This window comes from Mycoplasmopsis hyopharyngis (assembly GCF_045276885.1).
GTDB classification, from domain to species: Bacteria; Bacillota_I; Bacilli_A; order Mycoplasmatales; family Metamycoplasmataceae; genus Mycoplasmopsis; species Mycoplasmopsis hyopharyngis.
In genome coordinates, this window is record NZ_CP174164.1 from 403701 (window position 1) to 519043 (window position 115343).

Here is a 115343-nt window from a genome sequence, read left to right on the forward strand (position 1 = left end):
AAGTGCTACACCAAAGATTACTTTAGCAATAGAAGAATTTTTAAATAGCAATAATTCAGAGCTTATTATCATCACTGGTAGAGGTACTGGCGCTCTAAAAGTAATAACCGAAAATATTCTAGATTCATATGTTGAATTAGAATATTTTCAGGAAAATAATGGTGGAGTATATAGAGTTACAAAAATCCAAAATGAAGAATCTGATCCGATTCCTATTGTTAGTCTAAAAGATTTTGATTAGTTTTCAATTAAAAATTTTTCAAATATAAAACTTCAATAAATAAATGAAATAAATATACCTAACGAAATATTTGAATTGTCTTCAAGAACAATTTTAAACATACAATTATTACCAATGTTTACTAAAATATCATTGGTAATTTCAGTGCTTTTTTCATTTATAGTACTTAAATTAACTGATCATAATTCTTTCAAGTTGTCATCATTTATAATGTCGTCACTTATTTTGTAGTCTAAGCTTTCATTTTCAACTATAAAATTAGTTAGAATAAGATTACTATTATTTTCAATTAAATGTTGTCCATAAGTAAAAAAGTCGTTTGGGTAATAAAAGTCCAAAGAAAAAATAGTTCCTCGATATAGTAAATTTCTATTTTCTGATAGTGTTTTTAATGAATGTTTTAAATATTGTTGATTTGTAGCGTTGACAATAATATTTTTTTCATTTTTAGAAATTAAATGATTGACTATATATGCGTATTGAAAAGCTAAGTTTTTGTCTAATTTAGCATTTAGTCATTCTTGCGAACCTTGTCTATAACCTTCAAGAACTTCTTCAATATTTACATTATCTATTAATAATAAAAACAAATTTATTTCAGAAAAAAATGAAAAATCATTAGGCAAAATGTTAGGAATGATTAAGACATTTTTTTCTGGGATATTTAAAAAAGAAAATTGATTTTCATACTTTTCTTTTCCAATTATGAAAATATTTTTTTTAAAATTATAATACCCATAATTTATTTGCAAAATGTTAATTAAATGCTTTGCAAAATTTAAAAAATCGTTGTTATTTTTTTTGAAATCCGAGAATAGCAAACCTATATTTTTTTTCTTCATTATTGTTTTAATGTATTGTAATTTTTCATTTAACACCAACGAAGTTTCTGATTCGCTTATAAAAATTATTTCAATTTTATTTTTAGAATCTAGTGAATTTTTGGTTAAAAAATTATGTGAAGATAAAAAATTATTCTTAGTTTTATCATTAGCAAAAACTATTAATGTTTCAATTTTTTGCTCATAAATCATAGAAGTGAAATCATACAAATATTGCAAAATTTGTTCATTAAAATTTGAAGCCAAATCGTGAAAATTAAAAATTTCAAAGTTTTTAACATCTTTGATTTTGATTCTTTTTATCAAATTTGCACTTCTTTTTTTTAATTCTTCATTCGAAAAATCAATATAAGAATTATAAGTTTTCAAAGTAAATTTTTTCATTATTCACCTTTTTTATAATCGTTTTCAACAATTCCATTCTCTTCGTATATATGTAATTTTAAATTTGTAAAACCATTTTTAGTTGGTTTAAAATGTTTAGCAAAAACTTTCTTACTTTTTATAACATTAACATGACGATATTTTATTTTGATAGTGTCAAATTTGTCTATTAATTTTTCAATTGAAATTTTGTTTCCGATGGCAAAATCTTCAACTCAATTTATAGTTTTACTATACAAAAAGTGATTTTTTAGGATTGTTAAAACCTCATTTTTTTCTGTGATTAATGACACAGAATCTTTAGTTATATCCTTAACAACACAGATAAATTTTTGGTTATTATTTTTTTTCATTCTAGTTAAAATTATATATGTTATATCTTTTATTTATTTATATAATATATATTATTAAAATATTAAATATGAATTTAAGTAGTTCAACTATAAATTTCAATATTTTTTGGAGAAGCATATGAAAAGATTAAATTGTTTATATGAAAACAAAAAAGATAAAAAATACCCTTGATTATTGAAACACCCAAAAATTAAAGACGGTTTGGCAAAGTTCCAAACCAGACAACAAGCTATCGATTGATTTTTATCACTAGATATGGAAGTTGCTTTATGATTTCAAAATGATAAGAAAATTTTCGATGGCCAATTAACTTCTGACTTTGATGAAGAAAAATTTAGCTACTACATCAAAACAGGTGGTTTTGATGGTGGAGCAACCTATGAACAATGTTGTGATGAATTTTTCATAAATCCATCTGAATTTACAAGAAACAGATATTCAGAACACGAAAGAATTAGAAATTTAGATTTTGTACTACTAAATGATCCTAAAACTTATTTTCCACCTGAATTTGAAATCATCAAAAAAGCTAAAAAAGAGATGGTCGATGTTGAAGCAATTAAAAATGCTTATCAAGCACAAATTGATTCGTTGTTAATACAAATGAATGACCAATCAAATGATGCTCAAAAAGCAATGGAAGAATTAAAAGCTGAAATTGAGAAAAAAGATAGTAACTTCATTGAAATGCGTAAATCAATGGAAAGATTGAAGAACAACATAAAAGTTACTGAAGGAATTCATTATTGTCGTTATATTAACCTTGATGAAAGCGAATTCTTAGGTGCTATTGGTTTATATGTTGAAAAATTAAATAAGATTAAACCTACCATTTATGGTAAAAGAGTTTCTTCAAAAGATTTTAACTTAATTAAAAATAACTTTGCTAATGTTGAATTTGAAGTTAATACAATATTAAACAATAATAACTTCGAACACTTAAAAACTTTAAAAAGACTATTTAAAGAATTTGCTAAAGTAAGCACAGAAATTATGTCAATTCTTGTTGAAGATCCAACAGTTATTGATTCACCATTATATAGAGCATATGCGAAAGATGAAAAAACCGGACTATATAGCTCACTTTCATGAGAAACTTCATATGTAATTATGAACTACAAACATATAGGATTTGTGGAATATGAAGATTACCCTTATGCAATTTCATATTTATCAGAAAATGTTGTTAACAACTTCATGATATTAACTGATGAAGAAGAAAATGAAGCAACTTCTAATGAAAAACCAGTTATGGTTGAAGAAGAAATAGAAGTTATCGAAGAAAAACCTTACGTTGAACAGAAAGAAAATAAAGAAGAAATGAAAAAGAACAAGCAAGAAGAAAAACCACAACCTGTTGTTGAAGAAGTAGTTCAAAAACCAGTTGAAATGCCTAAACAAGAAGAACCACAAGTTGAAAAACCAATTGAAACTCAACCAATTATTAATCGTCAAGATCAATTATTGGTTCCAGAACCAATTGTAAATAATAATACTAGTCAATTTGTTCCTGCGCCGCAAGTTACACAATTCCCAACAATGGCAATGCAATCAAATATAATGCCATTTAATGCTATGCCACCTGCTGTACCAACAATGGCGATGCCAACTCCAATTGTTCAAAACGCAGAAGAAGAAACACCTGATAAGACTAATATTTTTAGAATTTTAGCTATTGTTTTTGGTGTGGCTACTTTAGTATTCACAGTTTTAATTATTTTAGCTTGTCTTCAAATTTTTGGAGAAATAACTATTTTTAACTTTTAATAAATACCATTAATGAAAACACTTTTGTTTATACAATAAATAAACTTTAATAAAGTGTTTTTATTTATTTAATTACGATAAAAATAAACTAATTAAATGAAAGAAATCTATGAAAAAAAATAATGAAAAAAATATGCAGGAAATAGTTAATCACTTGAAAAATACAGGTTTTGTATTTCAAGGTTCAGAAATTTATGGTGGATTAGCTAATACTTGAGATTATGGACCTTTAGGTTCATTGTTAAAAGATAATTTAGCAAGTCAATGAAAAAAATATTTTATTTTTAGTAAAACCAATTCATTCTTAATCGATTCTAAAATATTAATGAATCCTAGAGTTTGAATAACTTCAGGTCACGTTAGCAATTTTAATGATCCTTTAATTGAAAACAAAGTTAATGGTAAAAGATATAGAGCAGATAAATTAATTTGTGAACATAATCCTAATATTATTCCTGAAACTATGACTTTCGAACAAATGGAAGAATATATTAGAAAAAATATTCCTACATATGAAAATGAAAAAACTTCTTGATCAGCTATTAGAAAATTTAATTTAATGTTCGAAACTAAACAAGGGGTTATCGAAGATAATAAAAACTTAATTTATTTACGTCCAGAAACTGCTCAAGGGATTTTTGTAAATTTTAAAAATGTTCAAAGAATAACAAGATCGAAATTACCAATGATAGTTGGTCAAATCGGTAAAAGTTTTAGAAATGAAGTTACACCTGGTAATTTTATATTTAGAACTAGAGAATTTGAACAAATGGAAATTGAAGTCTTTTGCCACCCAAAAGAAGCTTCAAAAATTTACAAAGAATACATAAAATCAGTTAAAGACTTTGTTTTATTTTTAGGAATCAATAAAACCAACATAAGAGTAAGAGAACATCAAAAAGAAGAACTTTCACACTATTCAAAAGGTACTACTGATATCGAATATATGTTTCCATTTGGTTGGGGAGAATTATTGGGAGTAGCAAACAGAGGAGATTTTGATTTAACCTCACACAAAAATGCTACTAATGAAAATCTAGATTATTTAGACCCTATTACAAATGAAAAATTTATTCCTTGAATTATTGAACCATCAATTGGTCTAGATAGACTTATGCTTGCAGTTTTAATTGATTCATATGATGTTGAAAAAATAGATGATAGCGATGAAAGAATTGTCTTACGTTTAGATAAAAAATTATCTCCTTACAAAATAGCGGTTTTACCTTTAGTTAAAAAACTAAATGATAAAGCAGATTCAATTTTTAAAGATCTATTAGCAAAAGATATTATTGCTACCTATGATGAAAGTGGTTCAATAGGAAAAAGATATAGAAGACAAGATGCAATTGGTACTCCATATTGTGTTACTGTTGATTATGACACTTTAAATGATAATATGGTGACTATTAGAGATAGAGACACTATGAAACAAGAAAGAATTCATATCGAAAAAATAATTGAATATCTTAAATAAGACACATTATTTACTTTTTTAGGGTTTAAAAATGAAAAAATATTTACCAAATGAAATTATTCAACAAATAATTCACGAAAATAAAATTGAAAAAATAATTAGTGAATTTCTTCCTATTCAAAAATTTGGAAGAAATTTTCGTGCTATTTGTCCTTTTCATTCGGATACAAATCCTTCCCTTAGCATTGATGTTAATAAACAAATTTTTAAATGTTTTGTTTGTTCAACTGGTGGAAATGTAATTTCATTTGTTTCTAAATATAAAAAATATTCATTTTTAGATTCGATAAAATTTTTGTCAGAAAAAATTAATTTAGATATTGATTTTACTGAATATGATAATCCAGCAAATAATAAATATAATGAAGAACAATTAAGTACTCTAGAAATACTAGATAAAATAAATTCTTATTTTATATTCCAATTTGAAATTTTGCCACTAGATGATCAAGTTAGAGCATATTTTAAAAAAAGAGAAATAGATTTTGAAATTATTAGAACTTTTAATATAGGTTATGCTCCTGAAAATGGAGTTCCCGATTCTTTTATAAAAAACTATGGTAATGAAAAATTACTTAATGCTGGTTTATTAAATGAGCACTTTTATCCATTTTTCAAAAATCGAATGACTTTTGCAATTAAAAATGAATTCGATGAAATTGTTGGTTTTTCAGCAAGAACATTAAATGATGAAAAACCAAAATACATCAACTCACCTGAAAGTGTATTTTTTAAGAAAAATTCTCTTTTATACAATTATTCTTTAGCTAAAGAATATATCAATGAGAAAAAGCAAATAATTATTACCGAAGGTTTTTTTGATGTAATAGCTTTATGAAAGGCAAACATTAAAAATGTTGTTTGTTTAATGGGAACAGCACTAACCGAAAATCATTTACATTTATTAAAAAATAATGAAGTAATCCTATTTTTAGATGGTGATTTGCCAGGTATTCAAGCAGCCTTAAGATCATTCATTTTTTTATCTAAAAATAAAATTAGAACTAAAATTGTTAAAAATTCAACAAGATTAGACCCGGATGAAATTAGAAAAAATAATGGTGATAAAGTCCTACAAGAATATATAAATAATTCAGTATTAGGAATTGATTTTGTATATCAATATCTAATTGATTTATACGAATTAAATATAAATAAAGATTACAATAAAATATTTTCTTTTCAAGAAGACTTTGCTAAATATATTGTTTTAGAAAATAAAAGAGTACAAGAATATTTTGTTGAAGACTTTAATAAAAAATTTAACTATAGACTAGATTTTGGTAAAACAGCACCAAGTAATGAAAATATAAACAATTTGCATTTAGAAAAATATCCAAGTGTTGAACCAAAACAAGAATCAAAATATATTGCTAAAAAATATGACAATTTTTTTCAAAAAAGAGATTATGATCCCACAAATTGAGTTAAATGATTATTATTAGTGTTAATAAATTGTCCTGAATTAATAAGTGATTATAGACAATTGAAACAAGAAAAAGAAATTATGTTAAAAATCGATAATGATTATTACAACTATAGCAATATTATTCTAAATAATGATCCCGAAGGCAAAGAGTTTCTAAATTTAAAAGATAAATTGAACAATTTATTTAATGATATAATAAAAAGCAATAGTTTTGCCTCTGTGATAAGCAAGAAAAATGCCTATTTAAAACAAGATTTTAAGGAAATTTTTATAAAAGCAAAAAAACAATGTGATGATTTATTTAGTGAAGAAATAAAAAAAACAGCAGAAAATAATTTTATAAATGATGCTTCTGATGATATAGCGAAACCATTTTTTAATGAAGCTAGAAGTGTAGCTAATGATAGGAGAAATGATGAAAGAAGAGAAAGAACAAAAAAATAATAGTATAAAAATTGTTGTTGACAATATTAAAAAATGGGTTAAAACCAAAGATAAAGAAAAATTATCACAATCAGAAGTTTATGAATTTTTGGATGAACATAATTTAGAGTTAGATGAAGAAAGTTTAGAAACCTTTTTTGAAAAACTATACAAAAGTGATTTAATTTCTCCTGATGCTGATGAAGGTGATTTAGATTTAGTTGATGAAGAAGACTTAGAAGAAGAATTGCCTGATGATTTTAGAAAAGAAAGTAAAAATTCTAAAAACAAAAAGAATAAAAATATTTATGAAGAAGATTTTGATTCTAACTCTGATGTTGATTCGTACTTTTTAGAAGCTGGTTATGACGATTATGACGAAACTTCTGAATATGATCTAGATGATTATGACGATGATGAAGACGAAGATGAAGAAGATGAAGAAGAAAATTATAAAAAAGATGAAGAAGAAGAAAAACCAAAAAGAAAACGTAAAAATGATGATTTAGAATTAGAAGATTACGATGATGAAGTAATTGACTTATCTGCTAATAGTGAAGAAAAAATTAAGGCTAAAGAGTTAAGAAATAAATTAACCGAAACCAATGATATTGTTAAATGATATATGCGTTGAATTGGTAAATACGGTCAATTGCTAACTTCAGAGCAAGAACAAAAACTAGCTATGGAAATGGACAAAGGTGGTTTCCGTGGTAAAAGAGCTAGAGATAAATTAATTAAAAGAAATTTACGTTTAGTTATAAATAATGCTAAAAAATACAAAAATAGAGGACTAAGCTTTATTGATTTAATATCAGAAGGTAATTCTGGAATTGTTAAAGCAGTTCAAAAATATGATGTAACCAAAGGTTTTAAATTCTCAACTTATGCCACATGATGAATTCGTCAAGCAATCACTAGAGCAGTAGCGGATCAGGCTAGAACCATTAGAGTTCCTGTACATATGGTAGAAACCATTAATAAGATAACCAAAATTGAAAGAGAATTGCAACAAGAAAAAGGTGTTGAACCTACAGATGAAGAAATTGCAAAAAGATATGGTAATGGTTATACAGCTGACAAAGTTAGATACATTAGAAAAATAAACATCGATCCTATTTCTTTAGATAAACAAATAGGTAAAGAAAATGATTCAGCCTTTTCAGACTTTGTTAAAGATGAAAGTGTTGTAAGCCCTAATGAATACGCTTCACAAGAACAATTAAGTGAAAAAATTGAAACATTATTGAGAGATAATTTGGATATGGAAGAATACCAACTAATTTGTAAAAGATATGGTGTTGGTACTGATGAAACAGGTCAAAAATATCGTCAATATTCTTTAGATGAATTAGCCAAAGAACGTGGAGGCGTTTCTAAAGAAAGAATTAGACAAATTGAAAATAAAATTTTAAGAAAACTTAAAAACAGTAGCAAAAACGGTGGAAAGTTTTTAAAAGATTATTTAAAAAATTAATTTTATCTTATCAAAATTTTCTATGCTTAAACAAGCATAGATTTTTTAATAACTTAAAGTAGTAATCAAAAGTAAATTATGAAATTATTAATTTTTGAATTAAAATTAATATTATTAAAAATTTATGGAGCAATAAATGAAATTCATAAGAAAAAAACTATTGTTAGCTAGTTCAGCAGTGCTTCTTGTTGCACTACCAAGTATTTCAGTGAATTGTCACAACACAAGCAAACTTAAAAAAATTGAAAATAATATTAATGATGTATTAACAAATGATGAATATTACAAAAGTATTTTAAACATCATTAATTACAATTATCCTGATCAAAAAACTTTAATTTCACAAGGTTATGTAAATTTGAAAAATGATCAAATTAGAAAGTTTAACAATACTAGAATTGTTCTTTTTTCTAAGAAATTTAATGAAAGATTTAACGATGTCATTTTAACCAAAGCACATAAATTTTTAACCGAATTTGGTTGTACAGATGAAGAAATTGCGAATATAGTTTTAGCTGCTACTAATATAGAAAAATCAAAAGAGACTATTGAAAAATGAAAAATTTTTGAAGTTGTAAAAACTAGAAATAAGAAAATTAATGAATTATCGAATGATGAACTTGAAGCAATTGAAGAAAGTATTGAATCAAAAAGTACGTTTAAAAAAATAGAAGAAATTAAAGAAAAATTTGTACCTTCATTCGTTAAAAAATATAGTGAAAAATTATTTGAAGATTTTTTCAAAAATAACTATAAAAAAGACGAAAACAACAAAATTGAAACAGATAAAAAACTAATAAATATCGACCTATTTAAAGAGTATTTATCAAATGTTTTATTTAATGGTTTTATTTCTTTAAATAACACAATTTTAAATAGCTTATATATTTCTGGGCCAATTTTAAAAGTTAAAAACCCTTACCTTAATCAAGATGCGCTTTACAACAATTTTAATAACTATATATTAAAAGCTACATTTGAGCAAGCACAAGAAAATTGATTTATTTCAAAAGAAAAAATTAAAGAACTTAAATTAGATTCAATAGCAAATGAACAATATTTAGAAAAATTATTCAAAAGCATTAAAGAGTATCTTTTTGAAAAATCTAAAATTATTACAATTAAAGAACACCAATTTATTGCTTTTAAACTAAATCAAATAATTTCAGAATTTATTTTAAAAATTTCTAAACTTAACATTGATGCTACAGAAACATTATTAAGATTTACATAATTTGATAAAGCTTTTGCAAATCAGTTTTAATTCCTTGTCATTCTCTGAGAATATTTTTCTTTGAGGAATTAGTTATATTAAATTCATAGTATGCTGAATTATGTGAGAAGATACCAATTATTTGGTATCTATTTGTTCATATCTTTTTAAATTTTGCATTTAAAAAGAAATTTTTTTCTTTTATGTCATCTATTGTTTTAAAACCTTTTTGTATTTGCTCATTTAGTTTAACGAAGTTATGTTGTTTTAAATTAGTAATAACCATAGTTGGATTACATTTTTCTGAATGACTTCTATTTTTTAATACCAAGGTGTTATCTACAAATTCCCAATTAGAATAATAACTAGGAAAAGGAATTTGTAATTTGCCTAAATTAACCAATGAATTTCTCATCAAATAGCTATCGTAAAGGTTATTATCAATTATTTTTTCTAACACTTGATCATCATCTTTTTCTCATTTTTTATCTTTTATATTTTTATAAATTAATTTTGGAAGACTTAAATATCTTTTTTCTTCTGTAATTTCTGCTAGTCTTTCAATATGAAAAACTGATTCAAATTGTGATCATCTTTCTAACATAGTTGTTTTTCTATATGTGGTTCAAAAATTTCAAATATTAAATAGTGCTTTATTGTAAATATCTTGCAAATCGAATTCAAAATTGTTTCATGGAAAGATATTTTCTATTTTTACTTCTTTGATATTTAATTGGTCATCAAAAAAATCATTGATATGTTTTATACCAATAGGTGTTGCAATTTCATTTTCGTTTAAAATAGGCAAAAAGTTTCAATGACTTTTGTCAAAATAACCTTTTTTATATTTTTTAATTTTTGGTTTTAAAATTTCTAACTGTCCTTTTGCATATTCTTTAAAGTAATTTTGTAATTGCTTAAAGTCTTCATGAAAATAGTAGCTAGTTGGATCTTGAATATCATAATTAGTTAAAAAACGTTCACACAGTTGTTCAATTTTACTTAATGCTAGTTTGTGATATCCAGGTCCAAATTTTGATGTGTTACATTTTATATAACAATCGTTATCAAAATAAATAAAGAAAATAAGAGACGCAGAATTTCAAATTGATATTTTAATTTCAACTCCTTCATCTTCGAATAATTCAATTGATAAAATTCTTAGCATATTTTCTAAACAAAATTCTCTTATATCATCTATTAACAATCCTTCTATTTCATCTATAACTATTCCAGTTACTGTTATTTCTATATTATTTCCCATATTAATATATGTACGTTTTTTGCAAAAATCTTAAAAATTTTTTAAAAATATTTTTTTTATTTGTTTTTTGCATTATTTTTGTTTTTGTATTTTTTTGACTATATATAAATGTGGAGGAAAAAATGATTTTATACAGAATTGGTGAACTACTTTATAAAAACAACAATAATGTAGTTTTTGAAAGTCAAGGAATTGGATATTCAATTACAGTTCCAGACATTAAAAGATTCGAAAATAATACAAAAATGAAAATGTATATTTTTGAAATAGAAAATGATTTTTACAAAGGCACATATGGATTTAAAGATTTTAAAGAAAGACTTTTATTCAAAGATTTAATTTCAATTAATGGAATTGGACCAAGAGTCGCTTTTAATATCTTAAATTATGGATGAGAAAAATCAGCTAATTTAATAGCATTAAACAACATTGAGGAATTAACCAAAATTCCATATTTAAATCCCAAAATTGCTAGAAATATAGTTATTGAATTACAAGATAAATGAAGCAAATTATTAAATTTATCAGATACTGAGGTCAAAAATAATATTAACAATCCTAATTTCAATGAAATTAGAGAAACATTGAAAATGTTAGGTTTTAAAAGCAAACAAATTGAATATGCTCTTCAAAAAGTTGAAGTTTCTTCAGATGTAGAAAAAATGATTGAATCTGCAATCAAAATAATTGCGGAAAATAAAAATGAATCAACAATTGCTTAATCTTAGACCAAATAATTTTAATGATTTTATAGGTCAAGAAAAATTAAAATCAACATTAGAAACAATGATTTTTTCTGCTAAAAAGCAACAAATCCCGTTAGATCATATATTGCTTTATGGACCTCCTGGTACAGGAAAAACGACTTTAGCATCTATAATTTCTGAACAGGTTGGTGCTAGAATTCACTATTTACAAGGTAGTTTATTAGATAAAAAATCAGATATTTTATCTATTTTTGCTAATGTTCAAGAAAATGACATTATTTTTATTGATGAAATTCATAGCATCAACAAAAACTTGGAAGAACTTATTTATAACGCGATGGAAGATTTTAAAATCGATTTAATTTTAGGTCCGGACGGTAATTCCAAAGCAATTAGAATGAAGTTAAAACCATTTACATTAATAGGTGCTACTACAAGGTTAAATTTGCTTTCTCAGCCATTAAAAGATAGGTTTGGTTTAAAAGCACATATATCCAATTACACAATTATGGATATAGAGAAAATAATTAATAAATCAAAGCAAAAAATGAATATTGTTCTTGAAAAAGGCGTGGTTAATTTAATTGCAAAATATTCTCGTTTTACACCTAGAATTGCTAACAATTTATTAAAAAGAATTAATGATTTTTCAATTAGAAAAAATGAAAAAACTATTTCAATCGCAACTGTAGTTGAGACATTTAAGCACATTGAATTGTTTGAAAATGGACTAAATAGAGAGCACTTAGATTATTTAAAATTACTAATTGATGTATTCGACGAAAAGTGAGCTTCTTTAGATTCGATTGCTGGCATATTAAATAATTCCAAAGAACTTTTAATAAATGAAATCGAGCCAATATTGTTAAATCTTAAACTAATAGAAAAAAGTTCAAGAGGGAGAAGAATAACAATTTTAGGCATAGATTACTTGCTAAAAAACAAAAATGCGAATTTAAATAATGAATTTTATGCCTAGACATATCAATATTAGCTATTAATTAATATATAAATAAGTAAAAATATAGTATTATTTTTAACATATGAAAAATAGAATTAAACAAGCGTTTGCTTCTTTTTTTAGTTTAACTAATTGGAAAAGATGATTGATTATTTCCATAACATTTATAGCTACAATATTAGCTATTGTTTTTGGTTCACGTTTTTTTATTGCTAAAAACATAAATAAATCTGTTGAATATGGTGGCGGATTACAAATCATCGCAAAGATGGAGAGAGTTAATAAAAAAGATACTTCTCCGATTTCATCTAAAGATGAAGAAAATGTTGCTAATGCCTTATTTGAACGTTTGACAGGTGGAACAGGTCTTATAGGTACAAACGTTATTGCTGAAGGTGATGGTCGTTTGAGAATTACCAAAAATGGTTCTACTTTTGAAAGGGATAAAAGAGAATTTGAAAGATTAATAACTACTAAACCATCATTGATTTTGACAGATAATCAAATGAAACCATTATTTTTAGATGGAAAGTTTAGAAATGATTTATCTTTAGATCAATTTGAAACAAAAGATTGATTTAGATTTGCTTCTCCTTTAAAACCTAATGGTGCTAAATTGATTTATTCATCAAATAAACCAGCGGTTAGTGTTGATTTATTAGATGAAGAGGCAGAAAAAGAATTTACCAAAGCAACTGCTTACATTGCGGAAAAACAAAATTGAAATGATAAACAATTGTTATTTTGAAACAATTTAGATGAGCTTAAAAATATTGCGGAAAAGAATTATCCAAAAGAATGACAAGATTCAGGTAAAAATTTCTTTAAATTTGTTCACGTAAATAACAATACCCAACCACAAAACGATCCTCAAAACCCTGGAAAACAAATTCCACCAGTTTTGAAATCAAATAGTATTAATGCTAGAAGATATTTAATTTCTAACGTTTCTGTATGATATCCATTACAAACTCGTTCATTTGTTATTAGATCTGAAAATTTCACTGTTTCTGACGCTAAGCAAATGGTAGCGAATATGAATTATGGTTCTTCTGAATATACCTTAACAACAGTTTCTTCAAGTTGAACAAGTCCAGAGTTAAAAAATAATAATGCCTTTGAACTTGCTATGCTTGCAGGAGCAATTGTATTTGGTTTAATTGCTATTTTTATGATTGTCAATTATGGGCTTTTAGGAATTATTAGTTCACTATCAATTGCTCTATATATGTTCTTAACGTTAATGCTTTATACAGGGCTAGGTGGAGAATATTCTCCTTCAATGATAGCGGCCTTGATAATTGGTATAGGAATTTCTGTCGATTCTAACATCATTACTTTCGAACGACTGAAGGATGAAGTTTATGGAGGAGACTCAATTAAAAAAGCATATAAGAACGCTAATAAATTGTCGCTTTCTTCCATTCTAGATGCTAATATTACTACGTTAATTGTTTCATTTATTTTGTTCTATTTTGGTAATGCGCAAGTTAAAAGCTTTAGTATTACGTTAATCTTTTCAGTAATGTTTATTTTGATTTCTATGCTTCTTTTTACCAAGATGCTAACTTCATTATTGTTAAATATGAGTATTTTTGATACTAAATTATGACTATTAGGAATTCATAAAAAATATATTGATAAAACCAAATCGAAAACTACATGATACAAAAGTTTTAACTATGTTAAAAATTCAAAATGATTTTTAACTGCTTCAGCTTCATTGATTGGTATTGGAGTTATAGTATTTATTGTTTTTGCTTCAATTAACAAAAACATTGCTGATGGATTTAATCGTTCATTCGCTTTTAAAGGTGGATTAGACGTTTTAATTAAAAACAATGAATTTTCAGGTATTTTAGAAAAATCTAAAGTTGATGAAATCGTTAAATATGTTAATAACCATGCTACAGAATGAGGTATCGATCCAAAGAACTTAATTATTAAAGAATCTATAGCTGATACCACATCAAATAACTATCTTTTAAATATTAAAACTGATAAGAATACTTTTGATCCAACTATAATGATTTCTCAACTAAAAAATAACTTTTCTGGTTTAGAAATTATTCATCATACAATTTCTAATAATGATGCTAAAAAATTAATCATTAATGCAGTTATAGCAATTTCAATTTCATTCTTAGGAATTCTAATTTACACCTTAGTAAGATTTAAGTGAACTTATTCATTAGCAATTTTAATTGGTCTTTTACATATCGCAGTTGCTTCTATTGCCTTTATCGCAATCATAAGAGCTGAATTATCACCAATAATAGTTGCTGCAGTGCTATCAATTGTTGCCTTTTCAATTAATGATTCAGTTATTGTTTTTGATAGAATTAAGGAAATTCTACGTACTAAATGACATGATGAAATTCTTGATAGAAACCAAATTAGAGAAATAGCAAACCAAGCCATTGGTGATGTTATTAAAAGAAGTTTTTACACCACATTAACAACTGTTGGATCAATTATCGTTTTATTAGCATTTGGTAATGCTACTGATATATGATTTAACTTAGTAATGATTTTTGGTTTATTAATTGGTTCATATACTTCATTATTTATTTCGGTATGAATTTGAACTGGTTTAGAAACAAGAAGACAAAAAATTATTTTAAATCATCAAAAAAACCATTATTGAAATTTTGAAAAACACGATGAACAAGTATTTAACGGAATCAATGATTTCGTAGCATAAAAAAAGGAACCCAGTCGTTCCTTTTTATTTTCTTTTTATAGTTTCGTTTGTATCTAAATTAATGATAGTGCTTGGAACATTTGAACCTTTTCCAAAATCATAAACTTGTTTAATTTTCGGAAAAATGTCATTAGCTTGTGATAGTTCAATTGGTTTTTGACCCGATAAATTAGCGCTTGTTACATACATTGGACCATTTTTTAATAAAAAGTCCAATAGCAATTTATTATTAGGCATTCTAAAACCTTGATCATTAATGATTATTGAATAGTTTCCTGGTCAATATTTTAAAGCAACTTCGGTTGCCTTTTGGTTTCATTGTTTAAATTCTTGTGCTTGTTTTAAAGAACCAACCAAAATCATAATCTTTTTTTCTAGTGGTCTGTTTTTTAAATAAAATAGAGCATCCAAAGTTTCTTGACAAACAGGTCCACCAATTCCGTTTACTGTGTCAGTAGTACAAAAGAAAATATTTTCAAAATTTAAATTTGACTTCATAAATTCCAATAAAAAAATAGGATAACCTATTTTAATTATTTTTCTTGAATTGCTTCAATTCCTGGTAAAGGTAATCCTTCAAGTAATTCTAAGCTAGCACCACCACCAGTTGAAATGTGTGAAAATTGAGATTCCATTTCTAATTTTTCTACGGCAGCAGCACTATCACCACCACCTACTACTGAATAACAACCTTTTAATTTTGCAATTGCTTGAGCAATAGCTAATGTACCAGTTCTATAGTTGTTAAATTCTGTAACTCCCATAGGTCCATTTCAAATAATAGTTTTAGCACCGATTAAACTTGAAGTAAATAAAGTTCTAGTTTTTGGACCAATGTCTAATCCCATTAAATGTACAGGAATATCTTTTTCTGCGATTTCAGGTTTAATATCAGCAAATTCTGGCGCACATAAATTATCTACAGGTAGAATAATTTTGTCTTGGTTTGCTTCATAGAAGTTTTTAGCAAATTCTAAATAATCGTTTTCTACTAATGAAGTACCAATTTGATATCCTAATGCCTTTTTAAAGGTGTAAGCCATACCTCCACCAATTAGCACTTTATCAACTTGTGTGATTAGTTTTTCAAGTATTTTGATTTTATCGCTAACTTTTGCTCCACCTATAATTGCTACATAAGGATGAGCTGGATTAACAACTAATTTAGATAAAGCATTTAGTTCTTTTTCAACTAAATAACCAATCGCTGATTCCTTAATGTGTTTTGAGATTCCAACATTTGAAGCATGTTCACGGTGTGCTGTTCCAAAAGCGTCGTTGATAAAAACATCACCTAATGATGCTCAATATGCACCCAATTCTTCATTGTTCTTACTTTCTGCTTTATCGTTTAAATCTTCAAATCTAGTATTTTGAACTAATAAAACATCTCCGTTTTTCATTTCAGCAATCGCTTTTTCCAATTCTTTTCCTCTTGTTTGATCAACAAAAATGATTGGTTTTTTTAATAAACGAGCTAATTCATTTGAAATGGGTAGCAAGCTTTTTTTGCTTTTATCGCTCTCTTCTTTAATTCTCCCCAAATGAGAAAATAAAATTAATTTTCCACCTGATTTAATAACTTTTTCAATTGATGGTAAAGAAGCAACGATTCTTTTATTTGAAGTTATAACACCATCTTTGATAGGAACATTAAAATCAACTCTCATCAAAACTTTTTTGTTAGTTAAAACTAAATCATCAATAGTTTTTTTCATTTGAACTCCTTTGTTATTTCATTCATATTTAAATTATTATATATTATAAAATTTATTACAATATAATTAATGAGAATTGATAGAAAATCAAAATAAAATTTCGTTTTAATTATCTATGTGCTAGGAGTTGATATTAATGGATAAACAAAATGATGAATTTCAAAAGAAAATTGAAGAAAGAAGACAATTGCTTATTGAACTTCATAAGCAAAATCAAGAAGAACTAAAACATCCTAGTTTAATAACTGAAGATGATGAACCCATTCATAAAGAATGTCAAGATTTTGGTTGCTTAATTAAGAAAAAAGAAACCATGAGCAAAAAAGAATATTACTGAGCAATTGCTACTAAATTTTTAATTATTTCTGCCGTTCTTTTAGTAATTATTGCATTATTGATGATTGGTTATTTGATTACAAAGAGGGTTGCATAGTATGCAAAATAACAACATTTTAGTTAACACTATTATTTCGAGTGTTTCATTATTTTTAATTTTATGCATCATTTTATTTTTCTTAATAAAAACTATTTACAATAGTTCAAAAAGACTTACAAAAACTAATTATGAAAAATTAGGTAAAAGTACTCAAATTAGATTAATCAACCAATTACGTGAAACCGTGCAAGTTTTATCGGAAACTAAAACTGGGGCTTTGATTACAATTGAAAACAATGACAATATTGACAATTTGAGAACTGATGGTATTGTTTTAGATGCTAATATTAGTTCAAGTTTATTGATCTCAATTTTCAATAAAAATTCTCCACTACATGATGGAGCAGTAGTAATAAGAAATAATAAAATCTTTTATGCGGCTACATTTTTTAAAATTACTAGAAAATCTATTGACAATCATTTTGGTTCTAGACACCGTGCTGCTATGGGGATATCAGAAATGTGTGATGCTGTAACCATTATTGTTTCGGAAGAAACAGGAGATATCAAATTAGTTAAAAACGGAATTTTCTACAATGTAAGAATTGAACAATTCCAAGAACAGTTAATAAAATATCTTAAAAACTAAACATACATAAAAAAAAGGAAATAATGTCCAAAAATATCGAAATTGATCTTGATTCAGAAACTAAAATAAAATCCTCAGATGAGGAAGAAGAATTATTAAGTGAGCAATTAAAAAATATTATTAAAGAAAAAGATATTCAGAAATTAAGGGATTTTGCTGATGAATATCCTGATGCTACTATTGCTAAAATTCTTAATAAAATGTTAGTTGAAGAACAATTAACATTTTTGAGAATGCTAAAAACTAGTGAAGCTGCTGAAATTTTTTCTTATTTAGATGATGAAGTACAAACTAAATTAGCTCAATGTTTTACCGAAGAATGAGGAATGAAATTATTGCAAGAGTTGCAATCTGATGAATTAGTTGATGTACTTGAAGAATTACCTGCTAATGTCACTAGCAAGATTTTAGCCTCAACTCCAAACGAAAAAAGAATTGAAATTAACAAACTACTTAGATATGATGAAAATCAAGTAGGCTCATTTATGAGTATTGATTTATCAACCATCAAAAATACTTATACTTGTGAACAAGCTTTAAATAAGATCAGACGCGATTACAATAAATCAAAAGCTGAATTAATGCATTTTTATTTTGTGGTTAGTGACACTAACAAACTTTTAGGTGCTCTTACTCTTGAAGATATTACTTTTGCTGATCCAAATGCTTTAATTGATGATATTTATTATTCTATTGCTTCTATTTCAACTTATGATGATAGAGAACATGCTGCTCAAGTTTTTTCTGAACATGATTTATCGGTTTTACCAGTTGTTAATCGCGAAGGTTTTTTAGTAGGAATGATCACTAGCGATGATGTAATCGATGTTATCCAAGATTCAGCTAGTGAAGACATTTACAAAATGGCTGGAATGAATCCAAAAGAAATTATTGAAAATACTTACTTAAAAACTTCAGTGGGCAAAATTATAAAATCAAGAATTTTTTGACTAATTGCTCTATTGGTTATCGCAAGTTTTACGCAAATAATCATTGACGTATTTTTAAGGTTTTTTGTTAAAAAAGTTGAACCTACTTTCATTGCTAATAAAAATATCATTATGATGATATCTATTACTAGCTTGGTGCCAATTTTAAATAACATCACAAGCAACTCAGGAATGCAATCTAATATTTCAATTACTAGAGCAATTACTATTAATGAAATTGAGAAAAAGCACATTTCCAAAATAATAGGTAAAGAATTATTGATTTCAACAATTATTGGATTTATTTTAGCAGTTTTAAATTTTGCTAGATTATCAATGTACTATAGCATTAGTAAAGAACTTATAAGTGAAACTAGAAAATATTTAATAATTATTTCATTTTCATCATTAGCAATTTTTATTTCTATTATTTTAAGCAACTTATTAAGTATATTTTTTCCTTTACTTGCTTTCAAATTGAAAAAAGATCCATCATCAATTTCAATTTCAGTTATTAATACCTTAACTGATATTTTAACTACTACTATTGCTTTAGGAATCATAATTTCGTGTTTATTATTTATTTAAAAAACACAAGAACGAAGGTAATATGATAATGCATATTGAAAATTGTGCGTGTCCAGCGTGCTTAATACAACAAATTAATAATAATGATTCAGTGAATCAAATAATTGAACAAAATGAATCAAACAATAATCAAATATATTTTTATGTTTTGCTAGCATTATTAGCAATTGTTTTAATTTCACTTGTTTCATTTACAGTTTATAAAACTGTTAAGAATAAAAAAAGGAGTAAGTTATGCAACAAAAAGAATTAGTTAATGACTTTTACCAAGAAGTTAATAAAGAATGACTTTCAAAAGCTAAAATTAAAAGTGATAAACCAGGTACAGGTGCTTTTGAAGAATTAGATCGTAAGTTAGAAAAAAGAATCAAAAGTATTTTTGTTGATTGAAAAAATGATCAAACTTTAATTCCTAATGATAATACATTAAAGCAAATGATCGAATTTTACAAGATGACTTCTGATTGAACTAAAAGAGATCAAATAGGCATTTCACCATTAAAACCAATAATTAAACAAATTATTGATACTTACAACTCTTTTGAAGATTTAGAAAAAGATTATGTTAATTTAGTATTAAAAGGTAGATATTTACCAATTGAATTTGCTATTTATAATGATTTTAAAGATTCATCAAAACAAATTCTTTGACTAGGTAGCCCTAGTTTAATTCTTCCTGATACTACATATTATCAAGACCAAGAAAAAATGAATAAACTATTTGCTGTTTATAAACAAATGTGTGAATACTTTTTATTACAATTAGGTTTTTCAAAAGACCAATCAACCAAAATTATTGATCAAGCAATAAAATTCGATATTTTACTTTCTAAATATTCACTTTCACGAGAAGAAGCAGCTAAATATGCTGAACTTTACAATATGTTTAGCATTGAAGAAACAAAGCAAAAGTTCAATTTTTTCGATATTAAGAAAATTGCTGAAACTCTAACTAAAAAGCAAGTAATTGACTTTAGTATTGAAAATGTAAAGTTTTTAAATAACTTTAATGTAATTTTTACAAAAGAAAATTTCGAAAACTATAAATCAAGATTGATTTTAGAAACCATTATTTCATATTCTCCTTATTTAAGTAATGATTTAAGAGAAAAAGGTGGTCTATTTAGTAGACATTTAAGAGGTGTTTCTAAAGCTTCCAAACCTGAAAAAACTGCTATTATGCAAACTCTAAATTACTTCAAAATGCCTTTTGGACTATATTATGGGAAGAGATTTTTTGGTGAAGAAGGCAAAAACCAAGTAATCAATATGGTAAATAAAATGATTAAAGTTTACCAAAATAGATTAAAAGAAAATGAATGATTAAGCGAACAAACAAAAGAAAAAGCAATCAAAAAACTTGCTAAATTAGATGTTTATATTGGTTTTCCTGAAATTTATAAACCATATTATGATCAATTTGAAGTTAAAAGCTATGAACAAGGTTCTAATTTAGTCCAAAACATCGATGAATTTAACGTTATAAGCGCTAAATATGTTTTTAGTCAATATTTAGAACCTGTAAATAAAAAATACTGAAGTATGTCTCCTGCTACAGTTAATGCATATTACAACCCTGTATTTAATCATATTGTTTTTCCTGCTGCTATTTTTGATGAACCTTTTTATTCTCCAAAAAGATCTTCAAGCGCAAATTATGGTGCTATAGGGGCAGTTATTGCTCATGAAATTTCACATGGTTTCGATAATAATGGTGCCTTGTTTGATGAAAATGGTAATTTAAATAATTGATGAACTGAAGAAGATAAACAAAATTTTGACAAAAAGACCGAAGAAATGATTCAACTTTTTGATAAAGTTGAAACTTCAGTTGGTTTATGTAATGGTAAATTAGTAGTTTCAGAAAACATAGCGGATGCTGGTGGAATTAGATGTGCTTTTGAAGCAGCTAAAACCGAAGATGATTTTAATCCAAAAGACTTTTTTATTTCTTGAGCTACACAATGACGTTCTTTATATAAAGAAGAATATCAAAAAATGTTACTTGTAACTGATGTTCATGCTCCAACTAAATTAAGAGCTAATCAACAAGTAAAAAATATGGATGAGTTCCATGAAGTATTTAATGTAAAAGAAACTGACAAAATGTTTTTACCAAAAGAAAAAAGAGTAAAAATTTGATAGTTATCCTTAAATAATTAATATATTTAAGATAAAAGCATAATTAAGAACTTACAATTTCGCGATTGTAAGTTTTTTATTTGCAAAAAAGTTGTAAAAAAAATCAAAATTTAAGAGAAAAATCACTATGAAGCGCTAATTATTGTATATAATAATTATGAAAGGTGGGGAAAAGTGGGGAAAAATGTGTTCATCGGTAAGTTTCCAAGAAATTTAGATTCAAAAAATCGTATAGCTTTGCCTTCACAATTTAGAACTTTATTGGGGGAAAGATTTTTTCTAACAATTGGAATCGATGGACAACCAGAAATAAGAAGTTCAGAATCATTTCAAAATTTTTCTGATCTTATTGCTGAAAAAAGTATTTTTAATTCTAATGCTCGTATTCTTCGGAGAACTTTGTTTGGTAGTTCCCAAGAAATTGAGCTTGATACCCAAGGTCGCTTCATTGTTCCCAAACAATTTTTAGAAAAAGGAGCCTTTCAAAAAGAAATAATTTTCATAGGTATGGGAGACTACATTGAATTATGAGATCCTGCTAGTTATGAAAAATACGAAAATGAATTTGACACCCAAAAAATAATTTCTACTTCAGAAACATTTGCAAAAGGTGACAAAAACAATGACTAAAAATGAACATTATTCAGTTATGCTTAAGGAAACTATTGAGAGTTTAAGAATTAAACCTAATGGTACTTATATAGACTTAACAATGGGAATGGGCGGTCATTCACTAGCAATACTTGAACAATTAAATGAAGAAGGCAAATTAATTTGTTTTGATAAAGACAAATTTGCTTTACAAAATACAGAACAAAGATTAAAGGAAACAAAAAAAGCTTATAAGTTAATTAATTCAGATTTTTGTAACTTAAAAAAAGAATTAGAAAAAATTAACGTTTTTAAAGTAGATGGAATAATTGCAGATTTAGGGATGAGTAGTCCTCAAATTGATAATGCTGAACGTGGTTTTTCTTACTCACAAGATGCAAAATTAGATATGAGGATGGATCAAAGTCAAGAATTATCTGCATATGAAGTTGTTAATAATTATGATGAATCAAAATTGATTCAAATTTTTAAGAACTATGCTGATGTAAAGCTTGCTCATCAAGTTGCGAAAGCAATAGTAAAACACAGACCGATTAGAACAACTTTAGAACTGGTTTCAATAATTAAAAATGCTTATCCTGCTGCGATTTTGAGACAAAAAAATCCAGCAAAGGCAATTTTTCAAGCGATTAGAATTGAAGTTAATCACGAGTATGATTCACTTCAATCTATGCTTGAACAAAGCATTGAACTTTTGAATCCGTTTTCATCTATTTCCATAATTACCTTTCACTCAGGTGAAGATAAAATTGTAAAGAATTTTTTTGGCACTTTAATTAAAAGCAAAATACCAAAAAATATCCCTATTATCGAAGAAAAATCTTTTATTGCTAAAAGCATTTTGCCTAGCAAGAATGAAATTGAAATCAATAATAGATCGAGAAGCGCTAAATTAAGAATTTTAACCAAAATTAAGTAATAAGTGTAATAGATAGGAAATAACTAATGAAAAGTTCACAAGTCGTTTTGTATTTAGATTTTGACAAAATTGAAATTAAAGTTTCGTCAATGATTAATAATGAATATGAAATAATTGAAAAAAAATCATATGATTTTTCTCTTTTTAATTCTTTGGAACAAGATAAAGAGAAAGTTATTTTATATTTTAAAAAAATCATTTCTAAATACAAAAACCTTGAATCATCATTAGTTATTGCTGATACATTTTTAAAAAATATCGAAATCAAAAAGAATGTTTCATCATTTGCTGTTAAAAAATATGTTAACGAATCTATATTAAAAAGTTGTGTAAACGATATTGAAGAGCTAAATGGTAAGTCAAATTACAAATATTCAAAAAACCAATGAGCACTTTTTAAATTGTTTGATTGTGAAGAAACTATTAAAAAGTATCAATACTTTCCATTCCATAAGGAAGGAAACAAATTGGAAGTTGAAAGTTATGTAATTGAACTTGATAAAAATAAAGATTTTTTAGAAATTGCTAATTTCTTCAATTCTAAAAATATTTATTTTAACAATTACTTTTTAAAATCACAAGTTATAGTCCCAAGCTATGGAACTATAGAAAAAACTTCAATTTTTATCAATATGGAAGATAAAATCATATCTATTAATAAATTTTTTAATGGAACCATAATGGAACATCACCAAATTGATTACAATATTGTTCAAAAAGTTAAAGAGTATACAAAGAATAAATTTTATGATTATGATGAAAGTGAAATAAAATTGTTAATCAATTCTGTTTTACATAATTGAAAAAATAATTTTAAAGGTGCTTTAACAAAAGGAGTTAGAGATTTTATCAAAAATAGTTTTGGTGAAATTGTCTATCAAATTGTACAAATTATTTCTAAATGAAAAGATTTTGATCGTCATGAAGGAATAATTATTGTTAAAGGATTAGAAAATAAAATCATTACTAATAATTTATGTAGTCTAGGTTTTAACGCTATGAATCACGATCCTTTTTATTCTAATAATATACTCAAAAACGACATTGTTTCAGGAACTCTATTTCTAACCAAAAACTACATTAGTAAACTAAAAGATAATGTAGTTACATTAGATAGCACTAAACTTATTAAAACCAAACCAAAACCAGGATTAAATTTCTTAAATGTTTTTTCTTCATTTTTTAGAAAAATGTTTAAAAAAAGAAGAGGTGAACAACATGCTAAATAACCTAAATGAAAAGCATATTTCAATGAAAGTTATTGGTGTAGGTGGCGCTGGTAATAATGCAATCAATTTGATTCTAGATGAACAAAAAAACTGACAAAATATTGAACTATATGTAGCTAATACAGATAGTCAAGATTTAGAAAAATCAAGATGTAACAATAAAATCTTCTTAGGCTCAAGTACAAGAGGTTTAGGTGCAGGAAATGATCCCAACGTTGGACAACAATGTGCCATTGAATCTCTTGGCGAAATCCAAAGAATTGTTTCAAACACTGATATTGTAGTAATCGCAACTGGTTTAGGTGGAGGAACCGGCACTGGTGCTTCACCTGTCATTGCTAAAACCGCAAAAGAAGCAGGTGCGTTGACAATTGCTATTGTTACTACTCCTTTTAAATTAGAAGGTAAAACTAAATCATTAGTTGCAAACAAAGGTTTAGAAAATCTTAAAAAATATGTAGATGCCTTTATTGTTTTATCAAATCAAAAATTAATTTCTTTATATAGTAAGTTACCGATTATTGAAGCTTTTAAGGTCGCAAATATAACTTTAAAACAAAGCATTAAAGTTATTCACGATACTATATTCGAAACTGGATATATTAATGTGGATTTTAACGATCTTAAAAGAGTATTACTAAATGGTAATGACACTATTATAAGTATTGGAACCGCATATGGAAAAGAAAGAGCTAAAAAAGCAATAACTGAAGCTTTTTCTGCGCCTTTATTTGAAAAAGAAGTCAAGGGTGCAAAAAAGATGATCGTTCTTTTCCAATGTGATAGAAATACTAATTTAGAAGAAATTGAATTAGCATCTGAAATGATTGATGAACTAATGCATATCGAAAATGATGAAATGGAAAAAATAATAGGTTTTCAATTATTTGATAATCAGGAAGATTTCTTTCAAGTCAATATTATTGCATCTAATATTAAAAATGAGGCTCCTTTTTCTACAAGTGGAGAATTCAATAGAATTCAAAACATGTCTAATACTTCCATTTTTAATATGCAAAATGCAAAAAATGTTGAATTTAAAAAAGAACAAGATAAAGATTCTGTGCCTAATTTTTTCAAAAATTAATTTATTATCGATGTTTCCGAAGAGAATAAATTAGATCAAAAATGAGACTAAACTCTCATTTTTTTATTTTCCTTTTTAAGCAGTTTTTTAACTAAAATCTCCTTATTTATAGTAAAATTAAAAAGAATTTTTAAATTCAATAAATGCACTATTATGGATTCACTTGGGTGTGCTTTGAGAAAAAGTGCTAGGTGTTAGAAATAATTAGGAAGTAAAACAAACTAAAGGAAAAAAATGACAGATAAAAAAACTACCACTTCTGTAGAAGAAAAAGAAGTAAAAACAACTCAAAAACCAGCAGAAGAAGCTAAAGAAACTACACAAGAAGTTGCTGCTGATGCTAAAAAAGCTATTGTTTCAAGAGAAAAACTTTTAGAAGCAGGTACTTACTTTGGACATAAAGCAAGTCAATGAAATCCTAAAATGAAGGAATTCTTATTGCCAAAACCAAACAAAGGTATTCACATTATTAATGTTAATCTTACAGTAAATAGATTGGAATTTGCTTACCAATATTTACACAAATTAGCAGCAAGTTCTAAGAAAGCTAATTTCATTTTTGTTGGAACCAAAAGACAAGCTAAAGATACAATAAAAGAAAATGCAATCAGAACTAAATCTCACTATGTTTCTGAAAGATGATTAGGTGGAATTTTAACTAATTCATCAACTATCTTTTCAAGAGTTAAATACATGGAAGAATTAGAAAGAAAAGCAGAAAAAAACTTTGAAGGTTACACTAAAAAAGAAGGTTTAATCTTTAAAAAAGAATTAGAAAAATTACACAAAAATTTAGATGGTATTAGAACCATGAATTCAACCAACAATTTTCCTAATATTATGATTATTGCTGATCCAAATGAAGATGCTATCGCAATAAAAGAAGCAAGAAAAAAAGGTGTAAAAGTATTTGGAATTTTAGATTCAAACACTGATCCAGATTTATTAGACTTTGGTATTCCTGCTAATGATGATTCTGCAAAAAGTATTTCATTGATAATTACTATCCTAGCTGATGCTATCGCAACTGCTAGAGGTGGCAATGCTAAATACGCTTATCAACCTGATGAAAAAATTGTTTTTCCAGAATTTAATCTTGAAAGATCAAATTTTAGAAAAAACAAATTTCAAAACAACAAACCATTCGTAAAAAAAGAAAATAATTTCAAAAAACCAGAAACTGCTGAAACTACTACAACTAAAAACCAAGAAGAAGTTAAAGTTGAAACTAAATAAGGAGTAAATAATGGCTGAAGTAAATAAAATGGCTCTTATTAAAGAATTAAGAGAAAGAACAAACGGCGGAATGATGGATTGTAAAAATGCATTAGAAGCCTCAGAATGAAACATTGATAAAGCTATTCAATGATTAAAAGAAAATGGAAAAGTAAAAGCTGCTAAAAAAGCTGGAAGAATTTCTGCTGAAGGTTTAGTTACAATAGCTGGCGATGAAAAAGAAGCGGTAATTGTTGAAGTTAACTCAGAAACCGACTTTGTTGCTAAAAATGAAAAATTCATTAAATTAGTAGAAGAAATTGCTCAAGCAATTTTAAAATCAAAAGCAAAAACCAATGAAGAAGCTGCTAATGTTAAAGTTGGTAAAGAAACTATTACTTCATTATGTGAAAATGCAACTGCAACCATTGGTGAAAAAATTACTTTTAGAAGATTTGTACGTGTAAAAGCAGCAGCTGGTCAAGTTTTAGGTAACTATGTGCATATTAATGGACAAATGGCATCAATCGTTTTAGTAAAAGGTGCTAACCAAGAAGCTGCTAGAAAAGTTTCAATGCATGTTTCAGCAATGAATCCTGAATTTGCTTTATTAAAAGATTTACCAGAATCAAAAATTAAAGAAATTGAATCAAAATTTGAAGAACCTGCTGGCTTTGATAAAAAACCTGCTAACATTCAAAAAATCATCAAAGAAGGTTGAATTACCAAACAATTTTCTGACTTTGTTTTAGAAAAGCAAAACTTTGTTATGGACGAATCTTTAACTATTGAAAAATTCTTAAGTCAATCAAAATGTGAATTAGTTAAATTTGCTCGTTTTGAAGTTGGTGAAGGAATTACTAAAGTAGAAACTGATTTTGCTAAAGAAGTTGCTGCTGCTCAAGCTGAAGTTAAATAATCAATAAATTAAGTCTTGTAACCACAAGACTTTTTTATTTTTCTTTCTGACTTACAAGAATAAAAAAATCGTTTTAACCTTATTTATAGCCTAATACGAAAAAACAATTTTTTATTTTACATACTAATTTTGTCTAAAATAATATTTGATTTTTCTTTTGAAAATTAAAATCTTCCAAAAAATCTAAAACGGAAATGATAACACCAAATTGTATAAAATGGTAAAATTTAATAGAACAAAAAAGAAAGAACATTTTAAATTAAATATGGATAAATACTTTGAAAATAATTCTTATACACCATTTACTTTTATTTTAAAAGTAGCTGCTATTTACAAAGAAAATAAAGACAAAATAAATAAAAAGTCTTTAGGATTAAGCATATTGCTTTTTGCCTTAAATTATGCTTTATTACTTCCTTTGTTAATTACAATACCATTAATAGGTTATTATGATTTTCATTATATGAGTAATGATTTTTGAATATTTGCTAACAAAATGATAATTCTAAATACTGTTTTTGCTTTTCTATTTTTTATCTTTTATACATTGAACTCTTTTTTCTTCAATATTTTGATTAACAAAACAATTTCAGAAAATAAAATCAAAATAATCAATAGATTTAAAAATACTTTTAAACAATTATTTTGATTAGACAATGTTTTAGCTCTTTTATACTTTATAGTTCCAATTTCTTATTTAGCAGCAAACATTGGAACTAGAGATAATACAAATATAGGAATCGAATTATTATTAATGGTTTTTGTACCAATAGTAATTATTTGATTGTTAAAATTCTTACTATTTGACTTAAATCTTAATATTAAAACCTTTAAATATGAAATTGAAGAAAATGAATTTATTACAAAGCACAATTTATTTGCTATTGTAATTATGACAATTCAATTACTATGATTTGTAATGATTATTTTATTTACAAGCACTTTGGTTTTTTATAACATTATGTTTGATGAAGCATTTATTAATGGCATTATAAGTATGCATCCTATAAGTATTTGAGCAATTTATTGAGGAATTATCATTCCAATATCAATATTAATGTTTTGCTTAATAAAGGTTTTAGCTAAGTACTTTATTTTGAAAAATGAACCGATATCTAAAAAATACAAAATCTTTTTAATCATAATGCCTTGTTGAATTAGAATAACAAAATAAAGTCCAACTCATTATTAAAAATAAAAATCATTTTAACCTTATTTGTGGCTAAAATGATTTTTATTTTGCTTAATAATTTAAATTAAACATTTTCCATTAATGTTAATCATAAAATATGACTTTTACCATATTGTTTATATCTATATGTAGAAAATTCCTCCGGAATATTAACTTTAGTTAAGTCATTGGTTTCCATAATTAAAAGACCATTTCTAGTTAAACATTTAATGTTAGCAATACTTTTTAATGTGTCATTAATTAAATCATAGTCTTTAAATGGAGCATCAAAAAATATAAAATCAAACTTCATGCTTTTGGCTTTAGTTGCTAAAAAAGTTAAAACATCAGTTTTAGCTAATTCAAAGTTTTCAATGTTTAAACTTTGAATATTTTTTAAAATAACTTGTTGCGAAATATGATTTTTTTCAACTCCAATTGCTTTACAAGCACCGTTACTTAATGCTTCAATTGATAAAGAACCCGAACCACAACATAAATCTAAAACTACTGTTCCTGGTAAATACATTCTAATAGAATTAAAAATTGCTTCTTTATTCTTATCAGTAGTTGGTCTAGTTATTTCCAACGGTGGTTGTTCTAGTTTTCTATGTCTATATTTACCTGATATTACTCTTAACATAAGTATTATTATATATATTATTTTTGATTATAGCCAATTGAATAAAGTTTTTGGTATTCACCTTTTAGGTTCATTAATTCTTTATGGTTACCTTGTTCAATGATTTTTCCTTTATTAATCAATAAAATTTTATCTGCGTTTTTGATAGTGTTAAGTCTATGTGCTATTACCATAATGGTAGATTGCTTTATGATTTTGCTTATTGCTTCTTGAATGTATTTTTCGGTAATAGTATCAATATTTGAAGTAGCTTCATCTAAAATTATGATTTTTCTTTTAGAAATGATTGCTCTAGTTAATGAAAATAATTGTCTTTGTCCTTCTGAAAAATTATTACCATTATTACTAATTTTAGTCTCATATTTTTCAGGTAGATTTTGAATAAATTCATCAATTCGAGTTAATTTACAAATTTCATAAAATTCTTGCTCATCAATGTCTTGATTTACACATTTTAAATTATCTTCAATGCTACCATTAAAAAGTTGAATGTCTTGAGAAACAATACTAATATTCTCTCTTCAAGAATGTTCAGAAACATCAAATATTGACTGACCATCAATTAAAATATCGCCAGAATTTGGAATATAAAATTTAGACAACAATTTTGAAATCGTGGTTTTACCAGAACCAGTTTCACCTACTAAAGCTAGCATTTGACCTTGATTGATTTTAAATGAAATATTTTCTAAAGTTAATTTTTCACTTTCTTTTAAGTAAGAAAAATTAACATTCTTAAATTCCACATTTGCTTGTTTTATAGTTAAATTCGTCAATTTATCTTGATCAATTTCAGGTTTAAGTTCCATAATTTTTTCAACTCTAGGAACTGATGCTGCTCCTTTTTGAATCATTTCAGTAATTTCTAAAACATTCATTAGTTTATTAACAAAAGTATTGATATACATTGTAAAAGAAGTTAGGATTCCGAAAGTTAATTGTTGAATTCCACCTACATAAATTTTCTTGTCAATACAAACTGAACCAATTACAATAACTAAAATAATGATTATATTTTTGATAAAGAAAATACTTGGTCTAATTGAATTTCAATATCTAACATTGGTTAGTGCAGGTTTGGTTAAGGAACTATTGTATTTATCAAATTCTTCCTTAATTTTTTCTTGTTGTTGATGAATATTAATTAGTGGAATTGCATCAATTATTTCTTCAATATAACCATTTAGTTTCCCTTTTCCTTCTTGTAAAAAAACAAAGTTATTATGCATTTTTTTAAAGATTTTTAACATAATAGGGAACATTATAACTGGAATTAAAACTATCACGATGGTTGCTAATAAAGGATTATAAACATACATAATGATTGTTACGGCTACAAAAAAGAAAACTGTAGGTACAATATCTAAAAATAAAGGATAAAGTGCTTCTCTTAAGTTTTGAATATCATCAGTTAATGCTAACATCAAATCGCCTGGTTTAGTATTTTCAAAATAACTAATTGGCATTTTTTGTAACTTTTTATAAAGTTCAATTCTAGTTTTTCTTTCAAAATTTAAAATAATTTTGTAAGTCATCTTGCTTGATATCACATTTAAGATTTGCGAAAGTGCTAAAGCAACAAAAATAAAGGAAACAAATGTTCAATATTTAGAAGTGGTAAAAATATCCTTATTAAAAGTTTCGGGTTTAAAAAAGGTATCAAAACCATAACCTATTAATCAAGAAATTGCGTTTGATAAAAAAGCAGAAATAACCGTTAAGAAAATGATGGTAATTAAAATTAATTTTTTAAAACCAAAAAATGAATAAATTTTCCAAAAACTTTTTAATCTATTTACTTTACTTTTCATAATTGCCTTCTTGTGATAAAAATAGCTCTTGATAATATTGATTATTTTTCAATAATTCTTGATGAGTACCTTTCGCTACAATTCGACCATCATCTAACATTAAAATTTGATCCGCTTCTTTAATTGAACTTATTCTTTGAGAAATCATTATTAAAGTTGAATTGTTAAACTCTTTTCTAATATTTTTAATTACTTTAGCATCAGTAGCATTGTCTAAAGAATTAGTAGCATCATCAAGGATTAAAATTTTTGGTTTCTTAATAATTGCTTGCGCTATTGCTAATCTTTGCTTTTGTCCACCGGAAAGATTTTTTCCTCTTTGTTGAATTTTAAAATCATACATTTGCTCAAAATCATCAATATAGTTAGCGCAAGAAATTTGTTTAACTTTATCTAACCATTCTTTTTGTGAATCTTGCTCATTTGAAAAATCAATATTAGTTTTTACTGTACCAGACAAAATTTTTGGATTTTGAAAAACCAATGAAATATTTTTGTAAAAATCTTTGGTATCTATTTCATTAATATTTTTATGATCAACAAAAATAGAACCTTGATTTGGCAAGTATTGTTTGGTTAAAAGTTTAATCAAAGTACTTTTTCCTGAACCTGCTTTACCTACTATGCCAACAAAAGTATTCTCCTTGATTTCAAAGTTAGCATCTTTTATTGCAACTTTATTTTCATTGTATGAAAAGCTAACATTTTCGAATTTAATATTTGAATTTTCTACTTTTTTATCGCTAACAACTATTGGAATCAATGATTGCTTAGTCATTATTTCATCAAAACGTTTTGAAGAAACTGAAGTTCTAAAAACTCAATTCATTGTAAAAAAGCTTCTTACAACTCCATGAGAAATCATTGCTACATAAATGTTAAATTGATATACGGAACCAATAATTTTTTCAGGCGATGTACTATTAAAATCTCCTAAGTTTAATCCAATGATTCCAAAAATTAATGGACTTCCTAAACCTATAATAAAATCAACTATTTTTCAAATAATGACACCATAGTTCATTTCATTTTTCATTATTTTAATGTAATCATTATTTTTTAATTGGTATCTTTGTAATTGACGTTCTTCTAAATTGTAAGATTTAATCAAAGTTATATTATTAATATCCTCTTTTGCTAAAGAATTCAATTGATCTAACATCACATTTTCTTTTCTATATAAAGGAAAAATTTTCAAAACTAGAACCAAAGCATTGATTGCCAATAAAGGAATAATAATTGCTAGTGATAATGATAAAGAAGGACTAACAATTATTGAAAAAATAGTTCCAAAAACTACAAAACCAGGACTAACAATTACACTTCTCGTTATGGTCATTAAACCATTAGAAATTTTGTTGATATCATTCGAAAATCTCGTAATTATAGTGGAATACGAAATTTTTTCAATATCACCAATTGATAAATTAATTATGTGATTAAATAGTTTTTTACGCAAATGATACTCTGCTAAAATTGACATTTTTCCAGAGATAAAAAATCCTAAAAACATCACTGCAAAAATTAGGATTGAAAATGAAAAAGTCATTAATGAAAGTACCAAAATAGGGTCTAAACTTGTAACAATTTTTATACCTAAAAAATTAATTTGTTTATTCAATGGATTGGCAATGATTTGAAAAAACTGTTTAGTTAAAAAAGGTAAAATCATAAATAATAGCGGATCAAAAAGAGCTAAAATGGTTGAAATTGCGATTAAAACTTTGACATTTTTTGGTAGATATTTTAATACACGAAACACTTAAATACCTCCTTTTTTATAATTTTATTGAAAAAAATAGACTTAAAATTATACAAATTTTTGGGCTAAATTCAAAGTTTAGTTAAATTCGTTTTATATATATTATATAAACATTAAATATTTAGAGTAAAATTAATAGTATTAATGTGATTTTTGAATTTGGTAATAAATATCAATCTTAAAAAATAAAAAATTGGAGATTTTATGAGAAAAGACATGCATACTTTTAAAAACTTTTTAATGCATCCAGAATACTTTAACAATTGAGAATTAAAGGTTCAAGGATGAGTAACTTCAAACCGTGGAAATAAAAAAATAAGATTTATTAGTCTAAATGACGGTTCTTGCGTTCAAAACTTACAAATAACTTGCAAGGATTCTAATTTAGACTTTGAAATGTTAGATTCAATTTCATTAGGAACATCTATTGAAGTTTTAGGTACACTTAAATTTACGCCTGATGCTAAACAGCCAATCGAAATGATTGCTAAAGAAGTAAGTATTTTAAAATTAGCAGATAGTGATTATCCAATTCAAAAACAAGAAATTAATTTAGAAACCTTGAGAGAAATTCCTCATTTAAGACATAGAACAAACTTATTCAGAACTGTTATGTTAATTCGTTCTACATTATCTCAAGAAATTCACAGATACTTTATGGATAGAGATTTTATTTATGTATCTTCACCAATTTTAACTGGTAATGATGGTGAAGGTGCTGGTGAAATGTTTTTTGTTGACACTGATGAAAAAGAACCATTTTTTGGAAACAAAAAAGTTAGTTTAGGTGTTACTGGACAACTACATGCCGAAAGTTATGCGATTGGTTTTAAAAAAGTGTATACCTTTGCTCCTACATTTAGAGCAGAGCATTCAAATACTAAAAAGCATGCTAACGAGTTTTGAATGATTGAACCTGAAGTTGCTTTTGCAAAATTACAAGATGTAATTCAACTTAGTGACGATTTATTAAAGAATGTAATTAGAAACACAATAGCAAAACACCCAATGGAATTTGAATATTTAACTTCAAACGTTGATCAAAATTTAATGAGTAAATTAAATACATTTTTAAATAATCCTTTACAAATCATTGATTATAAAGACGCTATAAAAGTGTTAAAGAAAAACAAAGAAAAATTTGAAAACCAAAAATTTGAATTTGGTTTAGATTTAGCAACAGAACACGAAAGATTTTTAGCGGAAGAATATGCTAAAGGACCTGTAGCAGTTATTAACTTTCCAAAAGATATAAAAGCTTTTTATATGTACCAAAACGATGATGGTAAAAGTGTTGCTGCTTTTGATTTGCTAGTGCCAGGGATTGGTGAATTAATTGGTGGTAGTCAAAGAGAATCAAGATATGACAAACTTTTAAAAAGATCACTTGAAATCGGAATCGACAAAGACGATTTACAATGATATCTAGATTTAAGAAGATTTGGTGATTCAGGTTCTGCTGGATTTGGTATTGGGTTTGAAAGATTGGTTATGTATGTAACTGGTATGGATAACATAAGAGATGTTATTCCTTACCCAAGAACTAATGGTAATATCAAAATGTAATTTAATTTCAACAATAAATAAAGGAGACGGAGAGTATGAAAATATCTATAATTTCACCAATTGTTAATGGCGATAAAGAACTAAGAGAATTTTTATCTGAAATGCAAAATCAAAATTATCAAGATTTTGAAATTATTTTAGTTTTTAATAGTATCAATAAGAAAATTTATTCTACTTTAAACAATTATCTTGATTTTTTTGGTTCAAGACTAAAATTCATTGTAAATTCAAATAAGCAAACATTACAAGATAATATTATTGCTGCTTGAAAAATAATGTCAGGAGAATATTTTAATATTCTTTTTAGCAACAATAATATTCGTTTTTACTTCTTGAACTCAATGAAAAATTTAATCAATGATTTTCACACTGATGTAATTGAATTTAAACCACGTTTAGTTGGTTCAATAAGATGAAAACCAAAGGCTAGATTAGAATGTGATAAAACTTACAACATTAAAGATGAACCAGATTTTTTAGCTTATTCTTATCCTTTTATTTCTAATAAACTTTTCAAAAAAGAACTTGTTGAAAGTTTATTAAAATACAAACCTAGTTTTACAAATGATTACAATTTCGCAGTTGAATTAAACTACTTATTACTAATGAATGCTAAAACATATTCTTACAATGATCGCAGAATCATTAGAGAATATATCAATTATGATTCATGAATGAATCCTAAAAACTTTATTTCACAATTCAAAAGAATAATTGAAATTTCTAAAACTAAAGAAATGAAAATTACCCAAGAATTGGAATATGCTAGAATTTATTTTTTTCAAATCATTTTAGCAGGGATTTTAGGACTAGCTTCTTTCATTAACAAAGATGAATATAAAGAAAAAAGATCTTATCGTTTAGTTGAAGAACTAGAAGTACTGATTAATAAAGAGATTGAAAAAAATCAAAAATTTTACAACACTAATATGTATATGTGTAAAGATAGGGACGAGATTAAATATCTTCGTGAGTTAAAACCTACTAAAAAATGAAACGAGTTGTTATCAAGTCTTGAATAAAAATAATTTACACAAAAATGCTTCATTTTGAACACATTTAATTTCGAATACACTTGATTTTTGAATTGTTTTTAGTCTTTTATACATTAATTATTTTGCTTTTTTAAAACACGAAATTGTTCAAAAATATTCATATTATTTATTTTTTGTATTTTCAATTTTGATTTTATTAATTTATTTTTTGATAATTCCTTATTTTCTAAATATTAGAACTTTTGGAGTTTTCATAATTCGAAAACAAATAATTGTTAATTTTTTATCTATTAAATGAAAAAAAATTAAAATCATTTTTTTTAGATACACTTTTAATTTTCTTTATTGAGCAATCATTTTTTTGCTCTTTATACTTTTTATCAAAAAAGAAGATTTTATAGAATTTAAAAAAATATTAGAACTTATAAAAGAAAAACGAATTAATTTATACATGAACAAAAAACTTTTGTTTTTTTATCAAATAATCTCAATTTTATGTAGCTTGTGATTTTTGATTGCTTTAATAAATTATTGTTTAATAATTTTTAAAAAAAATAAATTAGGCCTAAAAGAAATTATTAGTAACACTCGAATGGTTGATTTTAAACATTTTGAAGCATCTGACCTTATAAAAGAAACAATAATTTATCCTAATAAAATAACAAATAAAACTTTTTCATATTATGAACAAGAACAAAAGGAGTACTAATGACTAAAAGAGAAATGATTTTTGCAGATTTAAACAAAGAACAAGAAGAAGCTTTGTTATATTTTGATACTCCCTTACGTTTAATCGCGGGTGCTGGTTCTGGAAAAACAAGAGTATTAACTAGGAAAATAGCTTTTTTAATTAATGAAATAGGTATTCCTGCTAATCAAATATTGGCAGTTACATTCACTAACAAAGCAGCTGCAGAAATGCAAGAAAGAGTACAACAATATTGCAATCTACAAGAGGAAGAAAAAATTAATGCTCAAACCTTTCATTCCCTTTGTGCAAAAATATTAAGAATAGATGGCGAAGAAATAGGTATTAAACGTGATTTTGTTATTATTGACGAAATTGAAAAGAAACAAATAATCAATAGAATTTGCAAAAATATTGATTATGACCCAGATAATATTGATACTAAAAGTTTAATTAAACTTTTTTCTTGAGCAAAAGTTAATATGTTTGATAAAGAAGAACTAGAGCAACAAATGCTCAAAAAAGATGATTTAAATAAAGTCATTTTAAATCTTTATGAAAAATATAATGAAACTCTTAAAAAAGAAAAATATTTAGATTTTGATGATTTAATCATTAAAACCAATGAATTGTTTAAAAAATCACCAATTGCTGTTGATAGATGAAGCAAAATGTATTCATTTATTTTAGTTGATGAATTTCAAGACACTTCATTACAACAATATGAAATTTTAAAAGTTTTAACTTCTAAAAATGCTCATATTACCATTGTTGGTGATCCTGATCAAACTATTTATAGTTGAAGAAAAGCTGATGTAAATTTAATTTTAAATTTTGATAAAGACTTTCCTAATACTAAAACCATAGTTTTAAATACTAATTATCGTTCTACTAAAAAGATTTTAAATGCAGCTAATAATTTAATTAAACATAATTCAAAAAGATTTATCAAAGATTTAGTTACTGAAAATGAAGAAGGTGATGATATAGTTTTTAATCATGCCTTTAGTCAAGAAGCAGAAGCTAGATGAGTGATTCAAAAAATTAACGAATTAAAAAAGAACAAAGTTCAACTTAAAAATATTGCGATTTTTTATAGATCTAACTGATACTCACGTATTTTTGAAGAAGCATTAATTAACGAAGGTATTCATCACAAAATTTTTAGTGGTCAAAAGTTCTTCCATAGAAAAGAAATCAAAGATGCTTTGGCCTTTTTAAGAGTAATTTATGATGGTTCTGAGGTTTATTTACAAAGAATTTTAAATGTTCCGCCTAGAAAAATTGGGGTAGTTGCTTTAGAAAAAATTGAAAAGAAAGTTAAAGAAACCGGATTAAGTCTTTATGACACATTAGTTGAATATCATAAAGATTTGAAATTCCCAAAAGAAACAGTAAAAGAAATTGTTAATCTTTTAAACTCAATAAAATTCTGCAGAAAAGCATTGGAAACAAATAAAATTTCTCTTGTTTTAGAAGAAATGTTAAATAGAGTTAATTATTATGAATATATAAAAGCTGATCCAAATTTAAGAGGAACTGCTTTAGAAAATGTAAAAGAATTAATTAACTCGATTGATGAATGAGAAAGAAAAAATCCTGACAAGAAAATTAATCAGTACCTTGAGCATGTTTCCTTATTATCTGCAGGTGATGAATTTGATAACTTTTCAAATTATGTTTCATTAATGACGGTTCACGCTGCTAAAGGGTTAGAATTCGAAAACGTTTTTATTGTTGGTTTATCAGACCAATTGTTCCCACATAATCGTTCATTAACTTCATCTGATGATGAAAAAGAACAACTTGAAGAAGAAAGAAGATTAGCCTACGTTGCTATTACTAGAGCTAAAAAGAGATTATTTATTTCTGATTCTCGAGGAACTTTATTTGACACAAAAACAGAAAAAATTCCATCTCGTTTTATTTCAGAAATGGGCATTAATATTGATGATTTTATTATTCAAAATAATATAGTTAGCAATTTTGATGAAGAAAATGATAATAAAAAAGCAAACAATAAAATTATTGTAGGTGATTATATAAGTCACACCACTTTTGGTGAAGGACAAGTTGTGTATGTGGACAATTGAAGTATTGAAGTTAAATTTTTAAAATTTGAAGATACTAAAAAATTGTCAAAAAATCATAGTTCAATTCGTTTATTAAAATAAACTCTTTTTTATTTAAACCATATTGTCTAAAAAGTATGGTTTTTATTTTAAAAAATAATTGTATTAATATTAATATAATTAATATCGATAATAAAAGTAGGAGAAATATGTTAAAGGTTATTAATCATCCATTAATATCTATTAAATTAACCAATATGAGAGATATTAATGCTAATCATTCAATTTTTAGACAAAATTTAAATGAAATTGCTTCATTAATGGTTTACGAAATTTTAAGAAATTACCAAACAAAAAGTAAAGTTATAGAAACTCCTTTACACAAAAAATATGAAGGGCAAACATTTGACAAATCAATTGTTTTAGTTCCAATTTTAAGAGCTGGTTTAGGTATGCTTGACGGACTATTAGAACTTGTTCCTGAAGCAAGAGTGGGGCACATTGGAATGTATAGAGATGAAACCACTTTTAAAGCTAAAGAATATTTTTACAAAATGCCTAACGTATCTAAAGATAGCTACATTTTTGTAGTTGATCCAATGTTAGCAACTGGTGGTTCTGCTGTTGATGCTATTACTAGATTGAAAAAAGATGGTTTTACTAACATCCATTTAGTTTGCTTAGTTGGAGTTAAAGATGGGGTTAAAAATATTGAAAACCACTTTGGAAAAGAATTTGAAATTTATTTAGCTTCATTAGATGAAAAATTAAATGAAAATAGATACATTGAACCTGGTTTAGGTGATGCGGGAGATAGAATTTTTGGTACTAAATAAATAGTGTTTAAAAATTAAAGCACTTAAAAAAATTAGTTATTTACTAATATTTTTTGCATTTTTATATAAAAAACAATAATTTAAAACTTTTTTAAATAAAATCGCTAGTAATTGTACAAATTTATTTGGTTAAAAAATAAAAGGAGTAATTATGGAAAAGAATTTGATTTATCAAGGTGATACCATAGAAGTAATGAAGACTTTACCAGATAAAACTTTTGATTTTTGCTTCGCTGATCCACCATATTTTATGCAATTAGAACCAAATAAAAAATTGTATAGAGTTGAGGGTACAGAATTTAAGGGTTGTGATGACGAATGAGATAAGTTCCCATCAATGCAAGAATATATTAATTTCACTAGAAAATGATTAACAGAAGTAAAAAGACTATTAAAAGATAATGGAACAATTTGCTTAATTTCTGGTATGCAATCTATATATGAAATTGGAGCAATTTTACATGAATTAGATTTTTGAATTCTTAACGATATCATTTGAGAAAAATCTAATCCAACCCCAAATTTTGGTGGTACAAGATTAAATAATAGTCACGAAACTTTAATTTGAGCAGCTAAAAGCAAAAAATCTAAATTTAGTTTTAATTATAAAACTGGCAAAAAATTAAATAACGATAAGCAAATGGGCTCAATTTGAAAATTCCCTATTTGCTCTGGTAATGAAAGACTTAAGGATGAACAAGGAATTAAAATCCATAGCACTCAAAAGCCAGAAGCTTTATTGCACCGAATTATAACTTTATTTACTAAACCAAACGATTTAATTTTAGATCCTTTTGGTGGAACAATGACCACAGGTGTGGTTGCTAAAAAATGCGGTCGGAATTATGTTTTAATTGAAAAAGATTCTAAATACATTAAATATGGTAAAAAACGTTTAGATCAAGTTGAACCACAAATTGGTGAAATCGAAAATGCTATTTATGATATTAAACCCTTAAAAGTTTCTTTTAAAGAAATGGTCAAAGATAAATATTTAATTATTGGTGAAAAATTTATTCATAACAATGGACAAGAAGCTATATTAATGAATGAAAATGGTCAATTAGAGTATTTAGGAAAAGTTGATTCTATGCACCAAACAGCTGCCACAATGTTAAATAAAAAAATAAGAGTTAATGCCTTTGATTATTTAAATGTAATTCGCGATGGTCAATTAGTTTCCATTTCTAAAATCAGAGATGATTATCGAAAAAAGTTGCGAATATTGCAAACAAAAACTAAAGTGTAAACAAAATTTATAATTAAAACCATTACTATTTATAAATAGGGGAGAATATGAAGAATTCTAGTTATAAGAATATAACTACAAAAGATATTTTACATAGTGCGGTTACATTGGCATTAGCTATAATTATTGACTTTTTTTCTTCAACTTTTTTACACTTTCCTTTCACTAACTTTTTAAAATTTAACTTATCACTTATTTGTATTTTTATTGCTTACAAAAAAGCCAATATTTTATATGCAATTGCTATTTCAATAATTCTTTTTTTAGTAGGACCTGCTTATGGTTCTAAGGGATATGATTTGGTAGGACTATTAGGACATTTTCTTTTATTTCTTTCTCAATTTATTTTTTTAATGACTTATTATCTTTTTGAAAAAACTTCTTTGGTTTTAAAAAAAGATAAGCAGTCAAAAATATCTTTGAAAAAATCAATTGCCTTATTAAGTTTTTCAATTCTAATAACTACTTGTTTTTTAACACTTATTAATGTTTTTTGAAGCACTCCTACTTATTTTAGACTTTTAAATTTTATTAAAAGTGAAGCCAATAAGTCCTTATTACAAATAGCTATTGATAACTATCAAACCAAATTCAAATTATTTTTTTTTAATTTAAATAATTACTTTCTAGGTACATTTGCTGTCTTTTTTACATTTAACCTATTAAATCTATCTATTAATTCTTTTTTTATTTTTATTCTTTTAAAATTTGATTATAAAACCAATGCATTAACTAATAAACAAGATTTAGACCAAAATCTAAACACAAAGGAAAATATGAAAAATAACCAAAATTATAATCACCAAAAAATCGAAAAAAAATGACAAGATTTTTGACTAAAAAATAAATCATTTGAACCAAGTGATGATTTTTCTATTGAAAAAAAATACATTCTTACAATGTTCCCTTACCCTAGTGGTAACTTGCATATGGGTCATGTTAGAAACTATACAATTGGTGATGCAATAGCTAGATATTTTAGAAGAAAAAAATATAACGTTCTTTTTCCTTTTGGTTGAGATGCTTTTGGTCTTCCTGCTGAAAATGCTGCTATTAAAAATAATATTCATCCTAAAGAATGAACCTACAAAAATATTGAAAGAATGGATGAGCAAATTAAAAGTTTAGGTCTTTCTTATTCTTGAGATCGTGAATGTATCACCGCTGATCCTATTTATACTAGATGAGAACAAGAAATTTTTATAAAGTTTTGAGAAAAAAATCTAGTTTATACTAAAAAAACTAATTTAAACTTCTGTGAGAAAGATCAAACTGTTTTAGCAAATGAACAAGTTATTGGCAATAAATGTTGAAGATGTGATGAACCAGTAGTTCAAAAGGAAATGGAACAATATTATTTAAAAATTTCTGAATATGCAAATGAACTAGATAACGATTTAAAAACTCTTGCTAACCATTGGCCTGAAAAAGTTCTATTGATGCAAAAAAATTGAATCGGACTAGAAAATGGTTATAGTTTTTCTATTGACATTCAAATCGATCTAAAAACTAATTATGAATTAAAAATATTTGTTAATGAAAAAGAACAAATCAATAATATTTCATATCTAGCAATAAACGCTACTCATGAATTTGTCCAATTTTTAAAAGATAGAAATCTTTTAGATGCTTCTTCAATTGAAAAAATTAGCGAAATTAAAGCTAATGCTAATAGCAAAAAATTTACTAAATTAGGTTTAGCATTGCCTTTTAAAGCTATTAATAAAGCGAATGGTCAACAATTACCAATTTGAATTACTGATTTTGCTTCTGCATCTGTTGATCCTAAACATTTAGTTTTAGCAAATGTTCAAACTTCAAAATCACAATTAGAATTTGCTGAATTTAACAAAATAAAAATAGCAAAGCAACAACAAAACAAATTAAATGAAGCACATGTTGAACAAAGTAAAAAAATGAATTTACAGGATTGAGGTATTTCTCGTCAAAGATATTGAGGAACCCCAATTCCAATGATTAGATGTAATTCTTGTGGTTTAGTTCCTGAAAAAATTGAAAATCTTCCAATTCTTTTACCTGAAAAAATAAACTTGAAAGTTTCGGGTAATCCATTGTCGCATGCTAAAGAATGATTAAAAACCAAATGTCCAAAATGTAAACAAGATGCTACTAGAGAAACAGATACTTTTGATACCTTCTTTGAATCATCATGATATTTTTTAAGATATACTACTAGCAAAAAATATTGACAAAAACAAATGTTTAATCAGGAAGAACTAAAATATTGACAAAATGCTGATGAATACATTGGTGGTGTTGAACATGCAATTATGCATTTACTTTATTCAAGATTTTTTACCAAAGCATTAAATGATTTAAATTTAATTCCTTTTAGAGAACCTGCTTCTAATTTATTAACTCAAGGTATGGTGCTTAAAAATGGTGAAAAAATGTCTAAATCAAAAGGTAATATAGTTAATCCGTTAGAAATTATTGAAAACTATGGAGCTGATACTGCACGTTTATTTATTTTATTTGCTGCTCCACCAGAAAAAGAATTAGAATGATCTGATAAAGGTATTGAAGGTTCTTATCGTTTTATTAAAAAATTACTTAGTAGAATTGACACTATTGATACTAAAAGTAATTTTAAAAATATTGAACATCAAAACCTAAGTGAACTAGAACAAAAAGCAAGGATGAAATTATTCCAAACATTACAAAAGCAAGAAGAGATTTACAACAATAGAAGAAATGCTTATGCTTTTAATACTTTAATAGCTTCTGTTATGGAAGTATGAAATGCTTATGAAGACATTGAAAATAAAACTTTATTAACTGAATTTTATTATGTAGTTTTAAATATTTTAGAACCTTTTATTCCTCACATTTGTTGAGAATTAAGTAATAAATATTTTAAAAATGAAAACTTATATGATTTTACAATTGACAAAAATGCTTTAGAAAGCAACGAAGTCAAATATCCAATTACTATCAATGGTAAAATCAGAGGTGAAATTCTAGTTGATAAGAATTTAAGTAAAGAAGAAATTATTTCTTTAGCTAAAGAAAATGTCCAAGCATTTTTAGAAAAAAATAATTTAACAATTACTAAAGAAATTTTTATTCCAAATAAAATTATCAACTTTGTAGTTGTTGCGAAATAGTGCTGTTTTTATTAAATTAGCACTTTTATTGTTAGAGTGCTAATTTTTGTATATAATTTTATGAGCAAAAATCTAGACCTTTATTGCTTTATTAAAAAAGGAGAAAAAATGAAGGCAAAACATATAGTAATTTTTAATGATATTGTTTATCAAGGTCACCACAGAGAAATACAAATAGAAGATCCAAAAATTGTAGATTTCTTCGAAATATGCAAAGAGCAAGATCAAAAAGTAATTTTACTTTTCCCTAAAAAGAAATATCTTACAAACAAAAATAAAAAATTTATTTACGAAAATCTTTCATTAACTAATGAAGATGTTTTTGAATTAGGGGTTTTATGTAAAATAAATAAAGTTACTAAAAAGAAATCTGCTCCTTCTATTATTAATTTAAAAGCAATTAATAGAGTTAAAGTTTCTTTTGATAAAACTGCTATTGGACTAAATAGTGATAAATTTATTTTACATACTGTTGATGAACTTCCTTATTCAAAATATGAATATAAATGTGCTAAAACATTTGAACCAGTTTATCAAAAAGATATTGACAAAATCGACAAATTATTAAGTGAACTTAAAAATAAGAATATTGAGATTTTAACTTTTGATGATACTTCTAACGAAACCTCTTCATTATTTTCAGGTGAAGAAGAAGGAATTGTTGATTTTATCAACATTTTAGCTGGTTGCTTAGTTCTACCATATGAAAAAAAATATGAACTATTTTTTCTTTTATCAGTTGATGAACAAATTCAATTCATCATTAACTTCCTTGAAAGTGAACAACAAACTATTGATGTAAACGATGAAATTGAAAAGAAAGTTAAAAAGAATCTTGAAAAACAACAAAGAGATTTTATTTTAAGAGAAAAACTTAAAGCTATTAAAGATACCTTAGATGATGGTGATAATGGTGAAGAAATTGATGATGAATATAGTAAGAATATTAATGATGAAAAATTAAAACAAATCTATCCCGAATCTATTCAAAAAATCATCAAAAATGAAGCAGATCGTCTAAAGGGAATGATGACTGGTTCGCCAGATTTTGCTTTAAGTCAAAATTACATTAGCACTTTGAAAAAACTTCCTTGAAGAAAAGTTGAAAAAGAATCGCTTGATATTAAATATGCTAGAAAAATTCTTGACAAATATCATTATGGTTTAGAAAAAGTAAAAGAAAGAATTATTGAATATATCGCATTAATTATCAATCAACAAAAACATAATAAAATTGATCAAAATTCATTGATTTCAATCGATGATGAAAATATGATTGATTTAAATCTTTTTAAAGAAACTCAAGAAACCAAAAGCAAAAATCAAGAAACCTTTAATAATGTTCCTATCTTAACTTTGGTTGGCCCTCCAGGAACTGGAAAAACTTCGTTAGCTAAAGCTATTGCTCAAGCTTTAAATAAAAAGTTTATTAAGATTTCCTTAGGTGGAGTTCATGATGAATCAGAAATTCGTGGACATCGAAGAACTTACGTTGGTTCAATGCCAGGTAAAATCATTAAAGGAATTCAAAAAGCCAATGTTTCTAACCCATTAATTTTATTAGATGAAATTGATAAAATGGCTTCTGACCATAAAGGCGATCCTGCATCAGCGATGTTAGAAGTATTAGATCCGGAACAAAATGCTAAATTTCAAGATCACTATTTAGATACTGAATATGATCTATCAAAAGTAATTTTTATTGCTACCGCTAATTACTATGAAGATATTCCAGCGCCTTTATTAGATCGTGTGGAAATTATTGAATTAAGTAGTTATACCATTAATGAAAAAGTTAAAATTGCTCGTAATCATTTAATTCAAAAAACTATAGAACAAGCTTCTTTAACTCCTGAACAATTCAAAATTGAAGACGATATTATCGAATTTATTATCAAAAACTATACTTCAGAAGCTGGAGTTAGAGGTTTAAAAAGATCGCTAGATAAAATCGCAAGAAAAATTGTTGTTAAAGTAATTGATTCTAAAGATGAAATTAAAGAATTTAAAATTGATAAAAAAGTAGTTCAAGACTTTTTAGGTGTTCCTATTTTTAGTGAAAACGAAAATGAAAAAGAAGCTCAAATTGGTTTAGTTAATGGACTTGCTTTTACTTCTTTAGGTGGAACCACTTTACAACTTGAAGTAACTACCTACCCAGGTAAAGGTGATTCAATTAAACTTACAGGGCAATTAAAAGATGTAATGCAAGAATCAGCACAAATTGCTCTTTCTTACGTTAAAGCCAATGCTAAGAAATTCGAATGTGATAAATTTGATTTCGAAAATAATCAAATTCACATTCACGTTCCTGAGGGCGCTATTCCTAAAGATGGACCTAGTGCTGGAATTACCTTTACTACCGCTATTATTTCTGCATTAAGTAAAAAACCTGTACCTACAAATATCGGAATGACCGGGGAAATTACTTTAAGAGGTAAAGTTTTAGAAATTGGTGGTTTAAAAGAAAAATCATTTGCTGCTTACAAAAAAGGAATAGACACAGTATTTATTCCTAAAAACAACAAAAAGAATTTAATTGAATTTCCAAAAGAAGTAACTGATTTTATTAAATTTATCCCTGTTTCAGAATATGAACAAGTATATGAATATATATTTAAAAATCCTGAAAAATCGAAAGTAAAAAAATCACAAAAATAATTTAAAATGCAAAAATTGAACAATAATTTTTATTGTTCTTTTTTATTTTTTTAACAAAAAAACTTTGTTATTTCTTCATTGATTATCGCTTAATAAAAAGCAAATGTGATATCATTAAAAAGATTAGTTTTTCTAAATATTTTTATATTTATTTTTTTACTTTTTTTACTATAAAAACTAACAATTAATTTAAATAAAAGGAGAAAAATGACCCCACATATAAATGCTAAAAAAGGAGAAATTGCTAAGACCGTTTTAATGCCTGGTGATCCTTTAAGAGCTAAGTTTATTGCTGAAACTTTTTTAGATCCTGGATATAAACTAGTAAATAGCGTTAGAAATGCTTTTATGTACACCGGTACATATAAAGGAAAACCTATAACAATTGCTGCTAGCGGTATGGGATGTCCTTCAATTGGTATTTATTCTTATGAATTATTTAATTTTTATGATGTAGATACTATCATTAGAATTGGTTCAGCTGGTTCATACGAAAAAGATTTAAAAATTTATGATGTTGTTTTAGCTAAAGATGCTATTGCTGATAGTAGTGCATTTAGAGAATTAGTAATTGGAGACAAATCAAATATTTCACTTCCAAGTAAAAAGACCAATGAAAAAATTCTAGCAATTGCTAAAAAATTAAATATTCCTGTAAGTGAAAAAAGAGTTCATTCATCAGATGTATTTTATGCTTCAGTTTCTTTAGAACAAAGAATCAAAACTACTCAAGCATCATGTGTTGAAATGGAATCATATGCTTTATTTACCAATGCTGAAAAATTAGGCAAAAATGCTGCTTGCTTATTAACTATTAGTGACAATTTAATAACTCATGAAATCACTAGCGCAGAAGAAAGACAAACAGCATTTACTAAAATGATGCAAATAGCATTAGAAATGGCAGAATAAAATGAGAGTAGTTGATTTAATAGAAAAAAAGAGATTAAACAAACCTTTATCTACTGAAGAAATTAAATACCTTATTGATAGCTACGTTGCAGGAAAAACTCCCGATTACCAAATGGCTGCTTTTATTATGGCTGTTATGTTTAACGGGATGACAAATGAAGAAATCAATGTTTTAACTTCAACAATGATGAATTCTGGAAAAGTAATGAACTTAAAAGAAATCCCAGGAATTAAAGTTGATAAACATTCAACTGGTGGAGTTGGAGATAAAACTACTTTAGCAGTAGCACCGATTGTAGCTGCATTAGGTGCTCCTGTTGCTAAAATGTCAGGTAGAGGACTAGGACACACTGGTGGAACCATTGATAAACTAGAATCTATTCCTGGTTTTCATGTTGAATTAACTGACAAACAATTTATTGAACAAGTTAAAAAACATAAAATCGCTGTTATTGGACAATCAAATGAAATGGTTCCTGCTGACAAAAAATTGTATGCTCTAAGAGACGTAACTAATTGTGTACAATCAATTCCTTTAATTGCTTCAAGTATTATGTCTAAAAAATTAGCTACTGGTTCAGATGCTATTTTATTGGATGTTAAATGTGGTAAAGGTGCTTTTATGAAGGATCTTGATGAAGCAAGATTATTAGCAACAACAATGATCAACATCGGAAAAGGTTTAGGTGTTGATGTTAGAGCAGAAATTACCAATATGAATAGACCAATTGGTCGTGAAATTGGTAATAAAAACGAAGTTCTAGAAGCAATTAAAACCTTACAAGGCCAAGGACCAGAAGATTTTAATGAATTAGTATTTTCTTCTTGTGCAACAATTTTGGAACAAGCAAAATTAGTAAAAACTCACGAAGAAGCTATTGAAAAGATTAAACAAGTAATTGCTAATGGAAAAGCATTAGAAAAATTCTATGAATTCATTGAACTTCAAGGTGGAGATTTAAAAGCATTAAAATCTAAAGATTTTTGAAAACCTAAATATAGTTTAGAAGTCAAAGCTGAACAAGATGGTTTTGTTGAAATCTATGATAGTTTAACTTTTGGTATCGTTGCTATGAAACTTGGTGCTGGAAGAGCAACTAAAGAAGATAGTATTGATTTTGAAGCAGGTATTTCGATTGCTAAAAAAACCAATGAAGCTGTTAAAAAAGGTGAAACAATGTTCACTTTATATTCTTCAAAACCAATTGAAAAAACTTTGCTTAATGAATTAAAACAAAGTTATAAAATTAATAATGCTAGAATTGAAAATAAAATTATTTTAGATAAATTAAGTTAATTAAAAAAGATAAGGAAAAAATGACTCAATACAACAAATTAATCGATCACACATTCTTAAAACCAAATGCTACTAAAGCAGATATCGATAAATTAATTGCTGAAGCAAAAAAATACGAATTTAAAACAATTTGCATTAATTCTTCATGAATTCCATACTGTAAAAAAGAATTAGCAAAAACTACTATTGGTATTACTTCTGTTATTGGTTTCCCTCTTGGTGCTTGTACAAGCGCTACAAAAGCATTTGAAGCTAAAGAAGCTATCAAATTAGGTGCTGACGAAATCGATATGGTTATTAATATTGGAAAATTTAAAGACCATGAATACGAATATGTTTTACAAGACATTAAAGAAGTTAAAAAAGCTTGTGGTAAAAACACTTTAAAAGTTATTGTTGAAACCGCTCTTTTAGATGAAGAAGAAATCAAGAAAATAACCGAAATCGTTATGGAATCAGGTGCTGAATTCATTAAAACCTCAACCGGATTTTCAACTCGTGGAGCATCAGTTAGAGATGTTGAAATTATGAAATCAGTTTGTGGAGACAAATTATTAATTAAAGCTGCTGGTGGTGTTTCATCATTTGCTGATATGGAAGCAATGGTTAAAGCAGGCGCAAATCGTTTTGGTACTTCTCGTTCAGTAGCAATTATCGAAGGTAAACCAGCTACTGAAGGATACTAATTAAATCCTTTAATCAAAGATTTAAAAAATAAAGCCTCAAACGCTTTATTTTTTAAATTCAATTTTCTTAACAATAAAATCTAAAATCTCATCTCTAATTTCATCATTTTCTAGTGCGTAATCAATGTTTGCTTTAACAAAGCCTTCCATTGAGCCTAAATCGTATCTAATACCTTCAAAATTAAAAGCAAAAATCTTTTGTTTATATTTATCTTTTAAAATATCAAAAGCATCAACTACTTGCATTTCTTTATTCTTTTTAATTTTTAAAGTTGAAAAAACTTCTAGTATTTCAGGATTAAAAACATATCTTCCTAAAATCGCTTTATTTGATGGAGCATCTTTAGCTTCTGGTTTTTCAATTGCGGTTTCAATTTCAAAAGCATTTAAATTCTTTTCACTTTCGTTTTTAGGTTTTACAATTCCATATTTATTGATATTTTTGGTTTCTACTTCTTGAACCCCTAAAATATTAGCACCATTTGATTGATAATAAAAATCAATAAGTTGTTTAATAGCAGGAACTTTACTTTTTATTAAATCATCACCCAAAATAACTGCGAAAGGTTCATTACCAATATATTGTTTAGCACACATTAAAGCATGACCCAAACCTAATTGCTCAGTTTGAACAATTTTAGTAATTAAATGACTTCGATTAGTCTTTTTTACTTCTTGTAAAAGGCTTAATTTATTTTTTTGAATTAATTCTGCTTGTAATTCGTGATTAACTTCAAAGTAATCAATTAAATTATGTTTTCTTTCACTTATAATGATAATGATTTCTTCAATTCCTGATAATACAGCTTCATCAACTAAAAGATCAACCAAAGGACGATTTAACACTGGTACAAGTTCTTTATGAACTACTTTAGTCATTGGCAAGAACCTTGTTCCTCAACCAGCGGCAGGAATAATTAATTTTTTAATAGGTTTTATATTCATATTTGTTCCTTAAAGATTAATTAATCTTTTTAAAATATAATTTCTTTTCTTCTTTGTGAATTAGTCTTGTAATATTCGTGTGATGAGCAGCAATGATAATAATAGCAGCAATGCTATAAATTATTCCTTGGATATATCAAAGGTTTGATATTGGAAAACTCTTATTAATAGTAATATCAATAAAACCAATAACATTAAGTCATTTACCTGAAAAACTTAAAATCATTCAAGGAATAAAGGTAAAAGGAATAACGATAACTGCGGTTAAAATTGAAGCTAATGAAACATATCTAGAAATAAAAAAGATACTAAAGAAACTAATAGCAGCAATGACAAAGATAATTGGGTTTAAAGTTGCTAAAAAACCAACTGTACATGAAACCCCTTTTCCACCTTTAAATTTATGATAAATTGGAAAAATATGTCCAAAGATAATTCCAAAACCCATAAAGTGCGAAAATAAATAATATTTATCTACAAAAGTACTTAAACCGTGGTTAAAAACAATAATGGTAATTAAAGTGGGAATAAAGCATTTTAATGTATCAAAAGCAAAAACTATTAGACCAAACTTTTTCCCATAAGTTCTTAAACCATTAGTTGCTCCTGCATTACCACTATTTTGTTGTCTTAAATCTTCGTTATTTAACTTTTTGCTCATTACAATCGCAATATTGAATGAACCAATCAAATAACCTATTAATAGGATTAAAAAATTAAAAAGTATTGCGTAAAAAATATTCATAAATTCACCTTAACTATTTATAGATCTTCAACTTTGGATTAGGACGGTAATTTCTACCTTCTTTTGCTTCTAATTTTCCATTTAATAAAGTTGCATCAGCAGAAAAATTACAAATTAATTTAAACATTGATTGTCCTACACCATAAAAATCAACTGGAGTTTTTTGTTGTTCAAAATCTTTGATTTTATTTACATCAAAACCGGAAGAAACAACAATTTTAACATTATTGGCGCCTACTGAATCTAGTGCTTTACGTAAATTTTTAATCATTGTAGGATTAACTCCATATTCTGGACTTTGGCCATCAAACATATGATCAACCATATTTTTAGAAGTATCAATTCTAACTGCAAAAAGTTTTTCTTTTAACTTTTGGAATGAAGCAATCGAATCAGCAATTACGTTATTGTGATAATCGACCAATGAAATAATTTTGTTATTAGGAAAATGCTTTGCATATGCTTCCATTGCTTTAGTGGTATCACCAGCAAAATTTTGAATTAAGATATGTGGCACTGAACCAAAAGTACTAGTAATTTGTAAAGAATTTTGTGCTTGGGTAGAAACTGAAGTAATTCCCCCTAAAGCTACTGCTTTTCCATCAATTTCTTGCATTAAATAATGATCAGCACGATCTCCCATAAAAATTACTTGTTTTCCATTGGCTGCTTGAACACATTCATAAGCATTAGTTGCTAAAGAACTACTTCTTGATAGAATTCCATCAATCATTCCTTCAAATTTACCAAAATCTTGATAATGTCCTTCTAGTTCTAAAACCACTTCTAAATTTGAAATCTTTGACCCTTCAGGAAGATATTTGATTTTGTATTTAGAAGTATCAGTGTGCTTACTTAATAATTCTAAAACTTCGTTCATCCCTCCTAAAATGGAATTATCTCTTCTTTGAAAAAATTGTAAGGTAATTACATTGTTAGGATTTTCATTTTCTAAAATAGTTTTAGTTTTATGAAAATAAGAAGCAATATATTTATCTAGTTCATCATTTTTATTATTCATATTTTTAATCCTTGTAGTTGTATTATTGATTAGCAAAAAAATTATTAAGTTCAATAACAAACTTAATAATTATAAAAAATTTAATTAACCTTTTATTAATTTATTGTAATAAACGCTTAATTCTGAGAATAAATCATCAGAAATTGGTTTAATTGAAATATGTTCACCTTCGATTCGATAAAGTCTTTTAGCTCTTTGTTCTAATTCTTTATCTTCATCTTCTTCAAAATAATTGTCATAGATAAATTGATATTCTAACAAGTTAGTAGGAGTATAACCTATGTAGTTGAAATTATCAAAACCAGGATTATAACCATTTTCAAAGTGTGTTGGTCTTTGTTCTGGATCTGGATATTCTTTTTCTATTTGTGCTTCATCATTTTCTTTTTCTTGTGCTAATTGTTTGATTGCTTCATCGAAAACAATTTCTAACTTTGCTTTATTTTCATCAGTATCTGGATTGTTAAAGGTTTGATAAACATCAGTTCCGAATTTAGCTACACCTACTTGATAAAGTCTTTGATAGTTTGACATTCATGTTTGTCTAGCAACTTCATAAACGGTATCATCTAATTTGCTGCTTTTGTTGTTATTAATAACAAAACCATCAACTAATAATAAGTTTTTAAGGGGTCTTACGTATCTAATAGTTCCATTAGCTACATTTTTAAAATTGTCTTCTGAATAAAAAGCATCAATCCCATCACCATTATACATAATGGCAGCATTGATTTTAGAATGGGGATTTAAAAGCAAGTTTAATAATTCCAAACCATCAGATTTAAAATTGATATGTTTATCATTATTAACTGAATAACCAGTTCCATCATGAATTAATTTAACAAAGTTATTAATTAATAATTCATAAGTAGTAGAATAAACATTTCCATTAGCTTCATCATCAATTTGACTTCCACTAGTTAATTTTGACCGATAAGCAGATCCATATATTAAGTTATCTCTTATTGAGTTGGTAATTGCTCAAGAATCATAACCTTCTTTGCTTAAAGTTTTTAAAATATCAATCATTGGTGCTTTATTGTCAACCATTTTAGGAAAGTCAACATCTTTTGCTTCCTTGTTGATTTTGCTTGGATTATAGGCAATAATCGCATCTTGTGAATAATAAGGCAAAAAGTATTGTCATAAGTGTCTAGTTTCCTCATTGCCATTTTCATCTCTAAATTTGTTACCTCAGTAATCAGTTTTTAAATATTCATCATATTCTTGTAAATGATCTCAAATTTCTTTTCTTAAAAATGCTTTAGGACTTTTAATTCCTTTGCCAAAGATTTTTTCATAGTCAATCTTTTTTAATGCATTACGCTTAATTAAATTAACCGATTGGGAATCACTACCGATCCCAGCTACAGCTTTATTAGTTAAAATTGCTTTATTAAATTCTGCAATTTCTCCAAATTCTTTAAAATCAAATTTTTGGCTAATCTTTTGCATATTTTTTGGTGACATATATGATTGATAAGAATAAAAAGAAGGTTTAAACTTATTACTCATTTTAATCCCTAACATCACAATTAAAATAGTAAATAAGAAACCAAAAAACGCAAAAAAACCAAACTTTTTAGTTAAAACAACATTTTTAAAAAAGGATTTAATTTTGTTGTTGTTTTTTTTCATTTTTTTCTCCTTTTTTAATTCTAAAGACTTTAATTAATACATAAGTAAAGTTACCTACCAAAGTAATCATTAATAATGAAGCACCAACAACTAAGCCTCAAGGTTTAAATGTTCCTTCATACAATTTAGTCCCTAGTGTAGAAGCATTAGAAACAGTTCTCATAATGATAAAATCATCAAAACTAAAGAAAGTAGAAACTAAAGCCACAAAAATAATTGAAGGAATCATATATACAAAATAAGTTTTAAATCATGATCTAAACTTTGAATAACCTAAATCTTGTGAAGCTTCAAGTAAACTTATATTAAATTTAGAACTTCGAGGATACATTAATGTTATTCCGTATGGTAATACCATAACTGAATGTCCAACAATGGCTCTAACTATTCCTTCTTTCGAAAACGATAAAGTTCCAAAAAATAAACCGAAAACTAAAAATAAACCAATTGCTGTAATGTTGTCAGGATTAATTAAAGGTATATTATTTACCCCTTTAATTACTTTTCCATAGACTTTGTTTTTTTGTTTTCACATTCCGTAAACAGTTACTAAGGAAATAGAAATTACAATAATAGAAACAAAAAAGGCAATAATAATTGAATTAATTAAAGCAATTCCTCTTCCATCATTGAAAAAATCTTTTCAAGCAGTGGTTGAAAATTTATTTCAAACTGTATTTAAATAACCTTTTTCAGTTGGTTTATTAAATGAAAATATACCTGCAAAAGCCAAAGGAATGTAAGTAAAAATTAAAATTAAATAAATGTATGAACTTTTCATTATTTCTTTAAACTTATGCATTTTTTTCTCCTCTTCTATTGATTGCTTTAATAATCAATTTAGGTAGAAAAATAATCAATGAATAAGTACCAATAAAAATAATTGAAACTACTAAAACTAAGGTGCTTCCTAGACTTAAATCAAATTCATTTGATGGATTAGCATATCCATTTATTACTTCACCAATCATTTGTAATTGCGAACCATTTGGTAATAATTTAGAACTAATTACAAAGGTAGTAGCAGAAGAAAGGAAAATCAAACCAAATCCACTAATGATTGCTTTAAAACCATAAGGAATAACGATTTTGAAAATAGTTTGGAAACTATTGTAGCCTAAATCTTGTGATGCTTCAATAATGTTTCTAGGCATATCTTTAAAAACACTATATAAAGGCATTATCATATATGGCAAATTCAAATAAGTTAATGCTAAAATCATAAATCATTCAGCATTTAGTGATTCTTCTTCAAAAACTGAAAGAAAAAATCCACGAATAGCATAAATTTTTGCGATTGTGAAAATTAACATCGGGCTTAAAATCAAACTCAAACCATAAATTTTTAAAATTTTAGATTTAGAATTAGAAATAAAATAAGCATACGGAAAAGCAATAATCAAACATAAAATAGCAGATATGATTCCAATTTTCAATGATCTTCAAATAATTTTTCAAGTAGTTCATTGCTTAATCAATGATCAAGAATCGAAATTTGCTTTGGGTTTTAAAGCATTAATAATAATTAAAATAATAGGTAAAATTATTAAAAAGATAGCAATTAAAACATAAGGTAGTAGAAACAATAATCTACGATTAAGGTTTAGTTTTTTGTTAATTTTTAAATTCATTAGATTCGTAATCCCATTTGCTATCTTTATTCATTAAATGAATTGAATCAACAGTTCAACTTAAATAAACTTGTTGTCCAATTTCAAACTTTTTAGCTGTTTCAACAAAAATAATGTCCTTGGTTTCAAGTTCAATCTTAATATAGTAATAACTTCCCCGGTAAGCCATATTAATAATTTTTGCTTTTAGTTCATTTTCTTTATTTGTAGCAACATCTTCAATATCAATATCTTCTGGTCTAATTAAAACATCAACTTCTGTGTTTGGTTTAAATTGCTCATCGTTATGAATGGTAGGAAAAGTCATTTTTTCATTAAACATATTTACTTTTCCATTGCCCAAATAAATCCCGTTGTAAATGTTTGAATCACCAATAAATGATGCTACTCATTTGTTAATTGGATAGTCATAAATTTGCTTTGGAGTATCATATTGTTCAATTCTACCTCCACGCATAATTGCGATTTTGTCAGAAAGTTCTAAGGCTTCATCTTGATCGTGAGTTACAAAAATGAAAGTTTTTTGCAGTTTCTTTTGTAAGGTTCTTAATAAAACTTGCATTTTTTGTCTAATTTTTGCATCAAGTGCTGATAAAGGTTCATCGAGCAATAAAATTTCAGGTTCAATTACTAAAGATCTAGCTAAAGCAACTCTTTGTTTCATTCCACCAGAAAGTTGAGAAATAGATTTTTTTTCTGATCCTTGTAGTCCTACAAGTTCGATAATTTGTCTAATTTCTTGATTCATTTCTTCTTTTGTGATTCTTCTAGTTAGATATTTATTTTCAAATTTTTCAGTTTGTTGTAATACATAACTTTCTCAATATGAATAATTAAAATCCGATCTATCCAATCATTTTAATCTTCTTTTATATTGAATAGAATTAGGTTTCATAGTACGCATTTCTTTTTCGTACTGATCTTGTAATTTATCTAACTTTTTCTTTTCTAAAGCTGCTTTTTTTTCTCAAACACCTTGCTTAATTGCTAAGATTTTTTCATATTTAGGATTAATAACTTCTTTAGGATATCTTTTTAAAGCTAATCCATATTTAATATTACCTTCAACATTTAAATGAGTAAAAAGTGCATAGTCTTGAAAAATAGTAGATAAATCACGTTTATGAGGTGGTAAATCTTTAATATCTATTCCATAAAATTTAATTTCACCTCTAGTAGCCCTTTCAAAACCAGCAATCAATCTTAAAATTGTGGTTTTACCTGAACCCGAAGGTCCTAATAAAGTTACAAATTCTCCTTTTGTAATATCCAAATTAACATTGTCAAGAACTTTTTTATCATCAAATTCTTTAACAACATCCTTTAATTGGATAATATAAGGACTTTTATTTGTTTTAATCATTTTGCTCCTTGTTTATTTAGAAATTAAAAACAATAAAGTAATAAATACTTTAATTAAAAATTAAAACTAAAATAAATCGGAGGCTAAATCGTAAAGATTTTGTGAATATTCGATAGTGTTAAAAGGAAGATCTGAAACACGATCTTCATTGTTTATTGACAATATAAATTTTGTTTTTCTATCAAATAATTTTGAACACAAAAAATCTTTTTCCATAATGGAAAATATTATATATATTAAAGAAAAAAACTAGCATAAGTTTTTTAAAATTTAATTAAATTTTTGCTTATTAAAATTAGGTTATTTTTAGACAAAATTTAGGTATAAAAAATCACCAAAATCAACTATTTTTTTGTTTTAAATGTCGAATTGGTGAAATTTATAGATCAAATCCTTCATAGGTTTTAAATGCAATTTTATATAAAGCTAATAAGATATTTTGGTCAATAGATTTGAGTTCTTGAAAAACAGAGTCTTGTTCAATATGTAAAAGTTTATTTCTAGAAATAATTTTAGAAATAGTTATTGGTAATTGCTCACATAGTTTTTTAAATGCATATTTATCATTAGTCACTATTTCATAAAATTTATCAATTGAAATTCTTCTTAATAACTCATTTTTTATTTGTTTTTCACTATCTATCGAAATTACTCAAGGAAGATTTTGTGACCGTTTAGCTATAACTTCCACAAGAGCAAAAATACTCTTTTTACTTTGTTTTATTTCTATTGGAACCGTAAAAAATTGGTTTGTTAAGCAAGCACGCTAACGAAAAAGTTAGTGTGCTTTTTTTACTCTCAAAACGAAAGGAGTTTTATGGGTGTTTTAAGTCAAAGATATTTAGATAGACAATTTTCATTAAATGGTTTTGGAAATGAAAGCTATTCAAGATTAGAAAAACAAAATGAAAATTTTGATTTGAAATATTCAGAAAAGAAAAACGACAAAATAAATTTTTCTTTTAGAAGAAAACTTTATAAGTCAAAGTTTTACATCAGTGATAGTTATTTTCAATTGCTGAAAACAAATAAAGTTTTTGTCGAAATATTTATAGCAATAGTTGTTTTATTTAATGAAGCTAAAAAAAGAAAACATAAAAAAAATATGTTTTTTGGAATTAGTAAAAAAACTCTTGAACAAAAATGTGGTTTCAAGAAAACAAGTATTAAAAATGCTATTAAAAAATTTTTAGAAATAGGAATTATTGATAAAGATTTTTGAACAAATTTTAAGTTAATCAAACCATCAAGAAAATACTTAAAAAATGATGGTGAAAAATTCATAAAAATAGAGAGTGAAAATGCTTGAAAAATATTTTTACTTTTTGGTTTAAAAACTTTAAAAACTTATCAACTGCTTAAATGAAAATCTAGAATGATTTTTGATAAAAAATTCAATTCATTTTCAGGAAGAAGAAAAGTGATTTTACAAAATAAAAAAATGATGAATGTGAGTTCTATTAAATAAGATATATAAAAATAATTTTAATATAATTTATTATTATATTTCATTCAAATAAGGAAAGGTTATATTGTAAATATATGAAACTAAACAAAAAAATGCTTGTTGGACTTTCAATTGCTCCATTAGTTGTAATTCCAACTGCTTTATCTGCATCTTGTAATCAAACAGATTACGATAAGCTTATTGAAAAATTTTCTGAGCTATATCCAAAGTTAACTAATAGTGAAAAAGAAAACTTTATTACTAGAATTGATAGAAATAAAGTTTTAACACAACAAGATAGAGTAAGCATTATTCACACATTAAATAAAAACGCTGGTAAGATAGGTTCTGTTGTTTGATTTGTTAAATCTGCTGAAGCAAAAGTAGCACAAATGCAAAGTTATTCATTAGCAAGAGTTGCTTTTGATAATATTACAAAAAATAGTGAAAACAAATTAGAACTTACAAAAGTTGATAAAGATTCTGGCAAGGTTTCCAACCCAGAAGATGACAAATTTATTCCGGTTGTTTTTATGGATATTGATGAAACTGTTTTTGCTAATGAATATTCAGAAGCAGTAGCAATGAGAGATGGTTTTAGTCCTTCATTTAAAGAAAAATATGATATCCAAGGTAAAAGAAAAGCTATCCCAGGTGCTATTGAATTTATCAATCACGTTTTTGAAAAAGGTGGATTAGTATTTTTTAACTCAAACATGAATCAAAAAGAAGAAGTTATTAAAGGACTAAAAACCAATTTAGAAAAAGCAGGTGTTAAAAAACAATACATTAAAGATTGAATGTTTTGATTAAAACAAGTTAATCCTATTGGTACTAAAGAAGGCGAATTCCAAGAAGCTCCTTGAATGCAAAGAATTACTGATGAAAACGAAGCGGTTACTACTTCTAAAAATGTAAGAATGAACGCTGTAAGTGATAATACTAAGGGATGAGATTTTTCAAAAAGTGATTCACAATCAGGAAATGCTGTTAAATTAAGAGTAATTATGAAAATTGGCGACGATTTTAATGACTTTTTCGATCAAGCATATAAAGACATCAAACCAGAAGAAAGAACAGCATATATTGACAAATTTAAAGATCTTTTAACCAAAGTTGAAGGAACTAAAGGTAAAAAAGTTGTTATTAAAGACAAAAAAGTTGAAATGACTGACTTAGATTGACAACAATTTTATGTTCAAACACCAGGAAATGCAATGTATGGTGGATGAGAAAAGAAATATAACTATGGAAGTTATAGAGATCTTTGAAAAATAATTGAAGAAATTATTAAAGATCCAAAAGATTTACAATAATCAATTTAAAAGTGTATAACTTGTGGCAACGCAAGTTATCATTTTTAACCCAGGAGGAAAAATGAACAATATTGATAAAAATTTATTAGAAAGTTTTTATAAAAAATATACAAAAGATAAAGCTAATTTAGTGATTGAAAACGCAATTGCTAAAGTTGGGCCAAAAGAAGCATCGTTTAATAATGAAGTTTTAAGAAAGCATAGCTTTCAATTCTCAGTTGAAACTAAAAAATCATCAATTACTAATCAAAAGAAATCGGGTAGATGTTGAATTTTTGCAACCTTTAACGTAATGAAAACTAAAATTTTAGAAAAATTAAATGTTGAAGACTTTGAATTTTCACAAAACTTTATTCATTTTTATGACAAATTAGAAAAGGCAAATAGTTTATTTACAATCATTATTGAAAATCCTAATTTAACTGTTGATTCTAGATTATTTACCACAATGTTTAAAGATCCAGTTTCTGATGGTGGGTATTGAGGTTTTGTTCCAAACTTAATTGCTAAATACGGAATTTGTCCTAAATCTGCTATGCCTGAAACTTATAGTTCAAGTAATACAATGCAAATGAATGAAATATTACATTACATAACAATGAATACAATTGTTGATATTCAAGTAGCACAAAAAGAAAGTTTGAACATTGAACAAATCTTAAAAATAAAAGAAGAAGGTTTATATAACATTTTTCAAACTTTAGTTAAATCTTTAGGATTGCCTCCAAAGAAATTTACATTTGAATATCGTGATAAAGACAAAAACTTTAAAAAAATTGAAAACATTAGCCCTTTAGAATTTTTAAATGAATATGCAGATAATGAATATTTAGATCTTATCGATTTAGTTGACGATCCTAGAAAAGAACATTCTAAAAATTCAACTATTCATTATAAATATTGAAAATCAGTTAATGAAGCACCATTAGTTAAAAACATTAATGTAGATTTAGAAGTTATGAAAGCTGCAACTATTGCTTCTTTAAAAGATAACAAACCTGTTTGATTTGGTTGTGACGTAGGTGCTTATTCAGATAATAAAACTGGTATTTTCGATACTGAATTATTTAATTACGAACAAACCTTTAATTTTAAAAATAAATTAACAAAAGAACAAAGAGTTAAATACTTTGTTTCTCCAGTAAGTCATGCTATGACTTTTGTTGGAGTTAATTTAGATAAAAATGGTAAACCGATTTCATGAGAAGTAGAAAATTCATGAGGAGATGAAGTTGGTAAAAAAGGTTATTACTCAATGAGCGACAAATGGTTTGATGAATATAATTTCGAAGTTGTAGTTAACAAAAAATATGTTGATCAAGCTATTTTAGAACAGGCTGAAAAGAACATCATTGAATTAGAACCTTGAGACCCAATGGTTTAATTACTAAACGTTTTAAAATTTCATATTAGCCTATAAACAAGGAAAATATGAAATTTTTTATTAACCCTTAATAAGGGCTAAAGCTTGAAACAAATAATGAAAAAACACCAAGGATTTTCTTGGTGTTTTCGAATAAATTGTTAAATATTAAAAGTCAATATTTTTAACATATTTAGCATTATTTTCAATGAATTCTCTTCTTGGTAATACTTCATCACCCATCAATGTTGTAAAGGCTCAATCAGCTCTAGCGGCATCTTCAATTTGAACTTGGAACATTTTTCTGTTCTTTGGATCCATAGTAGTTTCTCAAAGTTGTTCGGGGTCCATTTCTCCAAGACCTTTATAACGTTGAATATTAATTTTAGAATTAGAATTTAGTTTTTTCATTATCTCATCTTTTTGTTCATCGTTATATGCGTATTCAACAGTTTTATTTTGTCAAATTTTATATAAAGGAGGTTGAGCAATATAAACAAAACCATATTCAATTAATTCTCTGAAATAACGATAGAAGAAAGTTAATAATAAGGTTCTAATATGAGCGCCATCGACATCGGCATCGGTCATTATGATAATTTTGTGATATCTTAATTTGTTAATATTAAATTCTTCACCAATACCAGTACCTAAAGCAGTAATCATTGATAAGATTTCAGCATTAGCAAAAAGTTTTTTAGCTTGGTTCTTTTCTGCATTAATTACCTTACCTCTTAAAGGTAAAATTGCTTGAGTATTACGGTCTCTACCCATTTTTGCTGATCCACCAGCGGAATTACCTTCGACAATGTATAGTTCTGAAATTTCAGCATTTTTTGAAGAACAATCAGCTAATTTACCAGGTAATGATCCACCTTCAAAAACAGTTTTTCTTCTTGTTGCTTCTCTAGCAGCAATTCCAGCTAAACGAGATTTTTTAGCTAATAAAGTTTTTTCAACAATAATCTTTGCTACATCTGGGTTTTCATTTAAAAATCTTTCTAAACGTTCAGATAGAACTTTATTAACAGCTGCTCTAGCATCTTTATTACCTAACTTACCTTTAGTTTGACCTTCAAAAATAGGTTCAGCATGTTTAATAGATAAAATAGCAGTAATACCTTCTTTGATGTCATCTCTAGTTAATTTTTCTTCGTTAGTAGCATCTGGTTTTAAAAATCCATTTGAAGTAGCGTAATTGTTTATTAATCTAACTAATGAATCATAAAAACCTTGTTCGTGTGTTCCACCTTCAACGGTAACAATATTATTAGCATAAGAAACAACATTACCAATGTATTTTTCATTATATTGAATAGCAACTTCAACATGTACTGGTGGTTGATTTTGGAATGAATAATCTCCATCAGCATAAATAATTTCTTCATGAAGAATCTTTTGACCAGCGTTTAGTTCTTTAACATAGTCAACAATTCCACCTTCAAAGAAAAATTCTTCATATGAATTATCTCTTTTATCTGAAACAACAACAGTTAAAGCTTTATTTAAATAAGCAATTTGCTTAGCATGGTCTAAAATAGCTTCTTTATCAAATTTATTTTTATCCATGATTGTAAAATCTGGATGGAATTTAATTCTAGTACCTGTATCTTCTAAATCAACTTGATCAATTACTGTTAAATGTTTAATAATTTTTCCACCATTAGCAAATTGTGCATAGTGTAATTTACCATTTCTTTTTACTCAAACTTCAAAAGAATCTGATAATGCATTAACTACAGATGCACCAACCCCGTGTAAACCACCAGAAACTTTATAAGAAGATTGATCAAATTTTCCTCCAGCATGTAAAACAGTTAAAACAGTTTCAACAGTTGAAAGTTTAGTTTTAGGGTGAATATCAACAGGAATTCCCCGACCATTATCTGAAACTTCAATAGTTTCATCTTCACCAATTGTGATTTCTACTCTGTTCGCAAAACCAGCCATACATTCATCAACTGAGTTATCTACAATTTCTCAAATTAAATGGTGTAATCCTTTAATTCCAGTTGTACCAATATACATCCCTGGTCTTACTCTAACTGGTTCTAATCCTTCAATAACTTTGATATTACTTGCCGTATATTTTGCTTCATCTTTTTCTTTAGCCATATTGTTCCTTTCTTTACTTAATTACAAAATGAGTATAATATGTAATATTATACTACACATTATACTCATAGTAATTAGTAATTAAAAACCTTATAAAATTATTTGAAATTATTGATATTGAAATTCAAAAAAATATTTGGATAAAAAAAACATAATTACATTTTGAAAATATAACTATGTTTAACTTTTAGTTATTTAAAAATATATTTTTTTGTAATAGACTATAAAAAAGGAAAATACAAAAAAATTATTCTGCATCAAATTTAATTGAATTACAATCTTCAATGTTATAAACAATATTTTTATTCATTGTAAAAATTGTTAATGCTTTTCCAAATTTAATTAAATAATTTTTAACTTTTTTAATTTGTTCTTCTTGTTTTTCTTTTTCTAATTTATTCAATTTTTCTAGCTTAGTTATATAAACAAAAATTAAGATCATACATATTAAAGCATATGTAAATAAAACAAGGAAAGTAACTAAGAAAACAAGATATATTGTGTTGTTAACATTTCAAGTTGTATTTTTAAAAATCATATATTTTTTAACAATAAAAATTGCTAACAAAATAATGATTGACATCGACAAAAAAAGTGATCAAAAATAAGGTTTAACAATCTTGGTGTATTTTTCATAATTATTTTTCATCCAAAATATCTCCTTAATTATTCTTTAACTTTAAATCTCTCAACAAGAACTTTTTTTCAAAAACCTTCTTCATATTTTTCAGAAGCTTCAATTGTTTGGTTTGTTAAAATTTTTTCTTTTCAATTTTCGAATTTTTTCAATGAATTTTTAAAATTATTTATTCATTGAATATAAAAATCTTTTTGTCAAAAGTTAGAAATTTTATATTTCTTTGGTCCGTTATTTCAAATATGTGAAACAACTTTTTCAAAATATAAAAATTCATTTTTATAAATTTTTAATTCTGGATTTTTTGAATCATCAATTTTTTGCTCTTCTATATTTTTACTTTTTATAATTTCAACTATTTGTTCATATTCTAAAAATTTCTTTTTAGATTCACATGAACTTGAAATAAAAGGAATAGAAGTAGCAGAAACAATTAAAGATAGGGAATAAATTCCTAAATGTCTAGTTCTTATTTTCTTCATGTTTTTAATTTTACATAATAAAAATTGTGCAAATTTTTTTTATATTTTCATTAGAAAAAATGTGGAAAATATACACAAAGTTTTTCGTTGTTTTCTTTCTTATATATTAATATATATACTTTTTTTATCTAATTTACTATTAATATTTAGATAGTAAATATAGGAAATAATAGAAAATTAGAATATTTTTTGGAATTTAAAAATAGGAGCAAAATGAAAAAAAATAAATTACTTGTGACTAATTTAGCACTTGCAACTACTCTTGGTATTTCGGGTGTTGTAGCTGCTACTTCAGTTTCATGTGTAAGGGAAAAAGAAAAAATCATCTTTGGTGTTTCATTTTCTAGGGGTAAAGAACAATGAACAGCATTAGAAGATATTATTCAAAAATACAATAATTCACCAGAACATAAAGCTAAAAAAGGTTTTAAAGAAGTTGAATTAAAGAACATTGGTTCAGGATATGGGGCTGCTCACAAGAAAATTGTTGGTGATATTCAATCAAAAAATAGAGAATTAGCAAACATTACTGCTAACTATGGTGCTACTATTGCTGAATTAGTAGCAACAAGACGTTATATCAATTTAAAAGATGCTGATCCTGATGCTTCAAACTCACTTGATATATTCTCAGAACACTTTACCGGATCAAACTCTAAAGTTGCTGGTCTTAAAGAAGGTGGAGTTTACCTTTTACCATTTTTAAAATCTTCAGTTGTTCACGGAATTAACGGTCCTGTTTATAAACACATTTTCAAATCATTACAAGAAAAATCAGTACAAATCGATGAACAAATAAAGAAAATGTTTAATCTTGATAATGAACAATGAAAAACAGATGTGGAAGCAATTAAAAACACTAAAAATGGTGATAAATCTGAATTCTTAGGTGAAATTGATGAAAATAAGGTTAATGAATTATTTAAAGACAAAAAAGTTAATTACTCAATTTTTGAAAATGGTAAAGAATTTATTCAATTTTTAATCAATGTTAAAAAATCATTCAAAAATAGTTCAATGCCACTTTTAGGTATCGATGATATTTCAGGTTTTATTAACCCATTATTATTTGCTGCATTAGACGGTGATGAAAGCAAAATGAACGCTTCAATTAAAAAGAATGCTGCTGGTGAAATTACAATTTCATATGAAAATGCTGTAACTAATGAAAACCATGAAGCATACAAAAAATCGAAAGAAATTTTTGATTTAGTAAAAGAAGCTATTACAGCAAAAGCAATTAAAATCTTTGGTGATGGTTCTTATGCTTCAGCTGATGCTACTAACCATAAATTAGGTTCAAACTTAGGTTCTTCAGCCGGTTATTCACATAACTTTTTGCCTGGTGTTAATCTTTATAATATTGTTTTAAAAGATCAATCTTTAAAAGAAGAATTGAGAGAAATTTCTTCAAGTTCATTCAAGTTAACAAAAGTTGAAGGTGACAAGGTATTTTGATTTAATCAAGAAAATGAAACAAACACTAAGTTTCATAATAAAGTTTTAAAATCAACTGAAACTGGCGGCAAATATGATTTAGTTTTGGATGCTAAATTTGATAACAAGTATGAACAATTTAAAACAATCGCTAATAAAAATGATCATATTATGTTTATTAAAAAAGATAATAGTGAATTAATCGAATCATTGAAAAAAGCAACAAATGAAATTGAATTATTAGCAGAAGGAAGACAAAACGGCGTTGAATACAATGTTTATAGTTTTAAAACTAGTTTAAAAACTAATAGCACATCATTAAGTCACTACCAAGTAATTGCTAAAACATCTGATAAAACATTACAAGAATCTGAATTAGTTGCTATTAAACCATTTACTAAATGAGAATCAACAAACATAAAGAAAACTAACTTCCTTCAAGGTCCTAACATAATGGGGATTAGAAATAATGCTAATGAAGATAGAGCTACAAAACTATTCTTTAAATTCTTAACTTCAAACAAGAAATTGAAATTCACAGACCAAACAGGCACTTATGAAGAAACTCCTATGGAACATGTATTTAGAGTTGCTTCTTATGTGGTTCCTTACAAAGGATTTGAAACAGCTTCATTACCAACAAATGCTAAAGATAATAAATATTTAAATGTTTGTTTTGATTTATTTAAAGAAGCTGCTAAAGGTCAAATTACTTTATATGAAGAACCAGCTAGTGCTAATGCTGATAACTTTAGAAACTTAGTTAACTCACAGTACAAAGCACTTTACACAACCATTGATAGTGGAAAAGAAGGATTTGAATATAAAGATCTTGCTAATGAAATCAAATCAAATATCAAAAACTTTAAATAATTTTCTCCAAAATTAATTTAATAATAAAATAAAAAAGAAAAAGAAAATAAGCTTTAATTTCTAATTACTTATTTTTCTTTTTTATTGTTTATAAATAAAAATATTAATAAAATAAATATGAGGAAAGGAGAAAATATGAAAATTAAAACTAAAGTTTTAATCCCATCATTGTTAGCTGCTAGTTCATTAGCTATCATTCCAACTATTTCAAGTTCATGTAATGAATTTAAAAATGTAGTTGGTCCAATCAAAGCTAATTATGAATTAGACACAAGGATTAAGTTAGATACCGAAGATGAATTATTTAAAAAACGTGCATTTAAAGCAAAAGTTACTGATAATTCAGATGGTGATACTGTTACTGTTGAAGCATTAGAAGATCGAACAGAACAAAAAATTGAAAAAGGTAAAGAATACAAAATTAGATTATCGGGTATAGATACACCTGAAAAAGCTGTTGGTGGTGTAAAATCAGAAAAAAGAGAATATACATATGCTCTTATGTCATCGGATTTTTGTATTAAAACCTTATCAGTAGGAAAAGAAGTTATTGTTTTTGCTGATGAAAAAGATAGTTTTGGTAGAACTGTTGGAGATGTATTTTTTGATCCAACTGAAATCAAAAATGAAGAAATTGAAAATGCTGCTAAACCTAAAAAAGATCAATTAGAAAAATTAAAACAACAATTTGAAACAATTACTTCTGAAGAAGAAAAAGCAAATCTAAAAAAACAAATTCGTGAATTAGAAAAAGAAATTAGAGAATTAACCAAAAAAATTGGAATTTTTTATAAATCATATTGTGTAGAAATAGTTAAAGCAGGTTATTCATTACCTTTAACTTCTGATAGTAAAATTAATGCTACTATTAGTTCAAACTTCACAACTGAATACTACACTTATTACTTAATGTATCAAGCATTAAAATATGCTTTAGATACAAGAACAGGTTTTTTCAAGTATAAGATTAACAATTCTATTCGTAAAATAGAATCAATCTATAAGATAAAACCTATTGGTCAAGGTTACAAGTTCTTTATTGATGATATAACACCTGAAGAAAGAACTATTATTCCTATTACTGTTCCAGATGCTGAACATAAATTCTATAAGAACCCATTTAATAAAAATTAATTAAAAGAAAGTGAAATGTATGATTATATTCAAACGACTTGCAAATTTCATTAAGTCTAGGGTAACTAAATTTGATGAAAGAGATAAACAAGAATATGAACGTTTATTAAACAAAGTTAAAGAATCTAAGTCTGAAGAAGATAAAAATGTTCCTGCTATTGAATTAAGAAATGTTTTTATCGATTTTGGTGAAACTTTAGCAGTTGATGATGTTAGTTTTAAAATTCCAGAAGGAAAATTAGTAACTTTATTAGGACCTTCTGGTTCTGGTAAAACCACTACTTTAAATGCAATTTCAGGTTTATTAACAATCAGTAGTGGTAAGGTGCTATTCTATGATAAAGATGTTACCAATTTACCTCCACAATTACGTAAATTAGGTTTTGTTTTCCAAAACTATGCTCTTTACCCACATATGAGTGTTTATGCTAATATTGCTTTCCCATTGAAAAATGATATGGATTGACAAAACTCAGTAATTACTAAACGTTTAATTGCTCAAACTCAAGTAAATAATATTTACTTAAAGAAACTTGGCGCTTCTGAAGAAGAAATGCAAGAATATTTAAATTCAGTTCAACATACTCGTGGTATTTTAGATGAAATTGAAAAAGAATATTCACAAGAAGTTGCTAAAATTCGTGGTCAATTTGTAAAAGCACAAAATGCTTACAAATTAGCTAAAAACCGTTATGAATCAGACTTAAGTATGCTTGCTAAAAACACTCTTAAGTTCTTAACTAACTTAAAAAAGGATTCATTAGAAGCAAAACAAAATTTAACAATTGAATTTAACATTGCTAAAAGTAACAATGCTTTACCTAAAGAATTTCCTGAATGTACAATTTTAAAAGAAATTGAAGAATCAGGATTATTAAAATACTCAAATCCTACTGGGGAAAACAAGTATGAAAAAGCATTAGAATACAAGGCAAAATTTGAATCTTTAATCGCTAAAATTGCTGAAGAAAACAAACAAAAATACAACTTAGAAGATGCTTTAAAATTAGTTAAATACGAAAACAAAATCATTAGAAACTTAATGATGTGTAAATACTTAACTAAAACAGTAGAAATCAATAAAACCAATATTGAAAAAATTGCTGAACTTAAACAAGAATTCATTGATGCAAAAGCAAGCTTAAAAGGTTTGAAAATGAATTCAAACATCAAGAGAATTTCAAGAAACTTAAAAGTAATTCCTCTTATGTTAAGACAAAAACATCATCAATTAGCTACTGAATTAAACAAGAAATACAACTTTATTAAAGTAGTTGCTTCTGATATGAAAAACCAAGACTTTGCTTTAAGCAAAGAAGAAAGAGAACAAATTGCTAAATTCTCTGAAAATATTTTAAGTATCAAAAAAGCAATTCACAAAGAAGTTCTTGAAGTTGCTAAAAGAGTTGAAATTCTTCCTATTTTACAAAAAAAACCTACTAGACTTTCTGGTGGACAACAACAACGGGTATCTATCGCTAGAGCGATTGTTAAAAAACCTAAGATCTTGTTAATGGACGAACCTCTTTCAAACCTTGATGCAAAATTACGTATCAACACCCGTCAATGAATTCGTGAAATTCAACAAAGTTTAGGTATTACTACCGTATTTGTTACCCACGATCAAGAAGAAGCTATGTCAATTAGTGATATCGTTATCTGTATGTCAACTTCTAAAGTTCAACAAATGGGTTCACCATTAGAACTATACAACAAACCAGTTAATGAATTTGTTGCTAGATTCCTAGGTATGCCTGAAATGGGATTATTATCTTCAGAATACAAAAATGGTGTTTTAACCGTTAAAGACCAAGAAGTTAAAGGAGTTAAAATTCCTAACGTTGAAGATATCGAACTTAAAGTTGGGGTTAGAGCTGAAGACTTCATTTTATCAAAAACCAAAGCAGGAGCAATGTTCGAAGGGAAAGTTCATGCAGTGGAAAACTTTGGTAAAGAATCTAAATTAATTGTTTATTTAGGTGAAGATAAACTTAACTTCTTATTAAATAATAGATATGATTACAAACCAGGTGATTCTATATTCTTTAGTGTACCTGTTGATAGATTACATATATTTAATGCTATAACTCAAGAAAGAATTGAATACAATGTTCAAAAATAGTTTTTGAAACAATTTAGCAAATAAATGCAAGTTCTTATTTAATTGATCATTAAAAAAACAAGCAAATAAGAAAAATGCGATTTCAGGTTCAGTAATAGAAAAAAGAACTCAAGCTTGAATTCCTCTATTACTTATCTTGCCTGCAGCATTAGTACTTGGATTTTTTACTATTTTGCCATTTTTCTTTAATTTATATGAATCTATAACTACTTCTGTTTCTCAAGAACAAATCGAAGCAGGGATTAGACCTAATTTTACTTTCGATAATATTTCTGCCCTTTTCCAAGATAAATATTTTGCAGTTGGGGTTAGAAACTCATTTATCTATGGTTTATTAATTCTTCCTATTTCAATGATAATTTCAATCTTGATTTCATCATTGGTAGCAAGTTTAATTAGAAAAACTGCTAAAGGTTTTTGACAAACAATCTTTTTCTTACCGTATGTTACTAATGCTGTTGCGGTTTCGTTAGCATTCGTACAGATGTTTGAACCTACTGGACCATTTAACAAAATCTTTGGTTTAAATACTGGATGATTAAAACCTAGTGAATTAAAAGAATGAGGAATGAATTCAATCTTCGTTTTAATCATTAACGGGGTTTGACATGGTTTAGCATTTAACGTTTTATTATTTACTACTGCTATGCTTTCAGTAGATAAAAACTTATACCGTTCTGCTTCTATTGATGGACTTCCAGGTTGAAAACAATTTTTCACCATTACTTTACCATCAATTAAAAGAACAACTACTTTCTTAGTTACAATGGGTATCATTAACGGAATCAAAGTATTCCCATTAGCACTTTTTGAAAACAATGTTGAAAACGCACGTAATGCTGGGGCTTCAACTATTATCTTATACATTTACCACTTTGTTCAATCTAACAATTACAAAATGGCTGGTGCTGCATCTATTGGACTATTTATCATTGGGGTATCATATTCAACAATAATCCGTGGTGGATTTGGTGCCATTGCTTTAGCGTCATTTAACAAAGGAGAATCTGATGTTTGAAATAAAATTAAAAACTCGAACGAAATTCGCGAATTTGAAGCTCAGAAAAAAAAGAGACTTAGTTACTCAACAAGTTCAAGATAGTTCTTTATTTAACTTAATTTTTAAATCATTTTTAAAGATTGTGACGCTATCATTTTTCGGATTAATTATTTTAATACCTTTTGCTTACATGCTTTTACTTTCAATCATGGGGAATAACCAAGCTCAATTATTACAAAACGGGCAAGCAAGTATTATTCCACAAGAATGAAACTTAGGAACCAACCTTAAATCAGCATCTGAAGGTAATGGTGGGGGCTTTTGACCATGACAAGCTCAATGACAAAAAGGTTATCTATTTTCATTCCTATTAACCTTTTCTAACGTTTTACTTTCAATCGTATTAAAGATTTTTATCACTATGCTTTTAGGTTATGCATTTAGCTTAAAAACTTGAAGAGGTAAAAACTTTGTATGATTTATTCTAATGGCTTTATTAGTTTTACCTGAAGTTGCTTTATTATCAGGTCAATACTGAGTAACTGTTAGGGTTAAAAACTTTTCGAAGGATTTACCAGGAGCTAATACAGCTTTTGCTGAATTCTTCTTACACTTATTTTTAATTGCTATACCTTTTGTTGCTTCTGTATTTAATGCTTTAATGTTCAAAAATGCTTTTGAATCAATTCCTACAAGAATTAAAGAAGTAGCAATGATTGATGGTGCTATTGGACTTAAATACTTATTTAAAATTGCGGTTCCAATGGTAGCACCTACTACATTAACAATTATTATTCTAACTACGTTAGCCTCATGAAACTCATATTTATGACCTAACTTAGTTGCTGGAACCGATTATAGAGTTATGTCTGTTTGACTATTTGGTGTTGGTAAAGATACTACAACCGCTGATGAACGGGTATGAAACAACATTAAAATGGCTGGGGCTCTTTTGGTTATCTTACCAATGTTCATCTTCTACTTTGTATTTAGAAAAAGAATTATGGGTGCAATTTCACGTCAAGGAAGCACAATTAAAGGATAATTATGGAAAAAGCAAACTTAAAACCAAAAACTATCTTATGAACCATTGCAGCTTCAATCGCTTTAATAGTTATTATCTTATGCTCAGTAATTATTGCTAAAACTTCAAGCATTGAAGTTATGGAAAAAAGCGTTAGATTAGACTTTGCTTTTGTTGAACTTTACCGTTCATATAAAGCATATGCAATTGGAATCTTAGCTTTTGCAATTGTGGTCTTTTTAATGGGTGCTTATATCGCTTATGCTGGATTTAAATCATGAAATTACAACGCTACATTGTAGCTTAAAAAAATTAAACGAGGTAAATATGAAAAACAAAAAATTAGTTCTTATTTCACTAACTCCTATTTTAGCTACAATTCCTTTCGCAATTTCAGCATCATGTATTAATCCATTTAAAAACCAAGACGAAATTATTTATTCTAAAAAATTTATTACCCAAAATTCAATTACTAACAAACAAACTTTAAACATTTATCAAGATGATAAATTTAAAGCAGCAACCGAAGATGAAAAAGCTGCTTTACAAAAATTTAGTCAAGAAATTAAAACTATTAAATATTTAAGATATGAAGAATTTTTATTTAACATTGAACTTTATGGCTTTGATGCTTTAAACTCAGTTAAAAACGTTAAATCAGAATACATTTTTCAAGTTTTAAAATACTATTTTAATGACACTCCATTTATTCACGAAATCTTAAACAAAAATAGTAAATTTGTATTTCAAAATTCAAGCAACGAAAACAAATTCCAAAGCTATTCATCTTTAACTTACACTGATAAAGATAACAAAAACACTGTTGGTTTAGGAATTCCTGTTGTTCTTTGAAAACACCTAGTAAAAGGTCTTGAATTTAAAACCTCTTCAAATGAAGAAATAATTCAAAATTACAACACTATTTTAAAAAGATTTTTAGAATTAAACCTTAAAATTGCTTTACACGACGAAGGTTACAACAACAAAACCAAATCAATTAACCAATCACTTTCACAAGTTTTTGGTCCAGCAAACTACATTTTGCCAGTTTATTCTAAAAAAGTTTCTTCATTAGATCAAGACTACACCAGTACTGAATCACTTCTTTACGCAATGTTTGATTCTAAAACATTAAGCAAAATGCCTAAAGATGTTTATTTAGAATTTCTTAAAGATCCTTTAGCTTTTTATCAAAAAAATGAAGCTTTAGTTTCTTCCGCTTACAAAAGCGATACAAGTGAATATAATGGTAAACCAGCATTAGACAAATTCAAAGAATTAGTTCAAAATCAAGGTGTTGGTCAAGAAAGCATTGCTTCTTTAATGGCAAAAGTGCTTTATTCAGTTAAACTATCAGGTGTAAGAACTGTTAAATTAACTGACAATAACTTCTTGTTACAAATTAAAAACAATCAAGGTGAATGAATTAACTTTACACCTTTTGCTGATTATCAAAAATTAACCATTATTAAAAAATCAAATCCTGAATTCAAAAACGTTTCAACTTTAGAACAATACTTTGAAAAATTAGTTCACATTCCTTTTACTCCTAAAATTGAAACTGAATATAAAGATAAAATTATTCCATTTTACGAAAAATGAGATGAAGCTAAAAAAGCTTTTGAAGATTTAAAAGCGGATGCTAAATATCAAAAATACACAAAATTAATTGATAAAATGATTATTGATTTTGAAAAAGTTAAAGAACAAATCAAAGATATTAAAGATAAAGAAAAACTTACAACTCCTGTTATCTTTGAATTTGTTCAAACTCTAAATAAAAAACAAATTATAGAAGATTTTGTTTCTCATAACTCATCAATTGAAACAAGCAAAGAATACCAAGAAAACGACAAAGATCAAAGTTTATTAATCAAGTTTGAATAACTCGAAATCACACCGAAAAGGTGTGATTTTTTGTTCCAATTTTGATGCAAAATCAATGATATTTTAAAGAATATGATAAAATTAATAACGTATATTAAACGAACATTAGGAAGGTCGAAAAATATGAAATTAAACAAAAAGTTATTAGGATTTGCAGCAATTTCTTTACCATTTGCATTTGCTCCTATTGCTTTATCAGCATCATGTAATAAAGAAGATAAATTAGAACTTACAATAGCAGAAGAAAAAAGTGATTTAGAATTAGAACAAGGTATTGAAAAATTTCATCAACAAGATGATTTAAAATTAACAAATATATCTAAAGCAAAATTAACAGTATTATCAAAAGACGTATTAAACAAAATTGCTAAAGAAGAAAAAAATGGTAAAACATATTACTCAATGGCTTATTCTTTTAAAACAGGAAAATTCCATGGTATAAAAGATGGTGAACCAACAAAAGCTAATTTTGAAGGTGAAGAATTATTTGCTATTGAAGGACTTGATACAACAGTAACAGCTTGTGCACCAACAAAAAATCCTATTTACAAAAGAAAATCAGATAATAAAGCAATGATTACTGCGTTTATTAATTGTCAAGTTGAAGGAAAAACAATTACCTTTAAATTTAGACTACATAATTACAGTGCTAACAAAGCAATTTCTTCACAAGTTTACCAAGCAAAAATCACTTTAAAATAAGATTTCATTAAAACTCCTTTCAAGGGAGTTTTTTTGATTATCTAAAATAGAATAATATACAATAGAAATATGGGATTTTTTAGTTATTTAAAAGAAAAATTATTTGGCAAAAAAAATAAAGTTGAAGCCAAAGAACAAAAAATAAAAGAACAAGAAGAACAAGAATTAATTAATTCAAAAAAGTTAGAAAAATATAATGCTGGATTGAATAAAACAAGTGTTTTTGGTAGAAAAATACTTGAATTACAAAACAAGCATAATAAAATAGATGAAGAGTTTTTTGAAGAATTAGAAGAAATTCTAATTATGAGCGATATTAGTACAAAATTAGTATATGCAATTATTACTCAAATTAAAAATGAAGTAAAAATCAATAACATCACCGATCCAAAATTAATAGGTGAAATTGTAGCAGATCAAATGTTTTTAATTTATGCTAATCAATCAGTAATTGATACTACTTTAAACTTTAAAAAAGACCGTTTAAATGTGTTTATCTTTGTTGGAGTAAATGGTTGTGGCAAAACAACCTCTATTGCTAAAATTGCTCATATATATAAAAAATTAGGTAAAAAAGTACTAATTGCTGCCGCTGATACTTTTAGAGCTGGAGCGGTTAGTCAAATTGACATTTGAGCACAAAGAGTTCAGGCAGATATCGTTAAACCAATTAAAGAAGGTGCTGATCCTTCTTCTGTGGTGTATCAAGCCTTAGATAAAGCTAAAAAAGAAAATTATGATTTATTGATAATTGATACCGCAGGTAGATTACAAAATAAAGTTAACTTAATGAATGAATTAAGCAAAATGTATGGAATTATTCAAAAATTTGAACCTTCTGCTCCTCATGAATGTTTGTTGGTACTAGATGCTACAACTGGTCAAAATGGTATTTCTCAAGCACAAGCATTTAAGGAAGTAGCACATCCAACAGGAATTGTTTTAACTAAAATGGACGGAACTTCTAAAGGTGGGATTGTTTTAACTATCAAAGAGGAATTTGATTTAAACGTTAAATACATCGGTTTAGGTGAAGGTTTAGACGATTTACAAGAGTTTGACTTAGATAAATTTATCTACGGAATGACTAAGGAATTAATTAATGAATAAAGATGTTAGAGATTTAGAAGTTAGAGAACTTTACATTGAATTGTTTGAAAAATATGGTTCACTTTTAACTCCAAGTCAACAAAGTATTTTTAAACTATATTTTTATGAAAATTTATCCTATTCTGAAATTGCTAACATTATTGCTACCACTAGAACTTCAGTTTATGATAGCTTAAAAAAAGCTATGAAAAACTTAGATAAATACAATGAAAAAATCATTTCTTAATTGTTATTTTAATAGATAATAAAATTTTGGTTTGTTAGTTCTATTAAACAACATTTATTAATAAAAAAGATAAAGTTTTTTAAAAAACATAGTTATAGATTTAGTTTAAAATATGGCATTTAGAGAATAATTAATGCTATATTTTTTTGTATGATATTATAATTATCATTATGATAAAAATAACCGATTTAGTATTTAAATATCCTGGTAATACCACTAATGCATTAGATGGGATTTCTTTAGAAATTCCTGAAGGAAAATATGTGGCAATACTAGGCCATAATGGTTCTGGTAAAAGTACTTTTTCTAAACTTTTAGTGGCTTTATATAAACCATTAAGCGGAAAAATTGAAATCGATGGTATTCAAATTCAAAAAAGTACCATTAAAGAAATTAGAAAAAAAATTGGAATTATTTTTCAAAATCCCGATAATCAATTTATAGGTGCTTCAGTGGAAGATGATATTGCTTTTGGTTTAGAAAATCAAAGAATACCACAAAAAGATATGAAAAAAATCATTGATGAACTTGCTGCTAATGTAGGTATGAGTGATTATTTAGACAAAGAGCCACAATATCTTTCTGGAGGACAAAAGCAAAGAGTAGCTATTGCTTCTGTTTTAGCTTTAAATCCCAAAATAATTATTTTTGATGAAGTTACTTCTATGCTTGATCCAGTAGGAAAAAGAAAAATTCTTGAAATCATTCATAAAATTCAAAGAGAACAAAACAAAACTTTAATTTCCATCACCCATGATATGGATGAAGCGATTTTAGCAGATTATTGTATTGTTTTTTATAAAGGTAAAATTCTAGCTACTGGTTCACCAAAAGAAATTCTTAAAGATAAAGAAATAATTGAAAAAGCCAAAATTGATTCACCATTTATTTTTAAATTAAGTCAAGCACTAAATGGTATTGAAGCAACATACGAAGAACAGGAGTTAATTGAACAATTATGCGAATAGAAGTTAAAGAATTAACTCATATCTTTGATAAAAAAACTCCTTTACAAACCAAAGCTGTTGATAATGTATCAACAGTGATAGAACAAGGTGAATACATCGGAATTATTGGACAAACAGGTTCTGGTAAAACTACCTTTATTGAGCATTTAAACGCTTTATTATTACCAAATCAAGGAACAGTTGAATGAATCTTTGAAAATGAAAAATGGAATAGAAAAACTAAACAAATGGAAAAATTTATGGATAGTTTTCTATTAAAAAAGAATTTTGGTAATCGTGTAAAACGTTCAAAAGATATTCGTAAAAGAGTTGGAATTATTTTTCAATTTGCTGAATATCAATTATTTTCTGAAACTATCAAACAAGATATAGCTTTTGGTCCAATGTCTTTTGGAGTAAAAAAACAAGAAGCATATGAAAGAGCTAAAAAATATTTAGAATTAGTAGGACTTGATGAAACTTATTTAGAAAAATCACCTTTTGGTCTTTCAGGAGGTCAAAAAAGAAGAGTGGCACTAGCGGGTATTTTAGCAATGGAACCTGATGTAATTGTAGCTGATGAACCTACCGCTGGGCTAGATCCTGCTGGAGTAAGAGAAATCTTAGAAATTTTTAACAAATTACATCAAGAAGGTAAAACTATCATTATCGTTACTCATGATTTAGATAATGTTTTAGAAGTAACAAAAAGGGTTATTTTATTCAAGAATGGCAAAATTTTAAAAGATGGTGATACTTATGAAATTCTTAACGATACTGAAGCGTTATATGAAAACAGTTTAGAACCACCAAGAATTTTGGCTTTTATTAACAAATTAAGAAAAAAAGGAATTGATATTCCTAAAATAACTTCCTTAGATGAATTGATAAACTTTTTAAATAGCCATAGGTCGGTTGTTAAAGGAGGTAAATAATGAAATCAGTTTTTGGTCGTTATTTACCTGGTAATAGTTTTATTCATAAATTAGATCCAAGAATTAAGATTATTATCAATATCATTTACATTGTTTTAGTTTTTATTAGCAATTATTTCATTACTAGTTTTATTTTATTAATTCCAATGTTAATTGCTTACTTAATAGCAAACAAACGCTTTTTACCTTTAATTACTTTATTAAAGATGCCTATTTTTATAGGGATAGTTATCTTTTTGGTTAATTTGTACACCGTTAATAATACCAAAGGTGAAGATTATGAAATAATCAAGATATTTAATAAAGAATTGTGGATAAAAATTGTTTCTAATAGCCCACATAATAAAGGTTATGGAGTTTTTAAAGAAAATATCATTCGAACATTATCTTTAGTTTTAAGAGTTTATTTAATGATTATTACCACTTCATTATTAACCAATACTACTAAACCAATTTTATTAACTAAAGCCTTAGAAGACTTAATGCTACCACTTAAGTTATTGTTTATACCTGTTCATATTATTGCGATGATTATTTCTTTAGCTTTAAGATTTATTCCTACTTTATTGGATGAATCAAAAAGAATTATGAAAGCGCAAGCATCACGGGGAGTCGATTTTAAAAATGGTAAATTCAAAGAAAAGGTTAAATCATTTACAACCTTAGTAATTCCCCTTTTTATTGCTTCATTTGCCAAAGCTGATGATTTATCTAATGCAATGGACACTAGAGGATATGATCCTTATGCCAAAAGAACTAGATATAGAAAATTAACTATTTCTTGAAGAGATATCCTTTGCTTATTATTTGTAGCTTTATTAATAACTTATATTATATTAACTCAAACAGTAAATGTAATTCCTTTACCTTGATGATATACTATCACTAGATTAAATGTTTAAAAAAATAGCAATCAATGGTTGCTATTTTTTGTTTGGATCATTAGGGTTAGGATATTGATTAATTGGGCTATTAGGCATATTTTGCTGTTGTTGCTGTAATTGTTGATATTGTTGCATTTGTTGAGCACTCATTTGCGAATTCATTTGTTGATATTGTTGCTGCATTTGTTGTTGTTTTTGACTTTGTAAACGTTGATAAAAAACACTAGAAGCTGCTACATCAACAAATAAATAAGTGTTATTGTGTTGTTGTAATATTGAAGAAGCAAAATTATTATTAATTGGGTTCAATAATAAATTAGCTACCGCATTAGCTTTTTTAGCACCAATAGCATATAAAATTACTGCTTTGGATGCATATATTTGGCCAACACCTAAAGAAATCATTCTGTTTGGTACCATTTGACCAGCAAATAAATATTGGTTTTTTACTAAGTTTTCTTGTGAAATATTACATACTGAACTACTATCGAAGGTAGAACGAAATTCATATTGATATGACAATTCACCGTAATCACCTAATTCTAATAAACTAATATCTAAACCACCAAAACGCATAATTTCGTTATCAAAAGTACTACAATTTAAAACCATATTACCATAAGGAATAGGAGTTCTTAAATAATTAGGATTCATATTAATTCTACCGCATAGGTTTTCAAATAAAAATGATCTACAACTTAATCTATTTCTAGGGTCAATACCTACATATTCAGCTGTTGAAAACACTGTAGTTCTTGAAAAGTCAACATTTCTTGCATAATTTTGTGCAATTAAGCTTCGATAAACATAACTAGAATAATCAGAAGCACAAAGACCTAAAACAATATTAGGTTTACGCCTTATATTTTGAACTATGAAATCAGCTATTCTAAAACCAATTTCATTAGGATCTTTACAGACAATTAATTTTATAGCCATATTTTAATTAGTTGTTGCCCTTTCATCTAAATCATTTACATTAAAGATATTTTAATTTTTTAAGTTCTTATTTTTTAACATTAAAAAATAAAGAAATATTCTTTTTATTTTACTATAAATTAGTCATATTCTCAAATAAATTCATAGTCAAAAACTTTAACTGTATCACCAGCTTTGATACCTTTTTTAACCAATTCGTCTCAAACACCTATTTTCTTCATAATGTTATTGAATCTTAAAATATTGTCATAGGTAGTAAAAGGAATTTTGCAATAAAAATGATAAACTCTCTCGCCTTTTATTTCAAAAGTATCACTTTTAATTTTGGTAACCTCATATGGTTTTTCTAAAGTAATAATCTTTTGATCTTCGATTAATGTTGGTGAAGAAATTGGTTCTAGTTCTAGATTTTCAATTTCAGTTCACATTTTATTTTTTAATAGATTTAAATTATCATAATTTAAAGCAGAAATGCTAATGATACTTAAATCTGGATATTTAGTAGTAAAAGCAGCATAATTCTTACTAAAGTTTGCTAAATCGTTTTTATTAGCAATAATAATTTGCTTTTTAGTTTCTAAATTCAAATTAGCATTTTTTAACTCGTGATTAATTTCTTCGTAATCAGCAATAGGATTAGCGTTTTCTGAACCAAAGTCGATAATGTGGGCAATGATTTTACATCTTTCAATATGTTTTAAAAATCTAATTCCTAATCCTTTTCCTAAAGCAGCACCTTTAATTAGTCCTGGTAAATCAGCAACAGTAAAAATGTTATCTTTATATTTAACTATTCCTAATTGTGGCACTAAAGTAGTAAAATCATAATCGCCAATTTTTGCATTAGCATTAGAAATTGCTGATAATAACGTACTTTTACCAGCACATGGTTTACCTACAATCCCAATGTCTGACAAGATTTTTAAAATGATTTTTGCTTTGTATGATTCGCCTGGCATTCCGTTTTCACAAATTTTAGGAGCGGTATTTTTAGCAGATTTGAACTTCATATTCCCAAGTCCACCTTTACCACCAGAAGCTACTAAATAAGGTTTATTTTCTTCTATAATGTCCGCTACTAATTCATTATTTTTAAAAACCATTGTCCCAATAGGTACTTTAACATAAGTAGATTCACCATTAGCACCATATAGATTTTTAGGTCCACCTTTAACTCCATCTTGAGCAATAATTTTATTTAAGTTAGCTAAAAATAATAAAGTGTTTTTTCCTTTATCGCCTACAAAATAGATGTTTCCACCATTTCCTCCATCACCACCATCTGGACCACCTTTGTCCACGTGTGCTTCACGTCTGAAGGACATCATCCCATCTCCACCTTTACCGGCTTTTAATAGAATTTCGATTTCATCAATGAATTTTGCCATGAAATTCCTTTCAACACAATAAAAAAAGAAAAGACTAATCTTTTCTTTTATAGTTTTATAAAATAGTCAGATTAAAAAACTATTTAATTTTTATTTAATATCAGTAGTGGTTTTTAATCTTTCATAAAGAGCTTCTAGTTCTTTAATTTTTTCACTAACTTGTGAATGAATAATTCTTAAATTGTTAAATGAAGAAGAGAATGATCCGCTTTGTTGATTTGAACTAATATCAATATTAATTTTTGAAAGTTTTGAAATATCAGTTGCTGCATTAATTGTATTAGCATCTAAATTAGCTTTGTTTTCAGCATCTACTAATGAACTTAAAGCACTTGAAATTTGATTTCTTAATTTCTTTCAGTTTTCATCATTTTCTTTAAGTTTACTTTCTAGAAAATCTTTAGTTTTTTTACAATCATTAACAATATAGCTATTGATTTTTGAAGCATAAATTTCATAATCAATAGTGTAATGTTTGTCATCAACTTCTTGTTTGATGTTTTCTAGTTCAGCCATTGTTTTAGATTCAAATTCAGTAGTGTTTCCATTTACTAGTAATTTTTTATCAATCTTTTTGAATCATTCATTGATTTTTTCTTTGAATTGAGTATCTGAATTATTTTCATTTTTGAAACGAACTGATTTTTTAGCTATTTCTGTATAAGTTTTAGCAATGCTTTCCAAAATTTTGATTTTTAATTCTAAGTTAGTTTTGATTTGCTTTTTATTATTATCTAAATCTAATGTTAATTTCTTTAAATCAATTTCTTGGAAATTTTTACTTTTGATTTTTGATTTTGAATTATCAATTTTACTTCTTGTACTTTCAATGTGTTCAGTGAAGAAGTTTTTTAATGAAAATTGTTTTTCTCCATTAGCATTTCATTCATACATACTAATACTTGGTTTAGTTTTTTGATCATTGTATTGTCATTTTGTGCTATCTAAAGTTTTAATAAATTCTTCTGAACGATCAATTTCTTTTTTCAAATCATTGTAAGAATCTTTTAATAATTTGTTTGAAGCAGGATTTGCTTTAATTGTAATTAAACTTCATGCTGCTCCAACACCAGTGGTTAGGGCAGTAAAGTATAAAGCGGTTGCTAAAATTCCATATTTTTTCATTGATGATTTCGACATAGTTAACTCCTAATTTAAGAATGTATTATTTTGCATAAACAACTAATCAAATAGCGTCTGATGAAGTGCTAACAACTCTATGTTGAGCTTTAGCATCAATTTTAATTCCTTCACCTTTGGTTAAAACTGTTTTAACAAAACCTTTTTCTTCAACAACTGCTGTTCCTTGTAATAAAAATGCAACTTCAACACTTTCATCTTCTGTTCAAGCTGTAGTAGCTTCATTTGAATAAATAACTTCAATTCTAGTTGTATCTGTATTTAAATATCTATATGACAATTCAGTATTTTTTGCTAATTCTGGAAAAGTAAAAATATTGCTGTTAAACTTATTCATATAAGTTCCTTTCAAAGTCTTTTGCTTAATTTATATATTAATAATTAATATTTAATAAATAATGTTTTTATTATATAACAAAATTAATAGATTTTTTTACTATATATTAATGCTTAAAATTAAATATTTTTTAAGCCTTATTTACAAGAAAAAAAGTAAAAAATAAAATTCCTATTTTTGGGTTTATACACCTAAAAGTACTATTAAAAGTATTTATTTTATATAATTAACACTATCATTGTTATTTTTACAATAATGTTTCAAGTAGAAAAAAGGAGAATTTAAATGCATAAAACTAACAATGTAAAAAAGTTTTTTAGCAATTTAAATTTTTATTTTTCAAGATTTATTTTCAAATTTCGAAATGGTTGAAAAAGATTTTGAGAAACAAAAGAAATTACCAAAAAATTACTTTACACAATACTTTTATTAAGCATCTATTTAATTGCTACCACAATTATTGCTCCTTTTGTAAAAATTAGCAATAGTTCAGTAATTGAAAAAGATACTTTCTTAAACACCTTAAACTTAGTTGGTGGAGGAGGACTTAAAAACTTCTCGCTAATGGCTTTGGGTCTAGGACCATTTATTAATGCTTCTTTGATTATGTCATTGTTGCAAACTAGATTGTTCCCACCTATTCAAAAATTAAGTCAAAGTGGTCCCCAAGGAAGAAGAAAGATTAACATCATTACAAGAATAATGACTTTGGTTATTGCCTTCCCTCAAGCTATTTTGTTAGCAACTTCATTAAAAAGCGGTAATAATCCTTTCATTGTGATTGAAAAAGTAGGAAACCTAAGTGAAAATCTAATTGCTTACTTTATCTTACCTATGATTTTAATTGCTGGTTCATTATTTGCACTTTTTGTTGCTGAAGAAATTACCAACAAAGGTTTAGGAAATGGAACAAGTTTAATTATTTTTGTTGGTATCGCTTTCCAATTACCAGCTCAATTTAGAAATGCTTTTGATACCTTTATTGACATCAATAACAAAAATACTGTTTTTATTGGTTCGTTAAAATTTTTAACTTACTTATTTGCTTATTTACTAGTTTTATTTGTTATTGCTTTTATATACAATTCGGAAAGACATATTCCTATTCAACAAATTGGGGTAGGTAGAAGTAAGAATGTTACTGAAATGGGAAAATTACCTATTAAGGTAAATCCAGGGGGAATAATGCCAATTATTTTCGCCTCAATGCTTCTTTCATTCCCATTGATGATCGCTAGAATATTACCTGATTCAAAAGCAAAAGACTGAATTAACGAATATTTAAGTTTTAATCATTGATTAGGTCTTTCATTGTTAGTAATCGTGACTTTCTTTTTTAGTTTTGTAATGGGAATTCAACAATCAAGAGTTGATAAAATAGCAGAAGATTTTACTAAAAATTCAACTTTCATTCCTGGGATTAGACCAGGTGAAGAAACTGAAGATTACTTAATTGGAGTGGTTTTAAGATTATCAGCTTTTAGTGGTTTTTGATTAATTATTTTAGCTTCTATTCAATCTTTACAAATTATGACTGGTATTTTAGGACCAGAAATTGCTTTTGGAGGAACAGGAATGATGATTTTAGTTTCAGTTTCTTTAGAAACAATTCAACAATTCCAAGCAAGATTAAAAACTAACAAATTAGCTAAACAAAAAAGATTATCACTTTCAGCATTTTCTAGTGTGGAAAGCGACAATAAGAAAAATAATGTTAAAAAAGGAGATGGTTTATTATGATAAATTTTGACAAACAAATTGTTTTTTTAGGTAAACCCGGAGCAGGAAAAGGAACCGTAGCTAATGAAATTGCAAAAGAATATGGTTTAATTCATGTTTCAACCGGAAATATCTTCAGAGAAGAAATTGCTTCAAAATCTAAATTAGGTTTAAAAGTTATTAAAATTGTTGAATCAGGTCAATATGTTCCTGATGACATCACCAATGAAATCGTTAAAAATAAACTAGATAAACTTATTTCTGAAAAAAAGATTTTTATGCTCGATGGTTTCCCTCGAACTGAAGAACAAGCAAAATTTTTAGACACTATTAAAAATTTAAATTACAACGTAATTATGTTAGATGTATCGCAAGAAATCATTGTTAAAAGATTAAGTGGTAGACGTCAATGTTCAAAATGTCAAGCTAATTATCATATTGATTTTAAACCTTCAAAAGTTAAAGACGTTTGTGATCTATGTCAAGGTGAATTGATTAAAAGAAAAGACGATTCAGAAGAATCAATTAAAACAAGATTACAAATTTATGATGAACAAACTAAACCAGTGATTGATTATTATCAACAAAAAAATAATTTATTTGTAATTGATGGTACCAAAGAACCTAAGGAAATTGCTTCACTTATTATTAATAAGTTATATAATAAATAGCATAAAAATAATACTTATATTAAACCACTAATATAAGTATAGTTTTTATTTAAATAATCAACTTTTTAAGTATTTTTTAGTTAAATAAATGATTAAAAAATTAGAAAGAAGGTTTTAATGATTTCCATAAAATCATCTTTTGAAATTGAACAGATAACCAAGAGTTGTCAAATCCTGGCAGAGGTTAAACAAATAATCTTTGACCACGTAAGACCAGGGATTTCTTTAAAAGAACTTGATTCAATCGCTTTTAAAGAAATAATAAAAAGAGGTGCTAAACCTAACTTTAAAGGTTTATATGGCTTTCCAGCTACTATTTGTGCCTCTGTAAATCAAGAATTGATTCACGGAATTCCTAGCAACTATGTGATTAAAGATGGAGACATTGTTTCGATCGATATGGGTTGCGTTTATAAAGGATTCCACAGTGATAGTGCCTTTACCAAAGGTGTAGGCAACATCACAAAAGATGACCAAAAAATTATTGAAGTTGCTAAAGAAGCTTTTTATGCTGGTTTAAAAGCAATTAAACCAGGAGCAAAAGTTGGCGATGTTTCATATGCAATTGGTCAAGTTATTAAAAAAAATAATTTATATACCCCATCTGAATATTGTGGTCATGGAATAGGAACTTCATTGCATGAAGACCCTATGATTCCTAATGATGGTAAACCAGGTACCGGTCCTTTACTAAGAGACAATATGGTAATTTGTATTGAACCAATGATTTTACAAGGTTCAGCAGCAATTTATGTTGAAGAAGATCAGTGAACCGTTGTTAGCGCTAGCGGTAAAAACGCTTCTCATTATGAACATACTATTTTGATCAAAAATGGTAAAGGTGTGGTATTAACGAAAGGGATTTAATGGCAAAAGATGCTTTTAAATTGGAAGCTATTGTCAAGGAAGCTTATTCTAATGATGAATATGAAGTGGAACTTGAAAATGGCAAAATAATTAAAGCTTACATCTCAGGAAAAATGCGTGTTAATCGCATTAGAATTCTTCCTGGAGATGCAGTCGATGTAGAAATGAGTCCTTATGATTTAACTCGGGGACGAATTGTATATCGGAAAAAATAAACTAACAAGGAGTTTTACTATATGAAAGTAAGAGCTAGTGTTAAAAAAATGTGCAAGGATTGCAAAATTATTAAACGTAAAGGCGTAATACGTGTTATTTGCTTACTACCAAAACATAAACAAAGACAAGGATAATTTAAATGGCTAGAATTTTAAATATTGAAATTCCTAACAATAAACGTGTGGTTATCTCTTTAACTTACATTTATGGTATAGGAAAATCTGTGGCTAAAGAAATTTGTGCCGCAACCAAAATTGATGAAAATACTCGTGTAAAAGATTTAACTGAAGCCCAATTAGCTGCTATTCGTGAAGCTGCTAAAAAATACACCACCGAAGGTGATTTACGTAGAGAAGTAAACTTAAACATCAAACGTTTAATGGAAATTAAATGCTACCGTGGAATTAGACACCGTAAAGGTTTACCAGTTAGAGGACAAGTTACACAGAAAAATGCTAGAACTAGAAAAGGTCCTAGAAAAACTGTTGCTGGTAAGAAAGGAGCAACTAAATAATTTATTTATTTAGATAGTATTTATGGCTAGAAAAACTAAAAAGAAAAATGTAACTACTGGTATTGCTCATATCCATTCAACTAATCAAAATACAATCGTTACCTTTACCGATGAACAAGGAAACGTATTATCATGATCTTCTGCAGGAGCTATTGGTTACAAAGGAACCAAGAAAAAAACTCCATATGCTGCTGGTTTAGCTGCTCAAGCTGCTGCTGAATCTGCTAAAGAACATGGAATTAAAAGTGTTAAAGTAGAATTAAAAGGACTAGGAGCAGGTAAAGATGCTGCTAGAAAACAAATTGAAGTAGCTGGAATTTCAGTTACTGAAATCAAAGACGTAACCCCAATTCCTCATAACGGAACTAGACCTCCAAAACGTATCCTTAAACGTGAAAAAAAATAATTTAAATAAAGGAAGATAAATATGGAAAAAATGAATCGACTTCTTTATTATGAAGAAATTCAACAAATAAGCGAAAAAAATAAACCTAATATGTCAACTTTTGTTATCAAACCACTTGAAAGAGGTTTTGGTAACACACTAGGGGTGGCACTAAGAAGAGTTTTACTTTCAAACATTACCTCATTAGCTATGTTTGCTGTAGCTATTGAAGGTGTAGATCATGAATTTCAAGTAATTCCTGGAGTAATTGAAGATGTGCCTTCAATTATCATGAATTTAAGACAAATTAAATTCAAATACAATCCAAACGAAATTTCTGATGATACTATTATTAAAGCAGAATTAAAAGTAAATGAAGAGGGAGAAGTTACCGCTACTAGTTTAATGTCTACTAACGTTACTTCTGCTGTAGAAATTGTTAACCAACAACAAGTAATTGCTAATATTGCTGCTAAAGGTTCTTTACACTTGGAAATCTTTTTAAAACCAGGTAGAGGATTTATTTCTAGCGAAGAAAATAAGAAAAACTTATTACATTCTAACTTTGCTACTAAAATTGAAAGTAAAATTAAAAACCCAACCTTTATTGCTACCGATAGTAAATTTGGACCAGTACAAAAAGTTTCTTATACTGTTGAAGAATTAAACTCTTCTTCAAACAAAATCGAAGAAGAATTAAAGATCTTTGTTGAAACAGATGGAACTGTTGAAACTAAAAAAGTTTTACAACAAGCTTCAGAAATTTTAGTTGCCCACTTTAAAACTATTGGTCAAGTTGATGAATTAAAAGCTACTACTGAAGTTTTTTCAAATGGAGAAGAAAAGAAAATTTCAACTGAAGAAAATGATTTATCAATTGAACAATTAGGTTTATCAGTTCGTTCTCTTAATGCTTTAAGAAATAGTAAAAAAACTAAATTATCAGAAATCGCTACTATGACTGAAGATGAATTAGAAAACACCAAAAACTTAGGTAAAAAATCAATTGAAGAAATCAAAGATTGTTTGAGAGAACATGGATATGATCTTTCTAAAGGAGAAGAATAATTATGGCTAATCCAACACAACTTTATTCACGTGATACAAAATGAAGAAAAGGTGTTATGAGAACCTTAGTAAGTGAATTATTCGCTAATGGTCAAATCACTACTACTTTAACTAGAGCAAAAGAATTAAGAAGACACGCAGAAAAAATGATTACCAAAGCTAAACACATCAATTTAGCAAACCGTAGACTTATTGAAGCTTTTTTAAGACCAATCGAAGTACAAATCGCTGGTAAGAAAAAAGAAGCTGCTAAAACCATTTCTGTTGCTTTACACTTAATTGAAAACATCGCACCAAAATATGCAAAAAGACATGGTGGTTATACACGTATTTTCAAAATCCCTGCGCGTCAAGGTGATGCAACACCTATGGCTATTATTCAATTAGTTTAATATCATCCTTTAAAAGTTTTAATTATTTATAAAAAACCATTTAAGCAAGTTTAAGTCCTAAAACTTAAACTTGTTTTTATTTTCATTTTTATAAGCCCTTTAAGGCCTAATTTAAACACTATTTTAGCCCTTTAATTAACTTTTAATAATTATTACTAATAGTTATTCACAGGGCTAAAATAAGCAAAAAATAAACAATTGTGCTTAAAAAGTGCTTAAAAATGATTTTTTTGTTAAATTAAACTTTTTAAATTCTAATGTTAAATTAGCAAAAAAGAATTCTTGGTTTTTTTAAAATTTGACCATGATTAAAAATGAAAATATTAATCTATTACCTATTTTAAAACCTATTAGCTTTAAACAAAAATTTCTGAACAATCTTTCTGGAGAACAACTTAATTCTGCCACCTTTATGTTAATTGCTGACGATCAAGAATACTTTTATTTCCTTTCTTGCTTTGATCAAGAAATTGATCAAATACAATTTCAAAGCAATAAAGATCTAATTAAAATCGATCAAAGTGATGGAATTACTGATGAAGGTGAATCAAAATTTATTGAAAATGCATACGCAGTAGAATTAACTAAAATCTTTAAGATATCTAAAAAAGATATGTTTTATAATCTTCAAACCTCCGAAGAGCAAATGGAACAAATGCCATATCTAGGAATTAAAAATCAATTGCAAGTAGTTGATAGAATGGGTGAAAAAATAAACAGTGAAAACGACAAACCTAAAATTGTTTTGATTATGAAAGGAGAACAAAGTTCAAAACAAATTTCCAAAAGTCTCTAAAACAAAAAATGGAAAATAAAAATTTGCTAGTTCAAATAGCAAATTTTTAATCCTTTAAAATTACTTGATGTAATCTTGCATTTTCTTATTTTTATAATTGATAATATTGTTATTTCAATTATTGAAATACTTTTCAGTCAATCCTTGAACAACTGCGTAAAAGAATGGAGCACATAAATCACCTAAGACCATTGCTAAAGTAGCAGATATTAAATCATATTGAGCGATTTTTTTATCGTTTGCTCATGATGTTCCATTTAATGAACTCATTGAGGTTGATTGATTTTTAATTCCAAAGAATAAATCAGGAATTTGTTGCGCAAAACCACGAGCAGGGTTAATAGCGGCAGAACCTTGTAAAATACCCATTCATACAGATAAAGAAATAATGAAGTAAATTAATAAATCACGATATTTATCTTCAATTCTTGGAGAAAAAATAGGGAATAATAAAATAGCTGTCATTACCATTTCACCAAAGAATATTCAAGCAGTTCCAGAAGAAATAGCAACAATTGGTTTAGAATTTTTTAAATTGTTAAATTCCAAAAAGTCTTTTTCAGCAGCAACTATACTTGAAATTGCTAAGTTTGATGCATCTTTGCCATTAGCAAAATAACCAATAACTCAAATCAATATTCCTGTTACAATCGCACCAGCGATTTGCATTAAAATTTTGGTAAATGCATACTTACTTGTATTGGTAGCATTTAATCATCTATATAAAGTTACTGCTGGATTTAAATCAACTGACCATCTAGCAAAAATCATTAAACATGATCCTACAACTACAAAACCTGCGAAAAATCCTACAATTACATTATGTAATAAGAAAAATTTTTCTAATGGTTTACCAGCAATTAAAATTGATAAACCTGCTAATGCTAAAGAAATTCAAATGGTTCCAATAAATTCACTTGCTAAATGTTTAGCTCATGCTTTTTTGTTTTGTGGTTCATTAGCATTTAAACGATCGATACTTTTGATTTTAAAAAATTTAAACATGATTAACCGTTTTTAACCCTTCCGTTTTCCATAATTACTAATGCTTTTTCAAAATTTTGATTTTGAGCATCATCTGCATTTGCCAATGTAATTTTAGCAATTTGTTCTAAAGCAACATTAGTTAAAAATGCTTGGTGTGAAGTTACGATAACGTTATCCATTTTTAACAATTCTGCTCATTCTGGATCACTAGTTTTTAAATCTTTAGCATAAGCAGAAACATCTTCGTAAAATCTTCCTTCTTCTCTTTCTAGAACATCAACTGCAACTCCAGCGATTTTTTTAGATTTTAATCCTTTAATAATTGCAGGTAATTCAATCAATTCCCCTCTAGCAGTATTAACAATAATTACTCCATCTTTCATTATTTTGACCGCTTCGTCATCAATTAAATATTTAGTTGAAGGTAATAAAGGAGCATGTAAAGAAATAAAGTCTGCTTCTTTTATTGCTTTTTTAAATGACACATATTCAAATCCCATTTTTTGTGCTAATTCAGGGAAGTTTTGTTGTGAATAAGTATCAAATACTAATACTTTTGCTCCCATACCTTTAACAATGTTGATAAAACATTGACCAATTTTTCCAGCACCAATCACTGAAACTGTTGAGCCATAAACTACTTTTCCATCAAGGTTGTTTAATGAAAAATTGAAATTTTTAACTCTTGATTGGGCTATTACCAAATTTCTATTTAGCGCCATCATTGTACAAGCTGCAAATTCAGCTACTGATTCTGCTGAATAGTTTGGAACTCTAAAAACGTTAATACCTAATTGGTTAGCATAAGCTAAATTAATTTTGTTATACCCCATTGATCTTTGAAGTCAAACTTTAACCCCATTGCTTGCCAATATGTCTAAAACAAATTTATCTCCATAAGTGTTAACAAAACCACAAACAGCATCAAAACCTTTGGTTAAATATGCATTATCTATGGACAAATTTTCTTTGAAATAAGTAATTTGGTGTCTATTGTTGTTAATAGCATCAAAATACTTAATATCATATTCTTTCGCATCAAAAAATGCTATCTTCATATTTCTCCTATTTTTATTTTTAATGTAGTAAAAATATATACTACATAATATTGCTTTATTAATATTAGCATTTATATAAAAAGTTTAATTTGTATTGTTTAATAAAAAACATAAAATATGTAAATGTTTTCATAAAATGCTTTTATTTTTTGTTGCTAATCATTTTACTTTAATTTTATTGTAATAAAATAACTATTAATAATAGTTAATAATGTATTTTTAATAATTTACTTTCAAAGTATAAATAAGGAGAAAAAATGGGTTTTTTTAGCAAGATTTTTAAGAAAAAAAATAAAACAACAACCACTAGCAATATTGTTGTAGTTTCAGAAGAAATCAAAGAAATTGTTGATGCTTTAGGTGGCATTAACAATATTGTTGCTTTCAATAACTGTACTACCAAATTGCGTTATGACATCAAAGATTCAGACAAGGTTAATAAAGAAAAATTAACAGCTTTAGGCGCTCTTGACATTGTTTTATTTGGACCTAGACATATTCAAGTTAAATTTGGTGAAAGAGCTGAAGAATTAAACTTAGAAATTCAAAGAGCACAAGAAACTTTAAAAATAGAAGCTGCCAAAAATATTAAACTTGAAACTGGAAACCTTTTAGAAAAAAGTAAAGAAAATGATGCTAAAAACCCTGTTGAACAAGAATGCCAAAAGGTTATTTATGCTCCTTGTGCTGGTGAATGAAAAAGCTTAGAAGAATTGCCAGATAAAATCTTTAGCCAAAAAACTTTAGGTAATGGATACGCAATTAGTCCTAGTACAACTGGTAAATTATTAATTCATTCTCCTATTGATGGAAAAATTGAAACCAACTTTTCTACTAAACATGCTTTTGGAATTAAAGCTTGTGGATTAGAAGTGTTATTACACATTGGTATAGGAACAGTTAAACTAAATGGAATTGGTTTTAAATCATTTGTAAACCAAAACGAAATGGTTAAAAAAGGTCAAAAACTTGTGGAAGTTGATCTTAAAAAATTAAAAGAAGCTAATGTTCTTTCTACCGATATTATTGTTATTGTTACAGATGAAAAAAACAAAGAATCTCAACTTAAATTACTTTGTTCAAAGAAAATCGATCAAGCTGAACAACCTTGATTTGAAATCATTTAATCAAAAAAACTTGTAGGCTAAACTTCACAAGTTTTTTTAACACTATTTTTATTAAACTAAATCGCCTAATAGAAAATCAATAATATTAATGATTACAAAACCATTTTCATCTAAATGAGTTGAAACAGGAGAATTAACTATCAATATTTTGGTAAAAGAATCATTGACTTTTAAAAGTGGCCTTTTTTCTTGATTACTTTTTATTGGATCATTGATATTATCCGCAACTTGTAAATAAAACAATTTATTCCCTTTTTTGGCTATAAAATCAATTTCTAAATTTTGTTTAGTTCTAACTTTATCTTTTGTTTCATCAACAAAAATATTACCTATTTGTACACTATAATTTCTTGACTTTAATTCTAAATAAACTAAATTTTCTAATAGATGATTACTTTCTAATTGTCTATATTCAATCAAAGCATTTCTCAAACCCAAATCAGTAAAATAATACTTATAAGGAGTACTTAGGTATTTTTTACCTTTGACATCATATCTAGCAATCTTTTCAACAAAAAAACTTTCTTCTAAATAACTTAGATATAACTGTATAGTGCTATTTGATATATTTGACTTTGTATTTGATTTAAAAAAATTATAAAGTTTGCTAGAGTTGGTTAAGGAACCAATGTTAGAAGATAAAAAACAAAAAATACTTTTAAGATCTTCAACATTACTTTTTAATATTTTATTTCTTTCAACTATATCTTTTAAGTAAGTTAAATTTAAAATTTGACTTAAATATGATTCCTTTTCTTCACTATCTTCCATTTTTGCACACATTGGGAGACCACCATATTTAATATATTCATTAAAAAGATCGCTTTTATTTTTGTTTGAAAATGATTGAGAAAACTCCGCAAATGAAAGAGGGTAAATTCTAATTTCATCACTTCTACCCCGTAATTCAGTTACGATATCAGAAGAAATAAATTTAGAATTGCTACCAGTTATATAAATATCAACGTTTTCCTTATTATTAAATTCATTTAATAAGCTTGAAAAATTTTCTACTAACTGAATTTCATCGATAAGTACATAATAATTATCAATTTGATTAATTAAGTTATTAAGATATTTATACAATTCGTTTTTGTCTCTTAATACTTCATTTTTTTGTTCTTCTAGGGAAATACAAATTATGTTTTTTTCTTTTATTCCTAAATTTAATAAATAATTTTTAAATATTTTAAAAAGAAAATAAGATTTTCCAACCCTACGAATTCCAGTAATAACCTTAATCATTTGATTATTCATTTTCTTAATTAATTTATTTAAATATTTATTTCTTTGAAATTCCATTTTAAACACCACCATACTCAAAAATTAGGGAGTTCCCTATTTTTATAGTATAAATTATATAAAAAATAGCAAAAAATGCGCATTCATAATAAAAAAATAGGGAACTCCCTAATTTTTTGTTATGAATATTTAAAAAGTCATAAGTTAGCTTTAAAATGCTAGAAAAGTTATTTAACAATAGAATCATATTTTAAACTTATTATTTAGCAAATCAGCTTATTAAAAAATATTTGCCATATTCTAACTTAATACAACATTTTATTATTCGTTTTATAATTATTAGCATAATAAAAAATAATGAGGAAAAAGATAAAAAATAAAATTCTATTTGCTATCTTAGTTGTTGTCTTTGTTGCGTTAATGATAACCTGATTAATTGTTGATCACAGTGTGCTTTCTATATCTCACACAATTAAAGAAGTAACAAGTGGTTTTCAATAAAATTGAAAACAAGACAAAAGTAATAATCAATATTTTTGTATTAATATTCGCTATTTTTTATGGTTTAATAAAAACTTTCTTGATCAAAAATCTTAATGAACCTATTTCATTTAACAATGCTGTTGCTATAAGAATATTTAGTTATATGTCATATATAATTCCAACTACATTAATTTTTATTTCAATATGAGCAATATGTGAAATATTGAAAGAAAATAAAGATAAGAAAACTATTTTGATAGTTTTAACTGTAATAATACTTTCATTATTAATCTTAATATTGTCATTAGCGAATGGGAATTACACTTTTAATTACAAATGATTAAATTTAACTATTTTAGTTTTATGAATATTATTAAGCTTATTGTTACTTTTTTACATAGTTATTTATGTTATTTTCAAAAAAGCATTAGAAACTAAACGCGAAAATAACGAAACACAAAACTAATTTAAAATTTTAAAAAGATTTTTAAACTTATAAACAAAAAACTTGTGATATGTCAGCATCACAAGTTTTAATTTTATTTTTTCAAAATAACTTCTAAGCCAATAATTTCTTTTTTACCAAATAATAAAGACTGATCTTCAGGATTGTCTAAAACATTAGCATTACTTTGTTTTACTAAATAATATTTAATTGTAATTTTGTTGGTTTTTGGATCAAATTCCAATTTAGCAGAATCTGGTGATTTGAATTTATCAAAAATATATCCAAAAGTAGTTTTGTCTTTAAAAGAAATGCTTTCTTTTAATTTGAATAGTTCGTTCTTTGCAAAATCTGTAAAGACTTTCTTATTAGAATCATAACTTAAATTACCTCCGTCTTCCATAGCTGCTTTTTTAATTTTTTCATAATATTCATCAATATTTTGATTTTTAATTAATTCAAAAGCATTTGTTGCTAAAAATTCTTGATCTAGAATAATTTCTTTATCTGTGAAATGAACAAGGATTGAGAAATTTTTAGTTACTTTTATATTTTCTTTTGTAAATTCGCAAATAATTTCTCTAATCCCTGAATTGTAATCCTTATTAGTTAATTCAATATTAGACTTTGAGAAACTAATTTTAGATAAGCTTATTTTTTCACTCTCAAGAGTTTTACCATTTGTTTCACTAAAATCAAACTCCATATCATTTTTGATAATTTCTTCAGTTAATTCATGAATATCATATTTTAATAATGATTTACCATTTTTTCTTTTAATATCAATATCTTTCAAAAATGTTTCTAATTCATCTTTAATTTTATTTTTTACACTTAACTTAATTGTTCTTTTTGTTGAAATCAAACCTTTATTTTTCTCTTCGATTTTAAAAGTAAAATGAACACTAAAAGGATCTGAATCTACTTTTTCAAATGCCGATTCTATTATTTGGTATTTTTCTTGATCAAAATTTGAAATGTTCAAATAATTGCCATACTCTTGTTTTTCCAAAAGCTCTTGTAAAGTAGTAATAGGATTTTTTAATGCCACCTCAATTTTTTTTATTTCTTCATTAATTGTTTTTGATTCATTTGACATTTCTTTAAAACCGTCAATCTTTATGATTCTTTCATTTGAATAAAGAGAATGTTTTTTATTTTTTAATTTAAAGGAAATTTCAATAGAATCTTTATCGTATTTAGAGATTGTTTGGTCGATAATTTGATATTCTATTTCATTAAAATCACTAAATTTAACTTGGTTGATAGTAATTTCAGATACTGTAAGATTTTTCTTATTTTCTACATCCGCTTTAACCTTATATAATTCGTTATCTATTTTTACTTCTAAAGATATTTCACGTCTTAAACCACTAACTGTAATTGTTTTGGTTTCCGAAATTACCCTATTTATATCATCTCTTAATTTAAAGGAAATTTCAATATAAGTATCAAAGGTTTTTAAGGTTTTTTCTACAATTGAATACTTAGCCCTGTTAAAACCTCCTAATTTAATTTCTTCTGATTTTATTTCTGAAGCTCTTGTATCTGGTTTGAAAATGACTTCAAGACTTACTTTTTTTAATTCTTGTTCTAAATCTTGAATTATGCTTTTTTCTACATCTATTTTATTGATTATTCCTGGGTTAGGTAAAACTCTATTGTTACAACTTGAGCTAGTAAAAATAATTGGCAAAGTAATTAGTGCTAATCCACCTAACACTATATGTGTCTTCTTTTTGTTTAACATACTTACTCCTTATTGTTCTTTAGAACAATGCTATACAATTTTATAACCAAACAAATTTTATCTTAGTATTAAAATTATTATTTTCCATATCCATTTTTTTATTTTCTAAAAAGTGTATATTATAGTTGTTTGATTATTCATTTCTATTATTAATAATAGAAATAGAGAATAAAAACATATTTAAATTATCTGGAGGTTATTATGAAGTTGAAAAAATCTATTTTCTCAAAAATTATTAGTTCTGTTTCTTTAATATCTATACCAATAATTTTTGCTTCAAGTAAATGTACTAATCATAAAAATGATAATGCACATAATCAAGGCATTTTGCCAATACAAGAACCTGATTCATTAATTAAAGAGTTAATGAATGTTAAAGTGAAATTAAAAGATCAAAATCTAACAATTGATCAAATATCAATCAACGATCTAGAGTTTTATGATTTTGATAATTCTCGTTTTGAAATTATTGAACCACAAATAACTGCTGATCAATATAATGTAACTATTTTTGTTGCTTTTAAACTTAAAGAAATAAGTTCTAATAAAATTAGCCAACAAGTGTCATTGGAAATGAAAAATTTTAAACTAACTTTAAAACAAGTAATTAAAAAGATTAGGATTGTAACTTTTTATCAAGACACATTTATCGAAAAACTTGAACCAAACGATTTATATTTTCAAAATCTTCCATTTTATTTTAAAGTTAAATATTGTAATGTTGAACATGATCTAGATTTAGAAAAAGTCAAAATTAGTTACAAAATCATTGAATTAAATACAAATGAAGAATCAGAAGAAATAGTTGAATATTGAAAATATAACGAATTTCCAATCCCTAAAAAAGCCTTAACTGAAATAGGTCAAAACTGTAAAGTAATTTTGAAAAATGAAAATGTGTCAATAAATGAGATTTTAAAATTAACTTTCGACCAAGCTGTTACTTTATTAAGAGTTAATAAACGTATAAAAGTAATAGATAAGAAAATAAGAAAGTCTAAAGAAAAAGATCATATAGATGTAATTTTCAGATTACAAGATCCTTATGCTTTAGCTATTTCGGACACCATCATCAAAAAAGTCAAGGTTAACAGTAAAAGTATTAGCCCAATATTACCTTTTGGTTCTTAGGTATCAGAATAAAGGTTTAAATAAGCAAATAAAAAATATTAAGTGCGGTTTTACACTTAATATTTTTTGAAATTGTGCTATTAATCTAATTCGATTGAAACTTCGGCAATTAGTTGTTGTGTTTTATCAAAATTCTCTGCATCTTTTCCAATTACTGAAAATTTTCAAACAAGTTTCCCATTAACTTCTCTTATTTCAGATAACGCTGTACCATAACCTGGATATTTAGGCTTATAAAAGTGTTTTTGCATTATTTCTAAATATGAATCATCAAAATCTTTTAATTGCAAGTCTAATCTAGGGTCATCGTTTCTTGCGGCAGTTGCGTTTACCCCATATCCTCAACGACCTTTTTCATTGACTCTAGCATAGTTTGCTGTAGCAATTACTTGTCTAATATCATTTGCTTTTTCTTGACTTATTTTCACAAATAGATTTTTTCTTTTTTCAACATCTTTAAGTATTTCAACAATTTCATCTCATTTTTCTTGCTTAGTTTTTTCAGCTTTTTTGAAATTTGAGAAAGTTTGCTTTTTAGTGAATATAGTAGAATCCTTTTGAACTGACATAGTAACTTCTAATGTTCCGTTGTTATCATTTGGTTTTAGTTCCAATGTAACTTGCAAAGAAGGAATATTTTGAGGATTAGAAATATCAAAATCACTTGTGGTTATTTCAGAAGGTTTTTTAGTTTCAGGAACTATTTCACTCTTTAAAGTAATTTGCATTGAGTTTACGTATTCTTGAGTAAATTCAGTTGCTTCAATTTTGAAATCTGAAACTGTGAAAATGTATGATATTTGATTTGTAGCACCATCTGTTAAAGTGACTTTAACATCCACTGTTCCTAAATTATCATTAGCGGTATTTGACATTATTTCATATGTTATAGCAACACCTTGTTTAAGAACAACGACTTGACCATCAGCACCGTAAGATTTTAATTTACTTACTTCATTAGCTTCTGACGCTTTAATTGAGGCGCTATCTTCATATTTAACTTGTTTTATTTTTGCTAATTCGTCAGATAATGTATTAACAACAAAATCTCCAAAAGTTTGTTCTTTATATGCTCCGTATACTTTATTTTGTTTTTTATCTTCAAATACATATCTAAATTCAAATTTAACTTTGTTTTGCAATTCATCTTTTTCGAATTTTCTTATTTCAAATTTAATATTTTTAGCTGCCAATTCTGGATCAATAGTTAACTTGCTTTCTTCAAAATCTTTAATCATAATTGTTGAAGTTGCAACAGGGTATATTAAATTCTTTTCATTAGCATATTGTGTTAATTCTTCACTAGTAATGAATTTTTCTAATGTTAAATCAAGACCAGTAATTTCTTTCTTTCCAATTCATTCTTTATTTTTGGTTTTTTTAGCAATAAAGTATTTAATTTGAACTTGTCTTGTTATTTGATCGAAAGTAAGTTTTGCTTTAGCAATTTTGAATTCATTTTGTTGTTTAGTAGCAAAAGAAGTATTAGGTTTAAGAACAATGCCTTCTTTTAATTTAAATAAAGTGTTTCCATATTCATCTTCAAAAACATTTTTATCTTTATTAAAACTTATGAGACCATCATTTTTTGTGGCAGCATTTTTAATTTTTTCTTCATAAATAAATGTTCCTGATTGCTCTGAGTCAAATTCAAAAGCACCTTGCAAAATACTTTCTTGTTCTAAGATAACAAATTTATCGGTTTTATGAACAGAAATTGTATATTCAATATTTTGAGTAAATTTACCTTTTGTAAAAGTACATGTTAAAGTTCTTGTACCATTGTTATATTCAGTGTTTGTTAGCTTATCGTCAGTTTTTGCGAATACAACTTCGGTTAAAGTAATTCCTTTAGTTGCTATGGTTTCAACAGGATTGTCTTGATTTTGAATTTCTGTGTTATTTTTGATTAAATCAACAGTTAATTCATTAATATCATAATCTTGTAGATTTACTCCGTTTTTACCAACAATATGAGTTTTAACTAAGAAATTAGCTAGTTCTTCTTGTTCTTGATTTTTTACTTCAACTTTGCTTGTTTTTTCGTGTTCAGAAATAACTGTTGGATTTTCTTTATCTTTAAGTTTAAAGGTAACATCAACACTAAAGTCGCTATCGTGAGTTTTAACTATTTTAGGTTCATGAATTTCTACTCTATTAGCATCAAAACCTTCAAAGTTAAATAATTGTAAAGGATCTGCTCCAGGAGTAGTTGCTTCTTGTAAGGTTAAATTTTTATTTTTTAAAGTTACAGTAACATTTTTCAAAATGTCGTTCAATTTTTCAACAGTTAAAGGAGGGTTTTTAAAACCAGTAATGGTTAATGCTTTTTCTTCTGAGGTTAAGTCTTTGGTTTTATCTTTTAATTTGAAGGTAACTTCAATAGAAGTTTCTTCGGTTTTTGAAATTTTTGCTTCAACAACTTCATATTTGTCTTTGCCAAAGTTTTCAAATTTAACATCTTCAATTTTAACTTCTGAAGCTAATTTGGTTGCTTTATTTTCAACTTCAGCACCAACTTTAGCAACTTCTAAATCAAGTAATTCTTTGGCTGTTAATTCGTGTTTAAAGCCAGAAATTTTTACTTCTCTTTCATTGGATTCTTTATTATTAGCAATTATTTTTAATTTAAATTTAACATTAACAGCATCTTCATCTTCCACACGAGTTACTGAAACAGTAATTGCTGAAAATACTGCGGAATCATAATTTTCATAAGTAATATCTGTGGTTTGAACATCTTTAGCATATTTATCTAATGGTGCTTTTAAAGTAACTTTTGAAAGTTCGTCTTCAAGTTTTTCTTCGTCGGTAGTAGCAGCTTTAAAGCCTTCAATGGTAATTGTTTTAGCTTCTGAAAGATTGTTTTGAGCATCTTTTAGTTTGAAAGTAACTTGAACAGAAGTAGAAACTACAACAAGTGATTTTTCTTCAATTGTGAATTTGGTATTATCAAATCCAGAAAAAACAACTTCTTCAAGTTTAACTTCTTTTGCTCTTTTGTTTTTGTCTACAACATCAGCATTAACTTTTGCTAATTCAGCAGCTAAAATTTCTTGTGCTGATGGTTCATGAGCAAATCCTTCAACTTTGGTTTCTTGTTGTTCAGATTCTAAATTGTTTTTAGTATCTTTTAGTTTTCAAAAAACATTAACAGCGTCTTCGCTAGTAACTCTTTCTACTTTTATTACTGTAGCTTCATAACCTTCTGCTACATTTTGGAATTTAACATCAGCAGCAGCAACTGCACTAGCAAATTTAGTTGTATCGATAGAAATAGTAACTTTTTCTAATTCTTCACTTAATTTAGCAGCTGGATCAACAGTTTGTTCTTTTTTAAAACCAGAAATGGTTAGAACCTTTTCAGCACTAGTTTTTTTAGTTTTTAAACTTTGTAATTTAAATTTAACATCTAAGGTAGTAGCTTTTACATTAATTAAAGCAATGTCAATTACTTTAAATTTATCTTTTGCAAAATTTGAAAATTCAACATCAGCAACTTTTACATCTTTAGCTAATTTGTTTGCTTTGTCTTTAACATCAGCTTTTACACTTTGTAATTCTTTTTCAATATTTTCTTTAGGATCACAAGCAGCACTTATTAAAAATGGGGTTGCGGATATCAGTGATAAGGTACTTAATACTCCTATAAATTTGAGTTTTTTATTTCTCATTTTTTAGACTTTCCTCTCTTATTTACATCTAATACAAATATAATTGTATATGATGTTGATTTAATAATGAATTAATAAACATTATTTCCATATTTATAGGGAAATAATTAAAAAATCGAGATAAAAAAGAAAGACAAAAAAGTAAAATAGTTATAGTTTAAAATTATTTACTAAAATTATTTATTTTTTAAGGAGCAAAATGAAAAAAACAATTTTAATAGTAATTGATGGTTTGGGCCTACGTGAAGAAAAAGTTGGAAATGGTTTTAAATTAGCAACTACTCCTACTTTTGATGATTTGTTTGCTAATTATCCTAATAGTGTTTTACAAGCTAGTGGGCAATTTGTTGGCCTTCCAGAAGGACAAATGGGGAATTCAGAAGTTGGTCACTTAAATATAGGCGCAGGAACAGTAGTTTATACTGGTTTATCGTTAATTAATAAAAGTATTAAGGATCAAACTTTTAAAAATAACGCAAATTTTGTAAAAGTTTTTAAAGATGTTAAAGAAAATAATTCTACTTTACATTTAATGGGACTTTTAAGTCCAGGTGGTGTGCATTCATTACAAGAACATTTATTTTATTTATTAGATGCGGCATATGAATATGGATTAAAAAAGGTTTCAGTTCACGTTTTTGGTGATGGTAGAGATGTAGCACCACAATCAATTAAACCTTCATTGGAAAAATTAATAGCAATATGTAAAAAATATAATTACCAAATAGCATCTATTGGTGGTAGATTCTACGGAATGGATCGTGATTCAATGTTTGATAGGGTTGAAAAACACTATAATGCATTATTAGGTTTAGAAGGTAATACTTTTGCTGATCCGCTTGAATATTTAGAAAATCAATATGCTCAAAATATTTATGACGAATTTTTAATTCCCGCTTATAATCCAAAAGCAAACTTAATTAAAAACAATGATTCAATTATCTTTTTTAACTTCAGACCAGATAGAGCAAGACAAATGAGTCATTTATTCTTAAATTCAAGTTTATATCAATTCAAAGCAAAACACCAAGTAAAAATTAATAAGTTTTGCTCAATGATGAAATATGAAGGAATTAAAACCATTGTAGCGTATGAAGAAATGCAAATTAATATGCCAATTGGAAGAGTTTTAGAAAAAGCAAACAAATCTCAACTTAGATTAGCAGAAACTCAAAAATATGCTCACGTTACTTATTTTATGGATGGGGGAAACGATATTGAATTTAAAAATTCAAAAAGAATTATGGTTCCTTCATTAAAAGTACAAAGCTATGCTGATGCTCCTTGAATGTCTGCTAAAGAAATTACTGATGAATTATTAGCTAATGCATTAAACTATGATTTAACTATTATGAATTTTGCTAATCCAGATATGGTAGGTCACACCGGAGATTTACAAGCAACTATAAAAGCAGTTTCATTTTTAGATACTCAAATCAAAAGAATTAAAGATTGAGCACAGGAAAATGATGTAACCTTTTTTATAACTGCTGATCACGGAAATGCTGAATTAACTGAAGATGAAAAAGGTAATCATTTAACCAAACATACTTCTAGTCCAGTAATGTTTATTACTAGTGATAAAACCTTAAAACTTAAAGATGGTAAATTAGCTAATGTTGCTCCTACTATTTTAGATTATTTAAATATTGCAAAACCAAAAGAAATGGATGAAGAATCCTTAATTATTAAATAATTGATAAATTTATAAATAATGAATAAGAAAGCATTTTTGGCTTTCTTTTTTTATATTTTTCAAATAAAAAAATATTTTTAAGCTTTTTGCAACTTTTGTACATATTATATTGGGAAAACAATTAAAAAAAACCAAAAAGAAAGGACTTAATGATTATTGACAAAAATAAAATATCAAAGAAGGAATTCGAAGCAATTTCAAAACATTATAATAAAATTGAATATTTTTATCAAAACGATGATGAAAATAATAAAATTATCTTAATTATGGAAATAGATAAAAATAACAAAAAACAACCAACTCAATCAAACACTAATAATGTGGCAAATTTGACACCAGAATTTTTTAGAAACTTGCTTAATGATGTTTTAGATGAAAGATTTGGTAAAAATAACTGTTTCATTTTGGACGAAATTAAAAGATTAGACAAGAAAATTGATGATGGTTTTAAAAGAGTTGATGAAAGATTAGACAAAGTCGAACAAAGATTAGATAAGGTTGAGCAAAGATTGGATAAGGTCGAACAAAGACTAGATGTAATTGAAGTAAGACTAGACAAAGTTGAGCAAAGATTGGATAAGGTCGAACAAAGACTAGATGTAATTGAAGTAAGACTTGACAGTGTTGAAAAAGATATCAAAATGCTTAAATCTTTCCATGAAGATGATATTGAAAAATATAAAAAGAATAAAAAATAAAAAAAGCGTTCGTTTATTAAAACGAGCGTTTTTTAACCTATTGCTATATTTTCACTTACATATTCATATTTATATGAATAGTTTTTCTTTTTACCTCAAACTAAAATGGTTGAACTAACTCCAAATTGACCAATAAACATTAAAATCAATAAGGAAATTTTAGAAACAATATTTAACTTAGGAGTAATTCCAGTAGATAATCCCGAAGTTCCGAACGCCGAAGCTGATTCAAATATCAAATCTAATAAATTATATTTGTTCGCATCAATTTGTCCGCCATAAGTTGATAAGCTAGTTGAAAGAATCATTGTATTAATTAAAACTAAAAAGGTACTTAAGATCAAAACAACTAGTGACATTTTAGTAGCATCATCATCAATTTTTCTTTTAAAAACTCTAACTGAAGGACGGCCAAAAATCTTTGAAAAAATAGTTAATACAACAACTGCTAAAGTAGTAGTTCGAATTCCTCCACCAGTAGAAGCAGGTGCTGCTCCAATAAACATTAATAGAGTAAAAATTAATATAGTTGATTTAGATATGTCTGCTAATTCAATGGTTGAAAAACCAGCTGATCTAGTTGAAAAACACATAAAAATTAAAGTTCATATTTTATCTGCATTAGTTCCATAATGCTGATTTTTAAAAAAGCTATTAGGATTGTTATTAAAAATTTCAAAAGGTAAAACTAATAATAAAGCTGAAAGTAAAACAATTAAATATGTTGTTAATGAAAGTTTAGTAAATAAACTTCATTTAAATTTTTTAATTCTTTTGTCTCTTAAAATCTTGTATCTAAAAAATAATATTAAATCATATATAAATGGATAACCCATTCCGCCAATAAGAAGCAACAAAATAAAAATAATATGTAATCCATAATTTTGATAATATGGCATTAATGAATGGGAACTAATGATATCAAAACCAGCATTATTAATTGCAGATATCGAATGGAAAAAACCATATCTAAAAGCTAATGATCAATTCCCTTGCGGTGATTCGAAATTATATAAATTTGGATCAGCATTTGCTCTTAAATCTCAAATTGTTGATTTTGGAGTTGTAAAATAAAAATAAAAAGTAAGAATAAAACCAGATAAGAAGGTTAAAGTAATTAAAAAAACTAAAGAAGCAAAAATCAAATTAGAAGTTTTACCATAATTACCAGTGGCTCGTTCTTGGGAAACTAATTCTAGATCTTCTAACTTATTTTTTCTTTGAAAAATATAATTAACAATAAAAATTTTTAAAGCAAATATTCCTAATCCACCCATTAAAATCATAATTGCAATAATTGCTTGTCCGAAAATAGTTCAAGTTTTATAGGTATTAACTGTTGTCAAACCTGTGTCACTAAAAGCAGAAATAGTAGTAAATAAAGTATCTACATAAGAAATCTTTTTACCTGCTGTATAGGAAAATGGCATTAGTAAAGTTAAAGATGCGGCAATTATTATTGATAAATAAGTAATAAAAATGTACTTAACTTTACTAATGCTATATTTTCAAGTTTTTAATTTAAACAAAATATTTTTAAAAAATTCTCTTGTTTTTTTATTGTCATTATTCATATGCTTAATATTTTACATTTATATTAAATATATAAAAATATTTTATGACAGCTATTTAAATTTAAGATCTTCCTCATTTTTATTATAAATGTTAATTTGTTCATTAATGTTTATAGGATGAAATATTAAATTTTAACTTTGACAATTTTTAATAAATTCACTAATTCTATTAAAATTTTCTATTTCTTTCAATGTAACAACTATTCCAAATTTTTGATTATTTTCATCAGAAGAATTTAATCTCTCCTTTTTTATTCCTCAATGTGGAAAAACAACTGGTTTTGTTTTTTGTGACTTTTAATTGAAGAAATTGAAAGATTAGCTCTTAAAGCAAGATTTTTATTTGAAAGATTAGAAAAATGTAAAATAGTTTTGATCACATTATCTTTTTTAAAAGAATAGCCACCTTGTTTTTTCATAATAATATTTTCCTTTATATTTCAATTTTTTTAGAAAATACTAGGTGGCTCAATTTGTTTAATATTGGAAAGTAAGAAATAATTAATAAAAAAAATTATGTTTAAAAAATGCGTCATATTATAATAGCAATATGAAAAACGATGAAATTCAACAACAATTCGATTCTTCATTTATTTTAAAATCAGTAGAAGAAGAAAAGAAACTTGAACAAAAACTTAAAAAACAGGAGGTTAAAAAATACTTTATAAGACTATTTAAATTTAATAGTCTAGAAATAGCTATTTCTGGAATGCTATTAGCAATTCAATTAATAACTATGTATATTAGTAAAATGACCATTTTAAAGGTCATTCCCATTGAAATAGAATTTTTGTTTTACATTTTATATGGACCATTAATTGGTCCTATTAAAGGGGCTTTATTAGCATTTTTAGGCGATACGCTAACAATGCTAATAAACGGAACAATTGGTCAGTGATATTACGGATATTCTTTAGTAAGTATTGCGATTCCTATTATTTCTTATTTATTTGTCTTATTGTTTAAGAAAAATAAATATGCGCAAATTATTATGCCAATAACCATTATTGTTATTGGTTTAACAATTGCAGCTTTGACTTTATTTTATTTTTCTAAAGATGGTCAAATAGCTTTGAAAGGAAGTAGAAAAAACAAATATGGTAATTCTCCAATTTCAATTAAGATTGTAATTGGAATGATGGCAGTGTATACAATTATTGGTATTTCTGCGTGTTTAGCATTTTTTGTCATTTATCAAAAAACTAAAAAAGAAAAATGAAAGAATTACTTATTAATTTTTAGTTTAATTATTTTTATTTTAATTATCTTTAGATGAGCATTTGGTTCAATGCTTTATATTGATTATTACAATAAGATAATTGCTCCTAAAAGTAAAAATCCAATGGTATTAAAAGACCATTATCTTACTTTTATGTATCCAATAGTTATTAAAAGCTTATTTACTATTCCAATTTATACTTTAATTGCTACTCCAGTTTTTAATATTGTTGAAATATTAAAAGAAAAATACATTGAAAAGAATTACCAAATAACACATTAATCAATATAATTATGAATTATGGAAAATTTTTTGAATGATAAAACCCTAAGTAAGAGTAGAAAAACCAGAATAGAAATTATTAACATTTTGTATCAAAATGAATTATTTGAAAAGACTATTGACTTAGACAAATTATTTGTTGAAGAGAAAGAATTGTCTAATTTAGCATTCAAAAAAATTGAAAAAATTGCTAACCATTACCATTTTTTTGTTCAAACTATTCAATTATTTATTAATCAGAATTGAGCATGAAATAGACTTTCACCAGTTATTAGAGCTATTTTAATTCTAGCTGCTTATGAATTGATGGAAATTGATCAACCTAAAATTGTAATTAATGAAGCAATTGAACTTACTAAAATGTATTTTGATGATGAAGTACATTTTAAGATGGTAAATGCAATATTACAAAATATTTACAAATACTATTTAAAAAATGAATTGGAAACAAAATAGTATATAAGTTTATAATTTTATCAATGAAATTATGTTTATAAATGTAGAAAGATAATAATGAAAAAAACTAATAAAATATTTTTATCTTCACTATTAGTTTTAACAACTACTAGTGCACCTTTTGCTTTTTCAGCAGCATGTGATTGAAAAAAAAACTCTGGCAACGAACCAACACCTATTCCGGAACCAGGTTCTAGAGTTGCTGAACAATATAAAGAAGTTTATAAAGATCTAAAAAAACTAAAACAAGAGTTATTAAAAATAAAAGATAGTCATTTTAAAATCATTACTCCAATGTTATTGGAAGAAACAAATGATTCGTACATTCAAACTATTTTGCCATTTGTTCAAAATGCTAAATCAATTATCAAAACTTCAGATTTTAATACCTCAAGTTCATTAACTTTAGATATTAAAGAACTATTTTCTTCTAACCAAGATACACAAATCATTAAACAGATCTTTGGAACTAAAGAAAACAAAAGCACTTTTAGTAAAATTTGTGAAGCATTAACTAGTTTAACCGAAGATGCAATGCAGCAATTAAAAAACAATGCTATATATTTTAAAGAAGATAAAAGAAATCCAGAATCTATTAATAAATTAGTTGAATTAGTTTATGACTTTTTAGATAGAATGGAAAATTCAGAGATTTTTTCTAATGCAACTATTGAAGCAAAAATTAAACAAGCATATGAATTTATATGTAATCGTATCATGCATCCAAATCCAAAAAGTTTAAAAAAACTTGAAGATTTAAACAATTTACAAAATGTTTCTGATTTAATCAAGGTTTATAGCAACAGTGCTGAAGGTAGTCATAACCATTCTCATTCATCAGTCAATATGCTTTGAGAATTTAACTGATATATGCATTTATTAACAAAATTTTTAGAAGAATCTTCAAATGAATTAAACTTAGCTAAAATTAAAGAATTAACTAAAGATGCAAAAAATCCTAAATTAATAAGCTTTGTAAAAAAAGTAGAATCACTAACAACTTCTTGAAAAACTACAAGTTGATCTCAACATATCTCATGAGAGCAAACTATAAAACTACAAGACCAAAATTATTTTGCTGTTTTGAATAGTACTTTTCTTATGTTGAAAAATATGCTTCATGAAATAGCAACTAAATTTAAAGTTTCAAACATTGACCAAATTTTTAAAGATGTTACTCTTGCCGATGGGTCTCAATTGTAAAAAATATAGAACTGCGAAAGTTCTATATTTTTTAATTTATCTATGCTGAAAAAACAATACGTTTTTCTTGGTCTTTTAAATCAGCAACAAATTTTCTTGTTTTTGTTTCAGTTCCAACTACATTTTTAAGCTGAATTACGATTTCTAATTTGTCTTTATTTATTCTTTGTGTAGATGTTATCGAAAGTTCAAAAATCTTTTCATTTCAACCTTTAATTTTAATCATATTAGGTTGAATATTACCATTTTCTTGTTGTATAAGATTTTTAACTTCATCTTCTTTACCTACAACTGGTTCTCAAGTACCATCTTTATTTAATAATTGGAATTCACTTTTAAAACTATCTTCTAAATCAAATTTAACTTGACTAGCAACATTACCAGTTAATTTACAAATTAAATTAACAGTTGGAGAAACTTGGTTACCTTGCAAGTTTCTCATAATAACGGATATTTTTAATGTGTCAGCATCAATTCTTTGAGAATTTATAATTTCTACTTCATAAAGATCAGTATTGAATCCATGTAATACCATTAATGTATGATTAATATTGCCTGTTGAATTTTTGATTTGTTCATCAATCATTTGTTGATCTTCAGCATTTGTTGTTTTTCATCCACCTTTTGAACAAATACTTCCAAATTCTTTTCAGAAGTTAGAAATTCAATCTATGTTTTCATCAGTTCCTAAAATTATTGCGGCTTGTAATTTAAATTCTTCATAATCTTTTTTCAATAAATCATAGTAATATTTAGCATATGCTTGTCATTCTGTTAAATTATTTAATGGAATATTTTTATCTTTGTTAACAAAATCATCATAAACATCTTTTAAATATCCAGTTCAATTTTCAACATTATTATTTTTAACTACTTGCCCCATTTTTTCTAATAATTTTTTTCTTATGGTGTCAAATTGAACAAAACTATAGGTACCAGCTAATGATGAATCAATTTCTTTAACTAATAATTCAAAACTTTTGAATGCTTCATTTCTCTTATCAATTTCTTGGAACAATCTGGTTTTAAGTTGCACAGCATAATTTTTCAAACCAGCAACTGTACTATTATTAGTATCACTATCAGCATTTTCAGGTTGATAAACTTCTACTTCAGAAGTTTTAAAATAATTAGTAACTTTATTTCTTTTTTCTTTTAAGTCAGAAAGAAATTTATTATAGCCTTTTGAAGTGTCTTCGAAAAGTGATTGGAATTTTTTGATTTTTCAACTTGGTTGTTTATTTTCATCGGTTGTTTTTTTGATTTTTTGTTCAATTTCTTTGGTTAAATCATCAATTTGTTTAATTAACTTATCAAGAACATCTTTTTTAGAAGTGTAATCACTCAAAATTGTCTTAACTCTAGAATTTGTTAAAGCTAATTCATTCATTCTTTCAATAGAATAATCTTGAGTTTGAGATTGTGTATATTTTTCAAACAAATTAATAATATTTGTTTTCATTCCATCTAATACATAATTTAAAATATATCTTGTGGTTGAACTTTCATTTGTTTTAACTGAATTCAATTTAGTTTCTAATGATTGGTTAAATTCATTTAAACTTTGTGAAATTAATGTAGAAGCATCAATTTTACCGCCAGCAAAAGTAATTCATTGATTAAACTGATCAACTAAATTAGTAATGCCTTTACCAAGCAATGTCTTTAAATTATTGTAATTTCCTTGGTTAGATACTGAATCTGTAACAGTAGCATTAATTTCTCTAATCTTTTTGATGTATTGTTGAATTAAGTGAATATTTTTATGTTTACCATTAAATTCAGTGCTTACACCACCTTTTAAGAAGTTTTGAACACTATTTTCATTATCAGCTGTAAGCTTTTTCTTATATTCATCAATTTGCGCTTGGCTTAAAATATTCGTTGAAGAATCAACTAAGGTTTCACCTTTTTCATATTCATCTTTAAATTCATTAAATTTAGTAGATTCCAAATGATTCTTTTCATTCATTAAAATAAGTACTTCTCTTGAAAATGTATTATGAATATTTTCAAAGTATTCTGTTGTTCTTTTCTTTAATGCTTCAAGTTTTAACTTTTTAAAATCTTCAAAAAGTTGTGAATTAACAGTTGATAAATGATTTACAAATTTTTCAACAATAGTTTTATATCCTTGAACAGGAGTAATTACTTCATATTTTTCTCTATATTTAGTAACATTTTGGCCATTAACTTGTTCAATGTATTCTTCTAGGAATTTTAATCCTAAAATCTTAGTTGAATCTATTGTATTAATATCTTTTGCATCAATATATTCATATTTAGAAATTGCAAAATTAGTGGTTTCATTGAAAAATCTATCTTTTAAATCTTTAACATATTTGTAAAGACGATTAATTACCAATTCTTTATTGACTCTCTTAGTATTTAAATCATTAACTTTTCTTTTTGTGTCTAAAGAAAATTTTAGAACATTGGAATATGTTTTATCATTCGCATCACTTACCAAGAAATCATTTAATTCATTATAAATGTCAAGAGCTTCTTGTGATAAATCAGCAAAAGTTTCTTTTCATTGAATTTTAGCGGCATTACCAAAAGAAACAAAAGAATCATTTATTGATTGTGCTAAAGGTGATGGATAAGTAAATCTATCTACTGTGAGTTGAACTTGTTGTCTATAAATAGATAATTCATTAATTAAGTTATCAAATTCATTATCTTTATTTTCGAAAATTTCAATTCCCATTTTCATTTTTTGAATTGCTAATTTTAGATCATACAATTGTAATTCTTTATGTTTATCTAAAACACCATTATGATAAGCTTTTTGTAAAAATTCATCATAAACACTTCTTAAGCCATCAACTGTTGAATTTCAAATTTCTTCATAAAATTTTGCTTTTGCAGAACCCTTACTATCTTCAACAATTTTCTTCTTTTCTAATAAAAGTGCTCAAAGTTTTTCAAAACTTTGATTATTATTTTCACCATTTCTAGCTTCTTTATAGATGTTTCAATTCTTTTCTAATTCGGTGGTTTCTTTAATTATTTGATCATAAACATTATGTAGCTCAGTTGCTTTATTACTTGAACTAGTTGAGTTTATGGTATTGGCTTGAGAAACAAAAGAATCAATTTGATTTGTATATTTTTTATAACTATCTTCAAATACTGATTTAAATTTATTAACTTCCTCAAATGTTCTTTTCTTGCTAGAAACAAAATCAGTTATTTTTTTATACTCTTCCCCTGCTGATTTAATTTCGATATTTTGTTTAATAAATTGTTCAAAATTTAAATTGCTTTCTTTGTAATATTCATTTGAAGAAAAAATAGTGTTTACTCTACCAGGAAATTCTTTATTAGTATCTTTATCAACTGCAGTTTTTACAGTTTTGTATAACTTATAATTGATTGTTAAATTTTTATTAGATGGATCATATTCACATGGCTTGGTAGAACCATCATTAGCAAATTGAATAGAAACGTTATCTTTTTTGAAATTATATTCTGTTTGATCTATAACCTTTATTTCTAATATATTGTTAAGAAAATCAGTTATTTTATTTGAATCATCAATAAAGTTTTGGATTTCAGCTCAAATTTGATCCATACTCTTATTTAAAGAGTAATGATTTTTTGGCTCAATTTTAATATTTTTATGATACTTATCAAAATCAATTTTTTTAAAATCATGACCAATGTATGATCTACTTGAAGCTAAATAAACTTTAATTCCTGAAATAACTTTGTAAAATTTATCAACAATGATTAAAGAACCAGTTTGGTCATTTGCATAAATATCTGTTTCAATAGTATATTTATTTTTAATTGAATAATCAATTTTATCTTCAATTAATCTTAGATTAATTTGTGAAGGTAGATAATTCAATAAGGTTTCCATATTGATTCTTTGTACTTTTGATAATTCAATTTTTTCTTGGTCTAAAATTCTTACATCGTTTTCTGCATTTTTGCTAGATAATTGTAACTCTTTATAATAAGATTCAAATTTTGTTCATGAAGTATCGATATTATTTTTAGCAGAAGCAGCATTATAGTAAGCGTCTTTAAAATTCTTATAAATTTCTGTATAAAGAATATCACTAGCAGTTTTGTCTAATAGACCTTTAGAGATATTTAATTGTACATCCATTAAATCACGAATTTCATTTCTTCTTTCATGTTCTTTTTTAGTTTTTTCAAATTCTTCAACTAAATCATCAGTGGCTTTTAATATTTCTTCTTTAGTTGTTTGTGATCTTAAAATGATATTTTCAGCTTTTTTGTATTTGTTTTCCAATTCATTTTTTAAATCTTTATCCATGAATTGAAAGTGTTCTTTACCTTTGCTTTTGTCTGCTAAATATAGTTTAGCAAAAGCAATTTGTTCTGCTAAAATGTTCTTTAACTTTTCTAATTCAGCTTCATTTTTACTAGAGAAATATTTTCAAATTCCAATTCCTCCACCAATCCCAATAACTGCTAATGCACCAGCAACACTTAAACCTATGATTAAATTTTTCTTACTTTTCTTTGTTTGTAATCCGTAAGGATTAGCAGAAGGGTCAAAAACACCAGGTAAAAATGGTTGTTGTAATGTAGGTAAATTAGTAAAACCTGTATAAGGAGCAATTTCTTGTGCTTGATACAATGATGGCATACTATTGTTTTGGTTTGGAATATCTGGTAATAATGAAGGAACATTATTATTTTGAATATTTGGAGTTGATTGGTTATTATTAAAAGAATTAAAAGGTTGTTGAGAAAAATTCATTGGAGAATTTAAATCAATAGGTTGATTTAACGGATTAGCTTGAAATTGTTCAGGTTGCATTGCAAAATTATTATTAGAAGGATTGTTGATTTGGTTATTGTTTCCATTGTTTGGATTAATATTGTTATTGTCTTTCATATCTCTTCCTTTTTTATGATAGTGTTGCTAATTTAGCTTTAGTATCTGTTAATTTACTATATAAAGCACTTTGCAATGTTTGTAGTTTTTGAATATCAATTTCTTTTTTAAATTGTTCTTTTGTAGTTTCATTTAAATTTTTCAATTCATTGTATGCTTGTTTTTGTTCTTCAGAACCTTTATTAATTTTTTCAGCATATTCAGTAATTAGTTGATTTGTTTTTTTAATATCATTTCATAAACTATTAGCATGTTTTTGATGTTCTTCTCTCTTTTTAAAAAGTTTGAGTGATTCTGCTATGAAACTAGTTTTTTTATTATTTAACTCATTGTTTGAATATTTATTTGAATTAAGGAAAGTAGTATTAGTTTTTTCTAAGTCTTCAAATTCTTTTTTCAAAATCATTCTAGCATCTTTGTTATTTGAATCAGAATTACCATTTTCAAAACTAAATCCTTCATTTAGATAATCTGTAATAAGTAGAAATTTATAATACTTATTTTTTCAATTCTTGGAATCAGAAGTTAATTCCTCATTAAATTCATCCATTATTTTCTTTTTGGTATTGTATGTTTCTTTTTTGAATTTAAAGTCAGTTTTCAAATTCTCAATGCATTTTTTTCATTCTTCTTTATTAATGGTTTCTAATTGGTCAGAATTTCATTTTGAATTAAATTCTTTTAATAAAGTAATTTTTGATTTAAAGATTTGATCAAAAATATCATTGTGTGAATCTTCAATAGTTTGAAAAGCATAATTTTTATTAACAGTATTTTCTAAAAATTTAACTACTGCAAATTCTTCATCAACAGCATTTATATCCAAAATCTTTTCAGTTTCATTATTGTAGTTTTTCTTTTCAAGAACATTCTTTGAAATTTGTAGTAGTTCATTTATTGAAAAAACTAATTTTTCATTTCTTCTAATATCAATTTCAGTTTTGAATTTTCCATTAGGTAATAAACCAGTAATGATTTCTTGTTGGATACTATATTCAACTAAAACATTAACATTGTTTAAAGTAAATTTTTCAAAACTATATTTTAGTTCTTGATTAGGAAAAATAGCTTGTGGACCTGAAATAGAAAATAGTTCATTCATTTTATTTTTAGTTCCATCATTAAAATTTTCTTTATTGAATAATTCTGAATTAGTACTATTTTCAGTTAAAGGAATAAAATCTCTAATCATTTCATTGAATTTTTTAAATTGTTCAATTATGGTTTTATCTTCTCAATCAAAATTTTTACTTTCTTTAAAAGTATTTAATTGAACATTAATTTTTGGAACACTAATTAAGTCATCTCTAGCAATACTTTTTGAATTATTAACATTTTCTACAATAGTATTGGTTTTATTTTCATTGTTAGAAATTAAAACATATTCTGAATGAGCAGGATCAATTGGGTTAGTTAATTCATAATAATATTCTACAATTATTTGTAATGTACCTGTTAAGTCGTTAGGAATAAATTTGTATGTTTTTTTGCCATTAATTGAATTTCTATAATAATTGCTATGAATATTTTTAAAGTTTGAATTTGGTGCGAAATTTAACACTTGATTAATGTCATCAAATTGTGATGGAAATAGTTTTGAAGCAGCATCAGTTGCTACATATCTAATAGTCGATAATTCAGAAATATCAGATTTTAAAGAATTAATTTTATTCTTGATAGTTTCTTGACCTTTTCTAAAATTAGAAATTGCTGTTTTTAAAGAGATTTCATTAGTTGATTCACCTTTGTTATTCAACATGTTAACAACATGGTCATAGTAATTATCAAATTCACTTTTAAAATGTTGTTTAATTTTATTAAAACTACTTGCAGTTGTTGATGAACCACTAGTTAATTTTGATGAAAGATCTTTTAAAAATGATTCACAATCTTTTTCAAAAGTTTGGGTATCCTTAATGTTTTTGATTGTACTAATATATTCATCAAAAATTTTAACTAAATCAGTAAAAGTATCTGTTTTAGTTTTTAATTCTGTCAAAATGTTTTTAGCATCAGTATTTTTTGAATATGGACTATTAATGATCTTTTTCAACATTTCGTTAATTTCATTTTCATATGTTTTTGCTTGATTCTCTAAATAGATAAATTTATTATCATCAGATCTTTTGAAAATCGATTCATAAAGTGTTAAAAAGTCTTTAACAGTTCTTTCTGCCTCTGAACGTAATTTATTATGTGTTAATCTATCATTTCTGTCTTTTAAATAAATTGAAACACCAGTAATTGCTCCAACTAATGCTAAAGCTCCTGCAGATAAAGAAGTTGATAGAACAATCATCTTCTTTTTTTGTTTTTTCTTGATAGCTTCTGCAACATTAGGATCATACATTGCATAAGCAGGATTAAATGCTGGTTGTGCTGTTGCAATTTCATATGTAAATTGATTGGTTGGCATTGGCATAAAGTTGGTTGGAAACATACCATTTTGCATATTGTTTTGTGGCAAAAGATCCGGAACCAATTGATTCATTTGTCCAGACTGTATATTCATTGTATTTGGATCTAATCCCATTTGGTTGGGTTGCATTCCTGCTTGTGCTCCCATTGCATTTGGATCAAAGTTCATTTGATTTGATTGCATTTGAGGTTGCTTAGTTGGATCTTGACCAAAATTATTGATAAGATTCTTATCAGTATTATTGTTGTCCATAAAAACATATCTCCTAGCACTATTTTTTAACCTATCCACTTGTTAAAAAATAGCATTTATTTATAACTTAACTCTTTTATATTTAATTTATTTATTATATTATATAAAGTACATTAATATAACATATAAATATATTTTAATATAATTATATTTCTTATGACTTTTAGAATTTAATAAGCTCTAAATTTATTTTTTTGTCTATTTGAAAGTTAAAAAAATAAAAAAACCTATCACTATTGATAGGTGTAA

The 115343-nt window shown here is 26.2% G+C and carries 98 protein-coding genes (1 of these 98 only partly in view); 65 read left to right on the forward strand and 33 right to left on the reverse strand.

The window, feature by feature from the left end; translation table 4 throughout:
- A protein-coding gene (locus ACJA25_RS01710) for a Smr/MutS family protein (RefSeq protein ID WP_406616117.1) crosses the window boundary here: on the forward strand, positions 1-241 show its 3' portion. The gene continues 32 nt to the left of window position 1, outside the view; the window shows 241 of its 273 coding nt (coding positions 33-273); its start codon lies beyond the left edge, outside the window; its stop codon occupies positions 239-241.
- Here ACJA25_RS01710 and ACJA25_RS01715 read toward each other — a convergent pair.
- Both ACJA25_RS01715 and ACJA25_RS01720 read right to left on the reverse strand, forming a co-directional pair.
- Positions 238-1467 carry a hypothetical protein gene (locus ACJA25_RS01715; protein ID WP_406616119.1) on the reverse strand — a complete coding sequence of 410 codons (1230 nt, stop codon included), beginning with the start codon at positions 1465-1467 and terminating at the stop codon, positions 238-240. The genes ACJA25_RS01710 and ACJA25_RS01715 overlap by 4 nt on opposite strands.
- Positions 1467-1820 carry a hypothetical protein gene (locus ACJA25_RS01720; protein WP_406616121.1) on the reverse strand — a complete coding sequence of 118 codons (354 nt, stop codon included), beginning with the start codon at positions 1818-1820 and terminating at the stop codon, positions 1467-1469. Before ACJA25_RS01720 ends, ACJA25_RS01715 begins: the two co-directional genes overlap by 1 nt.
- 118 nt (positions 1821-1938) lie before the next feature.
- On the opposite strand from ACJA25_RS01720, the gene ACJA25_RS01725 reads away from it, so the two are divergent.
- The 5 genes from ACJA25_RS01725 (at position 1939) to ACJA25_RS01745 (ending at position 9628) form a co-directional block, all read left to right on the forward strand.
- Positions 1939-3588, forward strand: coding sequence for an MAG3090 family protein (locus tag ACJA25_RS01725; RefSeq protein WP_406616123.1), 1650 nt, complete (start codon positions 1939-1941; stop codon positions 3586-3588).
- Between the two features lie 133 nt (positions 3589-3721).
- Entirely contained in the window at positions 3722-5065 is a 1344-nt protein-coding gene (locus tag ACJA25_RS01730; protein ID WP_406616181.1) for a glycine--tRNA ligase, read from the forward strand.
- Positions 5066-5096: 31 nt separating this feature from the next.
- Positions 5097-6938, forward strand: coding sequence for a DNA primase (dnaG, locus tag ACJA25_RS01735; RefSeq protein ID WP_406616125.1), 1842 nt, complete (start codon positions 5097-5099; stop codon positions 6936-6938).
- Entirely contained in the window at positions 6910-8394 is a 1485-nt protein-coding gene (locus tag ACJA25_RS01740) for an RNA polymerase sigma factor (RefSeq protein WP_406616127.1), read from the forward strand. Before dnaG ends, ACJA25_RS01740 begins: the two co-directional genes overlap by 29 nt.
- A gap of 136 nt (positions 8395-8530) precedes the next feature.
- On the forward strand, positions 8531-9628 hold the full coding sequence (locus tag ACJA25_RS01745; RefSeq protein WP_406616129.1) for a hypothetical protein: 1098 nt from the start codon (positions 8531-8533) through the stop codon (positions 9626-9628).
- Here ACJA25_RS01745 and ACJA25_RS01750 read toward each other — a convergent pair.
- Entirely contained in the window at positions 9621-10871 is a 1251-nt protein-coding gene (locus ACJA25_RS01750) for a hypothetical protein (RefSeq protein WP_406616131.1), read from the reverse strand. The two genes, ACJA25_RS01745 and ACJA25_RS01750, sit on opposite strands and share 8 nt — an antisense overlap.
- 122 nt (positions 10872-10993) lie before the next feature.
- Between ACJA25_RS01750 and ruvA the strand changes: the two genes are divergently transcribed.
- From ruvA to secDF, 3 genes are all read left to right on the forward strand, one after another.
- Positions 10994-11593: a Holliday junction branch migration protein RuvA gene (gene ruvA, locus ACJA25_RS01755; protein ID WP_406616133.1), complete on the forward strand. Its 600-nt coding sequence runs from the start codon at positions 10994-10996 to the stop codon at positions 11591-11593.
- Positions 11574-12557: a Holliday junction branch migration DNA helicase RuvB gene (gene ruvB, locus ACJA25_RS01760; protein ID WP_406616135.1), complete on the forward strand. Its 984-nt coding sequence runs from the start codon at positions 11574-11576 to the stop codon at positions 12555-12557. Before ruvA ends, ruvB begins: the two co-directional genes overlap by 20 nt.
- Before the next feature lie 64 nt (positions 12558-12621).
- Positions 12622-15243: a protein translocase subunit SecDF gene (secDF, locus tag ACJA25_RS01765; protein ID WP_406616137.1), complete on the forward strand. Its 2622-nt coding sequence runs from the start codon at positions 12622-12624 to the stop codon at positions 15241-15243.
- A gap of 24 nt (positions 15244-15267) precedes the next feature.
- On the opposite strand, the gene ACJA25_RS01770 is transcribed toward secDF, so the two are convergent.
- Complete coding sequence (locus tag ACJA25_RS01770; RefSeq protein WP_406616183.1) at positions 15268-15729, reverse strand: L-threonylcarbamoyladenylate synthase; 462 nt, start codon at positions 15727-15729, stop codon at positions 15268-15270.
- A 47-nt stretch (positions 15730-15776) separates the two neighbouring features.
- Entirely contained in the window at positions 15777-16961 is a 1185-nt protein-coding gene (locus ACJA25_RS01775; RefSeq protein WP_406616139.1) for a phosphoglycerate kinase, read from the reverse strand.
- Positions 16962-17097: 136 nt separating this feature from the next.
- Here ACJA25_RS01775 and ACJA25_RS01780 point away from each other — a divergent pair, with 136 nt between their 5' ends.
- From ACJA25_RS01780 to ACJA25_RS01835, 12 genes are all read left to right on the forward strand, one after another.
- Positions 17098-17394, forward strand: a complete 297-nt coding sequence (locus ACJA25_RS01780) for a hypothetical protein (protein ID WP_406616141.1) — start codon at positions 17098-17100, stop codon at positions 17392-17394.
- 1 nt (position 17395) lies between these two features.
- On the forward strand, positions 17396-17986 hold the full coding sequence (locus tag ACJA25_RS01785) for a diadenylate cyclase (protein ID WP_406616143.1): 591 nt from the start codon (positions 17396-17398) through the stop codon (positions 17984-17986).
- A 23-nt stretch (positions 17987-18009) separates the two neighbouring features.
- Positions 18010-19503, forward strand: a complete 1494-nt coding sequence (mgtE, locus tag ACJA25_RS01790; protein WP_406616145.1) for a magnesium transporter — start codon at positions 18010-18012, stop codon at positions 19501-19503.
- Positions 19504-19531: 28 nt separating this feature from the next.
- A complete protein-coding gene (locus tag ACJA25_RS01795) occupies positions 19532-19756 on the forward strand; it encodes a hypothetical protein (protein WP_406616147.1) in 225 nt (74 codons plus the stop codon).
- Entirely contained in the window at positions 19738-21648 is a 1911-nt protein-coding gene (locus ACJA25_RS01800; RefSeq protein WP_406616149.1) for a M13-type metalloendopeptidase, read from the forward strand. Before ACJA25_RS01795 ends, ACJA25_RS01800 begins: the two co-directional genes overlap by 19 nt.
- Before the next feature lie 171 nt (positions 21649-21819).
- Positions 21820-22275, forward strand: coding sequence for a division/cell wall cluster transcriptional repressor MraZ (locus tag ACJA25_RS01805; protein WP_406616151.1), 456 nt, complete (start codon positions 21820-21822; stop codon positions 22273-22275).
- Positions 22268-23176, forward strand: coding sequence for a 16S rRNA (cytosine(1402)-N(4))-methyltransferase RsmH (gene rsmH, locus ACJA25_RS01810; protein ID WP_406616153.1), 909 nt, complete (start codon positions 22268-22270; stop codon positions 23174-23176). Before ACJA25_RS01805 ends, rsmH begins: the two co-directional genes overlap by 8 nt.
- Before the next feature lie 26 nt (positions 23177-23202).
- Positions 23203-24405 (forward strand): MAG3720 family protein, encoded by a 1203-nt coding sequence (locus ACJA25_RS01815; RefSeq protein ID WP_406616155.1) that lies wholly within the window; start codon positions 23203-23205, stop codon positions 24403-24405.
- A complete protein-coding gene (gene ftsZ / locus ACJA25_RS01820) occupies positions 24395-25492 on the forward strand; it encodes a cell division protein FtsZ (RefSeq protein WP_406616157.1) in 1098 nt (365 codons plus the stop codon). The genes ACJA25_RS01815 and ftsZ overlap by 11 nt, the downstream gene beginning before the upstream one ends.
- Positions 25493-25726: 234 nt before the next feature.
- A complete protein-coding gene (gene rpsB, locus ACJA25_RS01825; RefSeq protein ID WP_406616159.1) occupies positions 25727-26728 on the forward strand; it encodes a 30S ribosomal protein S2 in 1002 nt (333 codons plus the stop codon).
- Between the two features lie 10 nt (positions 26729-26738).
- Positions 26739-27626: a translation elongation factor Ts gene (gene tsf / locus ACJA25_RS01830; protein ID WP_406616161.1), complete on the forward strand. Its 888-nt coding sequence runs from the start codon at positions 26739-26741 to the stop codon at positions 27624-27626.
- A gap of 217 nt (positions 27627-27843) precedes the next feature.
- Positions 27844-28800: a hypothetical protein gene (locus ACJA25_RS01835; protein ID WP_406616163.1), complete on the forward strand. Its 957-nt coding sequence runs from the start codon at positions 27844-27846 to the stop codon at positions 28798-28800.
- Positions 28801-28882: 82 nt separating this feature from the next.
- On the opposite strand, the gene rsmD is transcribed toward ACJA25_RS01835, so the two are convergent.
- Genes rsmD through ACJA25_RS01850 form a run of 3 tightly spaced genes read right to left on the reverse strand, consistent with a single transcriptional unit; the run spans position 28883 to position 33013 of the window.
- Positions 28883-29440, reverse strand: coding sequence for a 16S rRNA (guanine(966)-N(2))-methyltransferase RsmD (gene rsmD / locus ACJA25_RS01840; protein WP_406616165.1), 558 nt, complete (start codon positions 29438-29440; stop codon positions 28883-28885).
- Between the two features lie 17 nt (positions 29441-29457).
- Complete coding sequence (locus ACJA25_RS01845; RefSeq protein ID WP_406616167.1) at positions 29458-31251, reverse strand: ABC transporter ATP-binding protein; 1794 nt, start codon at positions 31249-31251, stop codon at positions 29458-29460.
- A complete protein-coding gene (locus ACJA25_RS01850) occupies positions 31241-33013 on the reverse strand; it encodes an ABC transporter ATP-binding protein (protein ID WP_406616169.1) in 1773 nt (590 codons plus the stop codon). The genes ACJA25_RS01845 and ACJA25_RS01850 overlap by 11 nt, the downstream gene beginning before the upstream one ends.
- 204 nt (positions 33014-33217) lie before the next feature.
- Between ACJA25_RS01850 and asnS the strand changes: the two genes are divergently transcribed.
- The 10 genes from asnS (at position 33218) to deoC (ending at position 49103) form a co-directional block, all read left to right on the forward strand.
- Complete coding sequence (gene asnS / locus ACJA25_RS01855) at positions 33218-34579, forward strand: asparagine--tRNA ligase (protein ID WP_406616171.1); 1362 nt, start codon at positions 33218-33220, stop codon at positions 34577-34579.
- Between the two features lie 35 nt (positions 34580-34614).
- Entirely contained in the window at positions 34615-35601 is a 987-nt protein-coding gene (locus tag ACJA25_RS01860; protein WP_406614809.1) for a glycosyltransferase, read from the forward strand.
- A 681-nt stretch (positions 35602-36282) separates the two neighbouring features.
- A complete protein-coding gene (locus ACJA25_RS01865) occupies positions 36283-38436 on the forward strand; it encodes an ATP-dependent helicase (protein ID WP_406614811.1) in 2154 nt (717 codons plus the stop codon).
- 107 nt (positions 38437-38543) lie between these two features.
- Positions 38544-39170 carry a uracil phosphoribosyltransferase gene (gene upp / locus ACJA25_RS01870; RefSeq protein ID WP_406614813.1) on the forward strand — a complete coding sequence of 209 codons (627 nt, stop codon included), beginning with the start codon at positions 38544-38546 and terminating at the stop codon, positions 39168-39170.
- 151 nt (positions 39171-39321) lie between these two features.
- A complete protein-coding gene (locus tag ACJA25_RS01875) occupies positions 39322-40419 on the forward strand; it encodes a DNA-methyltransferase (protein ID WP_406614815.1) in 1098 nt (365 codons plus the stop codon).
- 47 nt (positions 40420-40466) lie between these two features.
- Positions 40467-43547 carry an MPN527 family putative ECF transporter permease subunit gene (locus ACJA25_RS01880; protein ID WP_406614817.1) on the forward strand — a complete coding sequence of 1027 codons (3081 nt, stop codon included), beginning with the start codon at positions 40467-40469 and terminating at the stop codon, positions 43545-43547.
- 108 nt (positions 43548-43655) lie between these two features.
- Positions 43656-46208, forward strand: coding sequence for an endopeptidase La (gene lon, locus ACJA25_RS01885; protein WP_406614819.1), 2553 nt, complete (start codon positions 43656-43658; stop codon positions 46206-46208).
- A 207-nt stretch (positions 46209-46415) separates the two neighbouring features.
- Entirely contained in the window at positions 46416-47120 is a 705-nt protein-coding gene (gene deoD / locus ACJA25_RS01890) for a purine-nucleoside phosphorylase (RefSeq protein WP_406614821.1), read from the forward strand.
- A gap of 1 nt (position 47121) precedes the next feature.
- Positions 47122-48417: a pyrimidine-nucleoside phosphorylase gene (locus ACJA25_RS01895; RefSeq protein ID WP_406614823.1), complete on the forward strand. Its 1296-nt coding sequence runs from the start codon at positions 47122-47124 to the stop codon at positions 48415-48417.
- 20 nt (positions 48418-48437) lie between these two features.
- Entirely contained in the window at positions 48438-49103 is a 666-nt protein-coding gene (gene deoC, locus ACJA25_RS01900; RefSeq protein WP_406614825.1) for a deoxyribose-phosphate aldolase, read from the forward strand.
- Positions 49104-49148: 45 nt separating this feature from the next.
- Here deoC and ACJA25_RS01905 read toward each other — a convergent pair whose 3' ends face one another.
- The 9 genes from ACJA25_RS01905 to ACJA25_RS01945 form a co-directional block, all read right to left on the reverse strand.
- Entirely contained in the window at positions 49149-50048 is a 900-nt protein-coding gene (locus tag ACJA25_RS01905) for a UTP--glucose-1-phosphate uridylyltransferase (RefSeq protein WP_406614827.1), read from the reverse strand.
- A 16-nt stretch (positions 50049-50064) separates the two neighbouring features.
- Positions 50065-50793 (reverse strand): glycerol-3-phosphate 1-O-acyltransferase PlsY, encoded by a 729-nt coding sequence (plsY, locus tag ACJA25_RS01910; RefSeq protein ID WP_406614829.1) that lies wholly within the window; start codon positions 50791-50793, stop codon positions 50065-50067.
- A 13-nt stretch (positions 50794-50806) separates the two neighbouring features.
- On the reverse strand, positions 50807-51814 hold the full coding sequence (locus ACJA25_RS01915; protein ID WP_406614831.1) for a nicotinate phosphoribosyltransferase: 1008 nt from the start codon (positions 51812-51814) through the stop codon (positions 50807-50809).
- 84 nt (positions 51815-51898) lie between these two features.
- The gene (locus ACJA25_RS01920; RefSeq protein ID WP_406614833.1) at positions 51899-53452 is read right to left on the reverse strand and encodes a hypothetical protein; all 1554 of its coding nucleotides are present in this window, start codon (positions 53450-53452) and stop codon (positions 51899-51901) included.
- On the reverse strand, positions 53427-54254 hold the full coding sequence (locus ACJA25_RS01925; RefSeq protein ID WP_406614835.1) for an ABC transporter permease: 828 nt from the start codon (positions 54252-54254) through the stop codon (positions 53427-53429). The genes ACJA25_RS01920 and ACJA25_RS01925 overlap by 26 nt, the downstream gene beginning before the upstream one ends.
- Complete coding sequence (locus tag ACJA25_RS01930; RefSeq protein WP_406614837.1) at positions 54247-55083, reverse strand: ABC transporter permease; 837 nt, start codon at positions 55081-55083, stop codon at positions 54247-54249. The genes ACJA25_RS01925 and ACJA25_RS01930 overlap by 8 nt, the downstream gene beginning before the upstream one ends.
- Positions 55067-56446, reverse strand: a complete 1380-nt coding sequence (locus ACJA25_RS01935; RefSeq protein WP_406614839.1) for an ABC transporter ATP-binding protein — start codon at positions 56444-56446, stop codon at positions 55067-55069. Before ACJA25_RS01935 ends, ACJA25_RS01930 begins: the two co-directional genes overlap by 17 nt.
- A gap of 66 nt (positions 56447-56512) precedes the next feature.
- On the reverse strand, positions 56513-56662 hold the full coding sequence (locus ACJA25_RS01940) for a hypothetical protein (RefSeq protein WP_406614841.1): 150 nt from the start codon (positions 56660-56662) through the stop codon (positions 56513-56515).
- Between the two features lie 163 nt (positions 56663-56825).
- Entirely contained in the window at positions 56826-57203 is a 378-nt protein-coding gene (locus tag ACJA25_RS01945) for an Eco47II family restriction endonuclease (RefSeq protein WP_406616185.1), read from the reverse strand.
- A 60-nt stretch (positions 57204-57263) separates the two neighbouring features.
- Between ACJA25_RS01945 and ACJA25_RS01950 the strand changes: the two genes are divergently transcribed.
- From ACJA25_RS01950 to ACJA25_RS01960, 3 genes are all read left to right on the forward strand, one after another.
- Complete coding sequence (locus ACJA25_RS01950; protein WP_406614844.1) at positions 57264-57914, forward strand: MAGa4850 family ICE element protein; 651 nt, start codon at positions 57264-57266, stop codon at positions 57912-57914.
- A 74-nt stretch (positions 57915-57988) separates the two neighbouring features.
- Positions 57989-59209, forward strand: coding sequence for an HAD family acid phosphatase (locus tag ACJA25_RS01955; RefSeq protein ID WP_406614846.1), 1221 nt, complete (start codon positions 57989-57991; stop codon positions 59207-59209).
- Between the two features lie 61 nt (positions 59210-59270).
- A complete protein-coding gene (locus ACJA25_RS01960; protein ID WP_406614847.1) occupies positions 59271-60593 on the forward strand; it encodes an aminopeptidase C in 1323 nt (440 codons plus the stop codon).
- A gap of 147 nt (positions 60594-60740) precedes the next feature.
- Here the strand turns inward: ACJA25_RS01960 and gyrB are convergent, their stop codons facing one another.
- The 3 genes from gyrB to ACJA25_RS01975 all read right to left on the reverse strand — a co-directional run bounded on the left by gyrB (position 60741) and on the right by ACJA25_RS01975 (position 63806).
- The gene (gene gyrB / locus ACJA25_RS01965; protein ID WP_406614849.1) at positions 60741-62687 is read right to left on the reverse strand and encodes a DNA topoisomerase (ATP-hydrolyzing) subunit B; all 1947 of its coding nucleotides are present in this window, start codon (positions 62685-62687) and stop codon (positions 60741-60743) included.
- 247 nt (positions 62688-62934) lie between these two features.
- Complete coding sequence (locus ACJA25_RS01970) at positions 62935-63336, reverse strand: hypothetical protein (protein WP_406614851.1); 402 nt, start codon at positions 63334-63336, stop codon at positions 62935-62937.
- A 17-nt stretch (positions 63337-63353) separates the two neighbouring features.
- Complete coding sequence (locus tag ACJA25_RS01975) at positions 63354-63806, reverse strand: hypothetical protein (RefSeq protein WP_406614853.1); 453 nt, start codon at positions 63804-63806, stop codon at positions 63354-63356.
- 213 nt (positions 63807-64019) lie between these two features.
- Between ACJA25_RS01975 and ACJA25_RS01980 the strand changes: the two genes are divergently transcribed.
- The 13 genes from ACJA25_RS01980 to ACJA25_RS02040 all read left to right on the forward strand — a co-directional run bounded on the left by ACJA25_RS01980 (position 64020) and on the right by ACJA25_RS02040 (position 78105).
- Entirely contained in the window at positions 64020-66116 is a 2097-nt protein-coding gene (locus ACJA25_RS01980) for a P68 family surface lipoprotein (protein WP_406614855.1), read from the forward strand.
- A gap of 135 nt (positions 66117-66251) precedes the next feature.
- Positions 66252-67250, forward strand: coding sequence for a thermonuclease family protein (locus ACJA25_RS01985; RefSeq protein ID WP_406614857.1), 999 nt, complete (start codon positions 66252-66254; stop codon positions 67248-67250).
- 19 nt (positions 67251-67269) lie between these two features.
- Positions 67270-69372, forward strand: a complete 2103-nt coding sequence (locus tag ACJA25_RS01990; protein ID WP_406614859.1) for an ATP-binding cassette domain-containing protein — start codon at positions 67270-67272, stop codon at positions 69370-69372.
- Positions 69359-70474 (forward strand): carbohydrate ABC transporter permease, encoded by a 1116-nt coding sequence (locus ACJA25_RS01995; protein WP_406614861.1) that lies wholly within the window; start codon positions 69359-69361, stop codon positions 70472-70474. Before ACJA25_RS01990 ends, ACJA25_RS01995 begins: the two co-directional genes overlap by 14 nt.
- Positions 70383-71417, forward strand: coding sequence for a carbohydrate ABC transporter permease (locus tag ACJA25_RS02000; protein WP_406614863.1), 1035 nt, complete (start codon positions 70383-70385; stop codon positions 71415-71417). The genes ACJA25_RS01995 and ACJA25_RS02000 overlap by 92 nt, the downstream gene beginning before the upstream one ends.
- Positions 71418-71419: 2 nt before the next feature.
- Positions 71420-71698, forward strand: a complete 279-nt coding sequence (locus tag ACJA25_RS02005; protein ID WP_406614865.1) for a hypothetical protein — start codon at positions 71420-71422, stop codon at positions 71696-71698.
- A 25-nt stretch (positions 71699-71723) separates the two neighbouring features.
- Entirely contained in the window at positions 71724-73283 is a 1560-nt protein-coding gene (locus ACJA25_RS02010) for a hypothetical protein (RefSeq protein ID WP_406614867.1), read from the forward strand.
- Between the two features lie 123 nt (positions 73284-73406).
- Complete coding sequence (locus tag ACJA25_RS02015) at positions 73407-73985, forward strand: variable surface lipoprotein (protein ID WP_406614869.1); 579 nt, start codon at positions 73407-73409, stop codon at positions 73983-73985.
- Between the two features lie 69 nt (positions 73986-74054).
- Complete coding sequence (gene ftsY / locus ACJA25_RS02020) at positions 74055-75095, forward strand: signal recognition particle-docking protein FtsY (protein WP_406614871.1); 1041 nt, start codon at positions 74055-74057, stop codon at positions 75093-75095.
- The gene (locus ACJA25_RS02025) at positions 75088-75321 is read left to right on the forward strand and encodes a sigma factor-like helix-turn-helix DNA-binding protein (protein ID WP_406614873.1); all 234 of its coding nucleotides are present in this window, start codon (positions 75088-75090) and stop codon (positions 75319-75321) included. The genes ftsY and ACJA25_RS02025 overlap by 8 nt, the downstream gene beginning before the upstream one ends.
- Before the next feature lie 170 nt (positions 75322-75491).
- On the forward strand, positions 75492-76289 hold the full coding sequence (locus ACJA25_RS02030) for an energy-coupling factor transporter ATPase (protein WP_406614875.1): 798 nt from the start codon (positions 75492-75494) through the stop codon (positions 76287-76289).
- On the forward strand, positions 76280-77203 hold the full coding sequence (locus ACJA25_RS02035; protein ID WP_406614877.1) for an energy-coupling factor transporter ATPase: 924 nt from the start codon (positions 76280-76282) through the stop codon (positions 77201-77203). Before ACJA25_RS02030 ends, ACJA25_RS02035 begins: the two co-directional genes overlap by 10 nt.
- A complete protein-coding gene (locus ACJA25_RS02040) occupies positions 77203-78105 on the forward strand; it encodes an energy-coupling factor transporter transmembrane component T family protein (protein ID WP_406614879.1) in 903 nt (300 codons plus the stop codon). Before ACJA25_RS02035 ends, ACJA25_RS02040 begins: the two co-directional genes overlap by 1 nt.
- Positions 78106-78126: 21 nt before the next feature.
- Here the strand turns inward: ACJA25_RS02040 and ACJA25_RS02045 are convergent, their stop codons facing one another.
- From ACJA25_RS02045 to ACJA25_RS02060, 4 genes are all read right to left on the reverse strand, one after another.
- Entirely contained in the window at positions 78127-79026 is a 900-nt protein-coding gene (locus ACJA25_RS02045; protein WP_406614881.1) for a hypothetical protein, read from the reverse strand.
- Between the two features lie 119 nt (positions 79027-79145).
- Complete coding sequence (gene obgE, locus ACJA25_RS02050) at positions 79146-80414, reverse strand: GTPase ObgE (RefSeq protein WP_406614883.1); 1269 nt, start codon at positions 80412-80414, stop codon at positions 79146-79148.
- 90 nt (positions 80415-80504) lie between these two features.
- The gene (locus ACJA25_RS02055; RefSeq protein ID WP_406614885.1) at positions 80505-81554 is read right to left on the reverse strand and encodes a hypothetical protein; all 1050 of its coding nucleotides are present in this window, start codon (positions 81552-81554) and stop codon (positions 80505-80507) included.
- A gap of 25 nt (positions 81555-81579) precedes the next feature.
- The gene (locus ACJA25_RS02060; protein ID WP_406614887.1) at positions 81580-81891 is read right to left on the reverse strand and encodes a hypothetical protein; all 312 of its coding nucleotides are present in this window, start codon (positions 81889-81891) and stop codon (positions 81580-81582) included.
- Positions 81892-82176: 285 nt separating this feature from the next.
- On the opposite strand from ACJA25_RS02060, the gene secY reads away from it, so the two are divergent.
- From secY to ACJA25_RS02110, 10 genes are all read left to right on the forward strand, one after another.
- A complete protein-coding gene (gene secY / locus ACJA25_RS02065; RefSeq protein ID WP_406614889.1) occupies positions 82177-83634 on the forward strand; it encodes a preprotein translocase subunit SecY in 1458 nt (485 codons plus the stop codon).
- Positions 83628-84281 (forward strand): adenylate kinase family protein, encoded by a 654-nt coding sequence (locus ACJA25_RS02070; RefSeq protein WP_406614891.1) that lies wholly within the window; start codon positions 83628-83630, stop codon positions 84279-84281. Before secY ends, ACJA25_RS02070 begins: the two co-directional genes overlap by 7 nt.
- Positions 84282-84398: 117 nt before the next feature.
- Positions 84399-85148 carry a type I methionyl aminopeptidase gene (map, locus tag ACJA25_RS02075; RefSeq protein ID WP_406614893.1) on the forward strand — a complete coding sequence of 250 codons (750 nt, stop codon included), beginning with the start codon at positions 84399-84401 and terminating at the stop codon, positions 85146-85148.
- Positions 85148-85363: a translation initiation factor IF-1 gene (infA, locus tag ACJA25_RS02080; RefSeq protein WP_406614895.1), complete on the forward strand. Its 216-nt coding sequence runs from the start codon at positions 85148-85150 to the stop codon at positions 85361-85363. Before map ends, infA begins: the two co-directional genes overlap by 1 nt.
- Before the next feature lie 21 nt (positions 85364-85384).
- A complete protein-coding gene (gene rpmJ / locus ACJA25_RS02085) occupies positions 85385-85498 on the forward strand; it encodes a 50S ribosomal protein L36 (RefSeq protein WP_073372429.1) in 114 nt (37 codons plus the stop codon).
- 5 nt (positions 85499-85503) lie between these two features.
- Positions 85504-85878 (forward strand): 30S ribosomal protein S13, encoded by a 375-nt coding sequence (rpsM, locus tag ACJA25_RS02090; RefSeq protein ID WP_406614898.1) that lies wholly within the window; start codon positions 85504-85506, stop codon positions 85876-85878.
- 22 nt (positions 85879-85900) lie between these two features.
- Positions 85901-86284, forward strand: a complete 384-nt coding sequence (gene rpsK, locus ACJA25_RS02095) for a 30S ribosomal protein S11 (RefSeq protein WP_406614900.1) — start codon at positions 85901-85903, stop codon at positions 86282-86284.
- Between the two features lie 21 nt (positions 86285-86305).
- Complete coding sequence (locus ACJA25_RS02100; protein WP_406614902.1) at positions 86306-87331, forward strand: DNA-directed RNA polymerase subunit alpha; 1026 nt, start codon at positions 86306-86308, stop codon at positions 87329-87331.
- Between the two features lie 2 nt (positions 87332-87333).
- Positions 87334-87723, forward strand: a complete 390-nt coding sequence (gene rplQ / locus ACJA25_RS02105; protein ID WP_406614904.1) for a 50S ribosomal protein L17 — start codon at positions 87334-87336, stop codon at positions 87721-87723.
- Positions 87724-88027: 304 nt separating this feature from the next.
- The gene (locus tag ACJA25_RS02110) at positions 88028-88519 is read left to right on the forward strand and encodes a hypothetical protein (RefSeq protein WP_406614906.1); all 492 of its coding nucleotides are present in this window, start codon (positions 88028-88030) and stop codon (positions 88517-88519) included.
- Between the two features lie 60 nt (positions 88520-88579).
- Here the strand turns inward: ACJA25_RS02110 and ACJA25_RS02115 are convergent, their stop codons facing one another.
- On the reverse strand, positions 88580-89524 hold the full coding sequence (locus ACJA25_RS02115; protein WP_406614908.1) for an aquaporin: 945 nt from the start codon (positions 89522-89524) through the stop codon (positions 88580-88582).
- A gap of 2 nt (positions 89525-89526) precedes the next feature.
- Positions 89527-90564, reverse strand: a complete 1038-nt coding sequence (locus tag ACJA25_RS02120) for a 2-hydroxyacid dehydrogenase (RefSeq protein WP_406614910.1) — start codon at positions 90562-90564, stop codon at positions 89527-89529.
- Between the two features lie 257 nt (positions 90565-90821).
- On the opposite strand from ACJA25_RS02120, the gene ACJA25_RS02125 reads away from it, so the two are divergent.
- Complete coding sequence (locus tag ACJA25_RS02125) at positions 90822-91691, forward strand: glucose PTS transporter subunit IIA (RefSeq protein ID WP_406614912.1); 870 nt, start codon at positions 90822-90824, stop codon at positions 91689-91691.
- A 51-nt stretch (positions 91692-91742) separates the two neighbouring features.
- Here the strand turns inward: ACJA25_RS02125 and ACJA25_RS02130 are convergent, their stop codons facing one another.
- Positions 91743-92993, reverse strand: coding sequence for an ATP-binding protein (locus tag ACJA25_RS02130; protein ID WP_406614914.1), 1251 nt, complete (start codon positions 92991-92993; stop codon positions 91743-91745).
- 427 nt (positions 92994-93420) lie between these two features.
- Here ACJA25_RS02130 and ACJA25_RS02135 point away from each other — a divergent pair, with 427 nt between their 5' ends.
- The gene (locus tag ACJA25_RS02135; protein ID WP_406614916.1) at positions 93421-93882 is read left to right on the forward strand and encodes a hypothetical protein; all 462 of its coding nucleotides are present in this window, start codon (positions 93421-93423) and stop codon (positions 93880-93882) included.
- Positions 93883-93955: 73 nt separating this feature from the next.
- Here the strand turns inward: ACJA25_RS02135 and ACJA25_RS02140 are convergent, their stop codons facing one another.
- Positions 93956-95611 (reverse strand): hypothetical protein, encoded by a 1656-nt coding sequence (locus tag ACJA25_RS02140; RefSeq protein WP_406614918.1) that lies wholly within the window; start codon positions 95609-95611, stop codon positions 93956-93958.
- A gap of 201 nt (positions 95612-95812) precedes the next feature.
- On the opposite strand from ACJA25_RS02140, the gene ACJA25_RS02145 reads away from it, so the two are divergent.
- Positions 95813-96742, forward strand: a complete 930-nt coding sequence (locus ACJA25_RS02145; RefSeq protein WP_406614920.1) for a hypothetical protein — start codon at positions 95813-95815, stop codon at positions 96740-96742.
- Positions 96743-96822: 80 nt separating this feature from the next.
- Here the strand turns inward: ACJA25_RS02145 and ACJA25_RS02150 are convergent, their stop codons facing one another.
- On the reverse strand, positions 96823-100416 hold the full coding sequence (locus ACJA25_RS02150) for a lipoprotein 17-related variable surface protein (RefSeq protein ID WP_406614922.1): 3594 nt from the start codon (positions 100414-100416) through the stop codon (positions 96823-96825).
- 199 nt (positions 100417-100615) lie between these two features.
- Here ACJA25_RS02150 and gpmI point away from each other — a divergent pair, with 199 nt between their 5' ends.
- Positions 100616-102112, forward strand: coding sequence for a 2,3-bisphosphoglycerate-independent phosphoglycerate mutase (gpmI, locus tag ACJA25_RS02155; protein ID WP_406614924.1), 1497 nt, complete (start codon positions 100616-100618; stop codon positions 102110-102112).
- Between the two features lie 149 nt (positions 102113-102261).
- Positions 102262-102810: a coiled-coil domain-containing protein gene (locus ACJA25_RS02160; RefSeq protein ID WP_406614926.1), complete on the forward strand. Its 549-nt coding sequence runs from the start codon at positions 102262-102264 to the stop codon at positions 102808-102810.
- Between the two features lie 32 nt (positions 102811-102842).
- On the opposite strand, the gene ACJA25_RS02165 is transcribed toward ACJA25_RS02160, so the two are convergent.
- Both ACJA25_RS02165 and ACJA25_RS02170 read right to left on the reverse strand, forming a co-directional pair.
- Entirely contained in the window at positions 102843-104384 is a 1542-nt protein-coding gene (locus tag ACJA25_RS02165) for a TrkH family potassium uptake protein (protein WP_406614928.1), read from the reverse strand.
- Between the two features lie 251 nt (positions 104385-104635).
- A complete protein-coding gene (locus ACJA25_RS02170; protein WP_406614930.1) occupies positions 104636-104803 on the reverse strand; it encodes a hypothetical protein in 168 nt (55 codons plus the stop codon).
- 131 nt (positions 104804-104934) lie between these two features.
- On the opposite strand from ACJA25_RS02170, the gene ACJA25_RS02175 reads away from it, so the two are divergent.
- Genes ACJA25_RS02175 through ACJA25_RS02185 form a run of 3 tightly spaced genes read left to right on the forward strand, consistent with a single transcriptional unit; the run spans position 104935 to position 107544 of the window.
- Positions 104935-105885, forward strand: coding sequence for an ECF transporter S component (locus ACJA25_RS02175; protein WP_406614932.1), 951 nt, complete (start codon positions 104935-104937; stop codon positions 105883-105885).
- A gap of 18 nt (positions 105886-105903) precedes the next feature.
- On the forward strand, positions 105904-106341 hold the full coding sequence (locus ACJA25_RS02180; RefSeq protein ID WP_406614934.1) for a transcription antitermination protein NusB: 438 nt from the start codon (positions 105904-105906) through the stop codon (positions 106339-106341).
- Between the two features lie 57 nt (positions 106342-106398).
- Positions 106399-107544 carry an MAG5150 family histidine triad lipoprotein gene (locus ACJA25_RS02185; protein WP_406614936.1) on the forward strand — a complete coding sequence of 382 codons (1146 nt, stop codon included), beginning with the start codon at positions 106399-106401 and terminating at the stop codon, positions 107542-107544.
- A 40-nt stretch (positions 107545-107584) separates the two neighbouring features.
- Here ACJA25_RS02185 and ACJA25_RS02190 read toward each other — a convergent pair whose 3' ends face one another.
- A complete protein-coding gene (locus ACJA25_RS02190; RefSeq protein WP_406614938.1) occupies positions 107585-112423 on the reverse strand; it encodes a hypothetical protein in 4839 nt (1612 codons plus the stop codon).
- 13 nt (positions 112424-112436) lie between these two features.
- Positions 112437-115094: a hypothetical protein gene (locus ACJA25_RS02195; RefSeq protein ID WP_406614940.1), complete on the reverse strand. Its 2658-nt coding sequence runs from the start codon at positions 115092-115094 to the stop codon at positions 112437-112439.
- Between the last annotated feature and the right edge of the window lie 249 nt (positions 115095-115343).